Here is a 111,965-nt window from a genome sequence, read left to right on the forward strand (position 1 = left end):
CCGCGCCCGCCGGCCCGCGCCCCCCCCCCCGCCCGGCCCGCCCGCGCCCGCCCCCCCCCCCCCCGCCCCCCCCCCCCCCCCCCCCCCCCCCCCCCCCCCCCCCCCGCGGCACCGAACGACCGCCTGCCGCCCGCGGGACACGGAACAGGGCCCCGACCCGCGGAAGCGGACATCGGGGCCTTGCTCGTCGGTGCGCCGGCCCGGGGTCGGCCCGGGTCGGCCCGGCCCCGGGCGGTCGGTCAGGTGCGAAGGCTCCACTGCTGGTTCGCGCCGCCGTTGCACGACCAGAGGATGATCTTCGTGCCGTTGGCGGTGGCGGCGCCGTTGGCATCGAGACAGAGTCCGGACTGGACGTTGGTGACGGTGCCGTTGGCGTTGACGTTCCACTGCTGGTTGGCGCCGCCGTGGCAGTCCCAGATGATGACCGTGGTGCCGTTGCTGGTGCCCGCGCCGTTCGCGTCCAGGCACTTGTTGCCGTACACGGTCATTTGCTTGCCGGCGGTGTAGGCCCACTGCTGGTTCGCGCCGCCGGCGCAGTCCCAGAGCTGGACCTGCGTGCCGTTGGTGGTGGCGGAGTTCGGCACCTCGACGCACCGGCCGGACTGGCCGCCCACGAGCCGGCCGCCCTGCTGGCCGGTGCCGGTGCCCTGCTGCCGGACGATCGAGCTGGACTCGGCCGACCGGTTGCCCTGCGCGTCGAGGACGTAGAGCCGGTACTCGCCCTGCGACGTCGGTACGGCGATGGACGTGTCGGTGCCCCCGGCCCTGGTCATCGTCGGGCCGGTGGCGAAGGCGGTGGTGCCGGCGGGAGCCAGCCAGACCGCCCTGGTCGCGTCCCCGGCGCTCCGGATCGGAATCGATGCCGTCCCGCTCGTGACGTAGGTGCTGGCCGGCAGGACGTGGTTCGGCAGGGACAGGTTGGCCGCCGGGACGATGTCCCGGAACGCGTCCTCCAGGCCGGAGTTGACCGCGATGCCGTACGCCGGCGCCGGCCAGACGTAGTCGGCGGAGACGATGATGTCGTTGATCGTGCTGTTGGGCAGGTTCTTGTTCGAGACCTTGTTGATGGGGCCGTAGGTCTGCGTGATGCTCAGGTCGTGCTTGCGCCCGAAGTCGTCGGAGTTGATCATCCAGGTGATGTTCTTGTCCACGCTCAGGACGTTGTCGCGGAAGGTGAGGTACGCCGATCCCTCGTCGGGGTGGAGGCCGTACTTGTGCCCGGACGGCACGCCCTGGAGATAGTTGTTGGTGATCGTGGTGCCGGGTTGGCTGCCCAGCGTGTAGATGGGCGCCGTGTCGCTGAGGCGCTGCACCGTGTCGACGATGTGGTTGTAGCTGATGGTGTTGTTCCGCGCCGTCGTGGTGGGTCGGTTGGGCGCGATCGAGCCCGATGATCCGTCGAAGTTCCACCAGCCCCAACCGAGCGTGATGCCCGCCCAGGGCGACTTCTCGATCCGGTTGTGCTGCACCGTCAGGGTGTCGACGAAGTACGCCGAGATGGGGCTGTGCCCGTTGAACAGCACCGCGCTGTCGTAGAGGTAGTTGTTCCTGATCGCGATGTTCTTCGGCAACCCCTCGACCTGTGGGGACCACTTCTCGCGGTTGGTCGACGTCCCGTCGCCGATGTAGACGTGCTGGGGATGGCCGACGGTGACGGCGGAGCCGGCGATGTCGTTGGTGAGGTTGCCGACCAGCTGGCTGTTCTGCACGTCGTTGACCATGTTGATGCCGTCGGCGCCGGTGTGCTGGATCCGGTTGCGTTGCAGGAGGATCCCGTCGGCGTTCTCCACCTGGACGATGCCCGGGGTGACGTCGACGTTGCGGTAGTAGTAGTCGTGGAAGTTCCGCTTCGCGTACGCCTGCGCCCCGAGATTGCCCTGCTGCGCCTGCTTGAACGACGAACCGGCGACGGTGAACAGGTTCCAGTCGGAGTGCTGGACCGTGAGACCGGAGAACGTGATGTTGCGAGCGTGACTGCTCGTCGAGGTGCCGGCGACCCGCAACAGGGTGGTCACGTTGTTCGGCGCGAAGACCGACGCGGTCGCCATGTTCTCGGAACTGCTCTTGTAGTAGTAGAGCGTCCGGCTGCCCTTGTCGAAGTAGAACTCACCCGGCGCGTCCAGGAACTCGTAGGCGTTCATCACCTTGTGGCTGCCGCCGGTCTGGGCGTTGCCGTTGAACGCGCCCTGGGCGATGGCGGCGCCCGGCTGCTGGAACAGCGCCACCCGGTTGGCGCCGTCGGAACTCGTGGTCACCTGGCGGACTCCCACGATCGCCGTGGTCCAGGTCGTCCCTGTCTCGATCTCGATGTCGTCGGAGTTGCGGGCGACGGCGGGGAAGTCGTTCAGGTTGTACTTGGCGCCGTCGCACTGCGACCCCGACTCCCAGGCCCACGCGGCCTGCCCGGCCGTAATGGTGTACGTCCCGTAGCAGCCCGCCGAGCCGATCGTCTTCGACGCCATGTACGCCCGCTTGTCGTTGACGTAGAGCGCGCGCAGTTTGTTGGCACGGTCGAGCGGCGCCTTCCAGATGTTGCCGCTGTGTTGGGTCCACCCCGTCACCCGCACCCCACCTTCGAGAACGGGGGTCTCGTCGGGATAGGCGGAATAGCTGACCCGATATCCGTTGGTGCCGGAGTCACCGGCCCCGAACTCGATGGTGCTGTTCACCGGGTAACTTCCACCACGCAGGTAGACCTGGATGTCGCCGGTCATGTTGGAATTCACCGTACGAACGGCGTCCCTGGCGCGTTGCAGGCTCCGGAACGGCGACTGGAGCGTTCCCGGGTTGGCGTCGTTTCCGTCCGGGGCGACATAGTAGGTCTGTTGGACGGCGGCCGAGGCCGGCAGTTGACTCGCGACCACTGCCGGGACCGTGGCGGCGACGGCCAGCACGACTGCCAGCAGTGACCTTCGAACGGTAGATACGGCTGGTTTCACGGACCATTCCTTTCGCATTACCGCCGACAGGACTTGTTCGCTGGACAATCGTCCTCGGGGCGCGACGGTGGACCACCGCGCGAATAACCGCCGACGGAGGGGGAGCACGGGGAGGTTCCGACCATGGTGGGCTCTGACAAGAAGCGGCAGGAACAGCCGCGAGGCCACGTGCGCTTCGAGCGAGACGTACCGCCCGACTGCACCTATCGTGCCGTCGGTAACGCCCGATGCCCGCTCACACCCGCTTGCCCATGGTCACAGAATGCTGCCTTGCAGCGTAGACGTCAGACGTTTACCGCGCAACCATCGGATCGTCCGCCGACTGTGCCTATCGCAATCGGCCCAGCCGTCCGACCTCTGGGGCGGAGATCGACAGGAGGCTCCCGACCGCGCCCGCCGGCCACCTCGGCGGCAGCCGGCCCGGCCACCTGTCGTCCGGATGCCGCCCGCACCGCCGAGCCGGCGGGCCGAGTCACCACCGGCGTACGCGAAGAAGGCCCCGACCGGCGCGGAGCGCCTTTCGGGGCCTTGCTGCTGGTGCGCCGCCAGGGACTCGAACCCCGAACCCGCGGATTAAGAGTCCGCTGCTCTGCCAGTTGAGCTAGCGGCGCTCGCTGACAACGGGAAGAACCTTAGCATGCCCGCCGAGCGGGGTTCCAATCCGATACCGGGGTCCACCCTTCGGACGAGCTTAACCGGCAAAACCGACCGAACCCGACAGCCGAGCCCCTACGGGGACGGGCGTCCTGGCGTCGATGGGGCACGATGTCCGCCAGGCACGCTACGACAGGGGTGGGCATGGGCAGGTTCGCGCGGTCCGGGGCGATGGTGGGCGTCCTGGTCCTCACGGCGTCGCTGGCACTGACCGGGTGCGGCGGCGACGAGGAGAAGCCGGCCTTCGTGCCCGGCCAGCAGCAGCAGGTCGGTGGCGTCTCGTCCACCGCACCGGATCCGACGGCCACCCCGTCGGGTGACGGGGCCCCCGCCGCGTCGCCGCTGTCGGTGAGCCCGGCCGACGGCGCGACCGGCCGGCCGGCCAGCACCGAGATCAGCGCCCGGGTCCCGGGCGGCGGCACGGTGTCGAAGGTCGTCCTGACCACCGCCGACGGCACGGCGGTCAACGGGCGGATGCGGCGCGACGGCTCCAGCTGGGTGCCGTCCTCCCCGCTGAAGTACGCCACGAAGTACACCGCCACGGTCACCGGGACCGGCCCGGACGGCGCGACCCACCAGGGCACCAGCACGTTCACCACGATGGCCAAGCCGAAGTCCACCATCGGCTCCGGCCTCTACCTGTTCAGCGACAAGACGTACGGCGTGGCCATGCCGGTGGTCGCCGAGTTCTCGCCGGGCATCCCGAAGAAGGACCGGGCGGCGGTGCAGAAGCGCATGTTCGTGCAGACCGATCCGCCGCAGCCCGGCGCCTGGTACTGGGTGGCCAACGGCACCCAGGCCTACTACCGCGCCCCGGAGTACTGGAAGACCGGCACCACGCTCACCGTCCGGCTGGCGCTGGCCGGCATCCCGCTGAGCAACGGCCGCTACGGCAACGTCGACCGGAACGCCACCGCGAAGATCGGCCGCGCGTTCGAGATGACGGTGGACAACGCCACCAAGAAGATGACGGTCTCGGAGAACGGCGCGGTGATCCGCACGCTGCCGGTGAGCCTGGGCAAGAAGAGCACCCCCTCATCCAGCGGCACCATGGTGGTGATGGAGAAGAAGGAGTCCACCGTCTTCGACACCCGCGACGAGCCGGACCCGAACAACCAGTACGTCACGAAGATCGACTTCGCCCAGCGGCTCACCTGGGGCGGCGAGTACATTCACGCCGCGCCCTGGTCGGAGGGGGTGCAGGGCCGCCGGAACGTGTCGCACGGCTGTGTCAACGTGTCGATGGCCGACGGTCGGTGGCTGTTCGGCAAGACGCTCGTCGGCGACCCGATCACGGTGAAGGGCACCGAACGGCGGCTGGCGCCCGGCAACGGCTGGACGGCGTGGAGCCTGAGCTGGTCGGAGTTCGTCGCCGGCAGCGCCCTGCCGGTGCCGAAGGGCGGGCAGGGCGCGCCGTTCTAAGCGGCGTACCGTTGTCGGACGCCGCCGCCTGCGGCGGCGCCGGGACTCGTCCCCAGCAACGAAGCGCCGGACGACGACAGAATCGTTACACCGTCACCGGGGTGTTCCGGTTCACTTCCGGCAACGAGTACCCGGTCCGACGCGTCTGACCAGAGACGATCGGGACCGCGCAGCACACTTGTGAGGGAATCATGCGAGCTGGCCAGGACGAACCGATCCGGGGCGGGAGCGCCCGTCGCGGCGGGCGCCGCGCATTCGCCGCCGTGGTGCTCGTCGCCACCATGGCGCTGACGGCCTGCACCGGCGGCGGCGACAAACCGTCGAGCTGGCAGGGCGGCGGTGACGGCGGCGAGAAGGCCCCGAAGGCGGCGGCCACCATCAGCGAGCCGGCCGCCGACGCCAAGGACGTCCCCGCCACCACCGCCATCACCTTCACCACGAAGGACGCGCAGGAGACCGCGGTCGAGCTGAAGGACGCCACCGGCAAGGCGGTCGAGGGCACACTCGCCGCCGACGGCAAGAGCTGGGAACCCGCCGCCGCGCTGGACTACGCCCAGACGTACACCGCGACCGTGACGGCGACCGGCGACGACGGCAAGCCGGCGACCGCCACCAGCACGTTCACCGTGATGGCGAAGCCCGCCAAGCAGGTCCGGGTGACCAGCTTCCTCGGTGACAACCAGGTCGTCGGCGTGGGCATGCCGCTGATCGTGAAGTTCGGCCGGGCCATCCCGGAGGACTACCGCGACGACATGCAGCGCCGGATGACGGTGACCGCGCAGCCGGCCCAGGAGGGCATCTGGCGCTGGATCAGCCCGACCGAGGTGCACTACCGGCCCAAGACGTTCTGGAAGGCCAACAGCACGGTCTCCTACCAGGTGCGGGCCAACGGGCTGCCGCTTGGCGACGGCTGGTACGGCCGTTCCGATCTGACCGTCGACGTGAAGATCGGCCCGTCGTTCGTGATGACGGTGGACAACCGCACCAAGCGGATGACCGTCACCAAGGACGGCAAGGTCGTCAAGACGATCCTGGTGAGCCTCGGCAAGAAGAGCACCCCCTCGTCCAGCGGCACCATGGTGGTCATCGAGAAGCTCCGGCACACCGTCTTCGACACCATGGAGGAGTTGGGCCCGGAGGAGGGCTACCGCACCGAGATCGACTACGCGCAGCGGCTCACCTGGGGCGGCGAGTTCATCCACGCGGCCCCCTGGTCCGAGGGCGTGCAGGGACGCTCGAACGTCTCGCACGGCTGCGTCAACGTCTCGATGAAGGACGGCAACTGGCTGTTCGCCAACACCCGCCTGGGCGACCCGATCACGGTCAAGGGCACCGAGCGCAAGCTCCAGAACGGCAACGGCTGGACCGACTGGAACATGAGCTGGGACGAGTACGTCAAGGGCAGCGCGCTGCCGTACGAGCCGCCGGCCGAGCCGGGCGACGACACCAGCCCGGACGCCGGGACGCCCAGCGCCGAGCCGACCGCCTGACCGACCCCGTACGCGACGAAGCCCCCTCCCGGAGGAGGGGGCTTCGTCGTTGGGGTGACTGATGGGAATTGAACCCACGACAACCGGGACCACAACCCGGTGCTCTGCCAACTGAGCTACAGCCACCATGCTCGCCGCTCCGGTCACCCGGGCGGTGCGCGGACCAATAATAGCCACACCCGGCCCCGCCCCGTCCACCGGGTTCCGACCCGGACGTCAGAGCTGGGCGGCGATCGCCTTCGCGGTCTCCACGTCCGGGCCGGGCAGCGGCACGAACAGGGTCCGCCGGTAGTACTCCAACTCCCGGATGCTCTCCCGGATGTCCGCCAGCGCGCGGTGCGCCAGGCCCTTCTGCGGCTGACCGAAGTACACCCGCGGGTACCAGCGCCGGCACAGCTCCTTGATCGAGGAGACGTCGATCATGCGGTAGTGCAGGTGGGCGTCGAGCCGGGTCATGTCGCGGGCCAGGAAGCCCCGGTCGGTGGCGATCGAGTTGCCGCACAGCGGCGCGGTCCTCGGGTCCTTCACGTGGCTGGTGACGTAGTCGAGCACCAGGTCCTCGGCCTCGGCGAGGGTGACCGTGGACCGGCGCACCTCGTCGGTGAGGCCGGACTTGGCGTGCATGGTGCGCACGATCTCCGGCATACCCGCGAGCGTCGCGTCGTCGGCGTGGATCACCACGTCCACACCGTCCCCGAGCACGTTGAGGTCGGGGTCGGTGACGAGCGCGGCGACCTCGATCAGGGCGTCCCGGCCGAGGTCGAGCCCGGTCATCTCACAATCGATCCAGACGAGAAGATCAGCCACCGGGACAGACTACGCGCCGCCGACCCGCCCGCGCCTCGGCACGGTCGGCCAGGTGGACCGCTAGGGTTTCCCCGTGCCAGCCGAATCCGTCGCGCCACCCGCCGTCACCCCGGACGACGCGGGCGGGCGTACGGCTCGGCGGGTGGTCACCGTGCTGGCGCTGGCGGCCATGCTGCCGGCGCTCTACCTGCCCGGCTTCGTGCACGACTACTTCGACCTGAAGATCTACATGCGGGCGATGGACTGGTGGGCGGCCGGGCACCCGCTCTACGACTACGTCCAGCCGGACCGGGTGCAGGGCGCGCTCTACTTCACCTATCCCCCGTTCGCGGCGCTGCTGCTGCGCCCGTTCGCGCTGCTGCCGCTGGGGGTCACGATCGCCGCGTTCACGGTGCTGACCGTGGCCGGCGTGGTGGTCACCACCCGCTGGCTGGTGACGCCGGTGCTGCGGCGGCACGGCCTGCCCCGCGTGTTCGGCCTGACCGTTGCCGTGCTGCTGGTGCTGGCGGTGGAGAGCACCCGGGAGACGATCACCTTCGGGCAGATCAACATGCTGCTGGTGGTGCTGATCCTGGCCGACCTGCTGTTCGCCGTACCGCAGGGGCGGCGCTGGGCCGGTGTGGGCGTGGGGCTGGCGGCGGCGCTCAAGCTGTTTCCCGGGATCTTCGTGCTCTACCTGCTGGCCGCTCGGCGGTGGCGGGCCGCGGCGGTGGCGGCGGCGACTGCGACGGCGGCCACGTTGCTGGCGGCGGCGGTCGCGCCGCACGACTCGTGGCGGTTCTGGACGCATGAGCTGTGGGCCACCGACCGGGTGGGGCGCACCGACTACACCGGCAACCAGTCCCTGTTCGGACTGCTCAGCCGGATCACCGCGCCGGAGGAGCCGAGCCGGCTGCCGTGGCTGGTGCTCGCGCTGCTGGTCGCCGGCTACGGGCTGTGGCGGGCGGCGCGCGCGGCGCGGGCCGGGGACGCGCTGGCCGGTCTGACGCTGACCGGCCTGGTCGGCGGCCTGATCTCCCCGATCACCTGGACCCACCACCTGTACTGGTTCATTCCGGCGGTGGTGGTGCTGGTGGACGCCGCGCTGGCCGCCGACCCGTCGACGGCGACCGGGACCCGCCGGCGTCGTGGCCTGCTCGCGCTGGCCGTGGGCACCGGCGTGGTGATCGTGTACGGGGTGGTGACGTTCCAGGACTGGGGCGCCGGTCCGGCGCGTACCGACGACCCGGTCGACTTCGTCACGCGTAACGCGTACGTGCTGTTGAGCCTGCTGCTGCTGGCGGTGCTGCCGGTCCGCCGGCGAACCGCGACGGTCGTTGAACGGACAGACCTCGCAAACGGTGGCGTTCGGCGCTAATCTTGTCCCAACTACCTCTGTTTTCTCCCAGGTAGCACCGAATTCCCCCGGTGACGGTGGCCCTCCGCGTCGGCAGCGCGGAGGGCCACCCGCCGTCGCGCCGGCATCACCTGTCGCCCCGCCGGGAGACCGGCGGCCACGACGAGTCACCGTCGGCCGGCAGGTCGGCCAGGCTGGCCGGGCGCCGGCCCGGCCCGGCGGAGATCGCCGCGCGGCCCCGCTCCCCGGCTACCGGGCCGACGGCGACCAGTTGCCGGTGCGGGTCGGACGCCCGGTCCGGTGGCCGGCCCAGCTCGCTCAGTGAGCTGATGCCGAGCCGTCCGGCCAGCACCGGGACCTGGTCCGGCTCGACCACGAAGACCACCTCCCGGGGCCGGTGCGGGCGCAGCAGCACCAGCACCGCCAGGACCACCAGCAGCGTGCCGCCGGCCAGCGACGCCCACGCCACGCCCGGGAACCAGCCGGCCCGCACCTCGCCCCGCAGACTCAGGTCGAGCCCGCCGGCCCCGTCGGCGCGCATCACCACCAGGCTCAACGACCGGTCGCCCAGCTCGGCAGGGCGCCACTGGAGCGAGCCGACCCCCTGGCGTACCCAGAAGGACTGCCCGGCCGGGACGGCGGTGGCGACGCCGGCGGTGGCCGGGTCGAGCCGGACCGGCAGCGGGCCCCGGGTCACCGCGACGCGCCGCACGGTGCTGTGCGGGACGTCGGCCAGCCACCGGCGCACCTGGTCGGTCGGGGCGAGGCCGAGGAACACCGGGCCACCGGCGTCCCGCGCGGCCAGTCGCAGCCGGACCTGCCCGGTGCGGGCCGCCGGCAGGTCGGCCCGCAGCAGCGCGTCCACGTCGGTCACCACGACCGCGCGGGCGGGCGTGCGGACCGGTTCGAAGCGGGCGGTGAAGCCGCCGGCCGGATCGGCGTGCCGGGCGGTGAGCCAGAGCCCGGCGCCGGCCAGCAGCGCCGGAATTCCCAGGGCCAGCAGCAGCATGCCGGCGATCGTGCGCACGAAACGCATTCGCGTCGTCCCTCTCGGTAGCCAACTACCCGGCCGACCTTACCGACGACGCTCCGCCGATCGCCGGATATCCACCGCACCCGGCCCACCGACGGGCACCGGCCCGGCGGACGTGCTCCGCCGGGCCGGTGACCGTGCCGTGCTCAGGACTTCGCGGCCGGCTCCCGCCGGGTGCGCGCGAACGCCAGCCCACCGAGGACCAGGCCGGCCAGGCCGGCAACCAGCCCGGCCACCCCGAACGCGGTGGCCGCCCCGGAGTCGGCGTCGTCGTCATCGTCGTCGTCCGCCGCGACGGCCGGCGCGCTCGCGCCGGGGGACGCGGACGCCCCACCGGCGGCCAGCGCGAGCACCGGCGCCGGGTTCTCCGGCTCCTCCGCGCCCGGCGTGGGCTCCTCGATCCAGCGGGAGACGTTGCCGTCGGAGTACGTCTGGAGCACCTTGAACACCATGGTGTCGACCTGGGGCAGCGGCCCCATCGACACCGGGAACTCCTGGAACTCGCCAGGCTTCACGCCACCGTTGGGCGCCGCCGTGAACGTGAGCTTCGAGACCGCCTCGGTGAGCTGGCTGCCGTGCACCTCGACCGGCGGGTCGACCTTGCGCTTCTCCACCGCCACCGTCCAGCCCGGCACCGGCATGGTGGAGACGGAACCGACAGGCGCGTTGTCCGGCAGGTTCACCTCGACCTTGACGGTCGACGCCGTGTCGCTCTCGTTCGGCACCCGGAACGCGAACCGGCCGTAGCCGCCCTGCGTCCCCTCCTTCGGGTTGATCGTGACGTGCGCCGAGGCCGACCCGGCCAGGCCGAGCACGGTCGCGGAGACGGCGGCGAGAGTCAGCGCGGCGGCGGTCGCGGAACGCCGGAGACGGATCATCAGAGGGAACCTTCCGTTACTTGATCGGCACGGTGGCGGTCACCGTGGCCTGGTCGATGTCGGACGTGCGGACGGTGATCCGGAGCTGCCAGTCGCCCCGGGCCGGCAGGCTGACCTCGCCGGTGGCGTGGTTGTCGCTCAGCGGCAGCAGCGGCACCGTGATCGGCTCGATCCCGGCCGACGGCAGCGCCGCGGTGACCTTCCACTCCTGCACCGCCTGCGGCCGGTTGTCGGTCGTGTAGGCGTAGAGGTGCAGCGAGTTGTTGCCGGTCTCGGCCGGGTCCAGCTCCACCTGGAGGGAATACTTCGGGCTGCTCAGCGTGGTCGAGAAGTAGTCGACCGAGCCGCCGGTCACGCCGGTGCCCGCGGTCCGCGCCGGGGTGGTCTGCACGAGTGTGGCGGACAGGCCGAGCACCACCGCGGTGATCGCCAGCTCGGCCACCACGGCCCGCCGCATCGCGCCCGGCCGGCCGGCGGCGACGCGCCGCCGCACCAGTGCCCGGGAGTACGCGGCGACGCCGATCACCAGCGCGAACAGCGCGATCTTGGCGAGCAGCAGCCGGCCGTACGTGGTGTCGACGAGCGCCTTCGGGGTGGCCACCTCGATCAGCCCCTGCACGGTGCCGGCAAGCAGCAGCGCGGCCACCGCGAGCGCGGCCCAGCGGGACCAGATCGGCAGGATCGCGTCCAGTTCGCGCTCGTCGGCGCGGCGCAGTAGGAAGACGGCCAGCATGACCAGGCCACCCAGCCACACCGCCATGCCGCCCAGGTGCACGGCGTCGACCACCACCGAGACCGCCGGCGCGGGCGAGGCGGCGGCGTGGCCGGCGAGCGGCCAGGTGAACAACGCCGCCCCGCCCAGGACCGCCAGGATGATCCCGTCGGTGCGGCCGACCGGCCCGGCGAACAGTGGGCGGAGCAGGAACGCCGCCGCCGCGAGCAGGCCCAGCCGGACCAGGTGGGTGGCGCCGTAGGCGCTGCCCAGCACGTCACCCAGGCCCGCCGAGGTGACGTCGAACAGGCCGCCGCCGTTGGTGTAGGGCACCTGGAGCCACAACTCGGCCAGCGTGGCCACCGCCAGCACGCCGAGCCCGGCCCAGGCCAGCCGCGCCGGCCCTCGCCGGGACAGCCGGCGCGGCCAGAGCGCGGCCAGCACCAGCGCCGGGCCGACCAGCAACAGCAGACCGACGTAGCCGGCGTACTTCGCCACCTTGACCGCGTTCTCGGTCACCGGGTTCGCCCGGTTGTCCGAGCCGGTGTCGGTCGGCGGCTCGGACGGGGCGCCGACCGAGTAGGTGAACGCGCCGGAGACCGGGTGGCTGTCCGCCGAGATGACCCGGTAGCTCACCAGGTAGGTGCCGCGCCCGCCGGACGGGTCCACCGGGATGCTGACCTCGGCGCCCCGGAACGTCGGCTCGCCCCGGTCGGCCCGCGAACCGTCCGGGGCGATCACCCGCACCTTCCCGGGGACCTTGCGGACCCCCTCACTGAACGTGATCACCACCTGGGCGGGCGCCTCGGGCACCACCGCGGAGGCGGCGGGACTGCTGCTCACCAGCACCGCGTGGGCGCTGGCCGGGGTGCCCGGGGCGAGGAGCAGGGCGAGCAGGAGGAGCAGCAGCCCGGCGGCGGCCCCGGAGCGGGCGGCGACGGCCCCGGGCGGGCGGCGTACGGCAGCATTCATGACCGCCATGGTTCCCGAACCGCGCGGCCTCCGGCGAGCCGACCTCCGGCGGGCACGCCGAGGTGCCCGGCCCGCGTGCTGGTCGGAGGTCATGCCGGGGTAGTCGGTGAGGGGGTGGGAAAAGTTCCCGGCGTGTGCCGGACCACGGAATGGGCCGAAGGACCCTGTCCGGCACAGGTACGCCGCGTAACCTCGTCTCACGTGATCCCCGCCCCGCGCGACACCGCCGCCGACCGCCTCCGGGCGGGGGCCGGGGCTGCGCGGGAGACGGTCACCGACTGGGCGCTGGCGGCCCGGCACGGGGACCCGGACGCGCGGGCCGCGTTCGTCCGGGCCACCCAGGCCGAGGTCTGGCGCTTCACCGCAGCCCTGGTCGACCCGGACAGCGCGGACGACCTGACCCAGGAGACCTACCTGCGGGCGTTGCGCGCGCTGCCCGGCTTCGAGGGCCGGTCCACCGCCCGCACCTGGCTGCTCGGCATCGCCCGACGGGCCTGCGCCGACCACCTGCGTACCCTGGTGCGCCGCCGCCGGCTCGACGAGCGGCTCGCCGCCCAGGCGGCCACCGACCGGCCGTACCCGGACCCGGCCGGCCAGCTCGGCGCCACCGACCTGGTCCGCCGGCTGCCCGCCGAGCGACGCTCCGCGTTCGTGCTCACCCAACTGCTCGGCCTCTCCTACGCCGAGGCCGCCGACGTGGAGGGGGTGCCGGTGGGCACCATCCGATCCCGGGTCGCCCGGGCCCGCGACGCACTGGTTGACGCCGTCGGCGACACGCGGGCCGGATAGCGGGAACCTTTCGTGACCGCCGGACGACGAATGACTGTGCACCCCTCCCCTGCCGCCGCGCGCTGGCCGGCGCTACGCCCCTGGCTGGGCGTCGCGGCCCGCCTCGGCCTGGCCGCCGTCTGGCTGGTCGCCGGCGGCGCCAAGGTCGGTGACCTGGCCGCCTCCGGCCGGGCCGTGAACGCCTACCAGGTGATGCCGTACGACGTGGCCACCGTGATCGGGGCGGCGCTGCCGTTCGTGGAGCTGGCCCTCGGCCTGCTGCTGCTCGCCGGGCTCGCCACCCGGGTGAGCGCCGGCGTCTCCGCGGCGCTGCTGGTGGTCTTCGTCACCGGCATCGCCTCGGCCTGGGCCCGCGGCCTGGCCATCGACTGCGGGTGCTTCGGCAGCGGCGGCCAGCTCGGCGCCGGCGAGACGCCGAGCTACCTCCCGGAGATCCTCCGGGACCTCGGGTTCCTGGCGCTGGCCGGGTTCCTGCTGATCTGGCCCCGCACCCCGTTCTCGATGGACGGGTGGCTCGCGGGCGACACCGTGGAGGACGACGATGAGTAGCCGCAAGGGCCGCAAGGACGCCTCGCGCGTGGTACGCGAGCAGATCGCCCGGGAGAAGCGCCGCAAGCGCACGCTCTTCACCACCATCGCCGCGGTGCTGGTGCTGGTCATCGCCGGCGGTATCGGCTGGGCCGTCTACTCCTCGCAGAAGTCCGACGACTTCACCGCCCCGCCCGGCGCGAACGACGCCGGCACCGGCATCGTCTACGGTTCCGGCCCGGTCACCATCGACCTCTACGAGGACTACCTCTGCCCGGTCTGCAAACAGTTCCAGCAGGTCAACGGCGAGACGGTGAACCAGCTCGTCAGCGCGGGCAAGGCCAAGGTGGTCTTCCACCCGGTCGCGTTCCTGAACCGCTTCTCCACCACGGAGTACTCCACCCGCTCCTCGGCCGCCTCCGGCTGCGCCGCGAAGGGCGGCAAGTTCCGCGAGTTCACCGACCAGCTCTTCGCGAAGCAGCCGGCCGAGGGCAGCGCCGGGCTCAGCAACGACGAGCTGATCGACATCGGCGCGGGCGTCGGGCTGAACCGGGACGACTTCGGCTCCTGCGTGAACGACGGCACGTACACGGCGTGGACCGGGCACGTCACCGACGAGGCCAGCCGGTCCGGCGTCACCGGCACGCCCACCATCAAGGTCAACGGCACCGAGCTGGCGGACAAGAGCCCGGACGGCATCAAGGCGGCCGTGGCGGCGGCCGGCAAGTGACCCCCGCACCGCTGCGCCGGGCCGGGCTGCTGGTCGCCGCCGCGACCACCGCCCTGCTCGCAGTCGCCTCGCCGGCCGCCGCGCACGGCGCGGACGCGCCGGACGGCACCGACTACCGGGCCACCGTCACCGGCGTCGGCCCGGAGCGGACCGGGCTCACCGCCCGCATGGTGGAGGCCGGCGCGCGGCTGGAACTGACCAACCGCGGCGGCGCCGACGTCACCGTGCTCGGCTACTCCGGCGAGCCGTACCTGCGGATCGGTCCCGCCGGCGTGTTCGAGAACAGCCGCTCGCCGGCCACCTGGCTGAACCGCACCATCGCCGGGGAGACGCGGCTCCCGGCCGAGGCCGACCCGGCCGCCGCGCCGGCCTGGCGGCGGATCGCCGACGGGCCGACCTACCGCTGGCACGACCAGCGCACGCTCTGGCGCTCCGACGGCCCGCCCGCCGCCGTCGCCGCCGACCCGGGCCGTGTCCAGCGGGTCCGCGACTGGGTGGTGCCGCTGCGCGCCGGCGACACCCCGACCGAGGTACGCGGCACGCTGGACTGGGTGCCGCCGCCCGACCCGTACCCGTGGTGGGTGGCCGCCACGCTCGGTTTCCTGACGCTCGGCGCGGCCGGGTTGGTGCCCGGCGGCACGGCTGCCGGCGTCCGTGCGCTGCGCGCGGTGGGCGGGCTGCTCGCCGTGGGGGGCGCGGCCACCGTGGCGCTCACCGTCGGCCGGGCGCTCGACACCGGCGCTCCGGGGGCCGGCGGTCTGCTCGCCGAGCTGGTCACCGGCCAGGTGTGGACGCTGCTCACCGGCCTCGGCGCGCTGGCCGCCGGCGGGTACGCGTTGGCCCGCCGCCCGGCCGCCGACTTCACGCTGGCGCTCGCCGGCGCCTGCCTCACACTGTTCGCCGGCGTGTCCAACCTCGCCGTGCTGGCCCGCTCGGTCCCCCCGGCCGCCGGCCCACCCACGCTCATCCGGATCCTGGTCACCGTGGCGCTGGCCACCGGCGCCGGCGCGGTCGCCGCCGGCCTGCTCCGCCTCCACACCACCACCCGCACCACCCGCACCACCCCCCGCCCCACCCACCCCCACGCAACCCCAATCCCCTAACCACCCACCCCACCCCGCCCCACCCACCCCACCCCACCCCGCCCCGCCCCGCCCCGCCCCGGCGATCTTGCGGTTGCGGCCCGTGTGGTGCGGCTTCTGTCCTCTTTGTCGGGGCGGAAAGTGCAAGATCGTCGAGGGTCGGGGCGGGAGGGGCCGGGTCAGGGGCGGGGGAGGGGCGGGGTGAAGCCGTAGGGGAGTTCGAGGCGGTGTTTCGCCAGCAGGGCGGCGTCGGCGAGGAGGTCCGGGGTGGGGGCGTCGGCCACGATCCGGCCGCCGTCCAGGATCACCGCGCGGGGGCACAGCTCGGCCGCGTACGGCAGGTCGTGCGTGACCATCAGCAGCGTCACCGGCAGGGCGCGCAGGATCTCCGCCAGCTCCCGGCGGGCCGCCGGGTCGAGGTTCGACGACGGCTCGTCCAGCACCAGGATCTCCGGTCGCATCGCGAGCACGGTGGCCACCGCCACCCGCCGCCGCTGCCCGAACGACAGGTGGTGCGGCGCCCGGTCCCGGTGCTCGGTCATGCCCACCGCCGCCAGGGACTCGTCGACCCGTTCCGCCAGCTCGGCCCCGCGCAACCCCAGGTTGGCCGGACCGAACGCGACGTCCTCCGCCACCGTGGGCAGGAAGAGCTGGTCGTCCGGATCCTGGAAGACGATGCCGACCCGGCGGCGCACCTCGGCCAGCGTGCCCCGGTCGCGGGAGACGGTCAGGCCGCCCACCTCGACCGTGCCCTCGGTCGGGGTGAGGATGCCGTTGAGGTGCAGCACCAGCGTGGTCTTGCCGGCGCCGTTCGGCCCCAGCAACGCCACCCGGTCGCCGCGCGGCACGGTCAGGTCCACCCCGTGCAGGGCGACGTGACCGTCCGGGTACGCGTACCGGACGCCACGGACGTCCAGGGAGGGCGGCGGCTGCACGTACCCGATCATTGCAGGACGAGCGCGGCGGCGGCGATGGAGGCCGCGATCACCGGGACCGTCGCGGCGACCGCCCACTGCCCGGCGGTGGCCGCGCCGGCTCCCTGCCACACCGCCGGCATCCGGCCGGTGTAGCCGCGCGAGACCATCGCCAGGTAGACCCGCTCGCCGCGCTCGAACGCGCGCAGGAACAGCGCGCCGACACCGGCCGCGAAGCCGCGCAACTGCCAGAGGAAGCGCGGGTCGTCGCCCCGGGACACCCGGGCCAGCCGCATCCGCCGGGCCTCGCCGACCAGCACCTCCAGGTAGCGCAGCATGAACGTGGCGATCTGGGTGAGGATCTGCGGGCAGCGCAGCCGGTCCAGGCCGAGGATCAGGTCCCGGGTCGTGGTGGTCGCGGCGAGGAGGAGCGACGCGAGTACGCCGAGCGTGCCCTTGGCCAGGATGTTGAACGCGCCGTGCAGCCCGTCGACGGAGAGGCTCAGCCCGGCCACCCCGACCCGCTCGCCGGTGCCGAGGAACGGCAGCGCGAACGCGAACAGCACGAACGGCAGCTCGATCAGCGCCCGGCCGAGCAGCCAGCGCGGACCGACCCGGGCCAGCGCCGCCACGGCGACGACCAGCAGCGCGTACCCGCCGAACGCCCAGTACGCCTCCCGGGGCGTGGCCACCACCGCCACGGTGAACAGCACCATGGCGGTGATCTTCACCTCCGGCGGGAGGCGGTGCACCGGCGAGCCGGACTCGCGGTAGAGCACGTGCCCGTGCCCGGCGCCCATTCGTCGATCCCCCGGCTCAGCGGGTGCCGGAGGGCTGCGCGGTGGTCCCGCTGTCGTCGCCCGCAGGCCCAGCGGCTGCCGGGCCGCCGGCTGCCGGGCCGCCAGTTGCCGGGCCGGCGGCTGCCGAGCCGGTGGCTGCCGGGCCGCGGCGGCGGGCCAGCCAGAACAGGCCGCCGCCGAGCGCGAACGTGAGCAGCACGCCGAGCACGCCGGACAGGCCGGTGGAGAGGAAGTCGTTGCCGATTCCCCGGACGCCGTAGTCGGCCAGCGGGCTGTCCGCCAACTCGTGATCCTTCGCCTGCTGGGCCGGGCAGCTACCGCCGGTGATCTCGTCGTCGGCGTTCACCGTGCAGCCCTTGAGCAGCGAGGAGTCCAGCCCGTCCGGGTGGGACGAGGCGTAGTTGCTGACCACGCCGGCCAGCAGCAGGGCGACCAGCAGGCCACCGAGGAGGAACGGCCAGGAACGCTTGCTCATCGGGCACCTCCGGCGACCGGGACGGCGGGGGCCGGTACGGCCGGCTTCCTCAGGGCACGCAACGCGTACACCAGATCGGGGCGGACCTTGGCGACGGTGACCACAGTGGTCGCGGTGATCAGGCCCTCGCCGATGCCGATCAGCAGGTGGGCGACGGCCATCGTGCCGGCCAGCCCGCCGAGGTTGCTGCCGAGGTCGGTGGTGCCGCCCAGCCAGTACTGGAGCACGAAGCCCTGGGACGCGACCACGACGCTGACCAGCGCGGACACGAACGCGGTGACCGCCAGCCCGGCCGGGGTGCGCGGCAGCACCCGCAGCAGCAGCGCGATCAGCAGGTACGCGGCGGCGGTGCCCAGGATCGCCATGTTGGTGATGTTGAGGCCGAGCATGGCCACCCCGCCGTCCCCGAACACCAGGGCCTGCACGACAAGCACCACGGCGACGCAGAGCGCGCCCACCCACGGGCCGACCAGCAGCGCGGCGAGCGCGCCGCCGAGCAGGTGGCCGCTCACCCCGGCGGTGAAGATCGGGAAGTTGAGCATCTGCACGGCGAAGATGAACGCGGCCACCAGGCCGGCCATCGGCGCCAGCCGGTCGTCGAGGTCGGCCCGGCCGCGCAGCACGCAGAACGTGAGCGCGGCGAGCGCGAAGGCCGCGAAGATCGCGGCGACGGGACCGTCGATGATCCCGTTGGAGATGTGCATCGCCAGGGTTTCCACGGGCAGAGCCTATTTCCCGCGAGACGTTGTTGCCAATCCCTTGCAACAAGCCATGGTGATGATCACCACCCGGCCGCGCGTCGCCGCCCGCCTCCGGCCCGCGTGCGGCGGTATCGTTCCCGCCATGACCGACCGCCTGAACCCCGGCGACCCCGCCCCCGACTTCGCGCTCCCGACCGATGACGGCGGGACGCTCTCCCTGGCCGACCTGCGTGGTCGCAAGGTCATCCTGTACGCGTACCCGGCTGCCATGACGCCCGGCTGCACGAAGCAGGCGTGCGACTTCCGCGACTCGCTCGCCTCGTTGCAGTCCGCCGGCTACCAGGTGGTCGGCATCTCCCCGGACAAGCCGGCGAAGCTGGCGAAGTTCCGCGAGCGTGACGCGATCACGTTCCCGCTGGTCGCCGATGAGGACAAGGCGGTGCTGACCGCGTACGGGGCGTACGGCGAGAAGCAGTCGTACGGGCGCACCGTCACCGGCGTGATCCGCTCCACGTTCGTCATCGACGCCGACGGCAAGATCGAGCGGGCGCTCTACAACGTCAAGGCCACCGGGCACGTCGCCAAGCTGCGCCGCGACCTCGGTCTCGACTGACGCTGTCGGAGGCCGCCGCTACCGTCGGCACGTGGTTCGCTACCGGTACTCCCCCGAGCTGCTGGCCGCGACCGCCGCGCGGGCGCACAGCGTCACCGAGGTCATGCGACTGCTGGGGGTGCGGATCAGCGGCGGGTCGCACGCGCACATCAGCCGGCAGCTCAAACGCTTCGGCGTCGACACCTCACACTTCACCGGGCAGGCCCACAACAGGGGCAGGCGCGGTGTCCGCCTGCCGGTGACGGCGCTGCTCACGAACCGCCCGGAGGGCAGCCGCAGAGTCGCCGGCCATCGACTCAAGCGGGCGCTCCACGCGATCGGCCTGCCGGACGAGTGCGAGGCGTGCGGGATCGGTGCCACCTGGCAGGGTGCGCCGCTCACCCTGCACGTCGACCACATCAACGGCGACTTCCTGGACAACCGTCCACGCAACCTGCGGCTGCTCTGCCCGAACTGCCACAGCCAGACCGCCACGTACGCCGGCAACCGGAGGCCGGCAGTGCCGGCGCCGGACGTGGTCTACGATCCGGAGGCTGTGACACCGACCGGCTTCCCGATCGGCAGGCGCCTGCGACGTCAGCCAGAATGGCCGTGGAGGACGACGGTGTTCACCGTGAAGGGGTCGTAGCCCAATTGGCAGGAGGCATGCGGTTTAGGTCCGCACCAGTGCGGGTTCGAGTCCCGCCGGCCCTACCACCCGTCCACCGGCGCCGTTGGCACCGGCATCTGTCGGGAAGGTCACGAACGTAGGCCCGGGTCGCGTCGTCACGCGCAGGATGGCGGCGTGGACCTGCGTTTCGTGCTCGACCCCGACCTGACCCCCGAGCTGCGCGAACGGCTCGTCACCCTCTGGGTGGCGGCGACCAACGCCGGCGGCGCGGTCGGCTTCGTCGCCCCGGTGAGCGCCGCCGAGGTGCGCCCGTTCGCCGAGTCGACGCTCGCCGACGTGGCCGACGGACCGGACCGGCTGCTCGCCGGCTACCAGGATGACCGGCTCGTCGCCGTCCTGGTCATCAGCGACAACCGCTTCCACCTCAAGACGCACTGGCGGGTGCTCAAGCGCGTCATGGTGCACCCCGACGCCCAGGGACGCGGGTACGGCGCGGCGCTGATGCGCGAGGCGGAGCGGGTGGCCCGCTCGCTGGGCGTGACGGCGCTGCACGTGACGGTCCGCGACGGGCTCGGCCTGGACCGCTTCTACCGCCGCCTCGGCTATCGCGAGGTCGGCCGTCTCCCCGCCGCCCTACGCCTGTCCCCCACCGACTCCCGCGACGAGATCCTCATGTGGCAGGACCTCCCCCTCCCCCTCCCCTGACCCCCCACCCGCTCTTGAGGAAGGGCGCTGATTCACGGAAAGCGTGGTCATTCCGGCCGGGATGGGCACGCTTTCCGTGAATCAGTGGGCACGGGTGCGGGGGTGCGGGGGTGCGGGGGTGCGGGGGTGGGGTGCGGGGGTGCGGGGGTGGGGGTGCGGGGGTGGGGTGCGGGGTGACGGAGGGCCGGGGGGCGGGGGGCGGGGGGCGGGGGGCGGGGTGGGTCAGGTGCAGGTGGGGGCGGCGGCCTCGCGGAGGGGCGTCAGCGGGGACGGGGAGGCCGGGAGCGGGGTGGCCGAGGGTGACGTGGGCGGGGGTGGGGAGGCGGGACGGCTGGGGGTCGGGGTCGGGGTCGGGCGGGGGGACGACGGCGAGCGGGACGGCTTCGCGGTACGGGCGGTGGTCGCGGCGCCGCCGCCGTACATCCGGGTGGTGCTGCGCTGCACCTGACCGGGAAGCATCCGGATGCCGGTGGCGGTGGCCCGGTGGCCGGACACGTCGGTGACCCGGATCGTGTACGGGCCGGGGCCGGCGCCGGACGGGATCAGCCAGTAGTTGTAGTCCTCGCGCGCCGCCGCGCGCCACGAGCCGTTCTGCCGGACATCCACCGACCGCAGCGGGTTGCCGTGGTCGCCGACCAGGACGGCGAACCACCACTGGGACGCGCCCTCCTTGAGGCGGAACGTGAGCGGGCCGGGCAGCGGCGGGTCGACCACGGCCCGGTAGCGGACCTGCACCACGCCCTGCACCGGGTCGGCGATCCGGGCGAACGCCTCGGCGGAGAGGTCGAGGTGGCCGGGGGCGCACTCCGGGCACTGGTCCATGACGAGCACCCGGACGGTGCCGCGCGGGCCGGTGACGTCGAGGAAGCCGCCGCAGGAGGCGCCGGCCGCGTACTCGCTCGGGCCGAGCGCGACGTAGAGCCGGTTGGCGGGCGCGGCGGGCCGGGAGCAGTTGCCGCCGGCGCCCTTCGAGTCGTAGAACGTGGCCTTGCCGGTGTGCGTGACGCCACCGGCCGGCGGGGCGGCCAACGGAAGGGCCGCGCGAGCGGGAACGACCGCCAACGGAAGGGCCGCGCGGGGTGGGGCGGCGCAGGCGGGGGCCGCGCCGCCGCGTACCGCGAGGGTCACCGCGACCACGGCGGCGAGGGCGGCCAGGCCGGCGGCGGCGAGCCGGCGGCGGGCCCGGGTCGGGGTACGGCGACGTCCGGTCCGGGTGGGCGGGTGCCCGTCGCCGGTGGACGTGGCGGGGTGGGGCGCGCTGCCGTCGGTCACGCCGGTCGATGCTGCCGGACCGGGTGGTCGCCGGACAAGCGGGCTAAGCGAAAGCTAAGGCCGGTGCGCGCGGGCGACCGAGGCGAGACCGGCCAGCTCGTCGGCGAGCTCCGGGCGCTGCCGCAGCGCGTCCTCCAGGCGGACCCGCCAGAGGCCGGTCTCGACCGGGAGGCGGGCGTCGCCGGCCCAGCGGACCCGGTCGCGGCTCTCCGCGAGGGCATCCCCGGCGGCGGGCCCGAACAGGCCGCCGAACTCCTGGTGGAGCCAGCCGAACAGCGCGTCGTCCCGGAGCGCGTCGCCGATCACCCGGGCCGTGTCCCACGCCACCCGTGGCTGGTGGATCACCTGCATGTCGACTCCTCGGTCCGGTCCGGTCCGGTTCTTTCGGCCATCATCGATCCCGCACGGGTCGGCCGCAAGGCCCGCGTCGGGCGGGCGGGCCGACCGGCGGGCGGTGTCGTCCGTCCGGACGAGGTTATCCCGGCGGAGGTGTTCCGGGCCGGGCGGGCGGGCCGACCGGCGGGCGGTGTGGTCCGTCCGGACGAGGTCAGCCCGGCGGAGGTGCTCCGGGCCGGCCGTCGAGGTCGGTCAGCGCCTCGGCCAGGTCCGTGTGCCAGTCTCCGGGCGGCGGCAGTTTCGCGGCGGCCCACCGGTCGTGGGCCAGCACGCTGTAGCGGGGGCGGGGCGCCGGGCGCGGAACGCGGTCGCCGGTGGTCGGGCGGACCCGCGCCGGGTCCAGGCCGGACAGTGCGAACACCGCGCGGGCGAGGCCGTACCAGGTCGTCTCGCCGGACGCGGTGCCGTGGTAGACGCCCGGCGCGGCGTCGCCGGCCAGCGCCGCGTCGGCGAGCGCGACGAGCCGTTCGGCGAGCCGGTACGACCAGGTCGGTTGCCCGTGCTGGTCGGCCACCACGTCGAGCCGGTCGCGGTCGGCGGCCAGCCGCAGCACGGTGGTGACGAAGTTGCGCCCGTGGGCGCCGTAGAGCCAGGCGGTCCGCACCACGTACCCGCGCTCGGGCAGCAGCCGGGCCACCGCCCGTTCCCCGGCGAGCTTGCTCCGCCCGTACGCGTTGACCGGGCCGGTCGGCGCGTCCTCCGGGTACGGCCGGGTGGCGTCGCCGCCGAACACGTAGTCGGTGGAGACGTGCACCAGCCGGGCGCCGGTGGCGGCGCAGGCCCGGGCCAGGTGCGCGACCGCGTCGCCGTTGACGGCGGTGGCGTCGCGCTCCCGGGTCTGGGCGCCGTCCACATCGGTCCACGCGGCGGCGTTGAGCACCACGTCGTGCCCGGCGACCGCGTCCCGTACCGCGTCCGGGTCGGTGACGTCGAGGTCGGCGCGGGTGGCGGCGGTGACGGACCGGTCGGGGCGGGCGCGCAGCACGGTCACCAGGTCGCGACCGAGCATGCCGCCGGCGCCGGTGACCAGCAGCCGGGTCACCGGTGCGCCGCCTTCAGCGGCTCCCACCAGGCCCGGTTCTCCCGGTACCAGCGCACGGTGTCGGCCAGGCCCCGGTCGAGGTCGATGCTCGGGGCGTACCCCAGCTCGTTCTGGATCTTGGTGATGTCGAGCGAGTAGCGGCGGTCGTGGCCCTTGCGGTCGGGGACCGGCGCCACCCGGTCCCAGTCGGCGTCGCAGGCCGCCAGCAGCCGGCCGGTCAGTTCGCGGTTGGTCAGTTCGGTGCCGCCGCCGATGTGGTAGACCTCGCCGGCGCGGCCCTTCTCCTGCACCAGCGCGATGCCCCGGCAGTGGTCGTGCACGTGCAGCCAGTCCCGGACGTTGCCGCCGTCGCCGTAGAGCGGCACGGTGCCGCCGTCGAGCAGGTTGGTGACGAAGAGCGGGACGACCTTCTCCGGGAACTGGTACGGCCCGTAGTTGTTGCTGCATCGGGTCACCACCACGTCGAGGCCGTGGGTGCGGTGGTAGGCCAACGCCAGCAGGTCGGCGCCGGCCTTCGAGGCCGAGTACGGGGAGTTCGGCGCCAACGGCCACGCCTCGGTCCAGGAGCCGACGTCGATCGAGCCGTACACCTCGTCGGTGGAAACGTGCACGAAGCGGCGGGTGCCGTGGCGCAGCGCGGCGTCGAGCAGCGTCTGGGTGCCGAGCACGTTCGTGGTGACGAACGGGGCCGCCCCGGTGATGGACCGGTCCACGTGCGACTCGGCGGCGAAGTGGACGATCACGTCGTGGCCTCCGACCACGTCGTCGACGAGGGCCGCGTCGCAGATGTCGCCGTGCACGAGGCGCAGGCGGGGATCGTCGCGTACCGGGTCGAGGTTGGCCGGGTTGCCGGAGTAGGTGAGCTTGTCCAGCACGGTCACCGCGGTGGGCGCCGGGTCCGGGGTCCACGCCCCGTCGCCGCCGGGCCGCCCGAGCAGCATCCGCGCGTACTCCGAGCCGATGAAGCCGGCGCCACCGGTGACGAGGATCCTCACGGATCGTGGAGTTTACGCGACGGTACGCTCCGCGGGTGCGCGGAATCCTTCTCGCCGGTGGCACCGGATCCCGGCTCTGGCCGATCACGCGGGCCGTTTCCAAGCAGCTCATGCCGGTGTTCGACAAGCCGATGGTCTACTACCCGCTGTCCACGCTGGTGATGGCCGGGGTGCGGGAGATCCTGGTGATCACGACGCCGGAGGACCGCCCGCAGTTCGAGCGGCTGCTCGGCGACGGCGGCCAGTGGGGGCTGCGGCTGACGTACGCCGAGCAGGCCCGGCCGGAGGGCATCGCGCAGGCGTTCCTGATCGGCGCGGACTTCATCGGTGACGAGTCGGTCGCGCTGGTCCTGGGCGACAACATCTTCCACGGCGTCGGTCTCGGCCGGCAGCTCGCGCAGCACGGCGACCCGGCCGGCGGGCGGGTCTTCGCGTATCCGGTCGCCAACCCGGAGGCGTACGGCGTGGTCGAGTTCGACGCGGCCGGCCGGGTGCTGTCGATCGAGGAGAAGCCGGCCCGGCCCCGCTCCCGGTACGTGGTGCCCGGCCTCTACTTCTACGACAACCGGGTGGTCGACATCGCCCGCAAGCTGACGCCCAGCGCCCGTGGCGAGTTGGAGATCACGGCGGTGAACGAGACCTACCGCGGCTGGGGCGAGCTGTCCGTGACGGTGCTCGACCGGGGCACCGCCTGGCTGGACACCGGCACGTTCACCTCGCTGATGCAGGCCGCCGAGTTCGTCCGGGTGATCGAGGAGCGCCAGGGCATGAAGATCGGCTGTGTCGAGGAGGTGGTCTGGCGGTCCGGGCTGATCGACGACGAGCGGCTGCGGGCGCTGGCCCACCCGCTGACCCGCAGCGGTTACGGCGACTACCTGCTGGGCCTGCTGGCCGAGCGGCCGGGCGCCGTCCGGAGCGGCTCGTGAGGATCCGGCCGCTGGGCATCGAGGGGGCCTGGGAGGTCACGCCGCAGCAGCACGGCGACCCGCGCGGACGTTTCCTGGAGTGGTACCGCCACGACCGGCTCGCCGAGGCGGTGGGGCATCCGTTGCGGCTGGCCCAGGCCAACCTCTCGGTCTCGGCGCGGGACGTGGTGCGCGGCGTCCACTTCGCCGACGTCCCGCCCGGCCAGGCCAAGTACCTGACCTGTGTCCGGGGGGCGGTGCTGGACGTGGTGGTGGACGTGCGGGTCGGCTCGCCGACCTTCGGCCGGTGGGAGGCGGTACGCCTGGACGACGCCGACCGGCGGGCCGTCTACCTCGCCGAAGGGCTCGGGCACGCTGTCTGCGCGCTGACCGACGACGCCACGATCAGCTATCTCTGCTCCGCCACGTACCGGCCGGCGGCCGAGCACACCGTGCACCCGCTCGACCCGGCCCTGGCCATCGACTGGCCGACCGCGACGCCGCTGCTGTCCGCGCGGGACGCCGCCGCGCCGAGCCTGGCCGAGGCGCGGGCGGCGGGCCGGTTGCCCGACTACGACGTCTGCCGGTCCTTCACCGCCGGGCTGGGCGCGGACCCGTCGGCCTGAGCGGGACCGCCGCCCCCCTTGCCTGCTGAAAGTTTTCATGCATAGAGTCAGCGGGTGAATGAAAACGGTGCGTCCAGCGCCGACCGCCTGCTCGACCTCTTCCACGGCGTGCGGCTCACCCCGACCCAGCGCCGCATCGCGCACTGCCTGGTACGCCACGCCGGCGCGGCGGCGTACCTGTCCGCGGCGGAGGTGGCCGAACTGGCCGGGGTCAGTCAGCCGTCGGTGACCCGGTTCGCCATGACGCTCGGGCACGACGGCTACCCCGCGCTGCGCCGCCGGCTGCGGGAACTGGCCGCCACCGGGACGACCGAGCCGGCCGCGGCCGGGAACCCGCTGCAACGGGCGGTGCACGCCGAGCGGGCCAACCTCGACCGGCTCGCCGGGCAGCTCGCCGACGCCGACCGGATCGCCGAGGTGGGCAAGCTGCTGGCGGCCACCCGACCACTGCCGGTGCTCGGCTTGCGCGCCGCCGCGCCGCTGGCAGCGTACTTCGCGTACTTCGCCGCGAAGGTGCACCCGGACGTGCGGGTCCTCGACGACGGCGGCAGCCTGCTCGCCGACCGGCTCGACCAGGCCGTCGCCGCCGGCGCCACCGCGCTGCTCGCGTTCGTGCTGCCCCGCTACCCCCGGGAGACGCTCGACGCGCTGCGCGAGGCCCGCGACGCCGGGCTGACGGTGGTGGCCATCACCGACTCCCCGGTCAGCCCGGCCACCGACCACGCCGAGGTGGTGCTGCCCGCCGCGGTCGGCACCGACCTCGTCTTCGACCTGCACACCGCCCCGATGACGCTGGCCATGGTGGTGTTGCAGGCGATCTGCGACGCCGCCCCGGCCGAGACCCAGGCCCGGCTCGAGGCGTTCGAGTCGTCCGCCGCCCGCCGCCAGTTGTTCCTCGGCTGAGAGGAGTACGAGATGCACCAGCCCGTCCGCGCCGCCCGCGGCACCGTACGCACCGCGAAGGGGTGGCCGCAGGAGGCCGCGCTGCGGATGCTGATGAACAACCTCGACCCGGAGGTGGCCGAGCGCCCCGACGACCTGGTGGTCTACGGCGGCACCGGAAAGGCGGCCCGGGACTGGCCGTCGTACCACGCGTTGGTGCGGACGCTCACCGAGCTGCGCGACGACGAGACCATGCTGGTGCAGTCCGGCCGGCCGGTCGGCGTGCTGCGCACCCACGAGTGGGCGCCACGGGTGCTGCTGGCCAACTCCAACCTGGTCGGCGACTGGGCCACCTGGCCGGAGTTCCGCCGCCTCGAATCGCTCGGCCTGACCATGTACGGGCAGATGACCGCCGGGTCGTGGATCTACATCGGCACCCAGGGCATCCTCCAGGGCACCTACGAGACGTTCGCCGCGGTCGCCGCCAAGCGCTTCGACGGGTCGCTCGCCGGCACGCTGACGCTCACCGCCGGCTGCGGCGGGATGGGCGGCGCGCAGCCCCTGGCGGTCACCATGAACGGCGGCGTCTGCCTGATCGTGGACGTGGACCGGACCCGGTTGGAACGCCGGGCACACGACCGCTACCTGGACGAGATCGCCGACTCGCTGGACGACGCGGTGGAGCGGGCGCTGGCCGCGAAGCGGGACCGGCGGGCGCTCAGCGTCGGCGTGGTCGGCAACGCGGCCACCCTCTTCCCCGAGCTGCTGGCGCGCGGCGTCGAGATCGACATCGTGACCGACCAGACCAGCGCGCACGACCCGCTGTCGTACCTGCCGGAGGGGGTGGAGCCGGGCGACGCGCGGGACTACGCGGCGGCCAAGCCGGCCGAGTTCACCGACCGGGCGCGGGCGTCGATGGCGAAGCACGTCGAGGCGATGGTCGGTTTCCTCGACGCTGGCGCGGAGGTGTTCGACTACGGCAACTCGATCCGGGGCGAGGCGAAACTCGGCGGGTACGAGCGGGCGTTCGACTTCCCCGGTTTCGTGCCGGCGTACATCCGGCCGCTGTTCTGCGAGGGCAAGGGCCCGTTCCGGTGGGCGGCGCTCTCCGGCGACCCGCGCGACATCGCCGCCACCGACCGGGCCATCCTCGACCTGTTCCCGGAGAACGAGTCGCTCGCCCGGTGGATGCGGATGGCCGGCGAGCGGGTCGCGTTCCAGGGCCTGCCGGCCCGGATCTGCTGGCTCGGCTACGGCGAGCGGGACCGCGCCGGGGTGCGGTTCAACGAGATGGTGGCCTCCGGTGAGCTGAGCGCGCCGGTGGTGATCGGCCGGGACCACCTGGACTGCGGCAGCGTGGCCAGCCCCTACCGGGAGACCGAGGCGATGGCCGACGGCTCCGACGCGATCGCCGACTGGCCGCTGCTCAACGCGCTCGTCAACACCGCCAGCGGCGCGTCCTGGGTGTCCATCCACCACGGCGGCGGGGTCGGCATCGGCCGGTCCATCCACGCCGGGCAGGTCTGCGTCGCCGACGGCAGCGCGCTCGCCGGGCAGAAGATCGAGCGGGTGCTCACCAACGACCCGGCGATGGGCGTGATCCGGCACGTGGACGCCGGCTACGACGACGCCCGCGAGGTCGCGGAGCGCACCGGCGTCCGCGTCCCGATGGCCGAAGCGTAAGGAGGGGCCCCTTGTCAACGCATTCGGTAGAGGAAGGGCCCCTCGTTAACCGGTTCCGCGCGCTGTGGGACGAGATCGCGCCGGTCGGGCGGGACGCCGGCAGCGGCGGCTACCTGCGGTACGCGCTGACCGAGCCGGAGCGCACGCTGCGCGGCTGGTTCCGGGAGCAGGCCGACCGGCGGGGCATGCCGGTCAGCGAGGACGGCAACGGCAACCTGTTCGCCTGGTGGGGCGACCCGGCGACCGGCGGCGCGGTGCTCACCGGCAGCCACTTCGACTCCGTGCCGCACGGCGGCGCCTACGACGGGCCGCTCGGCATCGTCAGCGCGTTCCTCGCCGTGGACGAGCTGCGGGCCGCCGGGGCCACCCCGGACCGGCCCGTCGTGGTGGCCGCGTTCGTGGAGGAGGAGGGCGCCCGGTTCGGCGTACCCTGCCTGGGGTCGCGGCTGCTCACCGGCGAGATCGACGTCGACCGCGCGGCCGGGCTGCGCGACCAGGCCGGGGTGAGCTTCGCCGACGCGCTGGGCGGGCGGCCGGCGGGCGCCGACCCGGCGCTGCTCGGCCGCTTCGCGGCCTTCGTGGAGCTGCACGTCGAGCAGGGCCGCGCGCTGGTCGACACGGACGCGCCGGTCGCGGTGGCGTCCGCCATCTGGCCGCACGGCCGGTGGCGGTTCGACTTCACCGGCGAGGGCAACCACGCCGGTACGACCCGGATGGCCGACCGGCGCGACCCGATGCTCACCTACGCGTTCACCGTGCTCGCGGCGAACAAGGAGGCCCGGCTGCGCGACGCGCACGCCACCGTCGGCCGGGTGTCGGTCGAGCCGAACGCCACCAACGCGATCCCGTCCCGGGTCACCGGCTGGCTGGACGCGCGGGCGGCCGAGGCGGCGACGCTGGACGGCCTGGTCGAGGCGGTACGCGCCAAGGCCACCGAGCGGGCGGGCCGGGACGGCACGGCGCTGACCTGCACGCGGGAGTCGGCAACGCCGCTCGTCGCGTTCGACGGCGGGCTGGCGGAGCGGCTCGTCGCGCTGCTCGACGCGCCGGTGCTGCCGACCGGCGCCGGACACGACGCCGGGGTGCTGGCCGCGCACCTGCCCACCGCGATGCTGTTCGTGCGGAACCCGACCGGGGTGTCGCACTCCCCGGCCGAGTCCGCCACCGACGCCGACTGCGCGGCCGGGGTGACCGCCCTGGCCCGGGTGCTGGAGGAACTGGCATGCCGCTGACCCGCTGGCTGGCCGAGTACGCCTGGCTGCCCGAGCACGCCGAACCCACGTCGGACGTGCTGATCGAGGCGACGGACGGGCGGCTCACCGCCGTCACGCCGCTGACCGGTGGCGGTCCGCCGGCCGCCGGGGTGACGGTGGACGCCGTCCGGCTACCCGGCCTGACGCTGCCCGGCCTGGCCAACGCCCACTCGCACGCGTTCCACCGGGCGCTGCGCGGGCGCACCCACGCCGGCCGGGGCGACTTCTGGTCCTGGCGGGACCCGATGTACTCGGTCGCCGCCCGCCTCGACCCCGACTCCTACCTGGCGCTGGCCCGGGCCGCGTACGCGGAGATGGCGCTCGCCGGGATCACCTGCGTCGGCGAGTTCCACTACCTGCACCACGGCCCGGACGGCACCCGGTACGACGACCCGAACGTGATGTCCGCCGCGCTGGTGGAGGCCGCCGCGCACGCCGGGATCCGGCTCACGCTGCTGGACGCCGCGTACCTGACGGCGGGCGTGGACGGCGCGGAGCTGACCGGGCCGCAGCGCCGGTTCGGCGACGGCGACGCGCTGCGCTGGGCGGAACGGGTCGACGCGTTCCGCCCCACCGACGGGCACGTGCGACGCGGCGCGGCGATCCACTCGGTGCGCGCGGTGCCGGCCGGGCAGCTCGCCACCGTGGCCGGCTGGGCGGACCGGCACGGGCTGCCGCTGCACGCGCACGTCTCCGAGCAGCCGGCCGAGAACGACGCCTGCCGGGCCGTGCACGGCTGCACGCCGACCCGGCTGCTGGCCGACCACGGGGTGCTCGGCCGGCACACCACCGCCGTGCACGCCACCCACCCGACCGCCGCCGACGTGACGCTGCTCGGCGACAGCCGTACCGGCGTCTGCCTCTGCCCCACCACGGAACGGGACCTGGCCGACGGGATCGGCCCGGCCCGGCGGATCGTCGAGGCGGGCAGCCCGCTCAGCCTGGGCAGCGACAGCCACGCCGTGGTCGACCTGTTCGAGGAGGCCCGCGCGGTGGAGCTGGACGAACGGCTGCGCACCCGCCGACGCGGGCACTTCGCCGCCGCCGAACTGTTCGCCGCCGCCACCGTGACCGGCCACGCCGCGCTCGGCTGGGGCGACGCCGGCCGGCTCGCCGTCGGCGACCGGGCCGACCTGGTGACGGTACGGCTGGACAGCGCCCGCACCGCCGGGGTGCCGCCGGTCGGCGTGTTCTTCGCGGCCACCGCCGCCGACGTCACGCAGGTGGTGGTGGACGGCCGGACCGTGGTGGCCGACGGCCGGCACCTGACGGTGGACGTCCCCACCGAGCTGCGGGACTCGATCGCGGCGGTCACGTCATGACCGGCAGCCTGCTCGTGGACAACATCGGTGAGCTGGTCACCAACGACGGCCGGGGCGGCGACCCGCTGGGCGTCCGCCGCGACGCCGCGCTGCTGGTCGAGGACGGGCGGGTGGCCTGGGTCGGTCCGGCCCGCTACGCGCCCGCCGCCGCCCGGCGCGTCGACGCCGCCGGCGCGGCGGTGCTGCCCGGCTTCGTGGACAGCCACGCCCACCTGGTCTTCGCCGGTGACCGGGCCGCCGAGTTCGCCGCCCGGATGGCCGGCGAGCCGTACACCGGCGGCGGCATCCGGACCACCGTCGGCGCGACGCGCGCCGCCTCCGACGACGACCTGCGCGCCACCGTGGGCCGGCTGCGCGCGGAGATGCGGCGGCAGGGCACCACCACCGTCGAGATCAAGAGCGGGTACGGCCTGAGCGTCGCCGACGAGGCCCGCTCGCTGCGGATCGCCGCCGAGTTCACCGAGGACACCACGTTCCTCGGCGCGCACGTGGTGCCCGCCGAGTACGCCGACCGGCCCGACGACTACGTGGGCCTGGTGTGCGGGCCGATGCTGGCCGCCGCCGCGCCGTACGCCCGCTGGATCGACGTGTTCTGCGAGCGGGGCGCGTTCGACGCCGACCACGCCCGGGCGATCCTCACCTGCGGGCAGGCGGTCGGGTTGGGCGTCCGGCTGCACGCCAACCAGCTCGGCCCCGGGCCGGGCGTCCGGCTCGGCGTGGAACTCGGCGCGGCCAGCGTCGACCACTGCACCCACCTGACCGACGCCGACGTGGACGCGCTCGCCGGCTCGGAGACGGTCGCCACGCTGCTGCCCGGCGCCGAGTTCTCCACCCGGTCGCGCTACCCGGACGCCCGCCGGCTGCTCGAGGCCGGGGTCACCGTGGCGCTGGCCACCGACTGCAACCCCGGCTCGTCGTACACCTCGTCGATGCCGTTCTGCGTCGCGCTCGCCGTACGCGAGATGGGGATGACCCCGGCGGAGGCGGTGTGGGCGGCGACCGCCGGCGGGGCGGCGGCGCTGCGCCGCACCGACGTCGGGCGGCTGACCGTCGGGGCCCGGGCCGACCTGGTCGTCCTCGACGCGCCGACCCACCTGCACCTGGCCTACCGGCCGGGGGTGCCACTGATCCGCCACGTTCTGCACAACGGAGTGCCACGATGACCACCGTCACCATCCTGTCCACCGGGGTCACCCCCGCCGACGTGCTCGCGGTCGCCCGCGGCACCGCCAAGGTCGTGCTCGACCCCGCCGCCGTCGAGGCGATGGCGGCCAGCCGGTCCATCGTGGACACCATCGAGGCGGCCGGCCGCCCGGTGTACGGCGTCTCGACCGGGTTCGGGGCGCTGGCCAACACGTTCGTCGCCCCCGAGCGGCGGGCCGAGTTGCAGCACGCGCTGATCCGCTCGCACGCGGCCGGGGTGGGCGCGCCGATGCCCCGCGAGGTGGTGCGGGCCATGATGCTGCTGCGGGTACGCTCGCTCGCGCTCGGCCGCTCCGGCGTGCGTCCGCTCGTCGCCGAGGCGCTCGTGGACCTGCTCAACCACGAGATCACCCCGTGGGTGCCGGAGCACGGCTCGCTGGGCGCGTCCGGGGACCTGGCGCCGCTGGCGCACTGCGCGCTGGTGCTGCTCGGCGAGGGCTGGGTGCTCGGCCCGGCCGGCGACCGGATCCCCGCCGCGGACGCGCTGCGCCGGGTCGGGCTGGCCCCGGTCGAGCTGGCCGCCAAGGAGGGGCTGGCGCTGATCAACGGCACCGACGGCATGCTCGGCATGCTGCTGCTGGCCGTCTCCGACGCCCGGCACCTGTTCGCCATGGCCGACGTGACCGCCGCGCTGGCCATCGAGGCGATGCTCGGCTCGGAGCGGCCGTTCCTGCCCGAGCTGCACGCCATCCGCCCGCACCCCGGCCAGGCCGCCTCGGCCGCGAACATCCACCGGCTGCTCCAGGGCTCGGCGGTGATGGACTCGCACCGCGACGACCTGGCCCACGCGGTACAGGACGCGTACTCGATGCGCTGCGCGCCGCAGGTGGCCGGCGCGGCCCGGGACACGCTGGACTTCGTCGAGGTGGTCGCCGGCCGGGAGCTGCTGTCCGTGGTGGACAACCCGGTGGTGCTGCCGGACGGGCGGGTCGAGTCGACGGGCAACTTCCACGGCGCGCCGCTCGGCTTCGCCGCCGACTACCTGGCCATCGCCGCCGCCGAGGTGGGCGCGATCGCCGAACGGCGGGTGGACCGGCTGCTGGACGTGGCCCGTAACCGGGACCTGCCGGCGTTCCTCTCCCCCGACGCCGGGGTGAACTCTGGGCTGATGATCGCCCAGTACACCGCCGCCGGCATCGTCGCGGAGAACCGCCGGCTGGCGGCCCCCGCCTCGGTCGACTCGCTGCCCACCAGCGGCATGCAGGAGGACCACGTCTCGATGGGCTGGGCGGCCACCAAGAAGCTGCGTACCGTGCTGGACAACCTGACCAGCGTGCTCGCGGTGGAGCTGCTGGCGGCGGTACGCGGACTCCAGCTCCGCGCGCCGCTGGAGCCGTCCCCGGCCGGCCGGGCCGCGCTGGACGCGCTCGGCGACACGATCGGCGACCCCGGTCCGGACGTCTTCCTCGCCCCGCTGATGGAGGCCGCCCGATCCGTCGTCACCGGCCCCGACCTGCGCGCCGCCATCGAGCGCGCCACCGGCCCCCTAGCCTGACGCCCACTCCGCCCCCTCCCCCTTCCCCCGCCTTGCTTTCGCGCTGATTCACGGAAAGCGTGGCTGTTCGACGTCGAATGGCCACGCTTTCCGTGAATCAGCGGCCGGGGTGCGGGGGTGGGGTGGGGAGGTGGGCGACGTCCGGGTCGAGCAGCGCGGTCCAGGGGGGCCGGAACTCGGCGGCCCGGGACCGCATCTCGGCGCGCAGGTGGGACAGCCACGGGCCGCTGTCCCGCGGCCCCATCCAGTCCGGCCAGGAGTCGTAACGGCGCTCGACGGAGAAACCGTCCGCCGTGGTCGCCAAGCGCAGGAAGATCCAGCGCCCGTGCCGGGCATCGGCCTCGGCCGCCCGGAGTTCCTCGACCAGCGTGAAGAGATCCCGGAAACCGTCCCCGGGCCGGTCCACCGGGCAGCACTCGCCCGGAATCTGGCGCATCGCGCCGTCCAGCGCCTCCACGACCACCGAGGACCGGCCGTCCGCGCCCGGGGCCCGCAGGCGCGCCCAGTCCACCAGCGCCGCCAGTGCCCCGGTGCCGGCCGGCTCCGGGCGGGGCAGTTCGTCCGCCTCACCCATGGCCGCCCAGACCAGCCGTTCGTGCTGCGTCTCACTGAGCTTCCGGACCCGCCGGTGCGGCACCTCGGCACTCGCCGGCACGACCGGTGCGACAGTGCCGGCTGTGAGACCGGCCCTCGCTGCCGAGGCGAGCGCGGCGTCCATCTCGACCGGAACGGACCGGACCCGCCCGAGCAGCCCGGTGAGCGCCGCCGCGTCGACCGCGTGGCCGGCCGCGGCGGCGAGCAGTCGGTCGGCGTGGGTCGCCACGTCCGCCCGTTCCGCCTCGTCGTCGACGTCGTGCCCGGCCCACTCGAAGACCACCTCCGCCAGTTCCCGGCGGGCGCGGTCGGCGTCGAGGACGGCGCCGACGGTCTGCGGGAGGCCGTCGGCGACCCGGTCCGGGTAGCGGACCCGGTGCCAGTCGCCGTGCTCGTGCCAGTAGACGTAGCCGAGCTGGTCGTCGTCGGCGTGCCGGACCAGTTCCGCCCAGGGCAGCCAGGCGGGAGCGCCGGCGAGCAGGTCGATCGGGGGACTCACGTCCACCGTGTCGCTGTACTCGTGGTCGTAGCCGAACAGCACCGCCCGGTCGCCGGCGACGAGAACCAGCCGCCCCCAGTTGCCCCCGTGGTCGTCGTGGTGGGCCCCGTCGGCGTCGATCCACCAGACGTCGTCGTGGCCGAGCGCGGCGAGAGCCGCGCCGAGCACTCCCCACCGGCTCCACAGCACGGCCGGACCGGCGAGGTCCACGGTCGTCCGCTCCGTCACGGGAACGCCGTCAGCCGGCCGCGGGGAGCACCTTGGCGACCAGCTTGGCCAGCTCCCGTAGCGCCTTGCCGCGGTGGCTGACCGCGTCCTTCTCCTCCGGCGTCAGCTCGGCGTTGGTCCGCTCCTGCCCGTCGCCGAGGAAGATCGGGTCGTAGCCGAACCCGCCCTCGCCGCGCGGCGCGCGCAGCAGGCGGCCCGGCTGCCGGCCGTCGACCAGGTGCTCCTTGCCGCCGGGCAGCACCAGCGCCACCGTGCAGACGAAGGCCGCGCCCCGGTGCTCGTCCGGCACGTCGCCCACCTGGTCCAGCAGGAGCTGAAGGTTGGCCCGGTCGTCGCCGTGCCGGCCGGACCAGCGGGCGCTGAACACGCCGGGCATGCCGTTGAGCGCGTCCACCGCGATGCCCGAATCGTCGGCGATGGTCGGCAGGCCGGTGCGCCGGCAGCCCTCCCGCGCCTTGATCAGCGCGTTCTCGCCGAACGTCAGGCCGGTCTCCGGCAGCTCCGGATATTCCGCCACGTCGTCCAGGCCGACCAGGGCGACCCGGTGGGCGCCGAGCGCGCCGTCCAGGATCCGCTGCAACTCGACGAGCTTCTTGCGGTTACGGGTAGCCAGCAGCACCTTGTTGTCGGTCACAGGTTCAGCGCCTTCCGCTGTGCGTCGGCCAGTTCCAGACAACCCGCCACGCCCAGGTCGAGCAGCGCGTCGAGCTGGTCGCGGGCGAAGACACCGGCCTCGCCCGTCCCCTGCACCTCGACGAAGTCGCCGGCGCCGGTGCAGACCACGTTCATGTCCACCTCGGCGGTCACGTCCTCGGCGTAGCAGAGGTCGAGCATCGGCTCGCCGCCGATCACGCCGACGCTGACCGCGGACACCGACCGGTGCATCACCTTCTCCACCTTGCCGGTCAGCGACTTGCGCTCGGCCAGCCAGGTCACCGCGTCGTACAGCGCGACGTACGCGCCGGTGATCGCCGCGGTGCGGGTGCCGCCGTCGGCCTGGAGCACGTCGCAGTCGAGCACCACGGAGTTCTCGCCCAGCGCCTTGAGGTCGACGCAGGCGCGCAGGCTGCGACCGATCAGCCGGGAGATCTCGTGGGTGCGCCCGCCGACCTTGCCGCGGACGCTCTCCCGGTCCGAGCGGGTGTTGGTGGCCCTCGGCAGCATCGCGTACTCGGCGGTCACCCAGCCCAGCCCGGAACCCTTGCGCCAGCGGGGCACCCCCTCGGTGACGCTGGCCGTGCAGAGCACCCGCGTCGCGCCGAACTCGACGAGCACCGAGCCCTCCGGGTGGGTGCTCCAGCCCCGGGTCAGGGTCACCGGTCGGAGTTGGTCGGGCCGCCGCCCGTCAGGTCGCGCCATGCCTGCACCCTATGCGGTACGCCGATCGTGCCGCCTGCCGGTGCCCGCGTCCGCTCAGACGTCGTAGCCGGCGCCGGCCCGGACCACCTCGATCGGCCCGGCGTACGCACCGGTCGCCGACTCCACGGTGTGCGACTCGCTGCCCCACGCGGGAACGAGGTGGGTGAGCAACAGTCGACCCACCCCCGCCTTGGTGGCCGCCTCACCGGCCTCCCGGCCGGTCAGGTGCAGATCCGGCGGATTGTCCATGCCGTCCAGGTAGCTGGCCTCGCAGAGGAACACGTCGGCGTCCTGGGCCAGGCGCAGCAGCGCCTCGCAGGGCGCGGTGTCGGCGGAGTAGCAGAACACCCGGCCGCCGTGCTCCAGCCGCACCCCGTACGTCTCGACCGGGTGGTTCATCCGGTCGACGGTGACGGTGAACGGGCCGATCGGGAACGTGCCCGGCTGGAGGCCGTAGAACTGGTAGACGTCCTCCACCGTGCCCTCCTCCTGCCCGTACGCGCTGGCCAGCCGGTCGGGCGCGCCGGAGGGCGCGTACATCGGCAGGGGCGGGTAGGGGCCGTCCGGGGCGTACCGGCGCACCACCACGTAGTTCACCGCGTCGAACATGTGGTCGCAGTGCAGGTGGGTGAGGAGGATGGCGTCCGGGGCGTGCAGCCCGACGTAACGCTGGAGGGTGGAGAGCGAGCCCGCGCCGAAGTCGATCAGGAGCCGGAACCCGTCGGCCTCCATCAGGTAGGCGGAGCAGGGCGATTCGGGGCCCGGAAAGCTGCCCGCACAGCCGAGGACGGTCAGTCGCATCCGGTTGCCTCGATCTCACCGTGGGTAGTCGGTGCGTCGGCAGCCGTCCCGCCGTTGATCTCCACCGACGCGCTCGCCACGCTGCGCAGCCTACGCGGCGGCCGGTCGGGCAAGAATCATCTACCGGAAGTTGTCATCAACGTGACACCCATACGCGTCCGGGATCCGGGAGATCGCGGCGATCCGGCCGGTGTGTCCCCACCGACCGGACCGCCACCGGGCCGTCAGGCCCAGAGTTGACCGTCCAGCGCGTCCTCGGCGTCCGCGAGCGTGCCGCCGTACGCCCCGGTGGACAGGTACTTCCAGCCACCGTCGCAGACCACGAACGCCACGTCGGCGCGGCGGCCCGCCTTCACCGCCTCGTGCGCCACGGCGAGCGCGGCGTGCAGGATCGCGCCGGTGGAGAAGCCGGCGAAGATCCCCTCCACCTCGACGAGCTGCCGGGTACGCAGCACCGCGTCCCGGGTGCCCACCGAGAAGCGCCGGGACAGCACCCCGGCGTCGTACAGCTCGGGCACGTAGCCCTCGTCGATGTTGCGCAGGCCGTAGACCAGCTCGCCGTAGCGCGGCTCGGCCGCCACGATCTGGATCCCGTCGACCTTCTCCCGCAGGTAGCGGCCGGTGCCCATGAGCGTGCCGGTGGTGCCCAGCCCGGCCACGAAGTGGGTGATGCCCGGCAGGTCGTGCAACAGCTCCGGCCCGGTCGTCTCGTAGTGCGCCCGGGCGTTCGCCTCGTTGCCGTACTGGTAGAGCATCACCCAGTCCGGGTGGTCGGCCGCGATCTGCTTGGCGGTGGCGACGGCCTGGTTCGAGCCGCCGGCGGCCGGCGAGAAGATGATCTCCGCACCGTACATCCGGAGCAGCTGCACCCGCTCGGTGGAGACGTTCTCCGGCATCACGCAGACCAGCCGGTAGCCGCGCAGCTTCGCCACCATGGCCAGCGAGATGCCGGTGTTGCCGCTGGTCGGCTCCAGGATGGTGTCGCCGGGACGGAGCCGGCCGGCCTCCTCGGCCGCGCGGACCATGAACAGGGCCGCGCGGTCCTTGATGCTGCCGGTCGGGTTCCGGTCCTCCAGCTTGGCCCAGAGCCGCACCGGCGGCGCCCCGTCGGGCACGGTCGGGGAGAGCCGGGGCAGGCCGACAAGCGGCGTACCCCCGGAGGCGTCGAGCAGGCTGTCGTACCGCGCCATGGCGGGCCGCCTAGCGGACGGCGACGGCGTGCGCGGACCTCGCGTGCGACGCGGTCGCCGCCGCGGCGCCGTGCGACGCGGTCGCCGCCGCGGCGCCGTGCGAGGCGGTCGCCGCCACGGCGGCACTGTGCGACGCGATCGCCGCCGCGGCGGCGAAGCCGAACGCGCCGCCGGCCACGGCCGGCAGGATGGTCACGCTGTCGCCGTCGTTGAGCTTCGCGTCCAGCGCGCCGAGGAAGCGGACGTCCTCGTCGTTGACGTAGACGTTGACGAACCGGTGCAACGCGCCGGCGTCGGTGACCAGCCGGCCCCGCAGGCCGGCGTGCCGGGAGTCCAGGTCGGTGAGCAGGTCGGCGAGCGTGTCGCCACTGCCCTCGACGACCTTCGCGCCGCCGGTGTAGCTGCGCAGGATGGTGGGGATGCGAACCTCGATGGCCATGGTGTCTCGTGCTCCTCGTTCAGGGTCGTGCCAGGTGACGGACGGGAAAGGGCATGCCGGCGCTGGGGATCAGCGGCCGGAACACTCGTAGTCGACCGTCGCCGGGCTCTGCCCGAACATGTAGGACTGGACGGCGTTCGGGTCCACGGCGGCGTCCACGATCTCGACCGGCTCCTCGGTGACCACACCGTCGACGATCCGGAAGGAGCGGATCTCCTCGGTGTCGGGCTCACGGGTGGAGACGAGCAGGTAGTGCGCACCCGGCTCGCCGGCGAAGGAGACGTCCGTACGGGACGGGTAGGCCTCCGTCGCGGTGTGCGAGTGGTAGATGACGACCGGCTCCTCGTCGCGGTCGTCCATCTCCCGCCAGACCCGCAACTGCTCCATCGAGTCGAACTCGTAGAACGTCATCGAACGGGCGGCGTTGTCCATCGGGATGTGCCGGGTCGGGGTGTCGCTGCCGGCGGGACCGGCGACCACGCCGCACGCCTCGTCCGGGTGGTCCCGGCGCGCGTGGGCCACGATCGCGTCGATGATCGACCGGTCGATGCTCAGCACGTCGACCAGCCTAGCGCCTGGCCGCCCCGGGCGGCGAGGTGGCCGCCGTCACCACTCAGTCGATGAGCGCGTTGAGCAGGGACTCCTGGAGATATCCGAGATAGGCGTAGACCGACAGTTGGAACACCCGGGACGAGGCCGGGTCCGCGGCGACCGCGTCGTCCAGTTCCTCACCCAGGTCGGTGCCGTCCTTGATCTCCAGCCGGACGCCCATCGCCAGGCGGGCGTCGTTGAGCGCCCGCAGCCACGCCTCGGCCGCCTCGGCGTCCAGCCGCACCTCGCCGCCCGCGTCGCCGTCGGGCAACGCGGCGAGGATCGCGCCGGCCTGGTCGATCTTCGCGGTCTTCAGGTCACCCTCGGTGTAGCGGCGGAACTCGGCGGTGCCGGCGTCGTCGTCCGGGTAGACCTCCGGGAAGAGCCGGCCGACCACCGGGTCGCCGTGGTCGAAGCCGTCGGTGAGCAGCCCGACCACCTCGGAGGCGACCTTGCGCAGCACCCGCACCTCGTCCACCGCGAAACTGGCCACGTAGCTGTCGCCCCGGCGACGGAACATGCTCACGACCGGTCCACCGTCGCCCACAGCCCGTACGCGTGCAGCTGCGCCGCGTCGTGCTCCATGCGTTCCCGGGCCCCGCTGGAGACCACCGCCTTGCCCTTGTGGTGCACGTCCAGCATGAGCTGCTCCGCCTTCTCCCTGCTGTACCCGAACAGCTTCTGGAACACCCAGGTCACGTACGTCATCAGGTTGACCGGATCGTCCCAGACGATGGTCACCCATGGCCGGTCGGAGACCGGCACCTCTGTGGTGTCCGGCGTCTCGACCGGCGCAACCTGTGGAGCCGCCATGCCCCCCATCGTGCCACCGGATCCGCCGAACCGATGAACCGGAACGGCGCGGCGGTCGGGATCGCCCGCCCGGACCACGGGCGCGCGCCCGGCGACCCCGGCCTCAGGCGAGCAGGATGCCGTGGTCGACAGCATCGGCGAGCACCCCACCCAGCGAGAGACGGATCACCTCGAAGCGACGGGACACCTCGCGGGACAGTTCGAGTTCCACCTCGCGCAGGGCGCGCTGGGCCCAGGACCGGGCGGCGTTCGGATCGTCGTTGCCCGGCGCGCGCCAGTGCTGCCAGCAGCCGCCGTTGAGCGCCACGCCGACCGGCGGGAGCGCCTCGTCGCGTGCCGCGCCGGGCAGCCCGGCCAGCGCGTCCAGGGCGCCGACGCCGGCCAACGAGGCGACCCCGGCGGTGCTGGTGACCAGGAGCACCCGGTCCAGCTCCCGGCCGTCGGGATGGTCGGTGAGGCCCCAGCGCACCGCGCGGGTGATCCGCCGGCGTACGCCTTCGGCGAGCGGCGCGCCGAAGACCCGGGCGGCGGCGTCGTCGACCATGCCGCGCACCGCCTCGTCGCACTGCGCGGTGGCGAGCAGGGACAGCGCCTCCAGCTCGCGGTCGAGCAACGCCGGCAGGCCGGCGCAGCCGACCCCGAAGACGATCTCCTGGACCACCCGGAGGTGGATGTTGGCCAGTTCCAGCGCGAGATGCTGGCGGATCCGCTGGGCGCAGGAGCGGGCCTGGCGGTCGAGCCGGTCGGCCAGCTCGGCCGGCTCGACGCCGGTCAGTACCGGCACCCGGCCGTGCGCGCCGGGTGGTTCGGGCGGCCGGGCGCTGGCCCGCCGCAGCCCTTCGCCGGCGGCCCAGCCGACCAACGCCCGGCGCAGGTTCGGCAGCTCGGTGCGGCGGGCCGGGAACCACCGGGCCCGGGCGAGCGCGGGCACCGCGGCCAACAGCACCGCCCGGTGGGCCGCGATGGAGACCGCCACCGGGTCGAGCGGGCGGGCGGGGCCGGGCGGGCCGGCGGGGCCGGGCGACGGCACGGACGCCCCCGTGCCCTCCGCCGTCGCGCCGTCCGCCGGCACCGCCCAGCCGGTCCCGCCGGGAGTGACGACGAAGAACACCTCGACCGACGCCCGCGCCACCTCGGTCAGCAGGTGCAGCTCGGCGGCGCTGAACGCCTGGTCGGCGGCGATCACGAAAAGCAGCGCGCCGGCCCGGCCCACGGCGTCGCGCAGCACCCGGCCACCGGCCACCCCCAGCGCGGCGGTGTCCGGCGTGTCGAGCACCGCGAAGTGCCGCAGCAGCGGGTCGGGCAGGCCGAGCTCGACCCGGCGCGGCGGCCGGGCCAGCGCGGGACCGGTGGCGAGCGGGTCGGCGCCGTACGCGAGCGGGTGGCGGTAGCCCGGGACACCGGCCGCCCGGGTGGCGACCTTGGCGTGGTTGACGAGCAGGTGGCTGCCGACGGGCACGGCCAGCGTCCCGGCCGGCACCCCGAGCAGACCGGCGACCAGCTCGCGCCGACCGGCGCCGGCCGGGCCGGCGGCGACCACGGCGAGCGGCTCGTCCGGGCCCGGTGCGGTCACGCCGAGGCGGGTCGGGAGCGCGGCGCACCGCGGCGGCTCGACCCGGTCGCCCGGATCGGGCACGTCGACCGAAGGGAGTGGACCCGGCTTCATCAGACGGCCTCCCGGTGAGGCGGCCGGGCACGGCCCGGTCGCGGGAACTGACCCCGACGGGGATGTCGGAAGAGTACGGGTGTCGGCCATCCGACACCGAACACATCCGGTACTCACGTGTAATTGCCAGATTACTCAACTTCACTGCGTGACGGCGCGCACGTGGAGGGCATTCCATCGATATGCTGCCTCGATGACCAGGTGGAAGTTCGTCGGCCGGGCGGATGAGCTCCACCGGCTGTCATCCACGATCGGCGGCCCGGACGGGCGCGGCCTGCTCTTCAGCGGCGACGCCGGGGTGGGCAAGAGCCGCCTGCTGCGGGAGGGGGTGGCCGCGCTCTCCCCCGAGCGCTTCGCGATCTGGTCGGTCGCGGCCAGCGCCACCACCGCCGCGCTGCCGTTCGGCGGGCTGGTCCAGGTGCTCCCCGCCGCGCAGCCGCAGGGCCTCTCCCCCGCCGGCATCCTGCGCTGGGCGGTGGATCTGCTCCAGGAACAGGCCGCGGGCCGGCGCATCGTGCTGGCCATCGACGACGCGCACCTGCTCGACCCGCCCTCGGCGGCGCTGGTGCACCTGGTCGCCCGCTCCGAGAACGCCACCGTGATCGGGACGCTGCGCAACGGCGAGCAGATCCCGTTGCCGATCCGCGCGCTGTGGACCGACGACCTGGTCGACCTGGTCGAGCTGGGCCCGCTCGGCCGCAGCGAGACCACCGGCCTGCTCGCCGCGATCCTCGGCGGCCCGGTCGACGCCGGCTCCTCCGACCGGCTGTTCCGGCTCTCCGCCGGCAACCCGCTGCTGCTGCGCGAGCTGGTGCTGGCCGCCGGCGACGAGCTCGACCGCAGGTACGGGATCTGGCGGTGGACCGGCCGGCTGGAGCTGGCGCCCAGCCTCACCGACCTGATCGACACCCGGATCGGCCGGCTGACCCCGGGCGTCCGGGCGGTGGTGGAGCTGGTCGCCTTCGGCGAGCCGCTGGGCCTGCACCTGCTGGAACGGGCGGTCGAGCCGGCGGACGTGGAGGCCGCCGAGGAACGCGGGCTCATCACCATGGTCCGCGACGACCGGCGGCTCAACGTCCGGCTGGCCCACCCGCTCTACGGCGAGGTGATGCGCCGGCACTGCCCGGTCAGCCGCACCCGCCGGCTCCAGGCCACCCTGGCCGAGCTGCTGGAACAGGTCGGCAAGCGCCGTCGTGACGATCTGCTGCGGGTCGCGGTGTGGCGGCTCGACTCGGGTACGGCGCAGAACGTGACGCTGCTGCTCGACGCCGCCGGGCAGGCGTTCGGCCGGTACGACGTGCCGCTGGCCACCCGACTGGCCCGGGCCGCCTTGGAGGCCGGCGGCGGTACGGACGCCGCGGAACTGCTCGCCACCATCCTCATGTTCGGCGACCGGCCGGAGGAGGCGATCCGGGTGCTCGACCAGGTCGCCGGCGAGATCCACGACGACCGGCGACGCAGCCGCTGGCTGACCGTCCGGGGCATGGTGAGCTACTGGGGGCTCAACCGGGAGTCCACCGTGGAGGAGATCGCCGCTCGCGGCGCGGAGCTGGCCGATCCCGCCGACCGGGCCCGGGTCCGCGCCTTCGAGGCCATCATGCGGCTGCACCGGCTGGACGTCGACGTCGCGGTGCGGCTGGCCCAGGCGGTGCTGGACCGCCCTGCCGCGCCGATGGCGGCCCGGGAGCTGGCCCGCTGCACGCTGGCCCATCTCCAGGCCGCGCAGGGGCAGTACCGTCGCAGCGCCACCGCGATCGCCCGGGTGCAGGCCGAGGCGGCGTGCTGGCGCTCCGACATGCCCTACCTCCAGCTCGCCATGGAACTGGCCCGGGGCACCCGGCTGGCGCTCTCCGGCGACCTGGCCGGCATCGACGCGATCGTCGCCGACGAGTTCGCCGACCTGGCCGGCGCCGGCGACTTCCGGCTCGGCAGCGGCTACCTGGCCATCCTCCAGGCGTTCGCGGCACGGCTGCGCGGGCGCGGCGGCGACGCGCTCCGGACCAGCCTGGGCGCCTGCGCGGTGCTCACCACCAGCCGGGTCTACGCCGGCCTGGCCCACGCCGAGCGCGCCCAGGCCGCGGCGCTGCGCGGGGACGCGGCGCACGCCGCCGAGGCGATGGCCGAGGCGGACCGCACGCACGCGCCCGGGATGGCGGTCCTCTACCCGTGGCTGGAGCAGGCCCGGGGCGCGGCGCAGGCGGTGGCCGGTGACCTGCCGGGCGCCGTCAAGCACCTCTGCGCGCTGGCCGACCGGCTGCGCGAGGACGGCCTCGCCGGCCACGAGCTGCTGGTCCTGCTCGACCTGGTCCGGCTCGACCAGGCCGCCGCGTCGGTCGGCCCCACCTGCACCGACGGCGGCCGGCGCTCGGTGGCGCAGCGCCTGGCGGAACTCTCCGAACAGATCGACGGCGTGCTGCCGCCGCTTGTCGCCCGGTACGCGCGGGCCGCGCTCGACGGCTCCCCGGACGACCTGCTCGCGGTCGCCGACGGCTTCGCCGACCGGGAGCTGGTCGTCTACGCCGCCGAGGCGACCGCGATGGCGCTGCACCGGATGCGGGACGCCCGGACCGGCGTTCCGGCGGCGGCCCGGGAACGCCTCGCCGACCTGTTGCGCCGCTGCGACGAGATCTCCACCCCGGCGTTGCGGCTGCTCCGGCCACCGCTCAGCGACCGCGAGTGGGAGATCGCCCGCCTCGCCGCCACCGGGCTGACCAGCCGCGTGATCGCGGAACGGCTGTTCCTCTCCACCCGCACCGTGGAGAACCACCTGCAACGCGTCTACAGCAAGCTCGGCGTCACCCGCCGTAGCGAGCTGCGGGCCGCGCTGGGTTCGATGCCGGGGCACGACGGCACGGATCCGGCCTGAACTCTAGGCTGGGGCGGTGAGCACCCTTCGCCCCGCGCTGCTGACCGACCACTACGAGCTGACCATGGTCAGCGCCGCGCTTCAGGACGGCACCGCCGACCGACGCTGCGTCTTCGAGGTGTTCAGCCGGCGGCTGCCGGCCGGCCGCCGCTACGGGGTGGTCGCCGGCACCGGCCGGCTGATCGAGATGATCCGCGACTTCCGGTTCGACCCGACGGAGATCGACTTCTTGCGCCGGACCGGCGTGGTCGACGACCGGGCCGCGCAGTGGCTGGCCGACTACCGGTTCACCGGCGACGTCGACGGCTACGCCGAGGGCGAGCTGTTCTTCCCCGGCTCACCGATCCTCACCGTGTCCGGCTCGTTCGCCGAGTGCGTGGTGCTGGAGACGCTGGTGCTCTCCGTGCTCAACCACGACTGCGCGATCGCCGCGGCGGCGGCCCGGATGGTCACCGCCGCCCGGGGCCGGGCGCTGATCGAGATGGGCTCCCGCCGGGCACACGAGGAGGCCGCGGTGGCCGCGGCGCGGTCGGCGTACCTGGCCGGGTTCCGGTTCACCTCCAACCTGGCCGCCGGGCAGCGCTACGGCATCCCGACCGCCGGCACCGCCGCGCACGCGTTCACGCTGCTGCACGACGACGAGCGGACCGCGTTCGCGTCCCAGGTCGCCACGCTGGGCAAGGACACCACGCTGCTGGTCGACACGTACGACATCGCGCAGGGCATCCGCAACGCCATCGCGGTGGCCGGGCCGGAGCTGCGGGCGGTCCGGATCGACTCGGGTGACCTGGCGGTGATCGCCCAGCAGTCCCGTGAGCTGCTCGACTCGCTCGGCGCCACCGAAACGAAGATCATCGTCTCCGGCGACCTGGACGAGTACGCGATCGCGTCGCTCGCCGCCGAGCCGGTCGACATGTACGGCGCCGGCACCGCGGTGGTGACCGGCTCGGGCGCACCGACCGCCGGCCTGGTCTACAAGCTGGTCGAGGTGGAGGGGCGGCCGGTGGTCAAGCGCTCCGAGCACAAGTCCACCATCGGCGGCCGGAAGGTCGCCGTCCGCCGGCACAAGCCGACCGGCACCGCCACCGAGGAGGTCATCGTGCCGCAGGGCGTGCCGGACCGGCAGCCCAACGACCGGCTGCTCCAGCACTCGTACGTGGTGTCCGGCGAGCCGGTGACGCTGCCGACGCTGGACGAGTCCCGGGAACACCTGCGAGAGTGCCTGATCTCCATCCCGTGGGAGGGGCTCAAGCTCTCCGGCGGCGACCCGGCGGTGCCGGTGACCGTCGTACCCGCGACCTGAGAAGGGACCGACCAGATGGCGAACGCGTTGATCATCGTGGACGTGCAGAACGACTTCTGCGAGGGCGGCTCCCTCGCGGTCGGCGGCGGGGCCGGGGTGGCCGGCGGCATCTCCCGGCTGCTCGCCGCCGAACCGGACCGCTGGGACCACGTGGTCGCGACCAAGGACTACCACGTCGACCCGGGCGCGCACTTCGGCGACCCGCCGGACTTCGTCGACTCCTGGCCCCGGCACTGCGTGGTCGGCACGTCCGGCTCCGAGTTCCACCCCGAGCTGGAGACCGGCCGGGTGGAGGCGATCTTCCACAAGGGCGAGCACGCAGCCGCGTACTCCGGTTTCGAGGGGCACGCGCCCGACGGCGAGCGCCTGGCCGACTGGCTGCGCCGGCACGACGTGGACCGGGTCGACGTGGTCGGCATCGCCACCGACCACTGCGTCCGCGCGACCGCGCTGGACGCCGCGCGGGAGGGCTTCCGGACCACCGTGCTGCTGGAGCTGACCGCCGCCGTCGCGCCGGAGACGCTCGACGTGGCGTTGCGCGCGCTCGACGGCGCCGGCGTCGCCATGGTCGGCGAACCTGTGATCAAGGCCGCTTGACCAGGTAATCGCTTGCGACTGTCGTACCTCCGGCCCAGGATGGCGCGGGAGGTGCGGCCGTCGTGAACCTGAAGCCCTACCGGGAGGCGCTGGCCCTGCCCGGTCTGCGCTCGCTGCTGCTGGTGTCCGTGCTGGCCCGCATCCCGCTGACCGCGGTCGGGGTGACGCTCACCTTCTACGTGGTGCTCGACCTGGGGCGGGGCTACGGCGCCGCCGGCCTGGTCGGCGCCGTGGCCACCGTCGGCACGGCGATCGGCGCGCCGCTGCTCGGCCGGCTCGTCGACCGCCACGGCCTGCGGCCGGTGCTGCTGCTCTGCACGATCGTCGAGGGCGTGTTCTGGGCCGCCGCGCCCACCCTCTCCTACCCGGTGCTGCTGCCCGCCGCATTCCTGGCCGGGCTGCTCGCGCTGCCGGTCTTCTCGGTGGTCCGCCAGTCCATCGCCGCGCTGGTCCCGGCGGAGCAACGACGCCCGGCGTACGCGCTGGACTCGATGTCGGTCGAGCTGTCGTTCATGGTGGGCCCCGCGGTCGCGGTGGCGCTCGCGACCACCGTCACGCCGCGCCTCACGCTCTGGGCGGTCGGCGCCGGCATCGTCGCCTCCGGCATCTGTTTCTGGCTGCTGAACCCGCCGACCCGGGGCGTCGACGAGCCGGCCGGTCCACGGCGCGCGGTGCCGCGTCGGGAGTGGCTCACCCCGCGCCTGCTCTCCGTGCTGGCGGTCAGCCTGGCCGCCACGCTGGTGCTGGGCGGCACCGACGTCGCCGTGGTGGCGGTGCTCCGGGCCGGCGGTGAGGTCGGGTGGACCGGCGCGGTGCTGGCCGTGTGGGCGGTCGCCTCGCTGGTGGGCGGCTTCGCCTACGGCGCGGTACGCCGCTCGTTCTCCCCGCTGGCGCTGGTGGCGACGCTCAGCCTCACCACCATCCCGGTCGGGCTGGGCGGCTCGCACTGGTGGCTGCTCGCCCTGGCGCTGGTCCCGACCGGTGCGCTCTGCGCGCCCACCATCGCGGCCACCGCGGACGCGGTCAGCCGGCTGGCTCCGCCCGACGTACGCGGCCTGGCGATGGGTCTGCACGGCTCCGCCGTCACGGTCGGCATCGCCCTGGGCGCGCCGCTGGCCGGCGCGGTGATCGACGCCTCCGCCCCGGCCTGGGGCTTCGCGGTCACCGGCGCGGTCGGCGTCCTGGTGGCGCTGGTCGTGCTCCCGGTCGAGCTGCGTCACCGCCGCACCCCACCGTCCACCCCCACCGCACAGCCGGAACCGGTCACCGCCCTCCGCTGACCGCGCGGCCCTGAGACTCCGGGTGCAGTTGTCGTCACCACAGCGCCATCAGTCCCACCCAAAGCCACCGGTGACGTCTCAGTCGGCCGACAGGTCGGTCGGTGCTCCCGAACCCACTTCCCAACGTCCGACTCCCGCCACACGGTGCCGCCCCCACGACCCGTTGATCAAGGAGTTTGCGTCGGGCCGGGGGCCGTTTCCGACGCAAACTCCTTGATCAACGCGGACCAACGCGGGGGCCACGGTAGGGCGGGAAAGGTGACGGGCGCCGCGCCCCGGAGGGGTGCGGCGCCCGTCGTGGGCTGAGCGGGTCAGCGTTGGTCGAGGTTCCCGGCGGTGTCCTCCTGGTAGCTGGCGCCACCGTTGACCTCGCTGGTCAGCGGCTTGGCGCCACCCTCCGGCGGGCCGGCGACGCTCTGGCCGGCGGCCAGCTCGGGGAACTTCGCGTCGAAGGCGGGCCGCTCGGAGCGGATCCGCGGCATCCGGTCGAAGTTGCGCAGCGGCGGCGGCGAGCTGGTCGCCCACTCCAGCGAGTTGCCGTGGCCCCACGGGTCGTCGACCTCGACCACCGGGCCGGTCTTGTACGACTTCCAGCAGTTCCAGATGAACGGCAGGGTCGAGATGCCGGTGATGAACGCGCCGATGGTGGAGACCATGTTCAGCGTGGTGAAGCCGTCGTCGGCCTGGTAGTCGGCGTACCGGCGGGGCATGCCCTCGTTGCCCAGCCAGTGCTGCACCAGGAACGTGGTGTGGAAGCCGATCATGGTCAGCCAGAAGTGAATCTTGCCGAGCCGCTCGTCCAGCATCCGGCCGAACATCTTCGGGAACCAGAAGTAGATGCCGCCGAAGACCGCGAACACGATGGTGCCGAAGAGCACGTAGTGGAAGTGCGCCACCACGAAGTACGAGTCGTGCAGGTGGAAGTCGAGCGGCGGGCTGGCCAGCAGCACCCCGGTCAGACCACCGAAGAGGAACGTGACCAGGAAGCCGATCGCGAACAGCATCGGCGTCTCGAACGTGATCTGGCCCCGCCACATGGTGCCGATCCAGTTGAAGAACTTCATGCCGGTGGGCACCGCGATCAGGTAGCTCAGGAAACTGAAGAACGGCAGCAGCACCTGGCCGGTGGCGAACATGTGGTGCGCCCAGACGCTCATCGACAGCGCGGCGATGGCGACGGTGGCCGCCACCAGGCCCTTGTAACCGAAGATCGGCTTCCGGGAGAAGACCGGGATGATCTCGGTGATGATGCCGAAGAACGGCAGCGCGATGATGTAGACCTCGGGGTGCCCGAAGAACCAGAACAGGTGCTGCCAGAGCATCGGCCCGCCGGTCGCCGGGTCGTACACGTGGGCGCCGAGCAGGCGGTCCGCGGCGAGCGCGAACAGCGCGGCGGCCAGCAGCGGGAAGACCAGGATGGCCAGCAGGCTGGTGACCAGCATGTTCCAGGTGAAGATCGGCATCCGGAACATGGTCATGCCGGGCGCGCGCAGGGTCAGGATCGTGGTGATCAGGTTGACCGCGCCGAGGATGGTGCCCAGACCGGAGATGGCCAGACCGACCACCCACATGTTGGCGCCGACGCCCGGGGAGTGCTCGATGGTGCTCAGCGGCGTGTAGGCCGTCCACCCGAAGTCGGCCGCGCCGCCGGGGCTGATGAAGCCCGCGGTGGCCAGCGTGCCGCCGAAGAGGTAGAGCCAGTACGCGAACGCGTTCAGCCGGGGGAACGACACGTCGGGCGCGCCGATCTGCAGCGGCACCACGTAGTTAGCGAAGGCGAACACGATCGGCGTCGCGAAGAACAGCAGCATGATCGTGCCGTGCATGGTGAAGAGCTGGTTGTACTGCTCGGGCGACAGGAACTGCAGCCCCGGTCGCGCCAGCTCGGCGCGCATGATCAGGGCCATCAGGCCACCGATCATGAAGAACGCGAACGCGGTGACCATGTACATGATCCCGATCTGCTTCGCGTCCGTGGTGCGCAGCAGCCGCGCGAGGGCCGACCCCTTGACCGGCTCGCGGACCGGCCAGGGCCGGGTCACGACCGGCTTGGGTGCGACGGTGGTCACGAGTGGCCTCCGGTTCTGGGTTGTCCCGCTCGGCGCGCTGGTCATCGGCGCAGCCGTCATCCGCAAGGAGGATAGTCCCCGGTAGGTGACCCCGCCGCGTGGGGTGGGCGGCTACGATCTTCGGCGCTCCTACGGCGGGCCGGTGAGAAGCCGGTAGTGCTCGCCGAAGATCCGACCGCCGCGTCCGCGCAGCAACGGGTCGCGCAGCGCCGGCGGCACGTCGCGGGTGCGGTTGCGGTCCCGGGTCCGGTCCCGCACCCAGCGGGTACGCGGCCGACGCCGACTCTCGTACGCGATCAACGCGGCGTCGACGCTGCCGGCGGCCTGGAGCGACTCGGCGAGCACGACCGCGTCCTCCAACGCCATGGCGGTGCCCTGGGAGAGCGTCGGCGCGACGGCGTGAGCGGCGTCACCGACCAGCAGCACCCGGCCGTGGAACCAGCGGCCCAGCTCGACCTCCTCGGTGCGTTCGACGTGCACCGTCTCCAGCGCGGCGAGCACCTCGGGCACCGGACCGCCGTAGCCGTCGAACAGCTCGTGCAGCCGGGCGAACGGGTCGGCCGGCAGCGCGGTGCCGGCCTCGTCGGCGTAGCAGTAGAGCCGGCCGGCGCCGAGCGGCACGATCAGGAAGCCGGCCCGCTGGCCGAGCAGGGCGGTCCAGTCGGTGACCGGCGGCCCGTCGCGCACCACGGCGCGGTAGACCACCTGCCCGGCGGGGCGGGGCGGACCACCGAGGGCGGCCAGCGTGCGGACCGCGGAGCGGGGCCCGTCCGCGCCGACGACCAGGTCGTACTCGCCGCCGGTGCCGTCGGTGAAGCCGACGGTGACGCCGGCGGAGTGGGGGTCGACGGTGCTCACCTCGGCGCCGTGTCGGACCGCGCCGCCGGCGCCGGTGAGCAGCACCCGGTGCAGTTCGGCGCGGGGCAGGGCCCGGCACTCCCCCACCCCGGCCCAGAGCGTGTCCAGGTCGACCTCGCACAGCGGGGCGCCGGCGGCGTCGAGGAAGCGCTGCCGGTGGATCACCTGACCGAGTGGTCGCAGCGGCCCGTCCAGGTCGAGTCGGCGCATCGCCCGCGCCGCATTGCCGGGGAGATAGAGGCCGGTGTCGGTGCGCTCGCCGGGCGGCAGCCGGTCGGTGACGTCCGGCCGGAACCCCGCCAGGCGCAGCGCCCGGGCCACGGCGAGGCCGGCGACGCCCGCGCCGACGACGAGGATGCGCAGGGGAGAACCACCCATCGTGGGGTACGCCTCCGGGAGGGGTCGGAACGCGTTGGAGGCAAGACACTACTCGCTGCGACCGGGCCCACGGAAGTGCCGAGGGGCCCCTTCTCGCGCTTCTTAACCGGTTCAGTTGCGCATCGATTTCAAACATGTAAATGTGTCTCGGTGAACATGGGAGCGCTCCCGCACGTATCCCTCGACCCCACCGGCGCCCCCGCGCCGAACCAAGGAGCATCATGAAGCGTTCACTCAGGGCCCTGGCCGCCGCCGGCCTGCTGGCCGCCGGCAGCATCGTCGCCGTCGCGCTCGGCGGCACCGCCTCCGCCGACACCCAGATCTGCGACCAGTACGGCTCCACCACCATCGGTGGCAAGTACGTGGTGCAGAACAACCGCTGGGGCACCAGCGCCCAACAGTGCATCAACGTCACCTCGACCGGCTTCTCGATCACCCGGGCGGACGGCTCCGCACCGACCAACGGGGCGCCGGTCTCCTACCCGTCGATCTTCGTGGGCTGCCACTACACCAACTGCTCCCCCGGCACGAACCTGCCGGTGCAGGTGAAGAACATCAGCAGCGCGCCGGCCAGCATCAGCTACAACTACGTCAGCGGCGCGATCTACGACGCCGCGTACGACATCTGGCTCGACCCGTCGCCCAAGAAGGACGGCGTGAACCAGATGGAGATCATGATCTGGCTCAACCGGCAGGGCTCGATCCAGCCCATCGGCTCCCCGGTCGGCAACGCGAGCATCGCGGGCCGGACCTGGGAGGTCTGGCGGGGCAGCAACGGCTCCAACAACGTCATCTCGTACGTGGCGCCGTCCGCCATCCCCAGCTTCAGCTTCGACGCGCTGGCGTTCATCAACGACACCCGGAACCGGGGCGCGATCACCAACGACTGGTACCTGACCAGCATCCAGGCCGGCTTCGAGCCGTGGCAGGGCGGGGTCGGCCTGGCCGTGAACTCGTTCTCCCAGAGCGTCAACACCGGCGGCAGCAACCCGCCGCCCACCACCACCACGCCGCCGCCCTCGGGCAACGCGGCCTGCACGGTGACCTACAAGGCGAACACGTGGAACAACGGCTTCACCGCCGACGTGACGGTCAAGAACACCGGGAACAGCACCATCAACGGCTGGACCTTGAACTACAACCTGCCCTCCGGGCAGACGATCACCAGCGCGTGGAACGCCACCGTGACGCAGAGCGGCTCGGCGGTGACCGCGCGGAACCTCGACTACAACGGCACGCTGTCGCCCGGCGCGTCGACCAACTTCGGCTACCAGGCGAACCTCAACGGCAGCTACTCCGCACCGAGCAGCTTCACCCTCAACGGCACCACCTGCGCCCGGGGCTGACCACCGCGACAAAGAAGGGGCGCGGTCCGCACCGGACCGCGCCCCTTCTCGCGTACGCCGGATCAGCCGCCGAGCGCGTCGATGTCGCGCATCTCCTCGGCGGTCAGCGAGAACCCGAACACGTCGGCGTTGGCCCGGATCCGCTCCGGCGTGACCGACTTCGGGATCACCACGATCTCGTGGTCGATGTGCCAGCGCAGCACCACCTGGGCCGGCGAGACGTCGTGCGCCTGGGCGATGCGCACCAGCACCGGGTCGGACAGGTCGCTGGTCTTGAACGGGCTGTAGCCCTCCAGCACCACGCCCCGGTCCCGGTGCGCGGCGTGCCTCTGCCGGTCGTACAGCGACGGACTCCACCGGATCTGGTTGACCGCGGGTGTCTCCTCGGTGGCCTGGATCAGCTCGTCGAGCTGCGCGGTCGAGTAGTTGCTCACCCCGACCGCGCGGGCCAGGTTCTCGTCCCGGGCGGCCAGCATCTCCCGCCAGACCGGGATGCTGTCGCCGGGCGCGGACGGCGGCCAGTGCACCAGCCACAGGTCGACGTACTCGGTGCCCAGCGCCGCCAGGCTCGCCTCGATGGTCTCCCGTTCCCGGCCCACCCGGTCCGGCGGCAGCTTCGTGGTGATGAACAGGTCCTCGCGGCGCAGCCCGCTCTCGGCGACCGCGCGCCCGACCTCCTTCTCGTTGCCGTACATCGTGGCGGTGTCGAGGTGCCGGTAGCCGGCGTCCAGCGCGGCGAGCACGGCCCGGTAGCCGTCCTCGCCGGTGGCCTGCCAGGTGCCGAAGCCGAGGATCGGGATCCGGACGTCGCCGGGAAGCGGAAGGGTGGGCTGGTCGAGGTCCATGTCGACGGTTCTACCCCGCAACGCCGCCGCCATGCCGGCGCGTGCGTCGGGTATGCCGGAGAATACGGCTGTGGCGGACCGGCTGGAGGAGTACCGGCGGAAGCGGGACGCGGCGCGTACCCCGGAGCCGGTGCCCGAGCGGCCCCCGGCGCGGAAGCGGGCCGCGCGGCGCGCGCCCCGCTTCGTCATCCAGCAGCACCACGCCCGCAGCCTGCACTGGGACCTGCGGCTGGAGCACGACGGCGTGCTGGCCTCCTGGGCGGTGCCGCGCGGCCTGCCCCGCGACCCGGGCCGCAACCACCTCGCCGTGCACACCGAGGACCACCCGATGGAATACCTGACGTTCGCCGGCGAGATCCCGGCCGGCGAGTACGGCGGCGGGCGGATGACCGTGCACGACACCGGCACCTACCGCGCCGAGAAGTGGCGCGACGACGAGGTGATCGTGGTGCTCGACGGCGCGCGCACCAAGGGCCGGTACGTCCTGTTCGCCACCGGCGGCCGGGGCCGGGACTGGATGGTCCGCCGCACCGACCCGGCGCCGGCGGGTTGGACGCCGATGCCCGAGCTGGTCCACCCGATGCGCGCCACCGAGGGCGGCCGGCTGCCGCGCGACGCCGCCGCCTGGGGGTACGAGCCGCGCTGGGCGGGCGTGCGGGCGATGGCGTACGTCTCCGGCGGCCGGCTCCGGCTGCTCGACGGCGACGACACGGAGATCACCGGCGACCACCCCTGGCTGCGGGCCATGGCCGAGGAGCTGGCCCCCACCGAGGTGGTGCTGGACGGGGTGCTGGTGCGCATCGACCCGGCCGGGCGGGTCAAGCCGCCCAGCAAGCGGGACGGTCAGTTCCTCGCCGTCGACCTGCTCTGGCTGGAGGGCGTGTCCAGCCTCGACGTGCCGTACGCGCAACGCCGCGACCTGCTCGACGGTCTGGCGCTCGCCGGCCCGCACTGGCAGACTCCGCCGTGGTTCCCGGGGGTCGGCGCGGACGCCCTGCGGGCCGCCCGAGAGCAGCGGCTGCCCGGAGTGGTGGCGAAGCGCCTCGACTCCCCGTACGAGCCGGGCCGGCGCAGTCGGCACTGGCTGAGCATCGACGCGAGCTGAGGACCACCGTGCACCTGACGCACCTGGAGTGCCCGCGCTGCGGCCTGGAACACCCGGCCGACAAGCTGCAGAACCTGTGCGACTGCGGGTCCCCGCTGCTGGCCCGCTACGACCTGGCCGCGGTGGCCGCCACCGTGACACCGGAACAGTTCGGGCTCCGCCCGGCCGACCTGTGGCGCTACCGGGAACTGCTGCCGGTGGCCGACCCGCGGTTCGTGACCACGCTGGGCGAGGGCTGGACGCCGATGTGGCACGCCCGGGCGTACGGCCACGAGATCGGCGTGGCGGAGCTGATCGTCAAGGACGAGGGGCTGACCCCGACCGGGTCGTTCAAGGCGCGCGGCGCGGCGGTCGGCGTGAGCCGGGCCCGGGAGCTGGGCGTCGAGCGGATCGCCATGCCGACCAACGGCAACGCGGGCGCGGCCTGGGCGACGTACGCGGCTCGGGCCGGGCTGGGCGCGACCATCGCCATGCCGCTGGCCGCGCCGACCATCTGCCGGCAGGAGTGCCTCGCCGCCGGCGCGGACCTGCGGCTGGTCGACGGGCTGATCAACGACGCCGGCCGGGAAATCGCCGCGCTGGTCGCCGGTTCCGGCGGGCGGATCTTCGACGCCGGCACGCTGCGCGAGCCGTACCGCCTCGAAGGCAAGAAGACCATGGGGTACGAGATCGTCGAGCAGCTCGGCTGGCAGGTGCCCGACGTCATCATCTACCCCACCGGCGGCGGCGTCGGGCTGATCGGCATCCACAAGGCGCTGCACGAGCTGCGCGAGCTGGGCTGGGTGGAGGACAAACTGCCCCGGCTGGTGGCCGTGCAGTCCACCGGCTGCGCACCGATCGTGCGCGCGTTCGCGGCCGGTGAGGCGCGCGCCACCCCGTGGCAGGACGCGCACACGCTCGCGTTCGGCATCACCGTGCCGGCCCCGCTCGGCGACGAGCTGGTGCTGGCCGCGTTGCGGGACAGCGCCGGCACCGCGATCGCGGTGGACGACGCGGAGATCGTCGCCGACCTGCGCGACTTCGCCGCCCGGGAGGGGCTGCTGCTCTGCCCGGAGGGCGCGGCCTGCCTGACCGCCGCCCGGCACCTGCGCGCCGGCGGCTGGATCCGCCCCAACGAGCGCGTCGTCGTCCTCAACACCGGCGCCGGCCTCAAATACCCCGGCCTGGTGCAAGGCGGGGCCCCTTCTTGACGCCTCAAGCATCGAAGGAGCCCCTTCTCACCAGTCAGGACGTCGGCGGCTCGTCCTCGCCGGCCTCCTCGGCGGCGTCCGCCTCCTCCTTCGTCTTGTGCACCGCGCCGTCGGCGTGCTCCGGCGGGCCGTAGACGGTGTAGAGCACCAGCGGGTTCGGCCCGGTGTTGACGAAGTTGTGCTTCGTGCCGGACGGCACCACCACCAGGTCGCCGGCGACGACCTCCTTCTTCTCGCCGGCCACCCGCGCCTCGCCGGTGCCGCTGACGAACGTGAGGATCTGGTCGATGCCCTCGTGGACCTCCTCGCCGATCTCGCCGCCCGGCGGAATGGTCATGATGACCAACTGGGTGTGCTCCCCGGTCCAGAGCACGCGGCGGAAATCGGGACTCTTCTCGGCGACGGTCGCGATCGTGAAATGCTCCATGGCCCGCTCATACCCCGTTCGCGTGCCCACCACGCCGGGACTGGCAGATGGTGGAATCGGGCCGCCGGCCAGGTTTGGATCCGCTCCGGACGGGCATCAGCACTCGACAAGACCGGTTGCGAGCTGGGCCGGTCGAGCCAGGTCCCCGCTGACGTACCGCCGTACGGCTGCGACGGTGGGAGACGGCCAGAGCGCGGCGACGTGACGACCGGACGGTCGGGCGGCGCCGCGCGCTCGTGTCCGGCCCGCTCAGGCGAGCACGGCCAGGTGGAACGGCCGGTCCGCGTGCCCGCTCGCGGCGTGCGTCTCGACGAAGACCGCGTTGGCGATGCCGGCCCGGGGGGCCACCGTGATGACGCCCTGCTGGGCGAGCCCGCCCCCGTTGGCGGGGCCGACGGTCCCGACGTAGGCCGCGCCGGCGACGTCCTGGTCGAAGGCCACCTGGTACATCCCGGCGGCGAGCCGGGTGGCCGAGGTGGCGCCCAGGCCGCGGACCAGCGTGCCGTTCGCGTCGACGACGGCGAACAACACCCGGGCGGTCGGCGGCAGCCCGACCGACGAGCACGAGTCGATCTGTGTGTCGACGTGCGCGGCCTCCCGCGCGCTCGGGGTGGGCTGGCCGGTCGCTCCCCTCCTCGATCTGGGGCTGGACATGGTGGTCCTCTCTCCCGCCGGTACGCCGGCAGGAGGCGTTCGTGGTGCGCCGAGCGATCCGCGACGATCACTCCCCTGCTTCTCGAAGCTATGCCGCCCCACCGCCCACCAACCAGCGACAGCACTGTCCGATCTTGGACAGTCAACGGCTCTGAGCTGCGAATACTCAGTCCTCCGGGTCCCGCGTCGGCACTCCGCCCCGACAGCGCAGTCGCACCTCGTACTCCCGGCCACCGCCCACGAAGCGGACCTCGACGTGGTCGTCGGGCCCTCGGTCGGCGTCCTTCATGAGGTAACCGGGCGCCGGGGACGACGCCACCACGCGCACGCCGCCCGGCCCGCACTCGGCGAGCACGCTGCCGCCGTCCGTCACGAAGCCCCGCTGGGCCCCGGTCGGCGTCGCGGCGCCGGACCGCGTCCCGGTCGGCGTCGCGACCGGGCTCACGCTCGTCGTGCCACCCGCCCCCGGATCGGGTACGGCGAGCGCGCGGGCGACGTCCCGTTCGGTCCGCACCCCGCCCGCGGTGCCGGTGATGCCCGCGCCGGCCAGGTCGACGGCGGCCAGCCCGACGAGCGTGGCCGCCGCGGTCGTGGCCAGCCAGCCGGTGACGGCGAGGAGGGTACGGCGATCCATGCCCCGAGTCTGCCCCGCGCCGGGTCGGGGCGGTCGTAGGGCGACGCTAAGGTCCGGTTAACGCACCCGGTCGCCGGCCCGCCGAACGGCTACCCTCCCTTGCGTGGCGCGCCTGCTGCTCATCGAGGACGACCTGACCATCCGCACTCCGCTGCTGCGCGCCCTCCGGGAGTACGGGCACGCCGTCGCCGCGGCGTCGACCGCCCTTGGCGGGCTGCGTGACGCCCTGGACGACCGGCCCGATCTGGTCGTGCTCGACCTCGGGCTGCCCGATCTGGACGGCGCCGAGCTGCTGCGGATGTTGCGCGCGGTCAGCCCGGTGCCGGTCGTGGTGGCGACCGCCCGCGACGACGAGGTGGAGATCGTCCGCCTGCTCGACGCCGGCGCGGACGACTACCTGGTGAAGCCGTTCACCGCCGCACAACTGGACGCGCGGGTCCGCGCGGTGCTGCGCCGCTCGGCCGGCGGCGGCGCGACGGAGGCGGCGCTGGTGCTCGGCGGGCTGCGCATCGACAGGCGGTCCCGGCAGGTCACGCTGGACGGCACGCCGGTGGAGCTGACCCCACGTGAGTTCGACCTGCTGCACCACCTCGCCGGCCGCCCCGGGCAGGTCGTCACCAAGCGGGAGCTGCTGACCGAGGTCTGGCGGATCCCGTACGGCGGCGCCGACAAGACGGTCGACGTGCACCTGTCCTGGCTGCGCCGCAAGCTCGGCGAGAGCGCCCAGACGCCCCGCTACCTGCACACGGTGCGCGGCGTGGGAGTACGGCTCGACGTGCCGGAGCAGGACCGGTGAGGCGTCGGCTGACCCTGCTGGTCGCGGCCGTCGGGGTGCTCGTCATGGTCGCGTTCCTGGTGCCGCTGGCCGTGCTGGTGCGCACCGTCGCCGCGGACCGCGCGACCGCCCGGGCCACCGCCGACGTGCAGCTCCTGGTCACCGTGGTCGGCACCGCCACGCCGGAGACCGTCCGGCTGACCGTGGACCAGCTCGCCGTCGACACCGGCCGCGAGGTGAGCGTCTTCCTCGCCGACGGCACGGTGCTCGGCGCGCCGGCGCCGCGTACTCCGGCCGTCACGCTGGCCGCCCGGGGGCAGAGCCTGACCGTCGAGTCCGCCGCCGGGCGGGAGGTGGTGGTCGCGGTGCAGGGCCGCCCGGAGGGGACCGGGGTGATCCGTACGCTGGTCCCCCGCGCCGAACTGACCGCCGGGGTGACCCGCGCCTGGCTGGTGTTGGCGCTGCTCGGCGCGCTGCTCGTGCTGGTCGGCCTGGTGGTCGCCGACCGGCTGGCCGGCACGCTGGTCCGGCCGATCACGGCGCTGTCCGCCGTCTCGCACCGGCTCGCCAACGCGGAGCTGGACGCGCGTGTCGAACCGGCCGGGCCGGCCGAGTTGCGCGAGGTGGCGGGCGCATTGAACCACCTGGCCGAGCGGATCCAGATCCTGCTGCGCGAGGAGCGCGAACAGGTGGCCGACCTGTCCCACCGGCTGCGTACCCCGTTGACGGCGCTGCGGCTGGAGGCCGAGTCGTTGCGCGACCCGGACGACGCGGCCCGGCTGACCGCGGCGGCGGACGGGCTGGAGCGGGCGGTGACCGGGGTGATCCAACGGGCCCGGTGGCGCAGCGGCACGGCGACCACCGGCGGTGGCTGCGACGCGGCCACCGTGGTCGGCGAGCGGGTGACGTTCTGGTCGGTGCTCGCGGAGGACACCGGCCGGACCGTGACGCTCGACCTCGACCCCGGCCCGCTGCCGGTGCGGCTGAGCGGTGACGAGCTGGCCGCCGCCGTGGACGCGTTGCTGGGCAACGTCTTCGCCCACACACCCGACGGCACCCCGTTCACGGTACGGCTCGCGGCGGAGCCGGACCGGGTGACGCTCACCGTGGCCGACGCCGGCCCGGGGCTGCCGCCCGGCCCGGTGCGACGCGGCGCCAGCCGGGCCGGGTCGACCGGGCTCGGTCTGGACATCGCCGAGCGGGCCGCCCGCGCGAGCGGCGGTGGACTGGAGTTGTCGGCCGCCGCCGGTGGCGGCGCCCGGGTGGTGCTCCGGCTCGGTGCCGCGCGGTCTGCCTGACGGCCTCGCGCCCTACTCCGGCTCCCACTCCACGAGCTTGTCGAACAGGCCCCGGTCGCCGTCGATCTTCAGCGCGTCCAGCGGAATGCGGCCGTAGAAGGACAGGACCAGGTCGCCGGCCGTGCCGTGGGCGGCGGCGTCGGCCGGGCCCGCGTCGACGGCCGGATCGGGGAGGCGGGCGGCCGTCACCCCGTCGGCGGAGAGCGACTGACGCCAGGAGCGGCCCTCGGTGCTGTGGTAGTCGACGGCGGCGGGCCCGTGCGGCCACCCGGCCGTGGTGGTGCAGCAGGTGAACAGGAACTCCTCCACCCCGTCGAGTGCCACCTCGACCGGCAGCGGCTGCGCGGCGCCCACGGTGAGCTGGGCGTCGTAGGTGTGCACCGCGACCTCTTGGAGCTGGTGCCGGGCGACCGCACCGCAGGTCGACGGCGACTGCGACGTCCCCCACCAGGTCCAGCAGCCACGGTCCGGACCGGCCGCCCGCAGCGCGTCCAGGAGCTGCCGCGTCGATGTGGCCAGCCAGTCCAGCAGCGCGGCACGCTCCCGGGGCGCGGACGGGCCGGACGGCGCCACCTTGGCCGGGGCGCCCGGCCCGGCGGCCACCGTGGCGGCCCAGGAGCGGCGACCCTCGCCCAGGTGCCGGGCCAGGTCGAACAGTGTCCACTCCGGACATGTCGGCACCTGGACGTCCAGGTCGGGCGCGGCGGCGATCGCCGCCCGGAACGCGGTCGACCGTTCGTCGATCAACCGCAGCAGCTCGGGAAACTCCAGCGTCTCGGACACCCCGGCTGTCTACCACCGTGCTCCGGCGACGGACAGCGATTTCCCGGCCGACCACGACCACGCGCCTTAACCCGGCGTTGTCCGTCGGCTAGCACGGCCCCGACCGTCCGGCGCGCAGTCTCGACGACACGAACCGAGGAAAGGTGGCAACCATGCGACGTACCTCCCTGATGCTGGCGGCGGCCGGTGGAGTCGCCGTGCTGGCGGTGACCGGCGCGGCGCTCGGCACGACCGCGGCGGACCGGTCGACCGGCCGCACCGCCCCGGCCGCCGTGACCGGCGAGGACAACCCGGCCCGGTCAGCGACCGGCGGCGGGGACAACCCGGCCCGGACCGGCACCGGCGGCGAGGACAAGCCGGCCCGGTCGGCGACCGGCGGCGGGGACAACCCGGCCCGGACCGGCACCGGCGGCGAGGACAAGCCGGCCCGGTCGGCGACCGGCGGCGGGGACGACCCGGCCCGGACCGGCACCGGCGGCGAGGACAAGCCGGCCCGGTCGGCGACCGGCGGCGGGGACGACCGGGCCCGCCGGGGCACGGCCGACGACGACCGCGCCCCGGCGGTCACCGGTCGGGAGGACAACCCGGCCCGCCGGGGTGCGGACGACGACGCGGGTCCGGCGCGGGCGACCGGCGGCACGGTGAGCCGGCAGCGCGCCGTCGAGGTGGCGCTGGCCCGCACCGGGGGCGGCCGGGTCACCGAGATCGAGGCGGAGACCGAGCACGGCCGTCCGGCGTGGAGCGTCAAGGTCACCCGCGACGGCTGGCGTCACGAGGTCAAGGTCGACCGGGCGACCGGCGCCGTGCTGGAGGCCGAGCGGCAGCGGGCCGGCACCGACGACCGGGCCGGCACGGACGACCGCGGTGGGCGCGACGACCGGGCCGGCACGGACGACCGCGGTGGACGCGACGACCGGGGTGGACGCGACGACCGGGGTGGGCGCGACGACCTCGGTTCGCACGACCGGGACGACGACCACGGTCGCCACGGCGACGACGACTGAACGCCGGCCGGGGGCCGGGTGCGGAGCGGTCCGCCCCCGGCCCCGCCGTGGTCACCGCAGCGTGCAACTCACCTCGGTCGGCGGCTGGTTGTCGCCGGAGACGACCAGACCCCAACTGGTGGTGCCACCGGCCGGCAGCGCACCGTTCCAGGACGCGTTCGTCGCGGTCACCCGCGCGCCGGACTGCGTCGCGCCGGCGTTCCAGGCGTTCACCAGCCGCTGCCCACCGGCGAAGGCGACCTCGCTACGCCAGCCGGTGGCGGCGGACGTACCGGTGTTGCGGATCGTCACCTCGGCCTGGAAGCCGCCGGCCCACGCGCCGGTGACCGTCCAGGCCGCCGCGCAGCCCGATCCGGACGGCGACCCGGTCGGGCTCGGCGACGCGGACGGGCTCGGCGACGCGGACGGCGGGGCCGTCGGGCCGTCCGACGTGGTGTAGCTGACCGGCGTGTACGCGGCGGAGCAGGTGCCGCCGCACGAGGCCGGCAGCGCGAACCGGTAGACCCGGCCACCGCCCACCAGCGCGCCGGTGACGTCCCGCACCCGGATCTGGAAGTCGACGCCGCCGGCGGTGGTCGCGCCGAGCACGTACGACTGGCCCATGTCGCTGTTCATGGCGGCGGGCCGCCACACCCCGTCGACCAGGTACTCCACCCCGTGGATGCCGTTGGGCAGGTGGGACACCGCGACGGCCGGCCAGTACCGCTGGGCGCCGCGCAGGAACGCGATCCGGAGGTCGCCGGAGTAGTCGGGCGCCGGCACGAACGACCAGGAGACCTGCCGGTTGTTCCAGTGGCTCGGATAGAGGTCACCGACCGGGACACCACCGCGTGCGAAGCGGTTCAGCGAGGCGGTGGAGAGGTCCAGATGGTTGCGGTCGTCCCGGCACCAGGCGTTGCCGTCGCCGCAGGAGTCGGCGACCACCATGGTCAGGGTGGCGCCGTTGTAGCCGTCGGCGACCCAGGAGCCGTTGCGGCAGAACGGCTGCCCCGGCGCACCGTCGTTGGTGCCGGTACACCGGTCCCCGATGACCACCCGGACGAACCGGCCGCAGTTGAGACCGTTGTTCCACGACCCGATCCGGTCCGCCTGGTCCGGTGGCAGCGGCCGGACCGGATAGGACGTGTAGTCGCCGGGCAGGTCGTAGACGTTGAGCGCGACGAAGTCCGGTGAGTCCAGTTCGGACTGGGGCAGGCCGCAGCCGCCGTACGGGGAGCCGAGGCCGTCGAAGTGGGTGGCGTTGCCGGTCACCGGCGCGGGCGGGTCGTCGACCGCGAGCGCGGGCAGTTGACCGGCGACGAGCAGCGCGGCGGCGGTCAGGGCCGCGCCGAGCCGGAGGCGGGACTGCGGGGTCATGGGGGGTGGCCTTCCGGGCGGGCCGACCCGGGCACGGGGCGGCTCAGAGGGTGGTCATGGTTGCCCGTCCATGCCCGGCCGTGCCCGCGCAGACCATGCCACCACCGGGCCCTCCGCCGTGTCAACGGGGACGCTGACACCCGAAAGGGGGCGGTGACGGAGAGCAATCGAGCCGCTACATTGAAGTATGGTGTCCGCACCCGGCGGCTGGTCGCCGGACCCGGTCTACCGTCCCGTGCTGGCCGGCCGACGGGGCGAGTTGGAGGCCCTGACCCACCTCGACGACACCGCCGCCGCGCTGCTTGCCCCGATCGTCGACGTGCCGGCGGACGAGCCGGGCCCGGTGGAGGCGCTGCGACGGCTGCCCGCCACGCTCCTGCCGGCCGTCGACGTGTCGGCGCTGCCGGACACCCCGGAACACGACCCGGTCCGCTGGGGCGTACCCCTGATGCCGGTGATCGGGCTCGCGGAGAGTGACCGGCGGCTGGGCGCGCACGGCGCGGCGGCCCGGGCCGGGGCGGGCCGGGCGGTGGTCCGGCTGCGGATCGGGCCGGACCGGGCCGGCCCGGACGCCGCCACCGCCGCGGCGGAACGGGTGTGGCGGTCCACCGGGCTGGTGCCGGAGCAGTGCGACCTGCTGCTGGACGCGGGCGACGTGTGTTGCCTGGCCGACGTGCGGCTGGCCGAGCCACGGGTGCGACGCGCGGCCGAGTGGGCCCGGCGGCACGCCTGGCGCACGGTCACCGTGGCGGCGGGCGGGATGCCGCCGGCGCTGTCCCGGCTCCCGGTCGACGAGCCGGTACGACTGGACCGCTACGACTGGCTGCTCTGGCAGCGCCTGGCCGACCTGCGACTGGGTTACGCCGACTACGGGGTGGGCTGCGCGGTGCGCGACGCGGACGCGCCCGGCGACCGGCTGCCGACGCTGCGGTGGGCGGACCACGGCGCGTGGTGGATCTACCGCTGGTGCCGGCGGGGCGGCCGGGGCGACGAGCGCCTCGCCGACCTGTGCCGCACGCTGGTCGCCGCCCCGCACTGGCCGGCGGCCGGCTCGGGTTTCTCCTGGGGCGACCACGAGGTGTTGCGCCGGGCCCGGCGCGGCGCGGGTGCGGGCTCGCCGGCCAACTGGATCGCCTGGAGCACGTCGCACCACCTGGCCCACGTGCTGGCCGCGCTGGTCCGACCGGAGCGGGAGCAGCGCGGCGGTTCGTGGCGGCCCGGCCCGGACGCGCCGGAGTGGGGGCGCGCCGGGCGGCCGCAGCGCGGCGGGGAGGCCCGCCGCGCCGGCTGAGTCACTCCTTCTCGGTGAAACCGAACTGGACCACGCCCTCCTCGTCCACCACCGCGTCGACCGAGGTGTCGTCGAGCAGCTCGGCGGCGTCCGCGTCCAGGAAGATCCGCGCCCCCTGGTCGTCCACCACCTGGTCGCCCTGCACGGGCGCCGGGACCAACTCGATGGAGAGCGCGCCGGCCTCGGTGTCGGCGGCGATGCGCAGCCCACCCGCGTCGGCCACGTCCTGCTGGGCGGCGAGGTCACGGATCACCAGGACGGCGTTGTCGGTCATGGTCAGCATGGCGGAACTCCTCATGGCTGGTTTCTCGGATTCGCGGGCGATCGGCCCACGCGGTCGGCTCGCGACCCGGAAGCGGACGAAACGCTGTTTCGCCGCAATAAGGGGGGCGGTCGGACGGCCCCTCACCACCCACCGTGCCCGCTGCCGCTGGATCCGTCAAATAGAGCCGGGTGATCGGCCGTGAGCAGCGGTTTCTCCTCCGACCTCGCCGACCGCTCCATATGCTCGGGGCATGGACGACCCGCGCAGGTACGTCGCCGAGTTCCTCGGCTCGCTGCTGCTGATCTTCTTCGGCGTGGGCAGCGCCGTCTTCGCCCGGGTCCAGGGTGGCGTGGTGGTGGTCGCCTTGGCCTTCGGCTTCACCATGCTGGCGCTGGTGTACACGATGGGGCCGCTCTCCGGCAGCCACATCAACCCGGCGGTGACCCTGGGCGTGCTGCTCTCCGGGAAGATCTCCCCGCTGGGCGCGGTGCTGTACTGGGTCGCGCAGTTCGCCGGCGCCACCGTCGCCGCGTTCGTGATCTGGGCGCTCACCCGATGGGGTGACGTGGTCGACCAGACCGGCGCGCTCGGCACCAACGGCTACGGCGCGCACATCAACCTGGGCGGCGCCGCCGTGCTGGAGACGGTGCTGACGTTCCTCTTCGTCCTGGTGGTGCTGGTGGTGACCGGGCGGGGGGAGCACGCCGCGTTCGCCGGGGTGCCGATCGGTCTCGCGCTGGCCGCCGCGCACCTGGTCGGCCTCACGCTGGACGGCACCTCGGTCAACCCGGCGCGGTCGTTCGGTCCGGCCCTGTTCCAGGGCGGCACCGCGCTGCGCCAACTCTGGGTCTTCATCGTCTTCCCGTTGCTGGGCGGCGCACTCGCCGCCCTGGTCGCACCGCTGATCCTGCGCCCGGGTGCGGGCGGGCCCGGGCCGGCGGAACGGGTGACCACGCCGCGGACCTGAGTTCGGCAATAACCTTTCGCTCCGGGCTCTTTCCCGCAGGAAAGCACCATGGCAGCATCTGCACATGCATCGTCGTCTCTTTCCCCGGGCGCTCGCGGCGCTGGTGCTGGTCGCCACCGCGGCCACCGCCGGCACCACCACCGCCACGGCCGACGCGCCCACCCCGGCGCAGACCCGGCTGCACGCGACCATCGACGAGATCCTCGCGGACAGCCGGCTGGACGGTGCGCAGGCGGGCGTGGTCGTGGTCGACACCACCACCGGTCGCACGCTCTACGACCGCAACGGGACCCGCCGCCTCGTCCCCGCCTCCAACACCAAGCTGCTCACCTCGACGGCGGCGATGGAACTGCTCGGCCCGGGGCACCGCTTCACCACCGACGTCAGCGCCGCCGGGCCGCGCCGCGCCGGGCTGCTCTCCGGCGACCTCTACCTGCGCGGCGGCGGCGACCCGACCATGCTCGCGGCGGACTACGACCGGCTCGCCGCGCAGGTCGCCGGCGCCGGCGTACGGGTGGTGGCCGGTGACCTGGTCGCCGACGACACCCGCTACGACCGCACCCGGCTCGGTCCGGACTGGACCTGGGACGACGAGCCCTACTACTACGCCGCGCAGGTGTCCGCGCTGACCGTCGCGCCGGACACCGACTACGACGCCGGCACCGTGATCGTCGACGTCGCGCCGGGCACGCGGGCCGGCGTCCGTCCGAAGGTGACGATGACCCCGGACAACGGCTGGCTGCACATCGACAACCGGGCCGAAACGGTCACCGGCGGCGAGACAACCGTCTCCATCGAGCGGGAACACGGGAGCAACACCGTCGTGGTGACCGGCCAGATCGCGGTCGGCCAGGCCGCCGAGAGCGACTGGGTGACGGTCTGGGAACCGACCGGGTACGCCGCCGACGTCTTCCGGTCCGCGTTGCGCCGGCACGGCGTACGGGTCCTCGGCCGGACCGTGCTCGGCACGGCCACCCCGGACACCGCCCGGCCGCTGGCGCGGCACGACTCGATGCCGCTGGCCGATCTCATGGTGCCCTTCCTCAAGCTCTCCAACAACGGGCACGCCGAGGTGCTCACCAAGGAGCTGGGCCGGATGCTCTCCGGCTCCGGCACCTGGGCCGCCGGCCTGGCCGCGATCGGTGAGTACGTCGGCGACGCCGGAATGGACACCGGCACACTGCGCCAGCGGGACGGCTCCGGTCTGTCCCGGCGCAACCTGATCCCACCCGCCCAGTTCGTCACACTGCTCTCCGCGGTGCGCGCCGAACCCTGGTTCGACACCTGGTACGCCGCGCTGCCGGTGGCCGGCAACACCGACCGGCTCGTCGGCGGGACGCTACGCAGCCGGATGACGGGCACCGCCGCCGCGAACAACGTGCACGCCAAGACCGGCAGCCTGACCGGCGCGTCCGGCCTCTCCGGCTACGTCACCGACGCCGACGGCCGGCTGCTGGCCTTCTCGATCGTGCTCAACAACTACCTGACCTCGTCGGTCAAGGGGCTGGAGGACCAGATCGCCATCGCGCTGGCCACGTACACCGAGAAGGAGACGGCGACCGCCCGGCGGACCGTGCCGACCGCACCGGACTCACCACGGGTGCCGGAGGGCCGGGAGTGCTCCTGGGTCAAGCCGGCGTTCTGCTGACCGACCCGCGCCGGCCCGGTGTTCAGGCGCCGGGCCGGTACGGGCGCGGGGCGGCGGCGGGGTCGCCCCGCTCGACCAGCGCGTCGATCTCGGCCGGCGGCAGCCCGCGCAGCGTGAGCACCCGCCGGCCCCAGCGGTGCAACCGGCACGGATGCGGGCTGGCGTCGTTGCGGCAGATGGTCCCGCCCGACCAGGACCGTGGCGCGTGCACCACCACCGCCCGCACCGCGAACTGGACGTCCTCCACGGTCACGTACGGCGGCAACGGAATGTCCCGCAGCACACCGCGATCGGAGGACTGGCGGGCGGGGGCGAGAGGCGTGGGACGGCTCATCGGTCGAACCTCCACAAAGGATGGACGGACGGGGACCTCGGAAAGGTACGTCGGCCGACCCGGCACGCGACGGACAAACTGTCCCGACAGGTTCGGCCGGGCACGACCCGCATCCGGGCGGCGTACGCGGATCAGCGCAGCGCGACGGCTTGGAGGCTGACGTTGCCGCACTGCCCGAGGGACTCCTCCACGGTCCAGCTCAGCAGCAGCTTCGCACCGCGCGGCGCGCGGAACCGGACGGTGAAGTCGGTGGTCAGCGCGGTGTGCGGGTCCTCCATCCGGAGCGTGCTGACCGGCCCGCCAGCGATCCGCACGTCGAGCCGGCCGCGGGCCATCCAGAGCCCGGCGTAGAGGTGCACGGTGCGCGACTGCCCGTCGGCGGTCACCGCGAGACGGAACCCGCTGCCCCGGTCGCAGGTGTAGACGCCGGACATGGTGCCGCTGGCCGAGGCCACCGGCACGCCGTCCCGCCAGGCGTACGCCTCCGGGTTGTTGCTGAAGCTCTCCCGCCGGCCCCGGCCGCCCTCGTCCCGGATCGCGCCCGAGCCACCCCGCTTGCGGACCGTCCGGTCGCCACCGAGCAGCCCCCAGTGGACCCAGTCGACGGTGCCCACGGCGGTGAGGTCGACCGAGGCGGGCACCTCGGCCCGGCTGACCGTGACCGTCGGTGGCGCCATCGTGGACGGTGAAGGGCTCGGGGACGGTGAGGGGCTCGGGGACGGCGGGCGCTGCCGGGGGCGCAGGCCGGGCGTGGCGACCGCGCCGTCGGCTTCGCCCGGCAGCCCGACCCGGCCGGTCGGCGCCACCGGCAGGGCCGCGCTCTCCTCGCGCGGCGCGTCGTGCCGCTCGGTGCCGAGGTAGGCCACCAGCGCCGCCAGGCAGAGGAACGCGGCCAGGCCCTCCAACGCCATCCGCCGCCGGCGCCGCAGCCGACGCAGCGCGGACCGGGTACGCGGGTGGCCCTCCCGATGCGAGCCGGGGCCGGTTCGCGAACGGTCCTCCTCGCCCACCACACCTCCGCTTCGTCTCACGCGGCGCCGCCGGAAGCGGCCGGAGCGTGACGGGCTTCACGGTGTCACCGCCCGGCCGTTTGCGCCATATGTGAGCCGACGGGCGTTTCCCGTTCGTTACCAAGAGGTAGCAGAACGGACCCGTCGCCGTCCAGCCGAGCGGCGGGTCAGCTTACCGTGATCGCTTCCAGCGACACCCCGTCGTTCTGTCCGCCGGTCACGGCGAGCGCCCGCCAGGTGATCAGCAGCCGCTGGCCGCGAGGCGCCCGGAAGTGGACGACGTACTGGTAGAAGCGGTCGCCCTGGGCCATGGCCACCTCCCGGACCGCCGGATCACCACCCCCGGAGAGCGAGACGTCGAGCCGGGCCCCGGCCGAGAACACGCCGACGAACAGGCGGACGGTCAGCAGGTCCCCGCTGCCGGCCACACCGAGCCTGAAGGATTTGCCGGCACCGCGCTGGAAGACGCCCGTCCGGGTGCCCTCCTGCCGCGCCGTCGGGGTGCCGTCCGTCCAGCTCAGGCCGGACACCCCGGCGTTGTGCTCCAGCCGGTCGCCGCCCGGGTCCTCGATCTCGCCGGTGCCGCGCTGCTTGCGCTGGACGCTGTCCGCGCCCGCGCCGCCCCAGTGCCGCCAGTCGCGCGTGCCGAGCAGGGTGAGCGACACCGCCGGCGGCACCGGCTCCTGATCCACCCCGAGCAGCGGGTCGCCGGGCAGCGCCGGGTCGCCGGTCACCGGCACGACCGTCGGGGGCGCCGCCGTCGGCGCCGGTGCCGGTGTCGTCGGCCCGGCGGCCGGCACGGCCCGGCCACGCTCGGGCGGCGTCGGTGACCGGACGGAGTACGCCAGCGCCACCACCGACGCGGTCAACGCGGCGGTGGCCAGCACGGCTCGGCGACGCCGGCGGCGGGCCCGGGCAGCAGCGACCCGGGTGGCCCCGGCCTCGCTCGCGGGCCGCGCCACATCCGGGCGGAGAGCGTGCCGGATCCGGGCCGACACGCCCCGAACCGACACCGGTCCCCGCCGGACCGACGCCCCGCGCAGCCGAGCCGGCGCCCCTTCCCGTGGGACCAGCTCCCCGCGCGGCCGAGCCGACGACCCTTCCCGTGAGACCGACTCCCCGCGCAGCCGAGCCGACGACCCTTCCCGCGGGACCGACTCCCCGCGCAGCCGAGCCGACGCCCCGCGGAGCCGGATCGCGAGCGGGCCGGCCAGGCCGGTGAGCCGGGTGCGGAGGCTCTCCGGCGCGGTGTGCCGGCCGGCCAGCGCCGGCGTCCCGTCCCCGAACGGGTCCCCGTCCACCGCCCGCAGGGCGGCCCGCGCCCGCGAGGCCGCACGGTCCGGCCGAGCCGGCGACAGAGCCGGCACCGGACCGGCCGGCCTTGGCCCAACCGGCCCGAGCCCGCCCGCTCCGGACGCCGGTCCAACCACCCCAAGCCCGTCCTGTCCCGCCCCCGGTCCACCCGGACCGAGCCCGACCGACCCCGGCCCGCCTTGTCCCGACCCACCCGGGCCGAGCCCGACCGACCCCGGCCCGCCTTGTCCCGACCCACCCGGGCCGAGCCCGACCGACCCTGGCCCCGGCCCCGGCCCAATCGAGCCGAGCCCAGCCGGCTGGGGCCCGCTCGGCCAGTGCCCAGCCGGGGCATGCCCGACGAGCGGGGCCCGCCCAGGAGCGGGTCCACCGGACGCGGGGCCGAGCAACGCGGGCCCGGTCCACGCCGGCGCCGGTGCTGGGGCTGGAACCGGTGCTGGCGCTGAGGCTGGCGCTGGCGCTGGGGCTGGGGCTGGGGCTGCATCGTCGATCGGGGAGACGGCCGGAACGGCTGGTTCCTCCGCGCCGTCGTCCGGCTGGCCAGCGAGACGACGCGGAGCGGCCGACGGTGGCGGCGTGGCGACGGGCTCGACCGGCACGGCGGGCAGCCAACGTCCGACCCGCATTCCGGACTGCGTGAGTTCCTCCTCAGCCACCGCCCCTCCCTCGGCCGCCGGAGTCGGCGACCGTCACCGCGGCTCGCCGCAGGGCAGGATGACACATGCTTCGATCTTCGAGAAGCAGTCGACACGAATCATCTTCGTCGCCTCCACCTCGGGCGTGTCGGCCGGGAGAAAGGATTCGGTGAGAAGCGATATACCCGTGGGTCATAAATATGACACAGCGGCATATCGCTGCAGAGGAGTCATCCTCGACGGGGTGTAACGCACCGTGACGGCCGCGGCCCGGACCTTCAGCGGGCCGAGTCGAGCGCGTGACGCCGGCCGACAGCGCGACGCACGGCCCCGCACGGCGGGACGGCACGGCGCGACGGCACGGCGGACGGCGGGACGGCACGGCGGACGGCGGGACGGCAGGACGGCACGGCGCGACGGCACGACGGCACGACGGCACGGCGCGACGGCACGACGGCACGACGGCGGGACGGCACGGCGCGACGGCACGACGGCACGACGGCGGGACGGCACGGCGGGACGGCACGACGGCGGGACGGGACAGGACGGGGCGGGGCGGGGCGGGCGACGACGGAGGCGGGAGGAGTGACCGGGTCAGCCGACCTGGAAGCCGAGCGCCTGGGCCAGTGTCACGGCCTGCGCCACGTCGACCCGCGCCCCGGCCCGTTCCACCGCGGTCGGGTCGAGCGCGGACAGGTCGCTGCCGCGCAGGTCGGCGCGGGTCAGCTTGGCGGCGTGCAACTGGGCTCCGGACAGGTCGACGCCGGTGAGCACCGCGCCGGTCAGATCGGCGCCGGTCAGGTCGGCCTCGCGCATGCGTACGTCGGTGATCCGGGCGCCGCGCAGGTCGGCGCCGGGCAGCGCGACGAACGACCAGTCGCCGCGGTCGACCCGCAGCGGGCGCAGGTCGCACCGGTCGAAGCTGCTGCCGACCAGCTTGCAGCCGGCGAACTCCGCCTCGAACAGGTTGCAGCGGGTGAACGTGCAGCGGGTGAACGCCGAGTCGACGTGCCGGGAGGCGTTGAACGCCACGGTGCCGAAGACGCACTCCGTGAACACCGCGCCCCGGCTGACCGCCTCGGTGAGGTCGACGTCGAAGAACTCGCAGCGCACGAAGTGCCGGTCGACCAGCTCTTCCGCGTACCAGTCCTGCTGGCGGTAGGTGACGTCCTCGACGGGCTCCGGCATGCCGCCGACACTAGTGTGGCCGGCCGACACTTCCGGCTCGCCGTACCGGCGGGTAGGTTCGCGGGGATGAGCGTCGCAGTCAGCACCGATCCCGGCCGTGTCGGCTTCGATCCCGCCCGACTGGCGCGGATCGACGAGCATTTCGCCCGCTACGTCGACGACGGCCGGCTCGCCGGCTGGCAGGTCGTCGTCACCCGCCGGGGCGAGATCGCCCACTCGTCGACGTACGGGCTGCGCGACCGGGAGGCCGGCACGCCGGTCGAGGCCGACACGCTCTGGCGCATCTACTCGATGACCAAGCCGATCACCTCGGTCGCCGCGATGATGCTCTGGGAGCAGGGCCGGTTCGAGCTGACCGACCCGGTCAGCCGCTGGCTGCCGGAGTTCGCCGACGTCCGGGTCTACGACCGGGGGTCGGTGCTCAAGCCGTACACCGTGCCGGCCACCGAGCCGATCCGGATCTGGCACCTGCTCACCCACACCGCCGGCCTGACGTACGGCTTCGCCCAGGTCTCGGTGGTCGACGGCCTCTACCGGGCGGCCGGCTTCGACCTGGGCGTGCCGGCCGGCGCGGACCTGGCCACGGCCTCGGCCGGCCTGGCCACGCTGCCGCTGCTGTTCCAGCCCGGGACGAGCTGGAACTACGGCGTCTCCACCGACGTGCTGGGCCGCCTGGTCGAGGTGGTCTCCGGGCAGTCCTTGGACGCGTTCTTCGCCGAGCGGATCCTGCGCCCGCTCGGGATGACCGACACCCGGTGGTGGGTGGACGCGACGGACGCCAAGCGGCTCGCCGCGCTCTACGCCCCGCACCCGGCCACCGGTCAGGCGGTACGCGCCGACGGCATCGGCCGGGCCGCGCTGGCGGCGCCGGGCTGGCACTCCGGCGGCGGCGGGCTGGTCTCCACCGCCGCCGACTACCACCGCTTCACCCAGTTCCTGCTGCGCGGCGGCGAGTTGGACGGGACGCGCCTGCTCGGCCCCCGCACGGTCCGCTTCATGACCCGTAACCACCTGCCCGGCGGCCGGGACCTCGCCTCGTTCTCCCCGGAGGGGTTCTCCGAGACGGTGCTGCACGGGATCGGCTTCGGGCTGGGCTTCGCCGTGGTGCTCGACCCGGTGCCGGCGCGGGTGCCCAGCAGCGTCGGCGAGTTCTACTGGGGCGGCATGGCCAGCACGGCGTTCTGGGTGGACCCGGTGGAGGAGGTCACCGCGCTGCTGTTCACGCAGCTCATGCCGTCGAGCACGTACCCGCTGCGCAGCCAGCTGCGTCAGCTCGTCTACTCCGCGCTGGTCGACTGACCGGTTCCGGCGGAACGGCACCCGCCGGGCGACCGGCTGCCTAGCCTGTGAGGCATGAGCGACATCGTCGTGTTCGGCGCCGGTGGGACGGCGGGCTCCCGGATCGCCGCCGAGGCGGCCGAGCGGGGGCACCGGGTCACCGCCGCGGTACGCCGGCCGGAGGCGGTCGGCTACCTGCCCCCGGGCGTACGCACGGTGACCGGCGACGCCACCTCGGCGCGCAGCGTACGCGAGCTGGCCGAGGACGCGGACGTGCTGGTGGTGGCCATCGGCGGTGGCGAGCGTGACCTCTGGCGGGACGCCGCGCGGACGCTCGTGGACACGCTGCGGGCAATGCCCGACCCGCCGCGGGTGATCCACGTCGGCGGCGGCGCGACGCTGCTCACCCCGAGCGGCACCCGGTTCCTGGACGAGCCGGACTTCCCCGCCGAGTACCGCGACTCGGCGCAGGGTCAGGCGGACGCGCTGGCGTTCTACCGTTCCTCGGCCGACGGGGTGACCTGGACGTACGTCTCCCCGCCGCCGTTGGAGTTCCACCCCGGCGAGCGGACCGGGCACTACCGCACCGGCACGGACCACCCGGTGACCGACGCGCAGGGCCGCTCGGTGCTCACCTACGAGGATCTCGCGGTCGCGATCGTCGACGAGATCGAGAACCCGAGGTTCGGCAACGCGCGGTTCACCGCCGCGTACTGATCAGTCGGCGAGCCGGGCCGGGAACCCGCCGGTGGCGATCGGGCCCCAGGACTCGATCGTGACGCGGATCAGCGACTTGCCCTGCGCGACCATGGCCGCCCGGTACTCGCCCCAGTCCGGGTGCTCGCCGGAGATGCTGCGGAAGTAGTCCACCAGCGGCTCCAGCGCCTCGGGCAGGTCGAGCACCTCGGCCACGCCGTCGACCTGCACCCACGGGCCGTTCCAGTCGTCGGAGAGCACGCAGGCGGAGACACGCGGGTCGCGGCGGATGTTCGTCACCTTGGCCCGCTCCGGATAGGTGGAGATGACCAGCCGGCCCTCGGCGTCGACGCCGCAGGAGACCGGGGAGGACTGCGGGCGGCCGTCGGCCCGGGTGGTCATCAGCACGACGCGGTGCCGGGGGCGGAGGAACTCGGTCAGGGCGTCCCGGTCGACCCGGGTGTTGCGCGCGATGCTGCGTGGCATGCCTCGGTTCTACCAGGCCGGCGGCCGGATCTCAGCGCGGGCGGCCGACGGCCCGACGCGGGGCGACCTGCTCGGGCACGCGCGGGCGCGCGGTGGGCCGCCAGGCGCGGCCGTTGGCGTAGATCACCCGGAAACCGAGGTACGCGGCGAGCGGCGCCCAGTGCGCCGAGCCCATCCGCAGCTCGGCGGCGTTGTGCCGCTGGCCGTTGGCCAGCACGTCGAGCAGCACGGTCTCGAACGCGGCCGACTCGACCCAGTCCACGTCGCGGGTGAAGCCGCAGATCAGCGCCGCGCCGGTGACCTCGAGGAAGCCGCGCAGCGTGGCGTCGGAGGCACGCAGCACCGAGCAACTGCCGAAGTAGAGGCGACGCCCGTCGGCGCGGCCGGCCATCCGCTCCGCCACGTCGGACAGCTCGACCGAGTCCCAGTCGGTGAGGCAGAGCCGGCTCGGCTCGCCGTGCATGGCGAAGAACCCGACGCGGTGGTCCGCGTACTGCTTGAGCAGCCAGCGGTCGAGGAAGTAGAACAGCTCGTCCCGGGTGGCGGCGTCCTTGTGGATGTAGCGGATCCGGTTCAGTCGTTCGAGCAGTTCGAGCGTGGGCAGGACGGACCCGCGCTCGTTGAGGTCGCGGTGCCACTGCCCCTCGACGCAGAACACGCCGCCACGCGCCATCGCCCACCTCCCCTGCCCGCGAGGCTCGCCCGGGGGTCGATCCGGGCCCGGGAGCAGACGTTACCGCCCCCCTCCGACCATGACCGAATGTGAGAACAATTTCCGCTAATCACCACGAAGACCCCCGCCGAATGTCACGGTGAGAAGGACGGGACGCGGTGGTCGATGTGCCGTCCCGACCCCATTTCCACTCTGATCGGGAGGACTCCTGTGCGCGTCAACACCCTGAAGCGGGCGGCCGTCGCGTTCGCGCTGGCCCTGCCCGGGGCCGCGGTCGCGACGGTCGTCGCCGCCCCGGCGGCCCACGCGGACGGCTGCTACACCTGGCCCCGCACCCTGTCCCAGGGGCGCTCCGGCGAGGACGTCCGGCAGCTCCAGATCCGGGTGGCCGGCTGGGCCGGGTACGCCGGCATCGTCCGGGTCGACGGCCGGTACGGCCCGGAGACGACCGCCGCGGTCAAGCGTTTCCAGTCCGCGTACGGACTGCGGGCCGACGGCGTCGCCGGGTCGCGGACCTTCGCCAAGATCTACGACCTCCAGGACAACGACTGCACCCCGAAGCACTTCAGTTACGCCGAGCTGGACAACGGCTGCGGCAAGGGCGGGTGGGGCGGGGGTCCGCTCTCCTCGTCCGCCACCCGGGAGAACGCGGTACGCACCATGTGGAAGCTGGAGGCGCTGCGGCGCAGCCTCGGCGACAAGCCGCTCTACGTCACCAGCGGATTCCGCAGCATCGCCTGCAACCGGCAGGTCGGCGGCGCCGCCGACAGCCAGCACCTGTACGGCAACGCGGCCGACCTGACCTCGCGGGACCGGACCCTCTGCGAGATCGCCCGGTCAGCCCGGGACCAGGGCTTCAGCGGCATCTACGGCCCCGGCTACCCGGATCACGACGACCACACGCACGTGGACTCGCGCCGGGAGAACACCCGGGACAAGTCGGCGAACACCACCGACTGGTCGGCCCCGAACTGTGGAATCAACTGATCCGGACGCACGACGGCCCGACGCGGGGGGTGGGGGCGCCCCGCGTCGGGCCGCCGGCCGATGGGCCCGCGCGGAGGCCGGGGGTGCTCCGCGCCGGGCCGCCCCCGGATGACCGGACGCGGCCGACGGCGTGCCGGCCGCGATCCGTACCCGGGTCAGCTCGCCCGGGGCCAGCGGGGCCGGGCCGCGGGAGCCGGCCGCGCGGCGGCGGGCCGCAGGCCGGGCCGCACCGGCGGTGCGACAACCCGCGGGACCGGGCCACGCGCCTGGCCGGCGACCGGCCTGGCGGCCGGCGCCGCGCCCGGCCGGGCCGCCTGACCCGCGCCCGGCCGGGCAGTCTGCGCCGCGCCCGAACGGGCCGCCTGGACGGCCGGTCGGGCCGCCGACGGGCCGGTCAGCACGAACGGGAAGGGCACGTGCACGAACGGGTTGCCGTGCCGGATCAGCGCGTCGATCTGGCGCTCGTTGAGGCCGTGTGCCACCAGCACCCGGCGCCCCCAACGGTGCAACCGGCAGGGAAACGCCGCCCCGTCGTTGCGGCACTTCGGCCCCGCGGGCCACTCCTCGGCGGCGTGCACCACCACCGCCCGGACCGCGATGCGGACGTCCTCGGGTGTCAACGGCGCCGGCATCGGCACCTCGCCCAGGACCTTGTCGATGGGATCCGTCGACTGCTCACCAACACGCACGGCAGGCCTCCCGCAGCTCGGCAGCGGTGCGGCGGACCGGCCGCACCACATCCTCGCCCACTGGTACGGCCGGACACCGGCGACAGTTCAATCCCACCGGCCGGGCCTGCCCGACACCACGTCAGACCAGGTCGGCGTCCTGGACCAGCAGCGCCACCTGCACCCGGTTGTTCAGGTCGAGCTTGGTGAGCAGCCGCGACACGTACGCCTTCACGGTCGCCACGCTCATGAACAGCTCGGCGGAGATCTCCGCGTTGGTCCGGCCCCGGCCGAGCAGCAGCGCGACCTCCCGCTCCCGCTCGGACAGCCCACCGAGCAGCCGTACCGCCCGCTCGCGGCGGGGATCCCGGGCGGGCGCCGGCGCGGCGGCGGTCACGTGCGCGATCAACCGGCGGGTCACCGCCGGGGACAGCGTCGCCTCCCCCGCCGCGACCCGGCGTACCGCCGCCACGATCTCGGCCGGCGGGGTGTCCTTCAGCAGGAAGCCGCTCGCCCCGGCCCGCAACGCGCGCAGCACCTGGTCGTCGGCGTCGAACGTGGTCAGCACCAGCACCTCGGGCGGTTCCGCCGTCGCCCGCAGCGCCTCGGTGGCGGCCAGCCCGTCCACCCGGGGCATCCGGATGTCCATCAGCACCACGTCCGGGGCGTACGCGGCGACGGCGGCCGGCACCTCGACGCCGTCGGTCGCCTCGCCCACCACCGCCAGGTCGGGTACGCCGCCGAGGATCATCGACAGCGCGCCCCGGACCAGCGGGTCGTCGTCGACGATCAGCACCCGCACCGGCCCGCTCACCGAACTGCCACCGTTCGCGACTGCGGGGCTCGCAAACCCGGCTCACTCCGCACGCTCACGAGGCGCCCCAGGGCAGCCAGGCGGCCAGCCGGAAGTCACCGTCGGCGTCCCGCCCGTGGTCGACGCGTCCACCGGCCAGCGTGACGCGCTCGGCGACGCCCACCAGGCCGGTGCCGGTGCCGGGGATCGCGGCGGCCGGCCCGCCCACCGGCCAGGGGTTGCGGATGTCCACCGCCAGCCCCTCGCCGGGGCCGCCGGCCAGCCGGACGGTCACCACCGCCCCGGGCGCGTGCTTGCGCGCGTTGGTGAGCCCCTCCTGCACGATCCGGTACACGCTGCGCCCGATCGCCGCCGGCACCCCGGCCGGCTCGGTCACCTCGTCCACCACGCTGACGCGTACCCCGGCGTCCCGGCTCTCGGCCACCAGCGCCGGCACGTCGCCGAGCGTCGGCTGCGGCCGTTCCGGGGTGGCCTCGGAGCCGGTCTCGGCCCGCAGCACGCCGATCACCTCGCGCAGGTCCTGCAACGCGGCGTGCGCGCTGGCCCGGATCACCCCGGCGGCCCGGGCGACCTCCTCCGGGGGCGCGTCCGGACGGAACTCCAACGCCCCGGCGTGCAGGCTGAGCAGCGAGATCCGGTGGGCGAGCACGTCGTGCATCTCCCGGGCGATCCGGCCGCGTTCGAGGTTCCGGGCCTGGTCCAGCCGGAGCTGCTGCTCGGCCTCGACCCGTTCGGCCCGGTCGCGCAGCGACAGCACCAGTTGACGGCGGGCCCGGACGAACATCGCCCAGGCCACCACGATGCCGACGAAGAGCACCGTCAGGGCCAGGGTGGCCCAGAGCGGCAGGGCCGGGTCCGGGCGGATCGCGGTGTAGGGCAACGCGGTGACCACGTGCCAGCCGACCAGCGTCAGCCCCACCGGCAGCGGCCGATGCACCAGCACCGTGAAGAGCACGACGAGCAGCGCGACGCCAGCGGTGACCGAGAACAGCGCCAGCGGCGCGGTGGCCACCGCCAGCCCCACCGGCCAGCGGCGGCGCAGCCAGAGCGCGCCGGCGGCGAGCAGACCGACGAACAGGTCGATCTCGGCGAGCCAGCTCGGGCCGGCGTTGAGCGCGAACTCCGGTCGCCCGCTCATTGCGTCGTCGTGCGCGAGGAGCACCCAGCCCAGCGCGATCAGGAACAGCAGGCTGTCGACGAACCAGTCCCGCGGGGTCCGGCGGGCGGCCCGCGTGGGCACCAGGGAGCCCGGCAGGAGCCAGGGGTGATCGGGGACGACGGCGCTGCTCACCCGCCCCATGCTAGGGAGCCGTCCGGACCGGCTGCCAGCTACCAAAGTCGACGCCTGCGGTGAACCTCGGTCGGTGCCGGCGACGACCGTTGGCCGCAGCGGAGCACCGGGTGGCCCCGGCAGGCTTCCCGGCATGATCGAAGTCGACCATCTGACCAAGCGGTACGGCTCGCACCCGGCCGTCGAGGACGTGACGTTCCGGTGCGAACCAGGCACGGTGACCGGATTCCTCGGCCCGAACGGTGCCGGCAAGTCCACCACGATGCGCATGATCTGCGGGATGACACCGCCCAGCTCCGGCGGGGCCACGGTCGCCGGCCGGCCCTACCGGGCGCTGCCCAACCCGGGCCGGGAGATCGGCGTCCTGCTCGACGCCTCGGCCCAGCACGCCGGGCGCACCGGGCGGGAGACACTCACCCTGGCCGCCCGCACGATGGGCGTGGAGCGGGGGCAGGTGGCCGCGAAGCTGGACCTGGTCGGGCTGAACGACACCGCCGCACGGCGCCGGGTCGGCGCGTACTCCCTGGGTATGCGGCAGCGGCTCGGCCTGGCGCTGGCGCTGCTGGGCGACCCCCGGGTGTTGATCCTCGACGAGCCGGCCAACGGTCTCGACCCGGAGGGCATCTACTGGATGCGCGGCCTGCTGCGCGACTACGCCGACCGGGGCGGCACCGTGCTGCTCTCCTCGCACCTGCTGCGCGAGGTGGAGGCGGTGGCCGACCGGCTGGTGGTGATCGGCGGCGGCCGGGTGGTCGCCCAGGGCGGCAAGGACGAGCTGCTGGCCGGCGCCGGCACGCTGGTCCGCGCCCGCGACCAGCATGCCCTTCGCCTCACCCTGGACCGCGCCGCGCTGCCGGCCACCGTCGGCACCGACGGCGGCTTCGTGGTGCGGGCCGAGCCGGAGGCCGTCGGTCAGGCCGCAGCCGATGCCGGACTGGTCCTCACCGAACTGCGTCCGGCCGGCAGCGGCGGCCTGGAGCAGCTCTTCCTCACCCTCACCGCCGGCGCGTCGACCAGGGAGGCCGTCCGATGACCACCGCCACCACGCCCGTTCCCACCGCCGCCCCGACGCGGCACGAGCCGGCCGCCGGCCCCTCGCTGGCCCGGCTGACCGGGGTGGAGCTGCGCAAGCTCGCCGACACCCGGGCCGGCCGCTGGCTGCTGATCAGCATCGGGCTGATCGCGGTCGCCATCGTGGTGGTGCAGCTCTTCGTCACCGACGGCCCGGAGCAGACGTTCACCGCGTTCTTCGCGCCGTCGCTGCTGCCGGTCGGGCTGCTGCTGCCGGTGCTGGGCATCCTCTCCATCACCGGCGAGTGGTCGCAGCGCACCGCGTTGACCACGTTCGCGCTGGTGCCCCGCCGGGAGCGGGTGATCGTCGCCAAGTTGGCCGCGGTGGTGCTGGCCGCTCTCGCCTCGGTGCTGGTCAGCCTCGCCGTCGCCGCCGCCGGCACGCTCGCCGCCAAGGCCACCGGCGGGGCGGGCGCGTGGACGTTCGACTGGGAGCTGCTGCCGTACGCGGCGGTGTTCCAGGTGGCGAACGTGCTGATGGGCGCCGGGTTCGGCCTGCTGCTGCTGAACACGCCGCTGGCCATCGTCACCTACCTGCTGCTGCCGACCGTCTGGAGCGTGCTGTCGGCGATGATCAGGGCGCTGCGGGAGCCGGCCGGCTGGCTGGACACCTCGGTCACCATGGCGCCGCTGCTCAGCCCGGACGTGACCGCCGGGCAGTGGGGTCGGCTCGGTGTCTCGCTGGCCGTCTGGATGGTCGTGCCGCTGGTCGCCGGCCTGATCCGCACGATGCGGCGGGAGGTCTCCTGACCGTGGCCTACCGGCAACCCGGAGTCGTCGTCCCACCCCCGCCACCCACCCCGCGCTGATTCACGGAAAGAGTGGCTAAGGGAGGCGGAACAGCCACTCTTTCCGTGAATCAGGGGGCGGGAGGAGGGCTCTACACTCGGGCGATGGGAGGTTCTGCGTGCTGGCGGCTCGCGTCGGTTCTGGCGGTGGTCCTGCTGGTGGGCGGTTGCGGCGGCGGGGAGACGAAACAGGTCGCCCTTCCCCCGCCGGCGAGTCCCACGCCGAGCCCGGTGGCGTCGCTGACGGTCAAGGAGGCGAAGGGGCGCTACCTGGCCGCGGTGGCGGCGTACGACATCGCCCGGGACGAGCTGGCCGAGGCCGAGAAGGCGGGCCGGCCGTGGCGGACGGTGCGGGAACGGGCCGGGGCGGTCGTGGACGCCAACCTCGCCTGCGCCGGTGAGCTGCGCGCGGTCCGCTGGCCGGCCGCCGTGCAGGCGCCGATGACGGCGCTGCTCACCGAACACGAGGTGGCGCTGCGGCAGTGGCGGCTCGCGGCCGGGGCCACCGGCGCCGCCGAGCTGCGCCGGGCGACCCGGGCCGCCGCCGCGCACGACGGCGTCCGGCAGGCGGCCCGGGTACGCGCCGCGCTGGGCCTGCCGCCACTGCGCGCCACCTGACCGCCACGGGCTGCGATCTTCGGCGCGAGGACTTACCGTCGTGCCGTGGCGTGACCGCGGCGTGCCGCGGCGTGACCACGACTCGGGAGCGTGGCGGCGCGGCGGGAGGGGTCACCATGACGGTTGGACGGGGCATCTTCCGGCGTAAGCCGGTCGAGCAGATCGCCGACGAGACCGCGGAGGGGCTCTCCCGGGAGCTGGGCCTGTGGCAGCTCACCGCGATCGGGGTCGGCGGCATCATCGGCGCCGGCATCTTCGCGCTCGCCGGCGCGGTGGCCAACGAGACCGCCGGTCCGGCCGTGCTGGTGTCGTTTCTGATCGCGGGCCTGGCCAGCGCCGCCGCCGCGCTGTCGTACGCGGAGTTCGCCGGCATGATCCCGAAGGCCGGCTCGGCCTACACCTACGGCTACGCGGTGCTGGGCGAGGCGGTCGGCTGGTTCATCGGCTGGGACCTGCTGCTGGAGTACACCGCCATCGTGGCGGTGGTGGCGATCGGCATCTCCGGCTACTTCAGCTTCCTGGTCACCCAGTTGGGCGCCGACCTGCCGGCCTGGATGCTGGGCGCGCCGGGCACCGGCGACGGCCACCGGGTGGACCTGTTCGCAGCGGTGCTCTGCCTGCTCATCGCGTACCTGCTCAACCGGGGCATCAAGGCCGCGGCGCGGTTCGAGACGTTCGTGGTCGGGTTGAAGGTCGCCGTGGTGCTGCTGGTGATCGTGGTCGGCTTCTTCCACGTGAAGACCGGCAACTACTCGCCGTTCTTCCCGTTCGGCGTGGGCGGCGCGGTCACCGGGGCGGCCACCGTGTTCTTCGCGGTCTTCGGGTACGACGCGATGAGCACCGCCGCCGAGGAGTCGCGGGACGCCCGCCGACACATGCCGAAGGCGATCATCTGGTCGCTGCTCATCTCCATGGTGCTCTACGTGTTGGCCACGCTGGTGCTCACCGGCATGCAGAACTACCGGGAGATCGATCCGGAGAGCGGCTTCTCGTCCGCCTTCGAGTCGGTCGGGCTCTCCGGCCTGGCCAGCGTGATCGCGGTCGGGGCGATCATCGGCATCCTCACGGTGATGTTCACGTTCATGCTCGGCGTGACCCGGGTGTGGTTCTCGATGAGCCGGGACGGGCTGCTGCCGGCCTGGTTCGCCAAGGTGCACCCGGTGCGCCGGGTGCCCAGCCGGGTCACCTGGATCGTCGGCGTCGCCTCGGCGCTGATCGCCGGCTTCCTGCCGATCCGGCAGGCCGCCGAGCTGACCAACATCGGCATCCTGCTGGCGTTCGTGGTGGTCTGCGTGGCGGTGATCGTGCTCCGCTACCGCCGCCCGGACGCGCCGCGGGCGTTCCGGCTGCCCGGCATGCCGGTGGTGCCGGCGATCGGCGTGGTGTTCTCGATCTGGCTGATCACGTTCCTCGACCCGGTGACCTGGCTGCGTTTCGGCGTCTGGTTCCTGCTCGGCGCCGTCGTCTACGCGCTGTACGGCTACCGCCGCTCGGCGCTGGCCGGCCGCGACGACGACCCGGCCGACGCGCCGCCCCGCTGACCCGCCGCCCCACCGCCCCGCTGACCCGCTGACCCGCTGACCCGCTGACCCGCTGACCCGCTGACCCGCCCCGACACGAATGCCCCGGCCCGGCCCGGCCGAGCGGGACACCCCGATGTGACGTGCACTGTTGATCGTGCGTTTTCGGTATCAGAGCGAACCGTTCGGGCATGTTCTGCGTACACACCGGTGGGTCGTACGCGCGTCATTCGGAGGCACAGTGTCAGTGGTTCGGACCGATCCATTCGCGGGGACGATCCTCCAGTTCGGTGCGCTGGCGGGCATCGCCGGCACCGTCGGCCTGGGCCGGGCCGGCTGGCTGGCCGGTCTCGTCTACGGGGTGGTGCTGCTCACCGCGCTCGGGCACGGGCTGCGCCGCGCGGGCGCGCGCCGGCTCGGGCCGGCCGACTGGGTCACGCTGACCCGGGCGACGCTGGCCGGTGGCGTGACCGCGCTGGTGGTGGACTCGTTCAGCCGGCCCACCCCGGTGGCGGCGCTGGTCGGGCTCACCACCGTGGCGCTCGCGCTCGACTGGGTGGACGGGCAGGTGGCCCGGCGCACCGGCACGGTGAGCGCGCTCGGGGCCCGGTTCGACATGGAGGTCGACTCCTTCCTCGTCCTGGTGCTCTGCCTCCACGTCGCCGACCAGGTGGGTCCGTGGGTGCTGGTGATCGGCGCGATGCGGTACGCCTTCGTCGCAGCCGGTTGGCTGCTGTCCTGGCTGAACGGTCCGTTGCCGCCGCGCTACTGGCGCAAGACGGTCGCCGCGGTCCAGGGCATCGCGCTGGCCGTGGTGGCGGCGGAGGTGCTGCCGACGGCGCTGGCCGTCGCGGTGCTCGTCGGCGCGCTGGCGCTGCTCGTCGAGTCGTTCGGCCGGGACGTGCGCTGGCGGTGGCGGCACCGCACACCGGCCGTCCGCACCCGGCCGGCCCGTCCGGCGGCGGTGCGTGCCCCCGTGCCGGCGGCTCGCCGGGCCGGCTGGGAGCCCGCCGCTCCGGTGCTCGTCGGACGCGCCGAGGTCGGCGGTCGGCGGCCGTGACCCACGACGACCCGAACCCGATCGCCGGGCACGATCCGACCGCGACGGACGGTCTCCGGCGGGTTTCCACCGATGCCGCCGGGCCGGAGCCGGCCGGGAACGCCGGTACCCGGTCGGACGCCGCCCCGACCGCTGACCCGATGCCGGAACGGGCCGGGCGACGACGCCGGTTCCGGTCCGGGGCGGTCACCGTGCTGGCCGCCGCGTTGGCGCTGGTCGCGCTGCTCCTGCCGACCGACGTCAACGACCTCACCCCGGCCGCGTTCCTCCGCATCCCGGTGGAGGGGCTGATCGCGGTCGCCCTGCTGCTGGCGCTGCCGCCGAGACCCCGCCGGATCGTGGCCACGGTGCTCGGCGCGCTGCTCGGCCTGGTGCTCGTCCTGAAGATCGCCGATCTCGGCTTCTCCAGCGTGCTGGACCGCCGCTTCGACCTGATCGCGGACTGGGCGTTCCTCGCCGCCGGCGCGGAGTTCCTCGCCGAGTCGTACGGGCGGGCCGCCCAGGTGGGGGCCGTCATCGCCGCGGTGGCCGCGGTCGTCGCCGTACCGGTGCTGGTGACGTTGTCGGTGCGGCGACTGGCCCGGCTGGTCGCCGGCCACCGGGGGGTGAGCGCCCGGGTCGCCACCGCGTTCGGCGCGGCCTGGGTCGCCTGCGCGGTGCTCGGCGCGCAGCTCGTCCCCGGGCTGCCGATCGCCGCCGGCACGGTCGCGGCCGGCGTGTACGACCGCACCCGGCAGGTCAACGCCGGGCTGCACGACCAGGAGCGGCTGCGCACCCAGCTCGCCGGCGACCCGTTCCGGGACACCCCCGGCGACCAGTTGCTGACCGGGCTGCGCGGCAAGGACGTCCTGGTCACGTTCGTGGAGAGCTACGGCCGGGTGGCGGTGGAGGACCCGGAGCTGGCCCCGGAGGTGGACGCCGTCCTCGACGAGGGGACGCGCCGGCTGGCCGCGGCCGGCTACGGCAGCCGCACCGCGTTCCTCACCTCGTCCACCACCGGCGGCGGGAGCTGGCTGGCGCACGCCACGCTGATGTCCGGCATCCGGGCCGACAACCAGCTCCGCTACACGAACCTGGTACGCAGCGACCGCCTGACGCTCAACGGCGCGTTCAACCGCGCCGGCTGGCGGACGTCGCTCGTCATGCCGGCCCTCACCCGGGCCTGGCCGGAGGCCGACTTCTTCGCCCCGGACAAGGTCTACGGCGCCGGTGACCTCGGCTACCGGGGGCCGACGTTCAGTTTCTCCTCGCCGCCGGACCAGTTCACCCTGGAGGCTTTCCAACGCGCCGAGCGGGCCCCCGGGCACGCCCCGGTGATGGCCGAGATCCCGCTGCTCTCCAGCCATCTCCCGTGGTCGCCGGTGCCGCCCCTGGTCGACTGGGACGACCTGGGCGACGGATCGGTCTTCGCCGGCACCAACCGCGCCGACCGGGCGGACGAGGGCACCCGGAAGGCGTACCGGAACTCGATCGTCTACTCGCTGCGCACCCTGGTCTCCTACGTGGAACGCTACGGCGACGACAACCTCGTGCTGGTCTTCCTCGGCGACCACCAGCCGGCCCGGGCGGTCACCGGCGAGGAGGCCGGCAGGGACGTGCCGATCACCATCGTGGCCAGGGACCCGGCGGTGCTCGACCGGGTCGCCGGGTGGGGCTGGCAGGCCGGCCTCAACCCGGCCCCGAACGCCCCCGTCTGGCCGATGGAGGAGTTCCGCGACCGGTTCCTGCGGGCGTTCGGCCCGCAGTCCAGGACTCACAGTTAGGAACGGCGTGACGATGCTCGCACGGACCTGGGGGATCACCCGGTCCCTGGCCATCTACCACGGACAGCCGGCCAAGCACCGCCGGGCCCGCCGGCTCTACGGCCAGTTCCTCGGCCCCGGCGACCTCGGCTTCGACATCGGCGCCCACGTCGGTGGCCGGGTCCGCACCTGGCGTCGGCTGGGCGCGCGGGTGGTCGCGGTCGAGCCGCAGCCGGACTGCCTGCGGGTGCTGCGCCTGGCGTTCGGGCGCGACGACGGCGTGGCCATCGAACCCAACGCGGTCGGCGCCCGCGCCGGCCGGGCGCGGTTGGAGTTGTCCTCCGCGACGCCGACGGTGTCCACCATGTCGTCGTCCTGGATCGACTCGGTGACGGCGGACCCGAGCTTCGCCGGGGTGCGGTGGGACCGCTCGATCGAGGTGCCGGTGGTGACGCTCGACGACCTGGTCGCCAAGCACGGCGTACCGGCGTTCTGCAAGGTCGACGTGGAGGGCTTCGAGGGTGACGTGCTGGCCGGGCTGAGCCGGCCGGTGCGCGCGCTCTCCTTCGAATACCTCCCACCGGCGCACGACGCCGCGCTCGCGGTGCTCGACCAGGTGGAGCGGCTGGGCGCGTCGGCGGGCGGCTACCGCTACAACTACTCCCCGGTGGAGACGATGCGCTTCGCCGCCGACGAGTGGCTCGACGCGGCCGGCCTGGTGCGGCTGTTGGAGACGTACCGGCCGGCGGGTCGCTCCGGCGACGTCTACGCCCGGTTGGCGTCCGCCTGACCTAGGCTGCGGTCATGACCCGCTACGCCGCCCTGCTGCGGGGCGTCAACGTCGGCGCCACCCGGCTCGCGATGGCGGACCTGCGTCGCGTCGTCGCCGACCTCGGTCACACCGACGTCAGGACGTACCTCCAGAGCGGCAACGTGGTGTTCACCGCGCCTCCCACCCGCGACGAGGTGCTCGCCGAGGGCATCGCCGGGCGGCTCGCCGACGAGGTGGGCCTGCGGGTGCCGGTGCTGGTCCGCGACGGCGACGAGTTGGCCGCGCTGGTCGGCGCGAGCCCGTACGCCGGGCGTGCGGACGACCCGACCCGAGTGCTCGTGGTGTTCCTGTCCGCCGCGCCGGACCCGGCCCGGGTCCGCGAGCTGGCCGTGCCGGCCGGCGAGGAGATGGCGTACGCGGTGGTCGGCCGGGAGCTGCACCTGCACTACCCGGCCGGCAACTACGGGCGGACGAAGTTCACCACCGCGTACCTGGAGAAGACGTTGGGCGTGGTGGCGACCGCGCGCAACTGGAAGTCGGTGCTGGCGCTGCGCGACCTGACCGCCGGTTGAGCGCGACCGGTCAGAACCGGTACGCGGTGTGCGTAGTCGGCCACGGAGGCGAAGGCGGTCGTCGCCGTCGGCCCGCCCTGGCCGGTGCTGTTCGAGGCCGACCGGGACGGAAAGTTGTCGCCGTGATCTCCCGGAGTTCACCCGACACCGAATAGCATCGCTGGGCATGAATATGAAGAGCGTCACCCGCTCGCGACCCGGGCGGCTGATCGCGGCGGTCGTGCTGACCGTCACCGTCGCGACCCCCCTGACGGTGACCGGCGCGGCCTCGGCGGCCACCACGCTGACCGTGGCGCAGGCGCTGGCCGCCCAGGACGGCCGCGCCGCCACCGTCACCGGCTACGTCATCGGCCAGCCGACCGCGACGAACACGGTGATCACGTCCGGCTTCACCGGGGACACCGCGATCGCGATCGCCGACCAGGCCACCGAGACCGGCACCGGCCGGATGCTGTACGTGCAGGTCACCGCCGCCTGGCGGACCACCTTCGGGCTGCTCGCCAACCCGTCCCTGCGGGGCCGGCAGGTGACCGCGACCGGCACCCTGACCGCGTACTTCAGCCACGGCGGCCTGAAGAACCCGACCGCGATGAGCCTCGGCGGCGGGACCACCCCGAGCCCGAACCCGACCCCGACGCCGAGCCCGACCGGCACCGCCTCGCCCACCGACTACTACGCCGCCGCGACCGGCAAGACCGGGCCGGCGCTGCGCACCGCCCTGCACACCATCATCAGGACCCAGACCAAGCTCACGTACGACCAGGTGTGGGACGCGCTCAAGGACACCGACCAGGACCCGGCGAACCCGGCCAACGTCATCCTGCTCTACAGCGGGCGCTCGCAGAGCAAGACCAGCAACGGTGGCGGTGTCGACGACTGGAACCGCGAGCACGTCTGGGCCAAGTCGCACGGCGACTTCGGCACCGCCACCGGCCCCGGCACCGACGTGCACCACCTGCGACCGGAGGACGTGTCGGTCAACTCGCTGCGCGGCAACAAGGACTTCGACGCCGGCGGCAGCGCGGTGGCCGAGGCGCCCGGCTGCTACACCGACGCCGACTCGTTCGAGCCGCGCAACGCGGTGAAGGGCGACGTCGCCCGGATGATCCTCTACATGGCGATCCGGTACGAGGGCGACGATGGCTGGCCGGACCTGGAGCCGAACGACTCGGTGGCCAACGGGACCACGCCCCGGCTCGGCCGGCTGTCGAAGCTGCTCGCCTGGAACGAGCAGGACCCGCCGGACGCGTTCGAGCAGCGCCGCAACCAACGCATCTACGAGCGCTGGCAGGGCAACCGCAATCCGTTCGTCGACCACCCCGAGTGGGCGCGGTCCATCTGGGGCTGATCGCTTGTCCCAGATCACCCGCCGCCGGCCGTGAGGACGCCCGCCGAGCGGGTAGGAACCCCGGGTGGCACGGCCCGGGAGCCGCGTGGAAGCGCTTCCGGGCATCCCGGACGATCGGAGATGAGACACGACATGGCCGCCCACAGCGTTCCGGACATCTCGCTCAACGACGGCAACTCCATCCCGCAGCTCGGCTTCGGGGTGTACCAGATCGACCCCGGGGAGACCGCCCGAGCGGTCGGCGCGGCGTTGGAGATCGGCTACCGGCACATCGACACCGCCCAGATGTACGGCAACGAGGCCGAGGTCGGGCAGGCGGTGCGCGCCTCCGGCCTGGACCGCGGCGACGTCTTCGTCACCAGCAAGCTGAACAACGGCTTCCACCGCCCGGACGACGCCCGCAAGGCGTTCGAGCGGTCGCTGCGGGAGATGAAGTTCGACTACCTCGACCTGTTCCTGATCCACTGGCCGCTGCCCACGCTCTACGACGGCGACTTCGTCTCCACCTGGAAGGTGCTGGAGGAGTTCCAACGTGACGGCCGGGTGCGGTCGATCGGCGTGTCCAACTTCCAGGTGGCGCACCTGGAGCGGCTGGCCGCCGAGGCGGACGTGGTGCCGGCGGTGAACCAGGTCGAGGCGCACCCGTACTTCGGCAACGAGGAGGTGCGGTCGTACGACCGGGCGCACCAGATCGGCACCGAGGCGTGGTCGCCGATCGCGCAGGGCAAGGTGCTCGACGACCCGACCGTGGTCGACGTCGCCGAGCAGGTCGGGCGGACCCCGGCCCAGGTGGTGCTGCGCTGGCACGTGCAGCGCGGCGACATCGTCTTCCCGAAGTCGACCACGCCGAAGCGGATCGAGGAGAACTTCGGCATCTTCGACTTCACGCTCGACGACGCCACCATGGACCGGCTCGGCAGCCTGGACCAGGGCGAGGCCGGCCGGCAGGGCCCCAACCCGGACACGTTCGACTACGTACCGGACTGAACCGGCCGGAGGAGGGGCCCGACGCGGCCCCTCCTCCGCCCGCGCGGCGGGCCGGCCGGCTCCCCGACGGGCTCGCCGGCCGGCCCCTGGCCGGGGTTTGACTTCGCGCGTACTCGAAGGGGCAGGGTGGCGGAAACGCTCCGACGGGGAGGACCCAGACATGCGTCTCCGCACCATCGGCACCGATCCGGCCACCCGCCGCGAGGTCAGCGTGCTCAGCCTCGGCGCGATGCTGTTCGGCACCGCCACCGACGAGGCCACCTCATACGCCATCCTCGACCGGTACGTCGAGGCCGGGGGCACGTTCGTCGACACCTCGAACAACTACGCCTTCTGGCAGAACGGCGGCCAGGGCGGCGAGAGCGAGACGCTCCTCGGCCGCTGGCGGCGCAGCCGCGGGATCGGCGCCGAGATCGTGTTCGCCACCAAGCTCGGCGCCCGCCCGCTCGCGCCCGGCACCAGCTACCGGGACAACCCGGAGGGACTGTCCGCCAAGGTGATCCGCGAGTCCGCCGAACGCAGCCGGGAACGGCTCGGCGTCGACCGGATCGACCTGCTCTACGCCCACATCGAGGACCGGACCGTTCCGCTGCGCGAGACGGTGGAGGGCTTCGCGGAACTGGTCGCCGAGGGCACCGTCGGGCTGCTGGGCGCGAGCAACCACCGCGCCTGGCGGGTCGAGCGGGCCCGAGCCCTCGCGGCGGCGGCCGGGCTGCCCGGCTACGACGTGCTCCAGTACCACCGCAGCTATCTGCCGCCCCGGGCGGACCTGCCGAGCGAACTGGACCCGGACGGCCAGATCGGCTGGGCCGGCCCCGACCTGGTCAGCTACCTGCGGGCCGAGCCGCGGCTCACCCTGGTCGCGTACTCCCCGCTGCTCAAGGGCGCGTACGCGAAGCCGGAGCGGCTCGGCGAGGCGTACGCGCTGCCCGGCATGCCGGCCCGGCTGGCGGCGCTGCGCGCGGTGGCCGCCGAGACCGGCGCCACCGTCAACCAGGTCGTGCTGGCCTGGCTGATGGGCGGCGACGTGCCGGCGATCCCGCTCGTCGGTTTCTCCTCGGTGGCCCAGTTGGAGGAGGCCCTGGCCGCGGTGGACCTGGAGCTGACCGCCGAGCAGCGCACGCGACTGGACGCGGCGCACTGACCGGCCGGCCCGGTCAGCGCGTCAGGTCGATGCGCCAGTCGTTCGAGCGCATCAGGTACCCCGGCGGGTATTCGAACTCGGTCGGGCCGAGCAGCGTGAACCCGGCCTTGCGGCACACCGCGTTCGACGCCGGGTTGTCCACCGACGGGTACGCGTGCGCGAAGCGCCGGTCGCCCACCGCCGCGGCGGCCGTCACCACCGCACGCACCGCCGCCGTCGCCAGCCCCCGCCCCTGGTGGGCCGGGAGCACCGCCCAACCCATCTCGTACACCGGCTCGTCGCGCCAGTCACGCGGCCAGAAGCCGACGCTGCCCACCTTCGTCCCGTCCGGCGTGACCACCGCGAACATGGTCCCGCTGCGCGGGCCCGGCCCGCGCACGTAGCGCTCGTGGCGGGCGCGCACCTGCTCGTCGGTCTCCGGGCCGCCGGTGTGCGCCCGCACCTCGGGGCTGTTCAGCGCCCGCAGCAACGCCAGGTCGTCGGTGCTCCAGCGGAGCATACGTACCTCGGTCATCCACCGATTCGACCAGACACCCCCGACGAGACGGCCCGCCAGATCGGATCTGGCGGGCCGTCTGGCGCCTACCGGTCGAGGACGGAAGGACGGGCAGGAGGCGTTCGTCGTGGTCACGCCGAAGTGCAACCGCTGCCTGCCGACCTCGTTGAAACAGGCGATCGACGTCGCGTACGACGAGTGGCAGTCGGCCGGCAGGCGGGGTCGGGCAGGACGTCCGGGTGCTCCTCGACGAGCCGTGCGGGGGGCGTCCGGCGTGCGCGCGGGTGGGACGATCCGCCCGTACGCCTGTGGGGAGCATCCATCGAGAGAGGTAATGATCATGAGTCACCGGAACACCGGGCTGGCCGTCGAGGCCGACGGCCTGACCCGGTCGTTCGGCTCGACCCGGGCGCTCGACGGCCTGGACCTGCGGGTCCCCGCCGGCGCCGTCTACGGGATGCTCGGGCCCAACGGCGCCGGCAAGACCACCGCCGTACGCGTGCTGGCGACGCTGCTGCGTCCGGACGGCGGCACGGCCCGGGTCTTCGGCCACGACGTGGTCACCGAGGCCGACGCGGTCCGCGCCCGGATGAGCCTGACCGGCCAGTACGCCTCGCTCGACGAGGACCTCACCGGCGCGGAGAACCTGGTCCTGCTGGGCCGGCTGCTCGGGCTGGGCCGCCCGGCGGCGCGGGAGCGGGCCGAGGCGCTGCTCGCCGCGTTCGGGCTGACCGAGGCCGCCGGCCGGCAGGTGAAGAAGTACTCCGGCGGGATGCGGCGGCGCATCGACATCGCGGCGAGCATCCTGAACACGCCGGACCTGTTGTTCCTGGACGAGCCGACCACCGGGCTGGACCCGCGCAGCCGCAACCAGGTGTGGGAGATCGTCCGGGCGGTGGTGGCGCACGGCACCACGGTGCTGCTGACCACGCAGTACCTGGACGAGGCGGACCAGCTCGCCGGCCGGATCGCGGTGGTCGACCACGGCCGGGTGATCGCGGAAGGCACCCCGGGCGAGCTGAAGTCATCGGTCGGGTCGGGCACCGTCCACGTGCGACTGCGTGACGCCGGGCAGCGGCCCCGGGCCGAGCAGGTGCTGCGGACGACGTTGAACGTGCCGGTGCAGCTCGCCGCCGACCCGGTGGCGTTGACCGCCCGGGTCGGTGAGGATGGCACCGACCTGGAGGCCGGTGCGCAGGCCGCCCGGGCGCTCGGCGAGCTGGCCCGGGCCGGCATCGTGGTGGACGACTTCTCCCTCGGCCAGCCCAGCCTGGACGAGGTGTTCCTGGCCCTGACCGACCACCCGGCCGTCGCGGCGGACGACCGGGACGACGAACTGGAGGCGGCCCGATGAGCGACACCGCGACCACCACCGGGCGGGCCCCGTCCGTCTACGTGCCCTCCACCGAGGCGTTGGCCACCGTGCTCGCCCCCGGGGAGCGGCCGGCGCCACCGGGGCCGCTGTCGGCGTCGCTGACGTTCGGCTGGCGGGCCGTGCTGAAGATCAAGCACGTGCCGGAGCAGTTGTTCGACGTGACCGCGTTCCCGATCATCATGGTGCTGATGTTCACGTACCTGTTCGGCGGCGCGCTCGCCGACAGCCCGCGCGCGTACCTCCAGTTCTTCCTGCCCGGCATCATGGTCACCAGCGTCGTGATGATCACGATGTACACCGGGGTCGGGTTGAACAACGACATCGAGAAGGGCGTCTTCGACCGGATCCGGACGCTGCCGGTGTGGCGGCCGGCGGCGCTGGTCGGCATGATCTTCGGCGACGTGCTGCGGTACGTCCTGGCCGCGGTGGTCATCCTCGCCGTGGGGCTGGTGCTCGGTTTCCGTCCCGCCGGCGGGCTGCCCGGCGTCCTGGCCGGCATCGGCCTGCTGGTGGTCTTCTCGTTCGCGTTCTCCTGGGTGTGGACGTTCTTCGGCCTGGTGCTGCGCAGCGAGAAGTCGGTGATGGGCGTCAGCATGATGGTGCTGTTCCCGCTGACGTTCCTGAGCAACGTGTTCGTCGAGCCGGCCACCATGCCGGGCTGGTTGCAGGCGTTCGTCAAGGTCAACCCGGTGACCCACCTGGTCGCCTCGGTGCGGGCCGCGATGGCCGGCGCCACGGACGCCACGAACACCATGTGGCTGCTGCTGTGGAGCGTCGGGTTCGTGGTGGTGTTCGGCACGCTGACCATGCGCCGCTACAACCGCCGCTGATCCTGCCCATTGATCCATACCAGCTCGCCGAGGCGGCGGGGTCCGACGCACCTCGACCCCACCACCTCGGCGAAGTGGTGTCGATCAAGGCCGCCCCGAGCCACGCGCCTCAACGCTGCCGTCAACTTCATGATCACGGCGTCGGAGGCGGGGCGCCGCCCGCCCTCCCCCGTCGATCTTGGACTTGTGGCACCAGGAAATGTCAGATTGGTGCCGCTATCGGAGGTGCCACAAGTCCAAGATCGGTGAGCCGGGCCGGGCCGAGGCGGGCCGGTGGGGCGGGGCGGGGTGGGGCGGGGCGGGGTGGGGCGGGACGAGGTGGGGCGGGACGAGGTGGGGCGGGGTGGGGCGAGGTGGGCGGGGCGGGGTGGGGAGAGGCGAGGCGGGGCGTCAGAGTCGCCAGGGCACCGGGTCGGCCGGCTGGTAGCGGCAGGTACGGCCGGTGACGACAGACTCGTCCAGGTGGGCGGCGAGCGCCGGGTGCCGCTGCTGGACCCGCCGTAGCGTGTCCCGGATCCGGCCGGTCACCGCCTTGCGGGCCCGTTCGGTCTCATCGCCTAGACGACGGGTGCGCCCGGCCAGCCCGGCGGCGGCCCGCAACTGGTCGAGCAGGGCCACGCGTTCGGCGTCCAGGGCCGCCAGCCGCCGTGTGTCGTCGCGCGACGCGGCCCGGTCGATCTCGTCGTCGAGCCGCCGCAGATGCCGTCGGTAGCGGACCTTCGCCTCGTCGTCGAGCACCGGATCGGCACCGAGCCGACGGGCGGCGATCAGCTCCGCGCCGGCCGCCGGGTCCAGCAGCTCCACCGCAGGCACGTCGACCCCGGGCCGGCTCAGCAGCAAACGCAGGTCGTGCAGGCCCTTCGCGTCGGGCAGGTGCACCACCGTGCCTGCCCAGGCAAGCCGCCACACCGACCCGTCGAAGCAGAACTCGGGCCGCCCCGTGCCGGCGCGATCGGGACCGTTGGCCCCCACCGCATCCGCACCGCCGGCGCCGTGGTCCCCCGCCACACCGGGACCGCCCGCACCTCGCTCGCCTGAGGTGCCGGACCAGCCGCCCGCGTCGATCGCCACGCCGGACCGACCACCCCCGTCGATCGTCACACCGGACCAGCCGCTGACGCCGGGGCCACCTGCCATGCCGGGCCGCGCGCCCGCGCCCGCAGAACCACCCACCGCCGCGGCGGGCGCGACCGCCCCGGGTGCGGTCACCATGCCGGCGGAGCCGCCCACCGCCTCTGCCGGCGCAGCCGGGGCCTCGGCGTCGGTAGCAGCCGGCGCCTCGGCGGAACCGCCTGCCGCCTCGGCGGAACCAGCCGGCGGCCCGGCCGCGACCAGCCGCTCGACCACGTGGACCATGCCCAACTCCCGTGCCTCGGCCACCGTCCCGGCCCGCAGCCGGGCCGCCTCGGCCGCGTCACCCGGGCCGCCACGCCCGGCGAGCGCGGTGACCAGCCCGGCCCGGGCGAGCACCGACCAGGGGCGGGCGCCCAGGCGGTCGGCGGCGGCCCGGGCCGCCGCGTAGCCGGCGACCGCGTCGTCCCACCGCCGTTCCGCCACGTCGACGGCGGCCAGCCAGAGGTCGACCGGGCCGCCGATGTCGCAGCCGAACAGCGCGACCATCCACCGTCCGCGGTGCGGCACCAGGGCCGCCCGTGCCTCGGCGCAGCGGCGGGGATCGCCGTCCACGGCCGCCGCCTGGGCCCGCAGGCGCAGCCACAGCGCCGACACCGGCCGGGGGTACGCGGTGCCGGCGGCCTCGATGCCGCCGACCAGCCGGAGCACGGTGCCGGCGTCGCCGCGCTCGGCGGCGGTGATCGCCCGCAGCAGCTCCACCTGCGGATGGTTGGCCGCGCCGGGCCGGTCGAGCACGGCCTCGGCCCCGGCGAGCCGCCCGCGCAGCAGAAGCAGGGACCAGCGCAGGTGGTGGGCCATGAAGGCGTGGTCGGAGTGCTCCCACTCGCCGTAACCGTCCATCTCGGCGTAGCACGCGTCGGCGGCGGCGAAGTCACCCCGGAAGGCGGCGATGATGCCGCTGTCCACGGCCGCCGCCATCCGTTGCCGGGCCACGTCGCCCGCCCGGCAGCCGGCGACGAACGCGGCCAGCTCGTCCCGGTACGCCGGGTCACCCAGCTCCAGCAGCGCCACCCAGCGCAGCGACGTGGCCCACAGCTCGGTGTCCCGGTCGCCGCCGCGGCGGGCCACCTCGCGGATCTCGGCGGTGACCACGGCCCGCTCCTCGGCCGTGCCGAGCCCCCAGGTGGTGTCGTGGCGGGCCCACAGGCTGAACGTGAGCGCCTCGTCGTCCCGGCCGTGCCGGGCAAGCGTCTCGGTCGCGGTGATCAGGTCGGTGACCAGGGCACGTGTCGACCGCTCCGGCTCGGGCGGGCCGATCAACCGCTGGTACGCCTCCCGCACCAGCGCGTCGGCGTCGAGCCGACGCCGGGTGGCCGAGTGCTGGCTGTGGACGGTGAGCGCCACCCGGGCCAGCACGGCCGGCTCCGCCAGCCCCCGGGCCAGCGCGGCGGCGTCGACGAGCAACTGCTCGGCCTCGCCCGGCGTGCCGGCGTGGTGCAGCAGCCCGGCCAGCTCCAGCAGCACCCGGACCCGCCGGACCGGCTCGTCGGTGCGGCTCAGCGCGCGCCGGAAGTGCCGCGCCGACTCCTCAACGGCCAGCCGGCCGCTGGCGTCGCGCGCGGCGGCCAGCAGCAGGTCACCGGCGCGTACCGGGTCCAGCTCGGGGCCCGCGAGCCAGGCGTGGCGGGCCAGGTCGGCGGCGATGGGCCGACCGGCGAGCGCGTCGTCGGCGCGGTCGACGGCCCGGACCACGGCGGCGTGCCGGGCATGCCGTTCATGCTCGGACAGCCCGTCGTAGAGCGTCTCCCGGACCAGATCGTGCACGAAGGCGAACCGGCCACCGCCGCCGGACAGCACCAGCCGGGCGGCGGCGGCCCGGTCGAGCAACCGGTCGACCTGCGCGGCCGGAGCGGGCACGCAGGCGGCCAGCGTCTGCCGGTGGAACTCGCGCCCCAGCACGGCGGCCACGGTCAGCGCCTCGACCACCGGGGCGGGTAGTTGGTCGAGCCGGCGTCGCACCGCCTCGCGTACGCCGGGGGCGATGGTGTCGGCCAAGCCGTCGGTGTGCCAGAGCCGGGCGGTCTGCTCGACGAAGAACGGGTTGCCGCCGGTGCGGCGGTGCACCTCGTCGACGAGCGCCGCGCCCGGTTCCCGGCCGACGGTCCGGCGGATCAGCGCGGCCACCTCGTCGCGGCCCAGGCCGGTCAGCGTGACGGTGGTGGCCTTCTCGGCCAACGGCAGCAGCAGCGGGCGCAGCCGGTGGTCGTCGGCCGCCACCTCGGCGTCGCGGTAGGTGCCGATCACCAGCAGCCGCTCGAACCAGGTGTGCTGGGTGGCGAACCGGAGCAGCCGCAACGACGCCGGGTCGGCCCAGTGCAGGTCGTCGAGGACCACCACGAGCGGCCGGTGCTGGGCGACCGCGACCAGCGCGCCGGTCACCGCGTCGTGCCGGGCGAACTCGTCCCGACCGGCGTCGTCACCCGGCTCGACCGGGTCGTCGTCGGCGGCGCGCTCGCCGAGCAGGGCCGCCAGCCCGGCGTCGGCGGCCACCCTGGCGGGCGCGGCGTCGCCGGTGGCCCGGGCCAGCCGGCGCAGCACCTGCACCCAGGGCCAGTAGTCGGGGGCGGTGTCGGAGTCCCAACAGGCGGCGCCGAGAACCAGCGCCCCGCGCCGGCGGGCCTCGTCGGCGGCGGCCGAGACCAGGGTGGTCTTGCCGATGCCCGGCTCGCCGGTGACCAGGACCAGACCGCCGTGACTGTCGACCACGCGCGCCACCTCGGCGCGCAGCAACCCGGCCGGGTGCTCCCGCCCGATGATCTCCTCGCCGAACCGCGGCTCCATGACCTCCCGACGCTAGTCGACCGGTCCGACAGGCGGCCACGCCGCGGTCTCAAGGCGCCAGAACTGCGTCCCGGTGTGTCAGGCTGTGGTCCAGATGCGACCGGAAAAGGAGAGAATTTGTGCTGATGTACTCGATGAGCGTCTCGGTCGACGGCTTCGTCGCCGACCGCACGGGCTCGTTCGACTGGGCGGGCCCCGATGACGAGCTGATCCGGTTCCACCACGCGGAGGTGGGCCAGCTCGGCGGCTACCTGCTGGGCCGCCGGCTCTACGAGAACATGCTGGTGTGGGAGACGGATCCGGCGATGCGCGAGACCGAGATCGGGGCCGCGTTCGCCGACATCTGGCGCGACCTGCCGAAGGTCGTCTTCAGCCGTACGCTCGATGACGTCCAGGGCAACGCCCGGCTCGCCAAGGCGTCGGTGGCCGAGGAGATCGCCATGGCGCTGGACTCGACCGACAAGCCCGTCTCGATCGGGGGCACGGTGCTGGCCGGGGCCGCGATCGAGCTCGGCCTCGTCGACGAGCTGCGCATGTACCGGTGTCCGGTCGTGGTGGGTGGCGGCACGCCGTACCTGCCGCCGGTCACCGCCGACATCCCGCTGAACCTGGTCGAGACCAAGACGTTCAGCTCCCACGTGATCTACGAGCGCTACCGCCGCGTCCGTGACGGGTCACACCGGGTGTCCGCCGGCTGACCGCCCCGGCAGCGGAGGCGACGGACACGGCCGCGAGGATCAGCGGTCGCGCGTGGCCGGGTCGAGCGGCCATCCGCGCTCACCGCGCGTCGGTGACCACGTGCGAGCAGGCCGGGCACGCCGCCGGTCCCTGCTCGGCGAACCACCGGCAGGTACGCCGGATCGCGCACTTCGGCAGCGACTCCTCGGCCGGCGGGGCGGTCTCGGCGTACGAGGCGGCCATCCGGGCGCCCAGGCCGCAGTGCGAGCCGGTCCAGAAGCCGCAGGACGAGGTGACGCAGGGGCCGGCGAGCCGGACCCGGGACTCGATCGGCCCGGCGGAGTCGTCGGCCCCGGCGAGCGCCACCTCGGCCGGCACGGCCGGCGTCACGTAGGCCACCCGGCCCGCCGGTGTGATCATGCCGAGGAACACGGTGGCGTTGGACGCCGGCGTGCTCGGACACATCCGCTCCGGCGGGCCGGCCGATCGGGCGGCGTCGGTCACCGCTGGATCCAGAACCCGATGTCGTTGATCTTCTGGCCGAGGTCCTGCGCAAGCTCGCCGTCGAGCACCCAAAGGCCGTACCACTCGGGCCGCAGCCGGATGTTGCCGTGACCGAGGGTGAGCGGATTGACGAGCTTGGCGTTGGCGGTCCGCAGCGCGGCCAGGCCGGCCTTCTGGATCTCGCCGGCGATCAGGGTCTGCTGGTCGGATGTCAGGTCGACGCCGTCGACCACGAAGCGGAACTCGTTGCGGGCCATCTGTTTCCTCCGGTCACTCGTACGATTCGGTGCCCAGCCCGCGACGCAGACTGGTCCGGGTGAAGGCCGCCCAGCCGGCGTGCGAGCCGGCGTCGGCGGGCCGGCCGGTGCGGGCGAGGACCCGGCCGGCGTGCTCCCGCCAGCGGTCGGCGGTGGCCGCCGCGTCGCCCCACAGCCCGCGGCAGGCGGCGACCGCGAAGGCGACCTGTTCCGGCGCGCCGGTGAAGCCGGCGGGCCCGTCCCCGATCCGGATCGTCCCGTCCGGCCGGACGCGCACGCTCGGGAAGTGGTGGTGCAGGCTGGCCAGCGTGGCCAGGTGCGTGGCGTCCCGCCGGGCGGCGGTGAAGCCGGCCCGCGGCTCGTCGTCGCGGCGGTAGCGGACCGCGTGCAGGTCCAACGCGTCGCCGGCCGGCGCGACCCGGGCGACCACCTGCGTCGGCGCGCTCCAGGCGCGGGGGGAGTTCGCCGACCAGAACGCCAGCCAGGCGGCGAGCCGGTCGGCGAAGTCGGCCCGGATCCGGACCGCCGGCGCGGAACCGTCGGGCGCGCGCAACGCGGCGGTCGCGATCCGGTCCCGGGTCACCAGCGGCGTTCCGGCGCCGGCCGGGGCCGCCGCGGCGGGGACGGGCGCGACGGCCAGACCGGTCAGGGTGAGCGTCGAGGCCGCCGCCGCGCCGGCGAGGAGGCGCCTGCGGTCGAGCGGATGTGTGGTGTGGTCCATTCTCGGCCCTTCGTCGGCGGCCAGTGGCCCGACGCTATCGACCGGAAGGGATCAGCAGAACACCCTGCGTGACGGGAGGTTGACACCGGAGCCGGGAATTCCCGGCGGCGTGAATAGCCGTTCCTGTGCCTGGTTCACGCCGGGAAACGCTCGTGCCCGAGCACGGCGAGCAGTCGCAGCTTCTCCGCGCCCTCGCTGCGCGGCGGCGCGGTGAGCACGAGCAGCGCCTGGGACTGGTCCTCGGTGAACAGCACCTGGCAGTCCAGCTCGATCGGGCCGAGTTCCGGGTGGATCAGCGTCTTGTGGTCGGCGTAGCGCTGCGCCACCTCGTGCCGCTCCCACAGCCCGGCGAACTCGTCGCTGGCCGCGCGCAGCACCCGGACCAGCTCACCGGCACGGGAGCGGGGACCCATCTGCCCGTACGCGGCGCGCAGGTTGGCGACCTGCGCGCGGCTCTGTCGGTCGTGGTCGTCGACCGGGTAGCGGGCCCGCTCGGCCGGGTCGGTGAACCACCTGTAGATCCCGCTGCGGGCCGGCCCGGTGTGGCCGGTCCGCTCGCCGAGCAGCGCGGCGGCCAACCGGTTCTGCTCCAGCGTCTCCCCCAGGTTCGACAGGATCAGCGCCGGCGTGTCCGCCAGCCGGTCCAGCACCCGCAGCAGCGCCGGCGCGACGTGGGTGGCGGTGGCGACCGCCTCGGGCGGGCTGTGCCCGGCCACCCGGAACAGGTAGTCGCGTTCGTCGCCGGTCAACCGCAGCGCCCGGGCCAGCCCGGCGAGCAGGTTCGGGCTGGGCTGCGGGCCGCGCCGCTGCTCCAGCCGGGTGTAGTAGTCGGTGGACATGGCGGCGAGCGCGGCGACCTCCTCCCGCCGCAGGCCGGGGGCCCGCCGCCGGGCGCCCGGCGGCAGCCCGACGTCACCGGGGCGCAGCGCCTCGCGGCGGCGGCGAAGGAAGTCGGCCAGGGCGATCCGGTCCATGATCCGAGTATCCGCCGCCGCGCGACGCGAACCAGGGATCCGGGATCCCCCGATCAGGGAACTCTGCCCCGGCAGCCCCGGACCGGCCATGCTGGCGGCATGGACATCTCCGGGAACACCATCTTCATTCCGGGCGCCACCAGCGGGATCGGCCTGGCGCTGGCGCTCGCCCTGCGGGACCGGGGCAACACGGTGATCGTCGGCGGCCGGCGTACCGAGCTGCTCGACGAGATCGCCGCGACCCATCCGGGCCTGGACACCGTGCCGATCGACACCACCGACCCGGCGAGCGTCACGGCGGCGGCGAAGACGGTGCTGGCCCGGCACCCGGACCTCAACGTCGTGGTGGCCATGGCCGGCGTGATGCGGATCGAGGACTGGCGCTCGCCCGAGACGTTCCTCGCCTCGGCCGAGGAGGTGGTGACCACCAACGTGCTCGGCCCGATCCGGCTGATCGGCGCGTTCGTCGAGCACCTGCGGCAGCGCGGGAACGCCACCATCGTCACCGTCTCGTCCGGCCTGGCGTTCGTGCCGCTGCGGGTCACCCCCAGCTACAACGCGTCCAAGGCCGCGATCCACATGCTCAGCGAGTCGATCCGGCTCCAGTTGGCCGAGACCGGCGTACGGGTGGTGGAGCTGGTGCCGCCGGCGGTGCGGACCGGGCTGCTGCCCGGACAGGAGAGCAGCGAGTTCGCCATGCCGCTTGACGAGTTCGTGGCCGAGGTGGTGGCGCTGCTGGAGGCGCAGCCGGACGCCACGGAGATCCAGGTCGAGCGCGTGAAGTTCCTCCGGCACGCGGCGACGCGTGGCGAGTACGACCGGGTGGTCGCCGAGCTGAACGCGGCCGATCCGCACGCCGCCACCTGACAGACCTTGATATCCATCGATTTATATCGATAGGCTGTCGGCGTCCGCACACCCCCCATCCCCCAGGAGTGTGAACCATGCGTACGCCGAAGCTGTCCCGGATCCTCGCCACCCTCGCGGCCGTGACGCTGACGGCGCTGGGCGCGGTCGCCGTCAACCCGGCACCGGCCTCCGCCGCGATCCGCAACGTCTGCTACAACACCAGCCAGGCCGGCCCGTTCGCCAGCACGGCGGTGCAGGCGGCGTCGATCTGGAACAACTACACCAACAACATCAACATGGCCCAGTGCGGGTCGAACCTGATGATCTACTACACCTACGGCGGCGGGTCGTACGCCCAGCGCACCAGCCTCGGCAACGGTCGCGTGGTCATCGACTACAACCAGGCCCAGCAGTACTCGCCGCTGCGCATCATGACGCACGAGATCGGCCACATCCTCGGCCTGCCGGACAACTACAACGGCAACTGCGCCATCCTGATGTCCGGCGGCAGCGCCGGCACCAGCTGCACCAACCCGTACCCCAGCTCCACCGAGGCCGCCCGGGTCGACTCGCTGTTCGGCTTCGCCGCCCGCAGCGCCACGCCCGCCCAGATCTTCAGCGACAGCTGGCCGGCCGCCACGGTGGTCGCCGCCGGGCGCTGACGACGCTCCGGGGACGGGGCCGGCGGGTCACCGCCGGCCCCGTCCGCGCGTCCGCGCCGACGTGGGTGCGCCCGCGTCCGCCGCGTCGTCCGCCAGCTCCGCCGCCCGCCGGCTCAACTCGTCCACCCGCTCCCGCAGCCGGCCCACCGCCGGGTCCCCGGCATCTGATCCGGACACCTCGTCGAGCAGCCCGACGTAGTCGCCGGCCAGCCGCCGGTACGCCGACCCGCCCGGCCCGCCGGCCCGGTCCAGGTCGATGATCTGCTGGGCGAGCACGGCGGTCGCCGCGCCCAACGCGGCCCGCTCGTCGGCGCGCGCGTCCCGCCCGGCCCGCCGCGCGTCGGCCAGTCGGCCGGCCCGCCGGCCACCGAACCAGAGCACCGCCGCGCCGGCCACCACGCCGCCGAGCGCGCCGCCGGCCAGCAGGTAGCGGGGCAACGACGGGCTGATGGTCCGAGCGCCGTCCGGCACCAGGCCGGTGCGGACCAGCCGGTCGTAGTTGAGCACGATCACCTTCAGCGCCTCGACCGGCCGGTCCACGAACGCGTCCGCGCCCTGGCCGATCACGGTCTCCACCACCACGGACCGGCCGACGTCGCGCGGACTGTCGCCGCCGAGGCGGGAACAGCCGTACGTGTCCCAGTCGTCCCCGTCGCGGCTCATCGCCAGCACCAGCGTGCCCCGGGTGGCCCGTTCGGTGTCGTCGCACGCCTCGGACAGGTCGGTGCCGGGCCGCATCATCAGCACCACCAGCCGGCGGTTGCCGATGACCCGTTCGGCGGCGGCCCGGTCCAGCTCCACGCCGGGCGCGGCGTAGACCGACGAGGCGCGTACCTGCCGGGCGGCCGGCCCGTCGAACAGGCCGCCGGTCCACAGCGCCCAGCCGGCCAGCACCAGGCAGGCCAGCACCGCCCGGCCGAACGCGGTCCCGACCAGCCGGCCCAGCAGCCGGCGCACGGCGCCCACCGGCCGGCGCGCGGTCCCGGCCTGCCGACGCGGGGTTCCGGACTGCCGGCGCGCGGTGCCGGCCCGCCCGCGCTCGGCTCCGTCCCGCCCGCGCTCGGTCCCGGCCCGCCCGCGCTCGGTCCCGGCCCGTCGACGCGCGGTGTCGACCGGCCCGCGCTCGGTGCCGGCCCGCTGACGCCCGGTGCCGGTCACGACAGCCTCCCGCGCAGGTAGACGTCCGGTCGGTAGCCGGGCATCCGCACGTCCCGGGCCACGCCGTCCAGCTCGGCCGCCGCGTCCGCCAACAGGCCGCGTACGTGCTTCTCGGGCAGCCCGTCGTCGAGCGCGTACCGGGCCGCGCGCAGCCGGCCGACGCCGCGCACCAGCGCCGGGTCGCTGCGCGCGTCGGTGAGCAGGGACAGCTCCACGGCCAGCGCGGAGAGCCCGGCCAGCCGCGCCGGCGTGCCGCCCGGCCCGACGTCGTCCGGCCGACCCCGACCGGCGCCGCGCACGGTACGGATCGACAGCACCACGAAGCCGGCCACGCAGCCGGCGAAGAGCCACGGCAGCGCCGGCAACGCCACCCGCAGCGGGTCGAACGGCCGGTACGGCAGCGGCCTGTCGAACAGCCCCGCGTACCGCACGTCGGTGACCCGGGCCAGGTACGCGCCGAGCACGTTGAGCTGCGGATAGGCGTAGCGGCTGAGCCGACCGCCGTACTGCGCGTAGAAGCTGGCGCCGGCCACCTCGGCGAAGTCCGCCGCGCCCGGACCGTGGTACTCGATCCAGCCGCCGTACATCACCACCACCGGCCGGTCCGGGGCGAGCCGGTGCAGCGCCGGCCCGTACGCCGGCAGCGGCGCCCCGTACGGCTGGGCCGGCAGCACCACGAACCAGGCCCCGTCCGGGAACGCGTCCCCGGCGGTCCGCTCCGGCAGCCGGGGCAGCGTGGCGCCGGCCCCGACGTACCGGCCGGTGGCCCGCAGCGCGGCGGTCACCGGGGCCAACTCGGCGGCGGTCGGCTCCCGCCAGCGCAGGTCGTCGCGGTCCGGCGGGGACGGCTGCTTGCGCAACCCGGCGAGCAGCGCGAGCACCTGGCCGGTGACGTCGCCGGTGGCGAACTGCGCCCGCCAGCCCGGCAGGTCGTCCGCCGTGGCCACGTAGAGCCCGCCGCTGACCTCGGTGCCGACGATCCGGATCGTGGCGTTCTCGACGTCCTTGACCCGCCGCCGTTCCGCCTCGTCCAGCCCGGGCGGGGCGACCAGGATGCGGGTGTCGTCACCGCCGATGGCGGCCCGGACCCGGGCGGTGTCCCAACGCGCGGTCGCGCCGGGCAGGCGCACCACCGGATCGGCCGCGACCAGCGCGGTCATCTCCTCGACCGAGGGGACCGTCGCGTCGCTCAACTCCCCGGCGGAGCCCTCCGAGGGCAGCGAGGCGGACGACGGCGAACGCCCGTAGCTGACGTCGACGCTCTGCCGCTGCGCCACCAGGAACACCGTCAGCACCGCCGCCGCCACGGCCAGCAGGGACCAGCGCAGCAGCTCCCGGCGTACCCTCATCGGTCGGCCCGCCACAGCTCGTCGGCCCGACGCGCGTGCGCGGTCGCCTCCCGGGCCGCGTCCGCGCCGCCGTCGCGCGCGGCGGCCAGCAGCTCGGCGCGGGCCAGCAACCGGTCCGCCTCGGGCACCGGCGTGGTGGCCGCGTCCCGGCTGACGGTGGCGTCGTGGATCGCCGCCCGCGCGGACGACCAGGCGACCCGCCGACCCCGGTCGCGCTCGCGGCGCCGGGGCAGCACCGTGGCGAGGAACCCGGCAGCCACCGCCACCAGGGCCCCGCCCAGCCAGGGCAGCACACTCACGGTCATGATCCCTGTCTAACGCACCACCGCCAGCCGCGCGCGTCGAGGTGCCACCCGCCGGCCTACGACGAGGAGTAGCCCTCCTGGAAGCCCTCCATGAACGCCCCGGCGAACCCGGAGACCACGCACCCGGCACAGCAGAGGATCACCAGCAGCGCCGGCACCGCGACCCAGAGGACGGTCGACCAGTTGATCCCGTCCTCCTCCGGCTGCGGCGGGTAGTACGCGGCATACGGCGGCTGCTGTTGGTACGGGTCGTAAGGATGCACCCGGCCATCCTGCCCACCGCCCGCCCCCGCCGGAAGATCCGAACGGACCGCCCGACCGGCCCGCCCGTCGTTTCCGACCCGTGCGCGTACCCGGGTGCGCGTACTCAGGCCCGGTGCGCGTCGAGGTGGGTGAGCACGGTCTGGTTGGCCTCCCACCCGTCCGGGAACTTCACCGGCACGTCCAGGTGCACGGGCTCGGTCGAGGGATACGCGTCGAGCAGCTCGCCGATGCCGGCCCGGGCCACCACCACGCAGGCGTGCCGGTGCCGGGACGCCAGCACGCACAGCCGCCCCGACTCCAGGTGGAACGCGGTCGCGTCGCGCCGGCCGGAGAGCGGGTGCAGCACGATCGTCACGTCGTACTCCCGGCCCTGGAGCCGGTTGGCGGTGTCCACCGTGACGCCCGCGCCGGCCGTGCCCAGCCGGGCGCGGATGGCCGCGACCTGGTCGCGGTGCGCGGCACCGACGGCGATCCGGTCCGCGGTCACCGGCGCGCCGCCGGGCGCCGCCTCGCTGACCGCGACCGCGCCGCGGGCCAGCACCCGCAGCGCCAGCTCCGCGCAGGCCGTGGCGGCCTCGGCGTCGGTACGCACGGTGTGTCGCGCCGGCAGCTCGTGCAACGCCCAGCCGGTCGCGGCGGCCAGCTCGACCGAGGCGTCGTAGCCGTCACCGGGACCGGCCGCGGTGAACGTCAGCGCCCGGTCGGCCGGCCCGGTGCCGGCCCGGAAGCCGGTGAACGGGTAGAACGCCGCGGACACCACGGGCGCGGCGGAGGCCGGCAGCCGCCACGACACCGGCAGCCGGTGCACCGGCAGGTCCGGGTTGTGCCGCAGCAGCGTGGCCACCGCCGACTGCATCGGGTCCCAGGTCAGGCCGGTCCAGCGGGCGGTCTCGACGGCGGAGAACGGGTCGAGCTGCCCGGGGTCGCCGACGAACAGCGCCCGCTCGAACCGACCGGCCACGCGCAGCAGCGCGTCCGCCCGCATCTGGTACGCCTCGTCCACGATCGCCCACGGCCAGGACCCCTCGGGCACGGTGGCCCACTTGGCCGCCGTACCGATGGTGACGGCCGGGCCGCCGAGGTCGGCGACCTTCGCCGCGACCCGGACCGCCGGGTGGCCCGTCACTCGGTCGGTGGGCCGGTAGTCGGCTGCGGAGAGCCGCCCGACGCGCAGCTCCGGCGCCTTTCGCCCAAGCCGGTCGATGAGGTCGTCGACCTGCTCGTTGGTCTGCGCCACGATCATCAGCGGGTCCCCGGTGACGGCCAGCTCGGCGGCGGCGCGCACGACGAGCGTGGACTTCCCCGCCCCTGGCGGCGAGTCGACGACGACGCCGCGGTGCGCGCCCTCGCGCACGTCACGCAGCACACTCTCCACGACCTGCAAGGCGGGGCCCTTCTTCACGCATCTGGTAGAGGCGGGGCCCCTTCTTAACACGTTCGACTAGTTGCCAAAGGCAACAGTGTGGCGTACGAACGACGTGAATGTCTCTCCGGCGCACGCGACGGTGACCCCGTCGGCCGGATTCCGCACACCCGACAAGGGGGGCCAATGGCACGCAGCCGGATCGCCGGTACCGCAGCCATCGCACTCGTCCTACCGTTCCTCGGCGTCCTGCCCGCCACGGCCGCGTCCGCCGCACCGGCCAACGCGACGGCCAAGCCGGTCGTCGACGACACCCGTGAGCTGACCCGCAAGGACTTCACGCTCGACGGCAAGCCGGTCAAGACCCCGACCAGCTACCAGAAGCGCGCCCAGGCCCGCTCGACGGCCGCCGCGGCGTCGACCCCGCCGGTCGGCACCGTCCGGCAGTGGCTCGGCATGGACGACTTCCAGGGCAGCTACTACCGCAAGGACTACACGCTGCGCGGCGTCGGCGACAACGTCGAGGTGTGGGTCGCCAACGACATCGCGTTCCCGGCCGACGACTGTCGCAACCAGATCCCCACGTCGACGCAGATCACCGACGCGCAGGTGCAGAGCTTCGTGCACGAGTTCGACACGAACATGTACCCGAAGGAGACGGTGGCGTTCAGCCGGCCACCGGACCGCGACGGCAGCAACGCCCAGATCCCGCCGGACGCGCAGGGCAACGGCGGCGACTACACCGGCGGCGGCAACAAGACGGTCACCCTGATCGACAACGTCCGGGACGACAACTACTACGAGTTCCCGGCCGCCCCGACCTACATCGCCGGCTTCTTCTCGGCGCAGCTCAACGAGCTGTTCGACCGGAACGTGATGACCGTCGACGCGTTCGACTGGCTGCACCGCACCGGCGCGAACCCGCCGGACGAGCCGACCGGCGACCTGTGCACCAGCCGCCCGGCCCGCCCGTTCAGCTACGAGGGCACGTTCGCGCACGAGTGGCAGCACCTGGCGCACTACTACAGCGACCCGTTCGAGACCACCTGGATGAACGAGGGCCTGTCCGACTTCGCGCAGACGCTCACCGGGTACGTGGACACGAAGGCCACCGTCTTCGACCGGGGCGCGGACAGCCACCTCTACTGCCAACAGGGCTTCGGCACGGTGCAGACGCCGTACAACGCGAACCCGCGCGACTGCGGTGGCCCGGAGAACTCGCTGAACCTGTGGGGCGAGAGCCCGAACCCGAACGCGGTGCTCGCCGACTACGGCAACGCGTACGCGTTCATCCAGTTCCTGTACGACCGCTACGGCAACGACATCGTGCACCGGCTGCACAACGACGCCGACCTCCAGGGGCTGGCCAGCCTGGACGCCGCGCTCAAGGTCGAGGGCGCGAAGAACATGTACCAGGTGATCCACGACTACCAGACCATGACGCTGGTCGACAAGATCGTCGGGGAGTCGCGCACGGGCATCATGCTCGGCGTACCGAAGAGCCGGGTGACCACGAAGAGCCTGCGCTCCACCGTCAACCTGGCCAACCCGGCCGCGTACGCCACGCCCGGCGCGGCGCCCAACGGCGCCGACTACGTTCCGCTGGCCAAGGCCGACGGCACCGTACTGCGCGGCCGTGACCTGCGGTCGCTGTCGTTCCAGGGCGCGAAGACGCTGCCGGCCCTGCCGCTGGCCTGGACCGTCGTCACGAACGACCCGGACCGCGCCGGCAACCCGGTGCTGTTCTCCGGCAACGCCGACAACACCGACGCCGCCGCGGTCACCCCGGTCACCGTGCCGACCGCCGACCCGACGCTACGCTTCCTCGCCAAGTACGGCGCGGAGGTCGGCTTCGACTACGGCTACGTGGTGGTCTCCACCGACGGCGGCGCCACCTACACCGCGGTCGCCGGCGACAAGACCACCGACGGTCCGCTCGGCCCGGCGCTCAACGGCACCACCAACGGGTTCGAGCCGCACAGCTTCGACCTGTCCGCGTACGCCGGCAAGAACATCCTGCTCGGCTTCCGCTACGTCAGCGACGGCGGCGTGAACGAGGGCGGCCTACTCGTCGACGACGTCACGCTCGGCGGCGCCCCGGTCAGCGACGGCAGCAGCCTCGCCGCGTTCGACTCGCCCACCGAGATCAAGCCGATCGCGGTGCACAACTGGAACGTGCGGCTCATCGGCCTGGACGAGAAGCACTCGCTGGCCTGGCAGTTCGAGTTCAACGGAAAGTCGAGCCTGACGCTCAACCGGGCGCAGCTCGCGCTGCTCGCGCTCTTCCCGAAGGTGGTCGCCGTGGTCGCCTACGACGAGCCCACCGAGCAGGTCCAGCAGTACGCCCCGTACACGCTGAAGGTCAACGGCGTGACCCAGAAAGGCGGGGCCCCCTTCTAACGGATTCGGTACAGGCGGGGCCCCCGCCTAACACCTCACCCCGCCCGAGCATCCGAGACGGTGCTCGGGCGGGGCCGTTTCCGGGTAAGACTGACGACCATGAGTGACGCGCCGGTGCTCCACCTCGTCGTCTGCGCCGCTCCCCCGGCCCAGCGGATCGGCGAACTCGCCGACCTGCTCGCCGCCGACGGGTGGCGGGTCTGCCTCATCGCCACCCCGGTCGCGGGAAGCTGGCTCGACCGCGACGCGCTCGCCGCGCAGACCGGTCATCCGGTACGCGTGCAGTGGCGTCGCCCCGGCGACCCCGAGCCGCACCCGCCCGCCGACGCCGCCGCGGTGGTGCCGGCCACCTTCAACACGCTGAACAAGTGGGCCGCCGGCGCGAGCGACACGTTGGCGCTGGGCATCCTCAACGAACTGCTCGGCACCGGGCTGCCGATCCACGTCTTCCCCCGGGTGAACGCCGCGCTGGCCGCGCATCCCGCCTACGCGCCCAACCTGCGGCGGTTGCGGGAGGCGGGGGTGGTGGTGCACGACGGGGACGTGCTGCGCTCACCGGACGAGATGACGCCGAGCCGGTGGGCGGTGGTGGTCGACGCGCTCCGCGCGGCCCGTCCCGCTACCGCGAACCCCGACGAGCGGTGAGCCGCCGCAGCAGATGGTGAGCGGCGAATACCGCTACCCCGCCGAGTACGGCACCTCTCACGAGTAAGACAGCGGGACGGTGCGGCTCCGGCTCGCCCGGCTCCGGCACGGCACGCTCCGCGTCGGCTGCCGGACCCGCCGCGACGGCCACCAGGTAACGCCGGTCCATGACCAGGGTGAAGCGCCGGGCCCGGCGCGACGTCTCGGCCTTCATGCGCGGGCCCCTCGCCTCCGCCCAGAAACGTCGCCCGGCGGCACCCTTGAAGAACTGGTCGGCCAGCACCCTCAGGTGAGGTTCGCTGAGCGCGTCGACCTCCCACATGAGCTGCCAGTGGGTGACGATCAGATTGCTGTAGACGTGCTTGCGGAACCAGCGCAGATCCGTCGATTCCTCGATCGGGCCCCAGCACTCCAGCAGCCCGGGATCGTCAATGGCCATCTTGAGCAGGTCGGTGTGCAAGGCGCGGAGCGCCTGTTCCCGAGCTGCCTTGGCCTCCCGCGCCTGCACGATCAGGGAGACGACCACGCCGATCAACGCAAGGGCGGCGAGAATGGCGGAGGCGGCCCCGTACGCCTGTCCGACGTTGCCCAACAGGGGCCAGTCGTAGCCGGGACGATCCCCGATCCAGAGCAGTCCGATCGGCGTGAAGAGCACCGCGGCGAGGATGGCCAGCACCGCGAGCAGCAGCGCGGTCGGTGCCGCCGACCGGCGGGCCAGACCGGTGGCCATCCGCAGTCGGGGCACGCCTGCCTCCACGGTCTCTGGTGCGGGCAGGCTACTACAGGTCGGCAGTGGAGGGCGTCCGGCCGTCGACCTCCCGACGGAAGAAGGGCTCGAACGGCTCGGCCTGGTCGAGCAACGCCAGGATCTGGGACCGGCAGCCCTCGACGACCCCGGGCTCGACGACCTTGTCCGCGCCGACCGGAAGCCCCGTCTCGTCGTACCGAACCTCGTAGACAGCCCGGCTGCCGGCCACCATCAGCTCGGGAATCCGGCCATGGTCCCGCTCCCGCTCCGCGACGGACTCTGCGACGAGCACGCCGATCCGCTCACCCGCTTGGGCGCGGTAGCGAAGAAAGTTCAGCTCCCAGATCAGGTATGGCGTAAGAGGAAGCTCCACGATCCGCAGGCGGTGCAGCCCCGAGCCCCGCTCGTCGAGGCGGGCGAAGAACTGGGCCAGCTCGGGATTGGGCTGAGCGGCGATCCGCAGCGCTTCGTCCCATCGACCGGCCGCGAACGCCTCCCAACTGGGGCTGCCCGGCTCACGGAACGTCTGGGCCCGTTCGGTCTTGAGGATCACCCCGTCCACGGTCTCCACCGTGGCGTAGAAGTCGGCCTCGTACTCGGGCAGACTCAGTTGTCGGGCGGATGCCGCCCGCAGCAGGTCACGCATCCGGGATGTCCGGCTTGGCTGCCCGGATCATGCTGCGCGGGATGACCACCAGTCGCTCGTCGGGACCGACGCTGACACCCTCCGGCAGGCGTCCGTCGTACGCGGCGGTGAGGTCGCGGCCGATGACGGCCACGTCGCCGTTGGAGAGTTCCCAGATGTCGGGGCAGGTGGTCGTGCCGCCACTCTCACCCAACTCGGCGGCGGACCGCCCGAGCCGCCGGGCGAACGTCGCGGCGAGTTCCGCTTCCCATCGACCAGCCATCGTCAACTCCTCAGAGTCACGGATCAAGCACCCAGAATAGCCAGCGTCGGGTCGCGGATGCCTTCGGATTTTCGCGAACTGAAGTGAATCTCCAACATCAGCGGGCGCGGGGCACCTGACGGTTGAAGCGGGGACGCAGCGCCAGCACCAGCGCTTCCTTCGTACCCTCGGGGTTGTCGGTCTCCTGCCAGCGGACCTCGCACCGCCCCAGCCACCCGGCGATGTCGTCGCGCGTCGCGGCCCGGCCCGGCGCGTCGAGGAGCTGGCCGACCTGCTCGTGCAGCACCGACGAGTCGCGGTTGCCGGTGAGGTGCTGCCGCAGCCGGGCGCGCAGGTTGGCGGTGCGGCCGACGTAGACGACCACGCCGCCGTCGAGCACCAGGTGCACGCCGGGTGCGGCGGGCGCGGCGGCGACGACATCCTTCGTGTACGCCCGGGCCGGCGTGAACCCGGCCAGCGGGTCTTCGGTGTGCGGCACCCGAGGGACGGTACCGGCGTCGGGCGCTCCGCGTGGCCCCGTGCTCAGCCGTCCAGTCGCCCCGCGGGTGCGGGCGCGTGCAGCACCTGGCCGAGGCCGGCCATCGTGGACTGGAAGTCGACCCGGTCCGCGGCGTGGAACCGCCGGAAGAACCAGTTCGGCACGCGGGGCTGGGTGCAGCGACTGTGGAAGAGCAGGTCCTGCACCTGACGGGCCACGGTGAGCAGGTCACCCGCGTCAGCGGCCGGGTCGCGGACGGCCGAGGCGATGTGGCCCTCGACGATGGTCATGGCCCGGTCGCGTTCGACAGCGATCTCGCGCTGCCCCCGGTAGATCTCGACGCCGAGCAGCAGCGCGCCGAGCGACGGCACGAACCAGGCGAGCAGCAAGTGCGCCACGGTCAGGCCGGCGAGCACCCCGTAGCCGACGCCGACCGCCGTCCAGGTGGCCACCGCGACGAGCACGGTGTACGCGTAGCGGCGGCGCAGCCGGGCGCCCCAGCCGAGGCTCTGCTGCTGGCACGCGAGGACGGCGTACGGTGCGGGCAGTTCCGGGATCTCGTAGTAGTCGCGCAGGTAGCGTTCGGTGCCCCGGAACGCGCGGTCGAGTCGGCTGATCTCGTGCGCGGCGACCCGGTCGCCGGCCGCCACCGCGTTCCAGGGCAGGCGGAACAGGTCGACGTCGAACATCTCCTGGATGGTGGCGGCCCGCCGGAGCTGCCCGCGTGACCAGGAGGCGAGCCCGAGCGCGTTGACCACGGCCCAGAGCGCGCCGAGCGCGGTGACGGCGGTGGCCGACACGCCGGTGAAGGCGACGGTCGCGCCGGCGCCGGCGATGACGACGGAGACCGTGGTGCGCAGCGCGTCGAGGCGTTGGGCGCGGGAGTGGCAGACCGACATGGCCCGCAGCAGCGACATCATGGCCGGGTCGACCTGACGCCTGAGCAGGGAATCAGTCCGGTCCGTCACGTCAACCTCCCGGTCCGCCGACCCGATCGTACATCCAAGCCACTAGATGTTACTGTCCGCTTCTTGATCACACCTTAACGTAATCACTGAACTACCGATAAGTACGGCTTCGTCCTGAGGCGCGAGTTAGCGGATGCTTCGTCAGTTTTCCTGTACCTTGAGCCGGCACTCAACGTTCCGACCACATCCCTCATCACCAGAGAGCTCAACGACCACGATGGACGAAGGTCTCGACGCCACACCGCCGTGGCTCCGGCAGGACGCGCCCGTGCTGGCGGCACTGCGAGAGTGGGCGGCCAGCAAGGGCGGCACCGCCGAGGTGCTGCCACAGGAGGAACCCCAGCAGGGATACACCGCCGCCTATCTTTTCACCATCAGCGTGGAGAGCCCGACCGGTCCGGGGCTCACCGGCGACCGCAAGAAACTGGTCAAGGTGCACCCGGCGGGCGGCCACGGATCGCCCGAGTCCGGCCGGCACACGCTGGCAAAGGCGGAGGGCGGCGGCTTCGCCAGGCGGCACATGGTCAAGGAGCACCACGGCTGGCAGTGGGTGAGCGACGGTCGTCACCTCTCCTTCCAGGACGTCGCCAACGGCGGTGACCCGGTGGTCGCCCTGGACGAGATCGAGGACGACGACCTCCTCGTCACGGCGTACCGCAAGGTGGTCACCGCCCTGCCGACGGACTGGAACCGCCCGGCCGGAGCCGGCGGGCCGTCCACCACCTCCACCACGGTGCGA

General features: G+C 73.9%; 109 protein-coding genes, 3 tRNA genes and 1 pseudogene (1 of these 113 running past the window's edge). 54 read left to right on the forward strand and 59 right to left on the reverse strand.

The window, feature by feature from the left end:
• Positions 1–239: 239 nt before the first annotated feature.
• Both ACIA6B_RS23295 and ACIA6B_RS23300 read right to left on the reverse strand, forming a co-directional pair.
• Positions 240–2,714, reverse strand: coding sequence for an RICIN domain-containing protein (locus ACIA6B_RS23295; RefSeq protein ID WP_396776254.1), 2,475 nt, complete (start codon positions 2,712–2,714; stop codon positions 240–242).
• 760 nt (positions 2,715–3,474) lie between these two features.
• Positions 3,475–3,550 (reverse strand) — tRNA-Lys (locus ACIA6B_RS23300).
• Between the two features lie 187 nt (positions 3,551–3,737).
• Here ACIA6B_RS23300 and ACIA6B_RS23305 point away from each other — a divergent pair.
• Positions 3,738–5,015, forward strand: coding sequence for an Ig-like domain-containing protein (locus tag ACIA6B_RS23305; RefSeq protein ID WP_396776255.1), 1,278 nt, complete (start codon positions 3,738–3,740; stop codon positions 5,013–5,015).
• A gap of 191 nt (positions 5,016–5,206) precedes the next feature.
• Positions 5,207–6,505 (forward strand): Ig-like domain-containing protein, encoded by a 1,299-nt coding sequence (locus ACIA6B_RS23310; RefSeq protein ID WP_396776256.1) that lies wholly within the window; start codon positions 5,207–5,209, stop codon positions 6,503–6,505.
• A 50-nt stretch (positions 6,506–6,555) separates the two neighbouring features.
• Here ACIA6B_RS23310 and ACIA6B_RS23315 read toward each other — a convergent pair.
• Together ACIA6B_RS23315 and orn are read right to left on the reverse strand one after the other, a co-directional pair.
• Positions 6,556–6,631: transfer RNA gene (locus ACIA6B_RS23315), tRNA-His, on the reverse strand.
• Between the two features lie 90 nt (positions 6,632–6,721).
• Complete coding sequence (gene orn / locus ACIA6B_RS23320; protein WP_396776258.1) at positions 6,722–7,312, reverse strand: oligoribonuclease; 591 nt, start codon at positions 7,310–7,312, stop codon at positions 6,722–6,724.
• A 73-nt stretch (positions 7,313–7,385) separates the two neighbouring features.
• Between orn and ACIA6B_RS23325 the strand changes: the two genes are divergently transcribed.
• The gene (locus ACIA6B_RS23325; RefSeq protein ID WP_396776260.1) at positions 7,386–8,669 is read left to right on the forward strand and encodes a glycosyltransferase 87 family protein; all 1,284 of its coding nucleotides are present in this window, start codon (positions 7,386–7,388) and stop codon (positions 8,667–8,669) included.
• A 106-nt stretch (positions 8,670–8,775) separates the two neighbouring features.
• Here the strand turns inward: ACIA6B_RS23325 and ACIA6B_RS23330 are convergent, their stop codons facing one another.
• The 3 genes from ACIA6B_RS23330 to ACIA6B_RS23340 form a co-directional block, all read right to left on the reverse strand.
• Positions 8,776–9,684: a hypothetical protein gene (locus tag ACIA6B_RS23330; protein ID WP_396776262.1), complete on the reverse strand. Its 909-nt coding sequence runs from the start codon at positions 9,682–9,684 to the stop codon at positions 8,776–8,778.
• A 143-nt stretch (positions 9,685–9,827) separates the two neighbouring features.
• A complete protein-coding gene (locus ACIA6B_RS23335; RefSeq protein ID WP_396776265.1) occupies positions 9,828–10,559 on the reverse strand; it encodes a YcnI family protein in 732 nt (243 codons plus the stop codon).
• Between the two features lie 16 nt (positions 10,560–10,575).
• Entirely contained in the window at positions 10,576–12,243 is a 1,668-nt protein-coding gene (locus ACIA6B_RS23340) for a copper resistance CopC/CopD family protein (RefSeq protein ID WP_396776267.1), read from the reverse strand.
• Between the two features lie 201 nt (positions 12,244–12,444).
• Between ACIA6B_RS23340 and ACIA6B_RS23345 the strand changes: the two genes are divergently transcribed.
• From ACIA6B_RS23345 to ACIA6B_RS23360, 4 genes are read left to right on the forward strand one after another with little or no spacing between them, the layout of a single operon-like run.
• On the forward strand, positions 12,445–13,032 hold the full coding sequence (locus ACIA6B_RS23345) for a sigma-70 family RNA polymerase sigma factor (RefSeq protein ID WP_396776268.1): 588 nt from the start codon (positions 12,445–12,447) through the stop codon (positions 13,030–13,032).
• Positions 13,033–13,062: 30 nt separating this feature from the next.
• A complete protein-coding gene (locus ACIA6B_RS23350) occupies positions 13,063–13,581 on the forward strand; it encodes a MauE/DoxX family redox-associated membrane protein (protein WP_396776269.1) in 519 nt (172 codons plus the stop codon).
• Positions 13,574–14,290 carry a DsbA family protein gene (locus ACIA6B_RS23355; protein WP_396776271.1) on the forward strand — a complete coding sequence of 239 codons (717 nt, stop codon included), beginning with the start codon at positions 13,574–13,576 and terminating at the stop codon, positions 14,288–14,290. Before ACIA6B_RS23350 ends, ACIA6B_RS23355 begins: the two co-directional genes overlap by 8 nt.
• Positions 14,287–15,393, forward strand: coding sequence for a hypothetical protein (locus ACIA6B_RS23360; protein ID WP_396776273.1), 1,107 nt, complete (start codon positions 14,287–14,289; stop codon positions 15,391–15,393). Before ACIA6B_RS23355 ends, ACIA6B_RS23360 begins: the two co-directional genes overlap by 4 nt.
• 158 nt (positions 15,394–15,551) lie before the next feature.
• Here the strand turns inward: ACIA6B_RS23360 and ACIA6B_RS23365 are convergent, their stop codons facing one another.
• Genes ACIA6B_RS23365 through ACIA6B_RS23380 form a run of 4 tightly spaced genes read right to left on the reverse strand, consistent with a single transcriptional unit; the run spans position 15,552 to position 18,280 of the window.
• Positions 15,552–16,319: an energy-coupling factor ABC transporter ATP-binding protein gene (locus ACIA6B_RS23365; RefSeq protein WP_396776275.1), complete on the reverse strand. Its 768-nt coding sequence runs from the start codon at positions 16,317–16,319 to the stop codon at positions 15,552–15,554.
• Entirely contained in the window at positions 16,316–17,086 is a 771-nt protein-coding gene (gene cbiQ, locus ACIA6B_RS23370) for a cobalt ECF transporter T component CbiQ (RefSeq protein ID WP_396776277.1), read from the reverse strand. Before cbiQ ends, ACIA6B_RS23365 begins: the two co-directional genes overlap by 4 nt.
• A 16-nt stretch (positions 17,087–17,102) precedes the next feature.
• A complete protein-coding gene (locus tag ACIA6B_RS23375; protein WP_396776279.1) occupies positions 17,103–17,561 on the reverse strand; it encodes a PDGLE domain-containing protein in 459 nt (152 codons plus the stop codon).
• Positions 17,558–18,280: an energy-coupling factor ABC transporter permease gene (locus ACIA6B_RS23380; protein ID WP_396776280.1), complete on the reverse strand. Its 723-nt coding sequence runs from the start codon at positions 18,278–18,280 to the stop codon at positions 17,558–17,560. The genes ACIA6B_RS23375 and ACIA6B_RS23380 overlap by 4 nt, the downstream gene beginning before the upstream one ends.
• 124 nt (positions 18,281–18,404) lie before the next feature.
• On the opposite strand from ACIA6B_RS23380, the gene bcp reads away from it, so the two are divergent.
• The 4 genes from bcp to ACIA6B_RS23400 all read left to right on the forward strand — a co-directional run bounded on the left by bcp (position 18,405) and on the right by ACIA6B_RS23400 (position 20,190).
• Complete coding sequence (gene bcp / locus ACIA6B_RS23385; protein WP_107162775.1) at positions 18,405–18,875, forward strand: thioredoxin-dependent thiol peroxidase; 471 nt, start codon at positions 18,405–18,407, stop codon at positions 18,873–18,875.
• Positions 18,876–18,906: 31 nt separating this feature from the next.
• Complete coding sequence (locus ACIA6B_RS23390) at positions 18,907–19,503, forward strand: HNH endonuclease (RefSeq protein ID WP_396776282.1); 597 nt, start codon at positions 18,907–18,909, stop codon at positions 19,501–19,503.
• A tRNA-Leu gene (locus ACIA6B_RS23395) sits at positions 19,494–19,571 on the forward strand. The genes ACIA6B_RS23390 and ACIA6B_RS23395 overlap by 10 nt, the downstream gene beginning before the upstream one ends.
• 88 nt (positions 19,572–19,659) lie before the next feature.
• Positions 19,660–20,190 (forward strand): GNAT family N-acetyltransferase, encoded by a 531-nt coding sequence (locus ACIA6B_RS23400; RefSeq protein WP_396776284.1) that lies wholly within the window; start codon positions 19,660–19,662, stop codon positions 20,188–20,190.
• Between the two features lie 222 nt (positions 20,191–20,412).
• On the opposite strand, the gene ACIA6B_RS23405 is transcribed toward ACIA6B_RS23400, so the two are convergent.
• The 4 genes from ACIA6B_RS23405 to rfbB form a co-directional block, all read right to left on the reverse strand.
• Entirely contained in the window at positions 20,413–21,462 is a 1,050-nt protein-coding gene (locus ACIA6B_RS23405) for an expansin EXLX1 family cellulose-binding protein (protein ID WP_396776286.1), read from the reverse strand.
• Positions 21,463–21,516: 54 nt separating this feature from the next.
• Positions 21,517–21,813, reverse strand: a complete 297-nt coding sequence (locus ACIA6B_RS23410) for a hypothetical protein (protein ID WP_357302057.1) — start codon at positions 21,811–21,813, stop codon at positions 21,517–21,519.
• Positions 21,814–22,009: 196 nt separating this feature from the next.
• Entirely contained in the window at positions 22,010–22,900 is an 891-nt protein-coding gene (rfbD, locus tag ACIA6B_RS23415) for a dTDP-4-dehydrorhamnose reductase (protein WP_396776289.1), read from the reverse strand.
• Positions 22,897–23,895: a dTDP-glucose 4,6-dehydratase gene (rfbB, locus tag ACIA6B_RS23420; RefSeq protein ID WP_396776291.1), complete on the reverse strand. Its 999-nt coding sequence runs from the start codon at positions 23,893–23,895 to the stop codon at positions 22,897–22,899. The genes rfbD and rfbB overlap by 4 nt, the downstream gene beginning before the upstream one ends.
• A gap of 35 nt (positions 23,896–23,930) precedes the next feature.
• On the opposite strand from rfbB, the gene rfbA reads away from it, so the two are divergent.
• Genes rfbA through hutH form a run of 8 tightly spaced genes read left to right on the forward strand, consistent with a single transcriptional unit; the run spans position 23,931 to position 33,264 of the window.
• Complete coding sequence (gene rfbA / locus ACIA6B_RS23425) at positions 23,931–24,821, forward strand: glucose-1-phosphate thymidylyltransferase RfbA (RefSeq protein WP_396776293.1); 891 nt, start codon at positions 23,931–23,933, stop codon at positions 24,819–24,821.
• A complete protein-coding gene (locus ACIA6B_RS23430) occupies positions 24,818–25,426 on the forward strand; it encodes a dTDP-4-dehydrorhamnose 3,5-epimerase family protein (protein ID WP_396776295.1) in 609 nt (202 codons plus the stop codon). The genes rfbA and ACIA6B_RS23430 overlap by 4 nt, the downstream gene beginning before the upstream one ends.
• A 54-nt stretch (positions 25,427–25,480) precedes the next feature.
• Complete coding sequence (locus ACIA6B_RS23435; RefSeq protein WP_396776297.1) at positions 25,481–26,329, forward strand: MurR/RpiR family transcriptional regulator; 849 nt, start codon at positions 25,481–25,483, stop codon at positions 26,327–26,329.
• Positions 26,330–26,341: 12 nt separating this feature from the next.
• Positions 26,342–27,991, forward strand: a complete 1,650-nt coding sequence (gene hutU / locus ACIA6B_RS23440) for a urocanate hydratase (RefSeq protein ID WP_396776299.1) — start codon at positions 26,342–26,344, stop codon at positions 27,989–27,991.
• A gap of 11 nt (positions 27,992–28,002) precedes the next feature.
• Positions 28,003–29,223 carry an allantoate amidohydrolase gene (locus tag ACIA6B_RS23445; protein ID WP_396776300.1) on the forward strand — a complete coding sequence of 407 codons (1,221 nt, stop codon included), beginning with the start codon at positions 28,003–28,005 and terminating at the stop codon, positions 29,221–29,223.
• Positions 29,220–30,566: a formimidoylglutamate deiminase gene (locus tag ACIA6B_RS23450; protein WP_396776601.1), complete on the forward strand. Its 1,347-nt coding sequence runs from the start codon at positions 29,220–29,222 to the stop codon at positions 30,564–30,566. The genes ACIA6B_RS23445 and ACIA6B_RS23450 overlap by 4 nt, the downstream gene beginning before the upstream one ends.
• Positions 30,563–31,729, forward strand: coding sequence for an imidazolonepropionase (gene hutI, locus ACIA6B_RS23455; RefSeq protein WP_396776302.1), 1,167 nt, complete (start codon positions 30,563–30,565; stop codon positions 31,727–31,729). Before ACIA6B_RS23450 ends, hutI begins: the two co-directional genes overlap by 4 nt.
• On the forward strand, positions 31,726–33,264 hold the full coding sequence (hutH, locus tag ACIA6B_RS23460; protein ID WP_396776304.1) for a histidine ammonia-lyase: 1,539 nt from the start codon (positions 31,726–31,728) through the stop codon (positions 33,262–33,264). Before hutI ends, hutH begins: the two co-directional genes overlap by 4 nt.
• 97 nt (positions 33,265–33,361) lie before the next feature.
• On the opposite strand, the gene ACIA6B_RS23465 is transcribed toward hutH, so the two are convergent.
• From ACIA6B_RS23465 to ACIA6B_RS23510, 10 genes and pseudogenes are all read right to left on the reverse strand, one after another.
• Positions 33,362–34,585, reverse strand: coding sequence for a hypothetical protein (locus ACIA6B_RS23465; protein ID WP_396776306.1), 1,224 nt, complete (start codon positions 34,583–34,585; stop codon positions 33,362–33,364).
• A 10-nt stretch (positions 34,586–34,595) separates the two neighbouring features.
• Positions 34,596–35,219: an RdgB/HAM1 family non-canonical purine NTP pyrophosphatase gene (rdgB, locus tag ACIA6B_RS23470; protein WP_396776308.1), complete on the reverse strand. Its 624-nt coding sequence runs from the start codon at positions 35,217–35,219 to the stop codon at positions 34,596–34,598.
• A complete protein-coding gene (gene rph, locus ACIA6B_RS23475; RefSeq protein WP_107162398.1) occupies positions 35,216–35,944 on the reverse strand; it encodes a ribonuclease PH in 729 nt (242 codons plus the stop codon). The genes rdgB and rph overlap by 4 nt, the downstream gene beginning before the upstream one ends.
• A 54-nt stretch (positions 35,945–35,998) precedes the next feature.
• Positions 35,999–36,745, reverse strand: coding sequence for an MBL fold metallo-hydrolase (locus ACIA6B_RS23480; protein WP_396776311.1), 747 nt, complete (start codon positions 36,743–36,745; stop codon positions 35,999–36,001).
• 224 nt (positions 36,746–36,969) lie between these two features.
• Entirely contained in the window at positions 36,970–37,935 is a 966-nt protein-coding gene (locus ACIA6B_RS23485; protein ID WP_396776313.1) for a PLP-dependent cysteine synthase family protein, read from the reverse strand.
• 139 nt (positions 37,936–38,074) lie between these two features.
• A pseudogene (locus ACIA6B_RS23490) lies at positions 38,075–38,374 on the reverse strand (MoaD/ThiS family protein); the annotation flags it as partial.
• Between the two features lie 69 nt (positions 38,375–38,443).
• Positions 38,444–38,932, reverse strand: coding sequence for a Mov34/MPN/PAD-1 family protein (locus tag ACIA6B_RS23495; protein WP_107162394.1), 489 nt, complete (start codon positions 38,930–38,932; stop codon positions 38,444–38,446).
• A gap of 55 nt (positions 38,933–38,987) precedes the next feature.
• Positions 38,988–39,485, reverse strand: coding sequence for a DUF2017 domain-containing protein (locus tag ACIA6B_RS23500; protein WP_199199973.1), 498 nt, complete (start codon positions 39,483–39,485; stop codon positions 38,988–38,990).
• Between the two features lie 2 nt (positions 39,486–39,487).
• The gene (clpS, locus tag ACIA6B_RS23505; protein WP_107162392.1) at positions 39,488–39,778 is read right to left on the reverse strand and encodes an ATP-dependent Clp protease adapter ClpS; all 291 of its coding nucleotides are present in this window, start codon (positions 39,776–39,778) and stop codon (positions 39,488–39,490) included.
• 103 nt (positions 39,779–39,881) lie between these two features.
• Positions 39,882–41,444 (reverse strand): hypothetical protein, encoded by a 1,563-nt coding sequence (locus ACIA6B_RS23510; RefSeq protein ID WP_396776316.1) that lies wholly within the window; start codon positions 41,442–41,444, stop codon positions 39,882–39,884.
• Positions 41,445–41,637: 193 nt separating this feature from the next.
• On the opposite strand from ACIA6B_RS23510, the gene ACIA6B_RS23515 reads away from it, so the two are divergent.
• The 4 genes from ACIA6B_RS23515 (at position 41,638) to ACIA6B_RS23530 (ending at position 47,490) form a co-directional block, all read left to right on the forward strand.
• On the forward strand, positions 41,638–44,310 hold the full coding sequence (locus ACIA6B_RS23515) for a LuxR C-terminal-related transcriptional regulator (protein ID WP_396776318.1): 2,673 nt from the start codon (positions 41,638–41,640) through the stop codon (positions 44,308–44,310).
• A gap of 16 nt (positions 44,311–44,326) precedes the next feature.
• Positions 44,327–45,613 (forward strand): nicotinate phosphoribosyltransferase, encoded by a 1,287-nt coding sequence (locus ACIA6B_RS23520; protein WP_396776320.1) that lies wholly within the window; start codon positions 44,327–44,329, stop codon positions 45,611–45,613.
• Positions 45,614–45,628: 15 nt separating this feature from the next.
• Positions 45,629–46,210, forward strand: coding sequence for an isochorismatase family protein (locus ACIA6B_RS23525; RefSeq protein WP_396776322.1), 582 nt, complete (start codon positions 45,629–45,631; stop codon positions 46,208–46,210).
• A gap of 62 nt (positions 46,211–46,272) precedes the next feature.
• On the forward strand, positions 46,273–47,490 hold the full coding sequence (locus ACIA6B_RS23530) for an MFS transporter (RefSeq protein ID WP_396776324.1): 1,218 nt from the start codon (positions 46,273–46,275) through the stop codon (positions 47,488–47,490).
• Positions 47,491–47,801: 311 nt separating this feature from the next.
• On the opposite strand, the gene ctaD is transcribed toward ACIA6B_RS23530, so the two are convergent.
• Together ctaD and ACIA6B_RS23540 are read right to left on the reverse strand one after the other, a co-directional pair.
• A complete protein-coding gene (gene ctaD, locus ACIA6B_RS23535; RefSeq protein ID WP_396776326.1) occupies positions 47,802–49,559 on the reverse strand; it encodes a cytochrome c oxidase subunit I in 1,758 nt (585 codons plus the stop codon).
• A 129-nt stretch (positions 49,560–49,688) separates the two neighbouring features.
• Complete coding sequence (locus tag ACIA6B_RS23540) at positions 49,689–50,795, reverse strand: FAD-dependent monooxygenase (protein ID WP_396776328.1); 1,107 nt, start codon at positions 50,793–50,795, stop codon at positions 49,689–49,691.
• A 221-nt stretch (positions 50,796–51,016) separates the two neighbouring features.
• Here ACIA6B_RS23540 and ACIA6B_RS23545 point away from each other — a divergent pair, with 221 nt between their 5' ends.
• The gene (locus ACIA6B_RS23545) at positions 51,017–52,141 is read left to right on the forward strand and encodes a cellulose binding domain-containing protein (RefSeq protein WP_396776330.1); all 1,125 of its coding nucleotides are present in this window, start codon (positions 51,017–51,019) and stop codon (positions 52,139–52,141) included.
• 62 nt (positions 52,142–52,203) lie between these two features.
• Here ACIA6B_RS23545 and ACIA6B_RS23550 read toward each other — a convergent pair whose 3' ends face one another.
• A complete protein-coding gene (locus ACIA6B_RS23550; RefSeq protein WP_396776332.1) occupies positions 52,204–52,986 on the reverse strand; it encodes an aldo/keto reductase in 783 nt (260 codons plus the stop codon).
• 70 nt (positions 52,987–53,056) lie between these two features.
• On the opposite strand from ACIA6B_RS23550, the gene ACIA6B_RS23555 reads away from it, so the two are divergent.
• Both ACIA6B_RS23555 and ACIA6B_RS23560 read left to right on the forward strand, forming a co-directional pair.
• Positions 53,057–54,091: a DNA polymerase ligase N-terminal domain-containing protein gene (locus tag ACIA6B_RS23555; protein WP_396776334.1), complete on the forward strand. Its 1,035-nt coding sequence runs from the start codon at positions 53,057–53,059 to the stop codon at positions 54,089–54,091.
• A gap of 8 nt (positions 54,092–54,099) precedes the next feature.
• Positions 54,100–55,281, forward strand: coding sequence for a threonine synthase (locus tag ACIA6B_RS23560; protein ID WP_396776336.1), 1,182 nt, complete (start codon positions 54,100–54,102; stop codon positions 55,279–55,281).
• 34 nt (positions 55,282–55,315) lie between these two features.
• On the opposite strand, the gene ACIA6B_RS23565 is transcribed toward ACIA6B_RS23560, so the two are convergent.
• The 3 genes from ACIA6B_RS23565 to ACIA6B_RS23575 all read right to left on the reverse strand — a co-directional run bounded on the left by ACIA6B_RS23565 (position 55,316) and on the right by ACIA6B_RS23575 (position 56,996).
• Positions 55,316–55,708, reverse strand: a complete 393-nt coding sequence (locus tag ACIA6B_RS23565; RefSeq protein WP_281936127.1) for a cupin domain-containing protein — start codon at positions 55,706–55,708, stop codon at positions 55,316–55,318.
• A 249-nt stretch (positions 55,709–55,957) separates the two neighbouring features.
• Positions 55,958–56,362: a hypothetical protein gene (locus ACIA6B_RS23570; protein WP_396776338.1), complete on the reverse strand. Its 405-nt coding sequence runs from the start codon at positions 56,360–56,362 to the stop codon at positions 55,958–55,960.
• Positions 56,363–56,528: 166 nt separating this feature from the next.
• The gene (locus ACIA6B_RS23575) at positions 56,529–56,996 is read right to left on the reverse strand and encodes a septum formation initiator (RefSeq protein WP_396776340.1); all 468 of its coding nucleotides are present in this window, start codon (positions 56,994–56,996) and stop codon (positions 56,529–56,531) included.
• 103 nt (positions 56,997–57,099) lie between these two features.
• Between ACIA6B_RS23575 and ACIA6B_RS23580 the strand changes: the two genes are divergently transcribed.
• Together ACIA6B_RS23580 and ACIA6B_RS23585 are read left to right on the forward strand one after the other, a co-directional pair.
• Positions 57,100–57,792 (forward strand): response regulator transcription factor, encoded by a 693-nt coding sequence (locus ACIA6B_RS23580; RefSeq protein WP_396776342.1) that lies wholly within the window; start codon positions 57,100–57,102, stop codon positions 57,790–57,792.
• Positions 57,789–59,069 (forward strand): ATP-binding protein, encoded by a 1,281-nt coding sequence (locus ACIA6B_RS23585; RefSeq protein WP_396776344.1) that lies wholly within the window; start codon positions 57,789–57,791, stop codon positions 59,067–59,069. The genes ACIA6B_RS23580 and ACIA6B_RS23585 overlap by 4 nt, the downstream gene beginning before the upstream one ends.
• Positions 59,070–59,081: 12 nt before the next feature.
• Here ACIA6B_RS23585 and ACIA6B_RS23590 read toward each other — a convergent pair whose 3' ends face one another.
• Entirely contained in the window at positions 59,082–59,852 is a 771-nt protein-coding gene (locus tag ACIA6B_RS23590; RefSeq protein ID WP_396776346.1) for a maleylpyruvate isomerase family mycothiol-dependent enzyme, read from the reverse strand.
• A 152-nt stretch (positions 59,853–60,004) separates the two neighbouring features.
• Between ACIA6B_RS23590 and ACIA6B_RS23595 the strand changes: the two genes are divergently transcribed.
• Positions 60,005–60,856: a PepSY domain-containing protein gene (locus ACIA6B_RS23595; protein ID WP_396776348.1), complete on the forward strand. Its 852-nt coding sequence runs from the start codon at positions 60,005–60,007 to the stop codon at positions 60,854–60,856.
• 51 nt (positions 60,857–60,907) lie between these two features.
• Here ACIA6B_RS23595 and ACIA6B_RS23600 read toward each other — a convergent pair whose 3' ends face one another.
• A complete protein-coding gene (locus tag ACIA6B_RS23600) occupies positions 60,908–62,212 on the reverse strand; it encodes a cellulose binding domain-containing protein (protein ID WP_396776350.1) in 1,305 nt (434 codons plus the stop codon).
• Positions 62,213–62,399: 187 nt separating this feature from the next.
• On the opposite strand from ACIA6B_RS23600, the gene ACIA6B_RS23605 reads away from it, so the two are divergent.
• On the forward strand, positions 62,400–63,503 hold the full coding sequence (locus tag ACIA6B_RS23605) for a hypothetical protein (protein ID WP_396776352.1): 1,104 nt from the start codon (positions 62,400–62,402) through the stop codon (positions 63,501–63,503).
• A gap of 1 nt (position 63,504) precedes the next feature.
• On the opposite strand, the gene ACIA6B_RS23610 is transcribed toward ACIA6B_RS23605, so the two are convergent.
• Positions 63,505–63,786: an iron-sulfur cluster biosynthesis family protein gene (locus ACIA6B_RS23610; RefSeq protein ID WP_396776354.1), complete on the reverse strand. Its 282-nt coding sequence runs from the start codon at positions 63,784–63,786 to the stop codon at positions 63,505–63,507.
• Positions 63,787–64,018: 232 nt separating this feature from the next.
• On the opposite strand from ACIA6B_RS23610, the gene ACIA6B_RS23615 reads away from it, so the two are divergent.
• Positions 64,019–64,735: an MIP/aquaporin family protein gene (locus ACIA6B_RS23615; RefSeq protein WP_396776356.1), complete on the forward strand. Its 717-nt coding sequence runs from the start codon at positions 64,019–64,021 to the stop codon at positions 64,733–64,735.
• Between the two features lie 64 nt (positions 64,736–64,799).
• A complete protein-coding gene (gene dacB / locus ACIA6B_RS23620; protein ID WP_396776358.1) occupies positions 64,800–66,383 on the forward strand; it encodes a D-alanyl-D-alanine carboxypeptidase/D-alanyl-D-alanine-endopeptidase in 1,584 nt (527 codons plus the stop codon).
• 22 nt (positions 66,384–66,405) lie between these two features.
• Here the strand turns inward: dacB and ACIA6B_RS23625 are convergent, their stop codons facing one another.
• The 4 genes from ACIA6B_RS23625 to ACIA6B_RS23640 form a co-directional block, all read right to left on the reverse strand.
• Positions 66,406–66,717, reverse strand: a complete 312-nt coding sequence (locus ACIA6B_RS23625; protein ID WP_107162369.1) for a hypothetical protein — start codon at positions 66,715–66,717, stop codon at positions 66,406–66,408.
• A 131-nt stretch (positions 66,718–66,848) separates the two neighbouring features.
• On the reverse strand, positions 66,849–67,727 hold the full coding sequence (locus tag ACIA6B_RS23630) for a hypothetical protein (RefSeq protein ID WP_396776360.1): 879 nt from the start codon (positions 67,725–67,727) through the stop codon (positions 66,849–66,851).
• A 167-nt stretch (positions 67,728–67,894) separates the two neighbouring features.
• Entirely contained in the window at positions 67,895–69,028 is a 1,134-nt protein-coding gene (locus tag ACIA6B_RS23635; protein WP_396776362.1) for a hypothetical protein, read from the reverse strand.
• 1,242 nt (positions 69,029–70,270) lie between these two features.
• A complete protein-coding gene (locus ACIA6B_RS23640; RefSeq protein ID WP_396776364.1) occupies positions 70,271–70,864 on the reverse strand; it encodes a pentapeptide repeat-containing protein in 594 nt (197 codons plus the stop codon).
• A 66-nt stretch (positions 70,865–70,930) separates the two neighbouring features.
• Between ACIA6B_RS23640 and ACIA6B_RS23645 the strand changes: the two genes are divergently transcribed.
• Together ACIA6B_RS23645 and ACIA6B_RS23650 are read left to right on the forward strand one after the other, a co-directional pair.
• Positions 70,931–72,163 (forward strand): serine hydrolase domain-containing protein, encoded by a 1,233-nt coding sequence (locus ACIA6B_RS23645; protein WP_396776366.1) that lies wholly within the window; start codon positions 70,931–70,933, stop codon positions 72,161–72,163.
• Between the two features lie 54 nt (positions 72,164–72,217).
• Positions 72,218–72,859: an NAD(P)-dependent oxidoreductase gene (locus ACIA6B_RS23650; RefSeq protein WP_107162365.1), complete on the forward strand. Its 642-nt coding sequence runs from the start codon at positions 72,218–72,220 to the stop codon at positions 72,857–72,859.
• Here ACIA6B_RS23650 and ACIA6B_RS23655 read toward each other — a convergent pair whose 3' ends face one another.
• Together ACIA6B_RS23655 and ACIA6B_RS23660 are read right to left on the reverse strand one after the other, a co-directional pair.
• Positions 72,860–73,324, reverse strand: a complete 465-nt coding sequence (locus ACIA6B_RS23655; protein ID WP_396776368.1) for a PPOX class F420-dependent oxidoreductase — start codon at positions 73,322–73,324, stop codon at positions 72,860–72,862. It lies immediately after the preceding gene.
• Positions 73,325–73,355: 31 nt separating this feature from the next.
• Positions 73,356–73,997 (reverse strand): DUF6642 family protein, encoded by a 642-nt coding sequence (locus ACIA6B_RS23660; protein ID WP_396776370.1) that lies wholly within the window; start codon positions 73,995–73,997, stop codon positions 73,356–73,358.
• A 210-nt stretch (positions 73,998–74,207) separates the two neighbouring features.
• Between ACIA6B_RS23660 and ACIA6B_RS23665 the strand changes: the two genes are divergently transcribed.
• Positions 74,208–74,984 carry a D-Ala-D-Ala carboxypeptidase family metallohydrolase gene (locus tag ACIA6B_RS23665; RefSeq protein WP_396776372.1) on the forward strand — a complete coding sequence of 259 codons (777 nt, stop codon included), beginning with the start codon at positions 74,208–74,210 and terminating at the stop codon, positions 74,982–74,984.
• 155 nt (positions 74,985–75,139) lie between these two features.
• Here ACIA6B_RS23665 and ACIA6B_RS23670 read toward each other — a convergent pair whose 3' ends face one another.
• From ACIA6B_RS23670 to ACIA6B_RS23680, 3 genes are all read right to left on the reverse strand, one after another.
• Positions 75,140–75,673, reverse strand: coding sequence for a hypothetical protein (locus tag ACIA6B_RS23670; protein WP_396776374.1), 534 nt, complete (start codon positions 75,671–75,673; stop codon positions 75,140–75,142).
• A gap of 121 nt (positions 75,674–75,794) precedes the next feature.
• Entirely contained in the window at positions 75,795–76,466 is a 672-nt protein-coding gene (locus ACIA6B_RS23675; RefSeq protein WP_396776376.1) for a response regulator, read from the reverse strand.
• Between the two features lie 55 nt (positions 76,467–76,521).
• The gene (locus ACIA6B_RS23680; protein ID WP_396776378.1) at positions 76,522–77,757 is read right to left on the reverse strand and encodes a sensor histidine kinase; all 1,236 of its coding nucleotides are present in this window, start codon (positions 77,755–77,757) and stop codon (positions 76,522–76,524) included.
• Between the two features lie 133 nt (positions 77,758–77,890).
• Here ACIA6B_RS23680 and ACIA6B_RS23685 point away from each other — a divergent pair, with 133 nt between their 5' ends.
• From ACIA6B_RS23685 to ACIA6B_RS23735, 11 genes are all read left to right on the forward strand, one after another.
• A complete protein-coding gene (locus ACIA6B_RS23685) occupies positions 77,891–78,790 on the forward strand; it encodes an ABC transporter ATP-binding protein (protein WP_396776380.1) in 900 nt (299 codons plus the stop codon).
• Positions 78,787–79,578 (forward strand): ABC transporter permease, encoded by a 792-nt coding sequence (locus ACIA6B_RS23690; RefSeq protein WP_396776382.1) that lies wholly within the window; start codon positions 78,787–78,789, stop codon positions 79,576–79,578. The genes ACIA6B_RS23685 and ACIA6B_RS23690 overlap by 4 nt, the downstream gene beginning before the upstream one ends.
• 143 nt (positions 79,579–79,721) lie before the next feature.
• Entirely contained in the window at positions 79,722–80,234 is a 513-nt protein-coding gene (locus ACIA6B_RS23695) for a hypothetical protein (RefSeq protein ID WP_396776384.1), read from the forward strand.
• A 116-nt stretch (positions 80,235–80,350) separates the two neighbouring features.
• Positions 80,351–81,775 carry an amino acid permease gene (locus ACIA6B_RS23700; protein WP_396776386.1) on the forward strand — a complete coding sequence of 475 codons (1,425 nt, stop codon included), beginning with the start codon at positions 80,351–80,353 and terminating at the stop codon, positions 81,773–81,775.
• 220 nt (positions 81,776–81,995) lie between these two features.
• On the forward strand, positions 81,996–82,814 hold the full coding sequence (locus ACIA6B_RS23705; protein ID WP_396776388.1) for a CDP-alcohol phosphatidyltransferase family protein: 819 nt from the start codon (positions 81,996–81,998) through the stop codon (positions 82,812–82,814).
• Entirely contained in the window at positions 82,811–84,577 is a 1,767-nt protein-coding gene (locus tag ACIA6B_RS23710; RefSeq protein ID WP_396776390.1) for a sulfatase, read from the forward strand. Before ACIA6B_RS23705 ends, ACIA6B_RS23710 begins: the two co-directional genes overlap by 4 nt.
• A gap of 13 nt (positions 84,578–84,590) precedes the next feature.
• Positions 84,591–85,346: an FkbM family methyltransferase gene (locus ACIA6B_RS23715; protein ID WP_396776603.1), complete on the forward strand. Its 756-nt coding sequence runs from the start codon at positions 84,591–84,593 to the stop codon at positions 85,344–85,346.
• 14 nt (positions 85,347–85,360) lie between these two features.
• The gene (locus ACIA6B_RS23720) at positions 85,361–85,900 is read left to right on the forward strand and encodes a DUF1697 domain-containing protein (protein WP_396776392.1); all 540 of its coding nucleotides are present in this window, start codon (positions 85,361–85,363) and stop codon (positions 85,898–85,900) included.
• Positions 85,901–86,066: 166 nt separating this feature from the next.
• Complete coding sequence (locus ACIA6B_RS23725; protein ID WP_396776393.1) at positions 86,067–87,248, forward strand: endonuclease; 1,182 nt, start codon at positions 86,067–86,069, stop codon at positions 87,246–87,248.
• A gap of 132 nt (positions 87,249–87,380) precedes the next feature.
• Positions 87,381–88,235 carry an aldo/keto reductase gene (locus tag ACIA6B_RS23730; RefSeq protein WP_396776605.1) on the forward strand — a complete coding sequence of 285 codons (855 nt, stop codon included), beginning with the start codon at positions 87,381–87,383 and terminating at the stop codon, positions 88,233–88,235.
• Between the two features lie 160 nt (positions 88,236–88,395).
• Positions 88,396–89,379: an aldo/keto reductase gene (locus ACIA6B_RS23735; protein WP_396776395.1), complete on the forward strand. Its 984-nt coding sequence runs from the start codon at positions 88,396–88,398 to the stop codon at positions 89,377–89,379.
• A gap of 13 nt (positions 89,380–89,392) precedes the next feature.
• Here ACIA6B_RS23735 and ACIA6B_RS23740 read toward each other — a convergent pair whose 3' ends face one another.
• Positions 89,393–89,893 carry a GNAT family N-acetyltransferase gene (locus ACIA6B_RS23740; protein WP_396776397.1) on the reverse strand — a complete coding sequence of 167 codons (501 nt, stop codon included), beginning with the start codon at positions 89,891–89,893 and terminating at the stop codon, positions 89,393–89,395.
• A 322-nt stretch (positions 89,894–90,215) separates the two neighbouring features.
• Between ACIA6B_RS23740 and ACIA6B_RS23745 the strand changes: the two genes are divergently transcribed.
• Entirely contained in the window at positions 90,216–91,229 is a 1,014-nt protein-coding gene (locus ACIA6B_RS23745) for an ATP-binding cassette domain-containing protein (protein WP_396776399.1), read from the forward strand.
• Positions 91,226–92,080 (forward strand): ABC transporter permease, encoded by an 855-nt coding sequence (locus ACIA6B_RS23750; protein ID WP_396776401.1) that lies wholly within the window; start codon positions 91,226–91,228, stop codon positions 92,078–92,080. The genes ACIA6B_RS23745 and ACIA6B_RS23750 overlap by 4 nt, the downstream gene beginning before the upstream one ends.
• A 390-nt stretch (positions 92,081–92,470) precedes the next feature.
• Here ACIA6B_RS23750 and ACIA6B_RS23755 read toward each other — a convergent pair whose 3' ends face one another.
• Positions 92,471–95,995 (reverse strand): AAA family ATPase, encoded by a 3,525-nt coding sequence (locus ACIA6B_RS23755; RefSeq protein ID WP_396776403.1) that lies wholly within the window; start codon positions 95,993–95,995, stop codon positions 92,471–92,473.
• Between the two features lie 125 nt (positions 95,996–96,120).
• Here ACIA6B_RS23755 and ACIA6B_RS23760 point away from each other — a divergent pair, with 125 nt between their 5' ends.
• On the forward strand, positions 96,121–96,693 hold the full coding sequence (locus ACIA6B_RS23760; protein WP_396776607.1) for a dihydrofolate reductase family protein: 573 nt from the start codon (positions 96,121–96,123) through the stop codon (positions 96,691–96,693).
• A 79-nt stretch (positions 96,694–96,772) separates the two neighbouring features.
• On the opposite strand, the gene ACIA6B_RS23765 is transcribed toward ACIA6B_RS23760, so the two are convergent.
• The 4 genes from ACIA6B_RS23765 to ACIA6B_RS23780 form a co-directional block, all read right to left on the reverse strand.
• A complete protein-coding gene (locus ACIA6B_RS23765) occupies positions 96,773–97,177 on the reverse strand; it encodes a hypothetical protein (protein ID WP_396776405.1) in 405 nt (134 codons plus the stop codon).
• Positions 97,174–97,434 (reverse strand): hypothetical protein, encoded by a 261-nt coding sequence (locus ACIA6B_RS23770; RefSeq protein WP_396776407.1) that lies wholly within the window; start codon positions 97,432–97,434, stop codon positions 97,174–97,176. Before ACIA6B_RS23770 ends, ACIA6B_RS23765 begins: the two co-directional genes overlap by 4 nt.
• 13 nt (positions 97,435–97,447) lie before the next feature.
• Complete coding sequence (locus tag ACIA6B_RS23775) at positions 97,448–98,155, reverse strand: hypothetical protein (protein ID WP_396776408.1); 708 nt, start codon at positions 98,153–98,155, stop codon at positions 97,448–97,450.
• A gap of 134 nt (positions 98,156–98,289) precedes the next feature.
• Positions 98,290–99,129: a helix-turn-helix transcriptional regulator gene (locus ACIA6B_RS23780; protein ID WP_396776410.1), complete on the reverse strand. Its 840-nt coding sequence runs from the start codon at positions 99,127–99,129 to the stop codon at positions 98,290–98,292.
• Positions 99,130–99,228: 99 nt separating this feature from the next.
• On the opposite strand from ACIA6B_RS23780, the gene ACIA6B_RS23785 reads away from it, so the two are divergent.
• A complete protein-coding gene (locus ACIA6B_RS23785) occupies positions 99,229–99,996 on the forward strand; it encodes an SDR family oxidoreductase (RefSeq protein WP_396776412.1) in 768 nt (255 codons plus the stop codon).
• A gap of 77 nt (positions 99,997–100,073) precedes the next feature.
• The gene (locus ACIA6B_RS23790; protein ID WP_281936213.1) at positions 100,074–100,640 is read left to right on the forward strand and encodes a snapalysin family zinc-dependent metalloprotease; all 567 of its coding nucleotides are present in this window, start codon (positions 100,074–100,076) and stop codon (positions 100,638–100,640) included.
• A 27-nt stretch (positions 100,641–100,667) separates the two neighbouring features.
• Here the strand turns inward: ACIA6B_RS23790 and ACIA6B_RS23795 are convergent, their stop codons facing one another.
• From ACIA6B_RS23795 to ACIA6B_RS23815, 5 genes are all read right to left on the reverse strand, one after another.
• On the reverse strand, positions 100,668–101,798 hold the full coding sequence (locus ACIA6B_RS23795; protein ID WP_396776415.1) for a hypothetical protein: 1,131 nt from the start codon (positions 101,796–101,798) through the stop codon (positions 100,668–100,670).
• On the reverse strand, positions 101,795–103,147 hold the full coding sequence (locus ACIA6B_RS23800; protein ID WP_396776417.1) for a hypothetical protein: 1,353 nt from the start codon (positions 103,145–103,147) through the stop codon (positions 101,795–101,797). Before ACIA6B_RS23800 ends, ACIA6B_RS23795 begins: the two co-directional genes overlap by 4 nt.
• Entirely contained in the window at positions 103,144–103,452 is a 309-nt protein-coding gene (locus ACIA6B_RS23805; protein ID WP_396776419.1) for a DUF6403 family protein, read from the reverse strand. The genes ACIA6B_RS23800 and ACIA6B_RS23805 overlap by 4 nt, the downstream gene beginning before the upstream one ends.
• A 56-nt stretch (positions 103,453–103,508) precedes the next feature.
• Entirely contained in the window at positions 103,509–103,715 is a 207-nt protein-coding gene (locus ACIA6B_RS23810) for a hypothetical protein (RefSeq protein ID WP_396776421.1), read from the reverse strand.
• Between the two features lie 104 nt (positions 103,716–103,819).
• The gene (locus ACIA6B_RS23815) at positions 103,820–105,100 is read right to left on the reverse strand and encodes an AAA family ATPase (RefSeq protein WP_396776423.1); all 1,281 of its coding nucleotides are present in this window, start codon (positions 105,098–105,100) and stop codon (positions 103,820–103,822) included.
• A gap of 165 nt (positions 105,101–105,265) precedes the next feature.
• Here ACIA6B_RS23815 and ACIA6B_RS23820 point away from each other — a divergent pair, with 165 nt between their 5' ends.
• The gene (locus ACIA6B_RS23820; protein WP_396776425.1) at positions 105,266–107,479 is read left to right on the forward strand and encodes a choice-of-anchor J domain-containing protein; all 2,214 of its coding nucleotides are present in this window, start codon (positions 105,266–105,268) and stop codon (positions 107,477–107,479) included.
• 99 nt (positions 107,480–107,578) lie between these two features.
• A complete protein-coding gene (locus ACIA6B_RS23825; RefSeq protein WP_396776427.1) occupies positions 107,579–108,124 on the forward strand; it encodes a flavoprotein in 546 nt (181 codons plus the stop codon).
• On the opposite strand, the gene ACIA6B_RS23830 is transcribed toward ACIA6B_RS23825, so the two are convergent.
• From ACIA6B_RS23830 to ACIA6B_RS23850, 5 genes are all read right to left on the reverse strand, one after another.
• A complete protein-coding gene (locus ACIA6B_RS23830; RefSeq protein WP_396776428.1) occupies positions 108,099–108,869 on the reverse strand; it encodes a DUF6082 family protein in 771 nt (256 codons plus the stop codon). The two genes, ACIA6B_RS23825 and ACIA6B_RS23830, sit on opposite strands and share 26 nt — an antisense overlap.
• Before the next feature lie 34 nt (positions 108,870–108,903).
• Positions 108,904–109,518 (reverse strand): DUF6879 family protein, encoded by a 615-nt coding sequence (locus tag ACIA6B_RS23835; protein WP_396776430.1) that lies wholly within the window; start codon positions 109,516–109,518, stop codon positions 108,904–108,906.
• Positions 109,511–109,780, reverse strand: coding sequence for a hypothetical protein (locus tag ACIA6B_RS23840; protein ID WP_396776432.1), 270 nt, complete (start codon positions 109,778–109,780; stop codon positions 109,511–109,513). The genes ACIA6B_RS23835 and ACIA6B_RS23840 overlap by 8 nt, the downstream gene beginning before the upstream one ends.
• Before the next feature lie 97 nt (positions 109,781–109,877).
• Positions 109,878–110,258 carry a hypothetical protein gene (locus tag ACIA6B_RS23845; protein ID WP_396776434.1) on the reverse strand — a complete coding sequence of 127 codons (381 nt, stop codon included), beginning with the start codon at positions 110,256–110,258 and terminating at the stop codon, positions 109,878–109,880.
• Between the two features lie 44 nt (positions 110,259–110,302).
• On the reverse strand, positions 110,303–111,226 hold the full coding sequence (locus ACIA6B_RS23850; protein ID WP_396776436.1) for an S-4TM family putative pore-forming effector: 924 nt from the start codon (positions 111,224–111,226) through the stop codon (positions 110,303–110,305).
• Between the two features lie 217 nt (positions 111,227–111,443).
• On the opposite strand from ACIA6B_RS23850, the gene ACIA6B_RS23855 reads away from it, so the two are divergent.
• A protein-coding gene (locus ACIA6B_RS23855; RefSeq protein WP_396776438.1) for a hypothetical protein crosses the window boundary here: on the forward strand, positions 111,444–111,965 show its 5' portion. The gene runs 1,851 nt beyond the window's last position; 522 of the gene's 2,373 nt are visible here — the first part of the coding sequence; the start codon lies at positions 111,444–111,446; its stop codon lies off the right edge, out of view.

This window comes from Micromonospora sp. NPDC051141 (assembly GCF_044455765.1).
Taxonomy (GTDB): Bacteria; Actinomycetota; Actinomycetes; order Mycobacteriales; family Micromonosporaceae; genus Micromonospora.

What these genes read in the sequence shown, in the direction of transcription:
- ACIA6B_RS23295 (WP_396776254.1), bottom strand. Translation starts at nt 2,714, where the DNA reads ATGACCGGCGACATCCAGGTCTACCTGCGTGGTGGAAGTTACCCGGTG.
- ACIA6B_RS23305 (WP_396776255.1), top strand. Translation starts at nt 3,738, where the DNA reads ATGGGCAGGTTCGCGCGGTCCGGGGCGATGGTGGGCGTCCTGGTCCTC.
- ACIA6B_RS23310 (WP_396776256.1), top strand. Translation starts at nt 5,207, where the DNA reads ATGCGAGCTGGCCAGGACGAACCGATCCGGGGCGGGAGCGCCCGTCGC.
- ACIA6B_RS23330 (WP_396776262.1), bottom strand. Translation starts at nt 9,684, where the DNA reads ATGCGTTTCGTGCGCACGATCGCCGGCATGCTGCTGCTGGCCCTGGGA.
- ACIA6B_RS23335 (WP_396776265.1), bottom strand. Translation starts at nt 10,559, where the DNA reads ATGATCCGTCTCCGGCGTTCCGCGACCGCCGCCGCGCTGACTCTCGCC.
- ACIA6B_RS23340 (WP_396776267.1), bottom strand. Translation starts at nt 12,243, where the DNA reads ATGAATGCTGCCGTACGCCGCCCGCCCGGGGCCGTCGCCGCCCGCTCC.
- ACIA6B_RS23350 (WP_396776269.1), top strand. Translation starts at nt 13,063, where the DNA reads ATGACTGTGCACCCCTCCCCTGCCGCCGCGCGCTGGCCGGCGCTACGC.
- ACIA6B_RS23355 (WP_396776271.1), top strand. Translation starts at nt 13,574, where the DNA reads ATGAGTAGCCGCAAGGGCCGCAAGGACGCCTCGCGCGTGGTACGCGAG.
- ACIA6B_RS23365 (WP_396776275.1), bottom strand. Translation starts at nt 16,319, where the DNA reads ATGATCGGGTACGTGCAGCCGCCGCCCTCCCTGGACGTCCGTGGCGTC.
- cbiQ (WP_396776277.1), bottom strand. Translation starts at nt 17,086, where the DNA reads ATGGGCGCCGGGCACGGGCACGTGCTCTACCGCGAGTCCGGCTCGCCG.
- ACIA6B_RS23375 (WP_396776279.1), bottom strand. Translation starts at nt 17,561, where the DNA reads ATGAGCAAGCGTTCCTGGCCGTTCCTCCTCGGTGGCCTGCTGGTCGCC.
- bcp (WP_107162775.1), top strand. Translation starts at nt 18,405, where the DNA reads ATGACCGACCGCCTGAACCCCGGCGACCCCGCCCCCGACTTCGCGCTC.
- ACIA6B_RS23410 (WP_357302057.1), bottom strand. Translation starts at nt 21,813, where the DNA reads ATGCAGGTGATCCACCAGCCACGGGTGGCGTGGGACACGGCCCGGGTG.
- hutU (WP_396776299.1), top strand. Translation starts at nt 26,342, where the DNA reads ATGCACCAGCCCGTCCGCGCCGCCCGCGGCACCGTACGCACCGCGAAG.
- hutI (WP_396776302.1), top strand. Translation starts at nt 30,563, where the DNA reads ATGACCGGCAGCCTGCTCGTGGACAACATCGGTGAGCTGGTCACCAAC.
- hutH (WP_396776304.1), top strand. Translation starts at nt 31,726, where the DNA reads ATGACCACCGTCACCATCCTGTCCACCGGGGTCACCCCCGCCGACGTG.
- rph (WP_107162398.1), bottom strand. Translation starts at nt 35,944, where the DNA reads ATGGCGCGACCTGACGGGCGGCGGCCCGACCAACTCCGACCGGTGACC.
- ACIA6B_RS23480 (WP_396776311.1), bottom strand. Translation starts at nt 36,745, where the DNA reads ATGCGACTGACCGTCCTCGGCTGTGCGGGCAGCTTTCCGGGCCCCGAA.
- ACIA6B_RS23485 (WP_396776313.1), bottom strand. Translation starts at nt 37,935, where the DNA reads ATGGCGCGGTACGACAGCCTGCTCGACGCCTCCGGGGGTACGCCGCTT.
- ACIA6B_RS23500 (WP_199199973.1), bottom strand. Translation starts at nt 39,485, where the DNA reads ATGTTCCGTCGCCGGGGCGACAGCTACGTGGCCAGTTTCGCGGTGGAC.
- clpS (WP_107162392.1), bottom strand. Translation starts at nt 39,778, where the DNA reads ATGGCGGCTCCACAGGTTGCGCCGGTCGAGACGCCGGACACCACAGAG.
- ACIA6B_RS23510 (WP_396776316.1), bottom strand. Translation starts at nt 41,444, where the DNA reads ATGAAGCCGGGTCCACTCCCTTCGGTCGACGTGCCCGATCCGGGCGAC.
- ACIA6B_RS23515 (WP_396776318.1), top strand. Translation starts at nt 41,638, where the DNA reads ATGACCAGGTGGAAGTTCGTCGGCCGGGCGGATGAGCTCCACCGGCTG.
- ACIA6B_RS23525 (WP_396776322.1), top strand. Translation starts at nt 45,629, where the DNA reads ATGGCGAACGCGTTGATCATCGTGGACGTGCAGAACGACTTCTGCGAG.
- ACIA6B_RS23540 (WP_396776328.1), bottom strand. Translation starts at nt 50,795, where the DNA reads ATGGGTGGTTCTCCCCTGCGCATCCTCGTCGTCGGCGCGGGCGTCGCC.
- ACIA6B_RS23545 (WP_396776330.1), top strand. Translation starts at nt 51,017, where the DNA reads ATGAAGCGTTCACTCAGGGCCCTGGCCGCCGCCGGCCTGCTGGCCGCC.
- ACIA6B_RS23550 (WP_396776332.1), bottom strand. Translation starts at nt 52,986, where the DNA reads ATGGACCTCGACCAGCCCACCCTTCCGCTTCCCGGCGACGTCCGGATC.
- ACIA6B_RS23565 (WP_281936127.1), bottom strand. Translation starts at nt 55,708, where the DNA reads ATGGAGCATTTCACGATCGCGACCGTCGCCGAGAAGAGTCCCGATTTC.
- ACIA6B_RS23570 (WP_396776338.1), bottom strand. Translation starts at nt 56,362, where the DNA reads ATGTCCAGCCCCAGATCGAGGAGGGGAGCGACCGGCCAGCCCACCCCG.
- ACIA6B_RS23575 (WP_396776340.1), bottom strand. Translation starts at nt 56,996, where the DNA reads ATGGATCGCCGTACCCTCCTCGCCGTCACCGGCTGGCTGGCCACGACC.
- ACIA6B_RS23595 (WP_396776348.1), top strand. Translation starts at nt 60,005, where the DNA reads ATGCGACGTACCTCCCTGATGCTGGCGGCGGCCGGTGGAGTCGCCGTG.
- ACIA6B_RS23600 (WP_396776350.1), bottom strand. Translation starts at nt 62,212, where the DNA reads ATGACCCCGCAGTCCCGCCTCCGGCTCGGCGCGGCCCTGACCGCCGCC.
- ACIA6B_RS23605 (WP_396776352.1), top strand. Translation starts at nt 62,400, where the DNA reads ATGGTGTCCGCACCCGGCGGCTGGTCGCCGGACCCGGTCTACCGTCCC.
- ACIA6B_RS23610 (WP_396776354.1), bottom strand. Translation starts at nt 63,786, where the DNA reads ATGCTGACCATGACCGACAACGCCGTCCTGGTGATCCGTGACCTCGCC.
- ACIA6B_RS23615 (WP_396776356.1), top strand. Translation starts at nt 64,019, where the DNA reads ATGGACGACCCGCGCAGGTACGTCGCCGAGTTCCTCGGCTCGCTGCTG.
- dacB (WP_396776358.1), top strand. Translation starts at nt 64,800, where the DNA reads ATGCATCGTCGTCTCTTTCCCCGGGCGCTCGCGGCGCTGGTGCTGGTC.
- ACIA6B_RS23625 (WP_107162369.1), bottom strand. Translation starts at nt 66,717, where the DNA reads ATGAGCCGTCCCACGCCTCTCGCCCCCGCCCGCCAGTCCTCCGATCGC.
- ACIA6B_RS23640 (WP_396776364.1), bottom strand. Translation starts at nt 70,864, where the DNA reads ATGCCGGAGCCCGTCGAGGACGTCACCTACCGCCAGCAGGACTGGTAC.
- ACIA6B_RS23645 (WP_396776366.1), top strand. Translation starts at nt 70,931, where the DNA reads ATGAGCGTCGCAGTCAGCACCGATCCCGGCCGTGTCGGCTTCGATCCC.
- ACIA6B_RS23650 (WP_107162365.1), top strand. Translation starts at nt 72,218, where the DNA reads ATGAGCGACATCGTCGTGTTCGGCGCCGGTGGGACGGCGGGCTCCCGG.
- ACIA6B_RS23655 (WP_396776368.1), bottom strand. Translation starts at nt 73,324, where the DNA reads ATGCCACGCAGCATCGCGCGCAACACCCGGGTCGACCGGGACGCCCTG.
- ACIA6B_RS23660 (WP_396776370.1), bottom strand. Translation starts at nt 73,997, where the DNA reads ATGGCGCGTGGCGGCGTGTTCTGCGTCGAGGGGCAGTGGCACCGCGAC.
- ACIA6B_RS23685 (WP_396776380.1), top strand. Translation starts at nt 77,891, where the DNA reads ATGATCGAAGTCGACCATCTGACCAAGCGGTACGGCTCGCACCCGGCC.
- ACIA6B_RS23690 (WP_396776382.1), top strand. Translation starts at nt 78,787, where the DNA reads ATGACCACCGCCACCACGCCCGTTCCCACCGCCGCCCCGACGCGGCAC.
- ACIA6B_RS23695 (WP_396776384.1), top strand. Translation starts at nt 79,722, where the DNA reads ATGGGAGGTTCTGCGTGCTGGCGGCTCGCGTCGGTTCTGGCGGTGGTC.
- ACIA6B_RS23700 (WP_396776386.1), top strand. Translation starts at nt 80,351, where the DNA reads ATGACGGTTGGACGGGGCATCTTCCGGCGTAAGCCGGTCGAGCAGATC.
- ACIA6B_RS23715 (WP_396776603.1), top strand. Translation starts at nt 84,591, where the DNA reads ATGCTCGCACGGACCTGGGGGATCACCCGGTCCCTGGCCATCTACCAC.
- ACIA6B_RS23720 (WP_396776392.1), top strand. Translation starts at nt 85,361, where the DNA reads ATGACCCGCTACGCCGCCCTGCTGCGGGGCGTCAACGTCGGCGCCACC.
- ACIA6B_RS23725 (WP_396776393.1), top strand. Translation starts at nt 86,067, where the DNA reads ATGAATATGAAGAGCGTCACCCGCTCGCGACCCGGGCGGCTGATCGCG.
- ACIA6B_RS23730 (WP_396776605.1), top strand. Translation starts at nt 87,381, where the DNA reads ATGGCCGCCCACAGCGTTCCGGACATCTCGCTCAACGACGGCAACTCC.
- ACIA6B_RS23735 (WP_396776395.1), top strand. Translation starts at nt 88,396, where the DNA reads ATGCGTCTCCGCACCATCGGCACCGATCCGGCCACCCGCCGCGAGGTC.
- ACIA6B_RS23740 (WP_396776397.1), bottom strand. Translation starts at nt 89,893, where the DNA reads ATGACCGAGGTACGTATGCTCCGCTGGAGCACCGACGACCTGGCGTTG.
- ACIA6B_RS23745 (WP_396776399.1), top strand. Translation starts at nt 90,216, where the DNA reads ATGAGTCACCGGAACACCGGGCTGGCCGTCGAGGCCGACGGCCTGACC.
- ACIA6B_RS23750 (WP_396776401.1), top strand. Translation starts at nt 91,226, where the DNA reads ATGAGCGACACCGCGACCACCACCGGGCGGGCCCCGTCCGTCTACGTG.
- ACIA6B_RS23755 (WP_396776403.1), bottom strand. Translation starts at nt 95,995, where the DNA reads ATGGAGCCGCGGTTCGGCGAGGAGATCATCGGGCGGGAGCACCCGGCC.
- ACIA6B_RS23760 (WP_396776607.1), top strand. Translation starts at nt 96,121, where the DNA reads ATGTACTCGATGAGCGTCTCGGTCGACGGCTTCGTCGCCGACCGCACG.
- ACIA6B_RS23770 (WP_396776407.1), bottom strand. Translation starts at nt 97,434, where the DNA reads ATGGCCCGCAACGAGTTCCGCTTCGTGGTCGACGGCGTCGACCTGACA.
- ACIA6B_RS23775 (WP_396776408.1), bottom strand. Translation starts at nt 98,155, where the DNA reads ATGGACCACACCACACATCCGCTCGACCGCAGGCGCCTCCTCGCCGGC.
- ACIA6B_RS23780 (WP_396776410.1), bottom strand. Translation starts at nt 99,129, where the DNA reads ATGGACCGGATCGCCCTGGCCGACTTCCTTCGCCGCCGCCGCGAGGCG.
- ACIA6B_RS23785 (WP_396776412.1), top strand. Translation starts at nt 99,229, where the DNA reads ATGGACATCTCCGGGAACACCATCTTCATTCCGGGCGCCACCAGCGGG.
- ACIA6B_RS23790 (WP_281936213.1), top strand. Translation starts at nt 100,074, where the DNA reads ATGCGTACGCCGAAGCTGTCCCGGATCCTCGCCACCCTCGCGGCCGTG.
- ACIA6B_RS23800 (WP_396776417.1), bottom strand. Translation starts at nt 103,147, where the DNA reads ATGAGGGTACGCCGGGAGCTGCTGCGCTGGTCCCTGCTGGCCGTGGCG.
- ACIA6B_RS23805 (WP_396776419.1), bottom strand. Translation starts at nt 103,452, where the DNA reads ATGACCGTGAGTGTGCTGCCCTGGCTGGGCGGGGCCCTGGTGGCGGTG.
- ACIA6B_RS23820 (WP_396776425.1), top strand. Translation starts at nt 105,266, where the DNA reads ATGGCACGCAGCCGGATCGCCGGTACCGCAGCCATCGCACTCGTCCTA.
- ACIA6B_RS23825 (WP_396776427.1), top strand. Translation starts at nt 107,579, where the DNA reads ATGAGTGACGCGCCGGTGCTCCACCTCGTCGTCTGCGCCGCTCCCCCG.
- ACIA6B_RS23835 (WP_396776430.1), bottom strand. Translation starts at nt 109,518, where the DNA reads ATGCGTGACCTGCTGCGGGCGGCATCCGCCCGACAACTGAGTCTGCCC.
- ACIA6B_RS23840 (WP_396776432.1), bottom strand. Translation starts at nt 109,780, where the DNA reads ATGGCTGGTCGATGGGAAGCGGAACTCGCCGCGACGTTCGCCCGGCGG.